Annotated in this window: 103 protein-coding genes and 1 tRNA gene (1 of these 104 running past the window's edge); 34 read left to right on the top strand and 70 right to left on the bottom strand. The window is 76.5% G+C overall.

Annotated elements, in window-relative coordinates:
• The coding region (locus tag ACI79L_RS03495) for an amidase family protein (RefSeq protein WP_456935438.1) at window positions 1-1,297 on the bottom strand (1,297 nt) is incomplete at its 3' end.
• A 428-nt stretch (window positions 1,298-1,725) separates the two neighbouring features.
• Between ACI79L_RS03495 and ACI79L_RS03500 the strand changes: the two genes are divergently transcribed.
• The gene (locus tag ACI79L_RS03500; protein WP_456935439.1) at window positions 1,726-2,796 is read left to right on the top strand and encodes a medium chain dehydrogenase/reductase family protein; all 1,071 of its coding nucleotides are present in this window, start codon (window positions 1,726-1,728) and stop codon (window positions 2,794-2,796) included.
• 668 nt (window positions 2,797-3,464) lie between these two features.
• Window positions 3,465-4,637 (top strand): acyl-CoA dehydrogenase family protein, encoded by a 1,173-nt coding sequence (locus ACI79L_RS03505; protein WP_456935440.1) that lies wholly within the window; start codon window positions 3,465-3,467, stop codon window positions 4,635-4,637.
• Between the two features lie 75 nt (window positions 4,638-4,712).
• Here ACI79L_RS03505 and ACI79L_RS03510 read toward each other — a convergent pair.
• The 3 genes from ACI79L_RS03510 to ACI79L_RS03520 form a co-directional block, all read right to left on the bottom strand.
• Window positions 4,713-4,786: transfer RNA gene (locus ACI79L_RS03510), tRNA-Met, on the bottom strand.
• 71 nt (window positions 4,787-4,857) lie between these two features.
• Window positions 4,858-7,827: a UPF0182 family membrane protein gene (locus ACI79L_RS03515; RefSeq protein WP_456935609.1), complete on the bottom strand. Its 2,970-nt coding sequence runs from the start codon at window positions 7,825-7,827 to the stop codon at window positions 4,858-4,860.
• Window positions 7,828-8,059: 232 nt separating this feature from the next.
• Window positions 8,060-9,085, bottom strand: a complete 1,026-nt coding sequence (locus ACI79L_RS03520) for a YlbL family protein (protein ID WP_456935441.1) — start codon at window positions 9,083-9,085, stop codon at window positions 8,060-8,062.
• Window positions 9,086-9,188: 103 nt separating this feature from the next.
• Here ACI79L_RS03520 and ACI79L_RS03525 point away from each other — a divergent pair, with 103 nt between their 5' ends.
• On the top strand, window positions 9,189-10,568 hold the full coding sequence (locus ACI79L_RS03525; RefSeq protein ID WP_456935442.1) for a zinc-dependent metalloprotease: 1,380 nt from the start codon (window positions 9,189-9,191) through the stop codon (window positions 10,566-10,568).
• Window positions 10,569-10,845: 277 nt separating this feature from the next.
• Here ACI79L_RS03525 and ACI79L_RS03530 read toward each other — a convergent pair whose 3' ends face one another.
• The gene (locus ACI79L_RS03530) at window positions 10,846-11,427 is read right to left on the bottom strand and encodes a M48 metallopeptidase family protein (protein ID WP_456935443.1); all 582 of its coding nucleotides are present in this window, start codon (window positions 11,425-11,427) and stop codon (window positions 10,846-10,848) included.
• 379 nt (window positions 11,428-11,806) lie between these two features.
• On the opposite strand from ACI79L_RS03530, the gene ACI79L_RS03535 reads away from it, so the two are divergent.
• The 3 genes from ACI79L_RS03535 to ACI79L_RS03545 all read left to right on the top strand — a co-directional run bounded on the left by ACI79L_RS03535 (window position 11,807) and on the right by ACI79L_RS03545 (window position 14,494).
• The gene (locus ACI79L_RS03535; protein ID WP_012950213.1) at window positions 11,807-11,959 is read left to right on the top strand and encodes a DUF5679 domain-containing protein; all 153 of its coding nucleotides are present in this window, start codon (window positions 11,807-11,809) and stop codon (window positions 11,957-11,959) included.
• Between the two features lie 109 nt (window positions 11,960-12,068).
• A complete protein-coding gene (locus ACI79L_RS03540) occupies window positions 12,069-13,175 on the top strand; it encodes a ThiF family adenylyltransferase (RefSeq protein WP_456935444.1) in 1,107 nt (368 codons plus the stop codon).
• A complete protein-coding gene (locus ACI79L_RS03545; protein ID WP_456929245.1) occupies window positions 13,172-14,494 on the top strand; it encodes an ABC1 kinase family protein in 1,323 nt (440 codons plus the stop codon). The genes ACI79L_RS03540 and ACI79L_RS03545 overlap by 4 nt, the downstream gene beginning before the upstream one ends.
• 143 nt (window positions 14,495-14,637) lie before the next feature.
• Here ACI79L_RS03545 and ACI79L_RS03550 read toward each other — a convergent pair whose 3' ends face one another.
• The 4 genes from ACI79L_RS03550 to ACI79L_RS03565 form a co-directional block, all read right to left on the bottom strand.
• Window positions 14,638-14,802 (bottom strand): hypothetical protein, encoded by a 165-nt coding sequence (locus ACI79L_RS03550; RefSeq protein ID WP_456929244.1) that lies wholly within the window; start codon window positions 14,800-14,802, stop codon window positions 14,638-14,640.
• 79 nt (window positions 14,803-14,881) lie between these two features.
• Window positions 14,882-15,124, bottom strand: a complete 243-nt coding sequence (locus tag ACI79L_RS03555; protein ID WP_387990338.1) for a WhiB family transcriptional regulator — start codon at window positions 15,122-15,124, stop codon at window positions 14,882-14,884.
• Between the two features lie 250 nt (window positions 15,125-15,374).
• Window positions 15,375-15,680: a hypothetical protein gene (locus ACI79L_RS03560; RefSeq protein WP_456935445.1), complete on the bottom strand. Its 306-nt coding sequence runs from the start codon at window positions 15,678-15,680 to the stop codon at window positions 15,375-15,377.
• Between the two features lie 193 nt (window positions 15,681-15,873).
• Window positions 15,874-17,913 (bottom strand): ATP-dependent helicase, encoded by a 2,040-nt coding sequence (locus ACI79L_RS03565; protein ID WP_456935446.1) that lies wholly within the window; start codon window positions 17,911-17,913, stop codon window positions 15,874-15,876.
• 213 nt (window positions 17,914-18,126) lie between these two features.
• Between ACI79L_RS03565 and ACI79L_RS03570 the strand changes: the two genes are divergently transcribed.
• The 3 genes from ACI79L_RS03570 (at window position 18,127) to ACI79L_RS03580 (ending at window position 19,752) form a co-directional block, all read left to right on the top strand.
• A complete protein-coding gene (locus ACI79L_RS03570; RefSeq protein ID WP_456935447.1) occupies window positions 18,127-18,390 on the top strand; it encodes a mycoredoxin in 264 nt (87 codons plus the stop codon).
• A gap of 148 nt (window positions 18,391-18,538) precedes the next feature.
• Window positions 18,539-19,105, top strand: a complete 567-nt coding sequence (locus ACI79L_RS03575; RefSeq protein WP_456935448.1) for an ANTAR domain-containing protein — start codon at window positions 18,539-18,541, stop codon at window positions 19,103-19,105.
• Between the two features lie 299 nt (window positions 19,106-19,404).
• Window positions 19,405-19,752, top strand: coding sequence for a hypothetical protein (locus ACI79L_RS03580; RefSeq protein ID WP_456935449.1), 348 nt, complete (start codon window positions 19,405-19,407; stop codon window positions 19,750-19,752).
• Here the strand turns inward: ACI79L_RS03580 and nudC are convergent.
• The 6 genes from nudC to ACI79L_RS03610 are packed head-to-tail and all read right to left on the bottom strand — an operon-like array spanning window position 19,745 to window position 27,405.
• On the bottom strand, window positions 19,745-20,713 hold the full coding sequence (nudC, locus tag ACI79L_RS03585; RefSeq protein ID WP_456935450.1) for an NAD(+) diphosphatase: 969 nt from the start codon (window positions 20,711-20,713) through the stop codon (window positions 19,745-19,747). The genes ACI79L_RS03580 and nudC overlap by 8 nt on opposite strands.
• Window positions 20,710-22,089, bottom strand: a complete 1,380-nt coding sequence (locus ACI79L_RS03590) for a M16 family metallopeptidase (protein ID WP_456935451.1) — start codon at window positions 22,087-22,089, stop codon at window positions 20,710-20,712. The genes nudC and ACI79L_RS03590 overlap by 4 nt, the downstream gene beginning before the upstream one ends.
• Entirely contained in the window at window positions 22,086-23,396 is a 1,311-nt protein-coding gene (locus tag ACI79L_RS03595; RefSeq protein WP_456935452.1) for a M16 family metallopeptidase, read from the bottom strand. Before ACI79L_RS03595 ends, ACI79L_RS03590 begins: the two co-directional genes overlap by 4 nt.
• A gap of 41 nt (window positions 23,397-23,437) precedes the next feature.
• Window positions 23,438-24,334, bottom strand: coding sequence for a DUF2510 domain-containing protein (locus ACI79L_RS03600; protein ID WP_456935453.1), 897 nt, complete (start codon window positions 24,332-24,334; stop codon window positions 23,438-23,440).
• A 57-nt stretch (window positions 24,335-24,391) separates the two neighbouring features.
• A complete protein-coding gene (locus ACI79L_RS03605) occupies window positions 24,392-26,005 on the bottom strand; it encodes a serine/threonine-protein kinase (protein WP_456935454.1) in 1,614 nt (537 codons plus the stop codon).
• Window positions 26,002-27,405: a M20/M25/M40 family metallo-hydrolase gene (locus ACI79L_RS03610; protein WP_456935455.1), complete on the bottom strand. Its 1,404-nt coding sequence runs from the start codon at window positions 27,403-27,405 to the stop codon at window positions 26,002-26,004. Before ACI79L_RS03610 ends, ACI79L_RS03605 begins: the two co-directional genes overlap by 4 nt.
• 64 nt (window positions 27,406-27,469) lie before the next feature.
• Here ACI79L_RS03610 and ACI79L_RS03615 point away from each other — a divergent pair, with 64 nt between their 5' ends.
• Entirely contained in the window at window positions 27,470-28,306 is an 837-nt protein-coding gene (locus ACI79L_RS03615) for an alpha/beta fold hydrolase (protein ID WP_456935456.1), read from the top strand.
• A 118-nt stretch (window positions 28,307-28,424) separates the two neighbouring features.
• Here the strand turns inward: ACI79L_RS03615 and ACI79L_RS03620 are convergent, their stop codons facing one another.
• The 11 genes from ACI79L_RS03620 to ACI79L_RS03670 form a co-directional block, all read right to left on the bottom strand.
• Window positions 28,425-31,844 (bottom strand): ATP-dependent helicase, encoded by a 3,420-nt coding sequence (locus ACI79L_RS03620; protein ID WP_456935457.1) that lies wholly within the window; start codon window positions 31,842-31,844, stop codon window positions 28,425-28,427.
• Between the two features lie 16 nt (window positions 31,845-31,860).
• Window positions 31,861-35,049: an ATP-dependent helicase gene (locus ACI79L_RS03625; protein ID WP_456935458.1), complete on the bottom strand. Its 3,189-nt coding sequence runs from the start codon at window positions 35,047-35,049 to the stop codon at window positions 31,861-31,863.
• Between the two features lie 46 nt (window positions 35,050-35,095).
• The gene (locus ACI79L_RS03630) at window positions 35,096-35,632 is read right to left on the bottom strand and encodes a dihydrofolate reductase family protein (protein WP_456935459.1); all 537 of its coding nucleotides are present in this window, start codon (window positions 35,630-35,632) and stop codon (window positions 35,096-35,098) included.
• Between the two features lie 26 nt (window positions 35,633-35,658).
• Window positions 35,659-35,991: an MGMT family protein gene (locus tag ACI79L_RS03635; protein ID WP_456935460.1), complete on the bottom strand. Its 333-nt coding sequence runs from the start codon at window positions 35,989-35,991 to the stop codon at window positions 35,659-35,661.
• Entirely contained in the window at window positions 35,988-36,620 is a 633-nt protein-coding gene (locus ACI79L_RS03640; RefSeq protein WP_456935461.1) for a hypothetical protein, read from the bottom strand. The genes ACI79L_RS03635 and ACI79L_RS03640 overlap by 4 nt, the downstream gene beginning before the upstream one ends.
• A gap of 292 nt (window positions 36,621-36,912) precedes the next feature.
• Window positions 36,913-37,503 carry a TIGR03086 family metal-binding protein gene (locus ACI79L_RS03645; protein WP_456935462.1) on the bottom strand — a complete coding sequence of 197 codons (591 nt, stop codon included), beginning with the start codon at window positions 37,501-37,503 and terminating at the stop codon, window positions 36,913-36,915.
• A 131-nt stretch (window positions 37,504-37,634) separates the two neighbouring features.
• Entirely contained in the window at window positions 37,635-38,795 is a 1,161-nt protein-coding gene (gene moeZ / locus ACI79L_RS03650; protein WP_456929361.1) for an adenylyltransferase/sulfurtransferase MoeZ, read from the bottom strand.
• Between the two features lie 110 nt (window positions 38,796-38,905).
• Window positions 38,906-40,549 (bottom strand): hypothetical protein, encoded by a 1,644-nt coding sequence (locus ACI79L_RS03655; protein ID WP_456935463.1) that lies wholly within the window; start codon window positions 40,547-40,549, stop codon window positions 38,906-38,908.
• Window positions 40,546-41,451 carry an ATP-binding cassette domain-containing protein gene (locus ACI79L_RS03660; RefSeq protein WP_456935464.1) on the bottom strand — a complete coding sequence of 302 codons (906 nt, stop codon included), beginning with the start codon at window positions 41,449-41,451 and terminating at the stop codon, window positions 40,546-40,548. The genes ACI79L_RS03655 and ACI79L_RS03660 overlap by 4 nt, the downstream gene beginning before the upstream one ends.
• 110 nt (window positions 41,452-41,561) lie before the next feature.
• The gene (locus ACI79L_RS03665; protein WP_456935465.1) at window positions 41,562-42,371 is read right to left on the bottom strand and encodes a DUF3152 domain-containing protein; all 810 of its coding nucleotides are present in this window, start codon (window positions 42,369-42,371) and stop codon (window positions 41,562-41,564) included.
• Window positions 42,372-42,799: 428 nt separating this feature from the next.
• On the bottom strand, window positions 42,800-43,918 hold the full coding sequence (locus tag ACI79L_RS03670) for an alpha/beta fold hydrolase (RefSeq protein ID WP_456935466.1): 1,119 nt from the start codon (window positions 43,916-43,918) through the stop codon (window positions 42,800-42,802).
• Between the two features lie 69 nt (window positions 43,919-43,987).
• Between ACI79L_RS03670 and ACI79L_RS03675 the strand changes: the two genes are divergently transcribed.
• Window positions 43,988-44,629 carry a TetR/AcrR family transcriptional regulator gene (locus ACI79L_RS03675; protein WP_456929366.1) on the top strand — a complete coding sequence of 214 codons (642 nt, stop codon included), beginning with the start codon at window positions 43,988-43,990 and terminating at the stop codon, window positions 44,627-44,629.
• Window positions 44,630-44,740: 111 nt separating this feature from the next.
• Window positions 44,741-44,977: a DUF3107 domain-containing protein gene (locus ACI79L_RS03680; RefSeq protein WP_387991600.1), complete on the top strand. Its 237-nt coding sequence runs from the start codon at window positions 44,741-44,743 to the stop codon at window positions 44,975-44,977.
• Between the two features lie 60 nt (window positions 44,978-45,037).
• Here the strand turns inward: ACI79L_RS03680 and ACI79L_RS03685 are convergent, their stop codons facing one another.
• On the bottom strand, window positions 45,038-45,688 hold the full coding sequence (locus tag ACI79L_RS03685) for a ferritin-like fold-containing protein (RefSeq protein WP_456935467.1): 651 nt from the start codon (window positions 45,686-45,688) through the stop codon (window positions 45,038-45,040).
• Between the two features lie 72 nt (window positions 45,689-45,760).
• Here ACI79L_RS03685 and ACI79L_RS03690 point away from each other — a divergent pair, with 72 nt between their 5' ends.
• The 4 genes from ACI79L_RS03690 to ACI79L_RS03705 are packed head-to-tail and all read left to right on the top strand — an operon-like array spanning window position 45,761 to window position 50,747.
• Window positions 45,761-47,740, top strand: coding sequence for a DEAD/DEAH box helicase (locus ACI79L_RS03690; RefSeq protein WP_456935468.1), 1,980 nt, complete (start codon window positions 45,761-45,763; stop codon window positions 47,738-47,740).
• An 8-nt stretch (window positions 47,741-47,748) separates the two neighbouring features.
• Entirely contained in the window at window positions 47,749-48,918 is a 1,170-nt protein-coding gene (locus ACI79L_RS03695; RefSeq protein ID WP_456935469.1) for an outer membrane protein assembly factor BamB family protein, read from the top strand.
• A gap of 48 nt (window positions 48,919-48,966) precedes the next feature.
• On the top strand, window positions 48,967-49,881 hold the full coding sequence (locus ACI79L_RS03700; protein ID WP_456935470.1) for an alpha/beta fold hydrolase: 915 nt from the start codon (window positions 48,967-48,969) through the stop codon (window positions 49,879-49,881).
• Window positions 49,878-50,747 (top strand): oxygenase MpaB family protein, encoded by an 870-nt coding sequence (locus tag ACI79L_RS03705; protein WP_456935471.1) that lies wholly within the window; start codon window positions 49,878-49,880, stop codon window positions 50,745-50,747. Before ACI79L_RS03700 ends, ACI79L_RS03705 begins: the two co-directional genes overlap by 4 nt.
• Here ACI79L_RS03705 and ACI79L_RS03710 read toward each other — a convergent pair.
• From ACI79L_RS03710 to ACI79L_RS03730, 5 genes are all read right to left on the bottom strand, one after another.
• Window positions 50,744-51,652, bottom strand: a complete 909-nt coding sequence (locus ACI79L_RS03710; protein WP_456935472.1) for a RecB family exonuclease — start codon at window positions 51,650-51,652, stop codon at window positions 50,744-50,746. The genes ACI79L_RS03705 and ACI79L_RS03710 overlap by 4 nt on opposite strands.
• Window positions 51,653-51,679: 27 nt before the next feature.
• The gene (locus tag ACI79L_RS03715) at window positions 51,680-52,537 is read right to left on the bottom strand and encodes a PHP domain-containing protein (protein ID WP_456935473.1); all 858 of its coding nucleotides are present in this window, start codon (window positions 52,535-52,537) and stop codon (window positions 51,680-51,682) included.
• A gap of 35 nt (window positions 52,538-52,572) precedes the next feature.
• Window positions 52,573-53,199 (bottom strand): PH domain-containing protein, encoded by a 627-nt coding sequence (locus tag ACI79L_RS03720; protein WP_456935474.1) that lies wholly within the window; start codon window positions 53,197-53,199, stop codon window positions 52,573-52,575.
• Window positions 53,200-53,206: 7 nt separating this feature from the next.
• Window positions 53,207-53,371, bottom strand: coding sequence for a hypothetical protein (locus tag ACI79L_RS03725; protein WP_456929373.1), 165 nt, complete (start codon window positions 53,369-53,371; stop codon window positions 53,207-53,209).
• A gap of 124 nt (window positions 53,372-53,495) precedes the next feature.
• Window positions 53,496-54,119 carry a DUF6758 family protein gene (locus ACI79L_RS03730; protein WP_456935475.1) on the bottom strand — a complete coding sequence of 208 codons (624 nt, stop codon included), beginning with the start codon at window positions 54,117-54,119 and terminating at the stop codon, window positions 53,496-53,498.
• Window positions 54,120-54,224: 105 nt separating this feature from the next.
• Here ACI79L_RS03730 and ACI79L_RS03735 point away from each other — a divergent pair, with 105 nt between their 5' ends.
• A complete protein-coding gene (locus ACI79L_RS03735; protein WP_456935476.1) occupies window positions 54,225-54,653 on the top strand; it encodes an NUDIX hydrolase in 429 nt (142 codons plus the stop codon).
• Between the two features lie 25 nt (window positions 54,654-54,678).
• Here ACI79L_RS03735 and ACI79L_RS03740 read toward each other — a convergent pair whose 3' ends face one another.
• Window positions 54,679-55,188, bottom strand: coding sequence for a MaoC family dehydratase (locus ACI79L_RS03740; protein WP_100500843.1), 510 nt, complete (start codon window positions 55,186-55,188; stop codon window positions 54,679-54,681).
• Window positions 55,189-55,329: 141 nt separating this feature from the next.
• Here ACI79L_RS03740 and ACI79L_RS03745 point away from each other — a divergent pair, with 141 nt between their 5' ends.
• Both ACI79L_RS03745 and ACI79L_RS03750 read left to right on the top strand, forming a co-directional pair.
• Window positions 55,330-55,818, top strand: a complete 489-nt coding sequence (locus ACI79L_RS03745; RefSeq protein ID WP_456935477.1) for a hypothetical protein — start codon at window positions 55,330-55,332, stop codon at window positions 55,816-55,818.
• Window positions 55,815-56,726, top strand: coding sequence for an HTTM domain-containing protein (locus ACI79L_RS03750; protein WP_456935478.1), 912 nt, complete (start codon window positions 55,815-55,817; stop codon window positions 56,724-56,726). Before ACI79L_RS03745 ends, ACI79L_RS03750 begins: the two co-directional genes overlap by 4 nt.
• Window positions 56,727-56,733: 7 nt before the next feature.
• On the opposite strand, the gene ACI79L_RS03755 is transcribed toward ACI79L_RS03750, so the two are convergent.
• Window positions 56,734-57,027: a WXG100 family type VII secretion target gene (locus ACI79L_RS03755; RefSeq protein WP_456935479.1), complete on the bottom strand. Its 294-nt coding sequence runs from the start codon at window positions 57,025-57,027 to the stop codon at window positions 56,734-56,736.
• A gap of 154 nt (window positions 57,028-57,181) precedes the next feature.
• Between ACI79L_RS03755 and ACI79L_RS03760 the strand changes: the two genes are divergently transcribed.
• Window positions 57,182-61,294 (top strand): FtsK/SpoIIIE domain-containing protein, encoded by a 4,113-nt coding sequence (locus tag ACI79L_RS03760; RefSeq protein WP_456935480.1) that lies wholly within the window; start codon window positions 57,182-57,184, stop codon window positions 61,292-61,294.
• Between the two features lie 8 nt (window positions 61,295-61,302).
• Here the strand turns inward: ACI79L_RS03760 and ACI79L_RS03765 are convergent, their stop codons facing one another.
• From ACI79L_RS03765 to ACI79L_RS03780, 4 genes are all read right to left on the bottom strand, one after another.
• Window positions 61,303-61,815, bottom strand: coding sequence for a DUF6912 family protein (locus ACI79L_RS03765; protein ID WP_456935481.1), 513 nt, complete (start codon window positions 61,813-61,815; stop codon window positions 61,303-61,305).
• A 69-nt stretch (window positions 61,816-61,884) separates the two neighbouring features.
• Entirely contained in the window at window positions 61,885-63,258 is a 1,374-nt protein-coding gene (locus tag ACI79L_RS03770; protein ID WP_456935482.1) for a WS/DGAT/MGAT family O-acyltransferase, read from the bottom strand.
• 91 nt (window positions 63,259-63,349) lie between these two features.
• A complete protein-coding gene (locus ACI79L_RS03775) occupies window positions 63,350-64,645 on the bottom strand; it encodes an AAA family ATPase (protein WP_456935483.1) in 1,296 nt (431 codons plus the stop codon).
• Window positions 64,645-65,559, bottom strand: coding sequence for an SAF domain-containing protein (locus ACI79L_RS03780; RefSeq protein WP_456935484.1), 915 nt, complete (start codon window positions 65,557-65,559; stop codon window positions 64,645-64,647). The genes ACI79L_RS03775 and ACI79L_RS03780 overlap by 1 nt, the downstream gene beginning before the upstream one ends.
• A 214-nt stretch (window positions 65,560-65,773) precedes the next feature.
• On the opposite strand from ACI79L_RS03780, the gene ACI79L_RS03785 reads away from it, so the two are divergent.
• Window positions 65,774-66,085 carry a helix-turn-helix domain-containing protein gene (locus tag ACI79L_RS03785; protein ID WP_456935485.1) on the top strand — a complete coding sequence of 104 codons (312 nt, stop codon included), beginning with the start codon at window positions 65,774-65,776 and terminating at the stop codon, window positions 66,083-66,085.
• A 2-nt stretch (window positions 66,086-66,087) separates the two neighbouring features.
• Here ACI79L_RS03785 and ACI79L_RS03790 read toward each other — a convergent pair whose 3' ends face one another.
• A complete protein-coding gene (locus ACI79L_RS03790) occupies window positions 66,088-66,657 on the bottom strand; it encodes a hypothetical protein (RefSeq protein ID WP_456935486.1) in 570 nt (189 codons plus the stop codon).
• 85 nt (window positions 66,658-66,742) lie between these two features.
• Here ACI79L_RS03790 and ACI79L_RS03795 point away from each other — a divergent pair, with 85 nt between their 5' ends.
• Together ACI79L_RS03795 and ACI79L_RS03800 are read left to right on the top strand one after the other, a co-directional pair.
• Window positions 66,743-67,411 carry a hypothetical protein gene (locus ACI79L_RS03795; RefSeq protein ID WP_456935487.1) on the top strand — a complete coding sequence of 223 codons (669 nt, stop codon included), beginning with the start codon at window positions 66,743-66,745 and terminating at the stop codon, window positions 67,409-67,411.
• Window positions 67,412-67,491: 80 nt separating this feature from the next.
• Entirely contained in the window at window positions 67,492-68,037 is a 546-nt protein-coding gene (locus ACI79L_RS03800) for an Rv3235 family protein (protein WP_456935488.1), read from the top strand.
• A 3-nt stretch (window positions 68,038-68,040) separates the two neighbouring features.
• On the opposite strand, the gene ACI79L_RS03805 is transcribed toward ACI79L_RS03800, so the two are convergent.
• Together ACI79L_RS03805 and secA are read right to left on the bottom strand one after the other, a co-directional pair.
• Entirely contained in the window at window positions 68,041-68,547 is a 507-nt protein-coding gene (locus tag ACI79L_RS03805) for a GtrA family protein (RefSeq protein ID WP_456935489.1), read from the bottom strand.
• A 129-nt stretch (window positions 68,548-68,676) separates the two neighbouring features.
• Window positions 68,677-71,769: a preprotein translocase subunit SecA gene (secA, locus tag ACI79L_RS03810; protein WP_456935490.1), complete on the bottom strand. Its 3,093-nt coding sequence runs from the start codon at window positions 71,767-71,769 to the stop codon at window positions 68,677-68,679.
• 59 nt (window positions 71,770-71,828) lie between these two features.
• Here secA and ACI79L_RS03815 point away from each other — a divergent pair, with 59 nt between their 5' ends.
• Together ACI79L_RS03815 and ACI79L_RS03820 are read left to right on the top strand one after the other, a co-directional pair.
• Entirely contained in the window at window positions 71,829-72,221 is a 393-nt protein-coding gene (locus tag ACI79L_RS03815) for a TIGR03618 family F420-dependent PPOX class oxidoreductase (protein WP_456935491.1), read from the top strand.
• A 10-nt stretch (window positions 72,222-72,231) separates the two neighbouring features.
• On the top strand, window positions 72,232-72,780 hold the full coding sequence (locus ACI79L_RS03820) for a GNAT family N-acetyltransferase (protein ID WP_456935492.1): 549 nt from the start codon (window positions 72,232-72,234) through the stop codon (window positions 72,778-72,780).
• Window positions 72,781-72,897: 117 nt separating this feature from the next.
• On the opposite strand, the gene hpf is transcribed toward ACI79L_RS03820, so the two are convergent.
• The 13 genes from hpf to ACI79L_RS03885 all read right to left on the bottom strand — a co-directional run bounded on the left by hpf (window position 72,898) and on the right by ACI79L_RS03885 (window position 86,890).
• Complete coding sequence (gene hpf / locus ACI79L_RS03825) at window positions 72,898-73,584, bottom strand: ribosome hibernation-promoting factor, HPF/YfiA family (RefSeq protein WP_456935493.1); 687 nt, start codon at window positions 73,582-73,584, stop codon at window positions 72,898-72,900.
• 67 nt (window positions 73,585-73,651) lie between these two features.
• The gene (locus tag ACI79L_RS03830) at window positions 73,652-74,407 is read right to left on the bottom strand and encodes a ComF family protein (protein WP_456935494.1); all 756 of its coding nucleotides are present in this window, start codon (window positions 74,405-74,407) and stop codon (window positions 73,652-73,654) included.
• Window positions 74,408-74,463: 56 nt separating this feature from the next.
• Complete coding sequence (locus ACI79L_RS03835) at window positions 74,464-76,176, bottom strand: LpqB family beta-propeller domain-containing protein (protein ID WP_456935495.1); 1,713 nt, start codon at window positions 76,174-76,176, stop codon at window positions 74,464-74,466.
• On the bottom strand, window positions 76,173-77,912 hold the full coding sequence (gene mtrB, locus ACI79L_RS03840; RefSeq protein WP_456935496.1) for an MtrAB system histidine kinase MtrB: 1,740 nt from the start codon (window positions 77,910-77,912) through the stop codon (window positions 76,173-76,175). Before mtrB ends, ACI79L_RS03835 begins: the two co-directional genes overlap by 4 nt.
• 4 nt (window positions 77,913-77,916) lie before the next feature.
• Window positions 77,917-78,624, bottom strand: coding sequence for an MtrAB system response regulator MtrA (gene mtrA, locus ACI79L_RS03845; protein WP_387991509.1), 708 nt, complete (start codon window positions 78,622-78,624; stop codon window positions 77,917-77,919).
• Window positions 78,625-78,823: 199 nt separating this feature from the next.
• Complete coding sequence (gene ahcY / locus ACI79L_RS03850; protein WP_456935497.1) at window positions 78,824-80,311, bottom strand: adenosylhomocysteinase; 1,488 nt, start codon at window positions 80,309-80,311, stop codon at window positions 78,824-78,826.
• A 126-nt stretch (window positions 80,312-80,437) separates the two neighbouring features.
• Entirely contained in the window at window positions 80,438-81,307 is an 870-nt protein-coding gene (locus tag ACI79L_RS03855; RefSeq protein ID WP_456935498.1) for a GmrSD restriction endonuclease domain-containing protein, read from the bottom strand.
• Between the two features lie 66 nt (window positions 81,308-81,373).
• Entirely contained in the window at window positions 81,374-82,549 is a 1,176-nt protein-coding gene (gene manA, locus ACI79L_RS03860) for a mannose-6-phosphate isomerase, class I (RefSeq protein WP_456935499.1), read from the bottom strand.
• Between the two features lie 84 nt (window positions 82,550-82,633).
• A complete protein-coding gene (locus tag ACI79L_RS03865; protein WP_456935500.1) occupies window positions 82,634-83,590 on the bottom strand; it encodes a DUF808 domain-containing protein in 957 nt (318 codons plus the stop codon).
• Window positions 83,591-83,682: 92 nt separating this feature from the next.
• A complete protein-coding gene (locus ACI79L_RS03870; protein ID WP_456935501.1) occupies window positions 83,683-84,825 on the bottom strand; it encodes an SIS domain-containing protein in 1,143 nt (380 codons plus the stop codon).
• Window positions 84,822-85,043 (bottom strand): Trm112 family protein, encoded by a 222-nt coding sequence (locus ACI79L_RS03875; protein ID WP_456935502.1) that lies wholly within the window; start codon window positions 85,041-85,043, stop codon window positions 84,822-84,824. Before ACI79L_RS03875 ends, ACI79L_RS03870 begins: the two co-directional genes overlap by 4 nt.
• A complete protein-coding gene (locus ACI79L_RS03880; RefSeq protein ID WP_456935503.1) occupies window positions 85,040-86,401 on the bottom strand; it encodes a phosphomannomutase/phosphoglucomutase in 1,362 nt (453 codons plus the stop codon). The genes ACI79L_RS03875 and ACI79L_RS03880 overlap by 4 nt, the downstream gene beginning before the upstream one ends.
• A gap of 138 nt (window positions 86,402-86,539) precedes the next feature.
• Entirely contained in the window at window positions 86,540-86,890 is a 351-nt protein-coding gene (locus tag ACI79L_RS03885; RefSeq protein WP_089402638.1) for a DUF3499 domain-containing protein, read from the bottom strand.
• A gap of 175 nt (window positions 86,891-87,065) precedes the next feature.
• On the opposite strand from ACI79L_RS03885, the gene ACI79L_RS03890 reads away from it, so the two are divergent.
• Window positions 87,066-87,545 (top strand): metallopeptidase family protein, encoded by a 480-nt coding sequence (locus ACI79L_RS03890; protein WP_387991485.1) that lies wholly within the window; start codon window positions 87,066-87,068, stop codon window positions 87,543-87,545.
• Between the two features lie 12 nt (window positions 87,546-87,557).
• Here the strand turns inward: ACI79L_RS03890 and ACI79L_RS03895 are convergent, their stop codons facing one another.
• Entirely contained in the window at window positions 87,558-88,466 is a 909-nt protein-coding gene (locus ACI79L_RS03895) for a hypothetical protein (RefSeq protein ID WP_456935504.1), read from the bottom strand.
• A 73-nt stretch (window positions 88,467-88,539) separates the two neighbouring features.
• Between ACI79L_RS03895 and ACI79L_RS03900 the strand changes: the two genes are divergently transcribed.
• Window positions 88,540-89,535, top strand: a complete 996-nt coding sequence (locus ACI79L_RS03900) for a hypothetical protein (protein WP_456935505.1) — start codon at window positions 88,540-88,542, stop codon at window positions 89,533-89,535.
• Here ACI79L_RS03900 and ACI79L_RS03905 read toward each other — a convergent pair.
• Window positions 89,510-90,412 carry a hypothetical protein gene (locus tag ACI79L_RS03905; RefSeq protein ID WP_456935506.1) on the bottom strand — a complete coding sequence of 301 codons (903 nt, stop codon included), beginning with the start codon at window positions 90,410-90,412 and terminating at the stop codon, window positions 89,510-89,512. The genes ACI79L_RS03900 and ACI79L_RS03905 overlap by 26 nt on opposite strands.
• Before the next feature lie 165 nt (window positions 90,413-90,577).
• Window positions 90,578-90,829, bottom strand: a complete 252-nt coding sequence (locus ACI79L_RS03910; RefSeq protein ID WP_456929453.1) for a WhiB family transcriptional regulator — start codon at window positions 90,827-90,829, stop codon at window positions 90,578-90,580.
• Between the two features lie 302 nt (window positions 90,830-91,131).
• Here ACI79L_RS03910 and cofD point away from each other — a divergent pair, with 302 nt between their 5' ends.
• Genes cofD through rfbA form a run of 3 tightly spaced genes read left to right on the top strand, consistent with a single transcriptional unit; the run spans window position 91,132 to window position 94,044 of the window.
• Window positions 91,132-92,094 carry a 2-phospho-L-lactate transferase gene (gene cofD, locus ACI79L_RS03915; RefSeq protein WP_456935507.1) on the top strand — a complete coding sequence of 321 codons (963 nt, stop codon included), beginning with the start codon at window positions 91,132-91,134 and terminating at the stop codon, window positions 92,092-92,094.
• On the top strand, window positions 92,087-93,142 hold the full coding sequence (locus ACI79L_RS03920) for a coenzyme F420-0:L-glutamate ligase (protein WP_456935508.1): 1,056 nt from the start codon (window positions 92,087-92,089) through the stop codon (window positions 93,140-93,142). Before cofD ends, ACI79L_RS03920 begins: the two co-directional genes overlap by 8 nt.
• 29 nt (window positions 93,143-93,171) lie before the next feature.
• Window positions 93,172-94,044, top strand: a complete 873-nt coding sequence (rfbA, locus tag ACI79L_RS03925) for a glucose-1-phosphate thymidylyltransferase RfbA (RefSeq protein WP_456935509.1) — start codon at window positions 93,172-93,174, stop codon at window positions 94,042-94,044.
• Between the two features lie 31 nt (window positions 94,045-94,075).
• Here rfbA and ACI79L_RS03930 read toward each other — a convergent pair whose 3' ends face one another.
• The 4 genes from ACI79L_RS03930 to ACI79L_RS03945 are packed head-to-tail and all read right to left on the bottom strand — an operon-like array spanning window position 94,076 to window position 97,894.
• Window positions 94,076-95,044 carry a DNA-3-methyladenine glycosylase family protein gene (locus ACI79L_RS03930; protein ID WP_456935510.1) on the bottom strand — a complete coding sequence of 323 codons (969 nt, stop codon included), beginning with the start codon at window positions 95,042-95,044 and terminating at the stop codon, window positions 94,076-94,078.
• Between the two features lie 16 nt (window positions 95,045-95,060).
• Window positions 95,061-95,831 (bottom strand): SDR family NAD(P)-dependent oxidoreductase, encoded by a 771-nt coding sequence (locus ACI79L_RS03935; protein ID WP_456935511.1) that lies wholly within the window; start codon window positions 95,829-95,831, stop codon window positions 95,061-95,063.
• A gap of 42 nt (window positions 95,832-95,873) precedes the next feature.
• Entirely contained in the window at window positions 95,874-96,971 is a 1,098-nt protein-coding gene (locus ACI79L_RS03940) for a mannose-1-phosphate guanylyltransferase (RefSeq protein WP_456935512.1), read from the bottom strand.
• Complete coding sequence (locus tag ACI79L_RS03945) at window positions 96,968-97,894, bottom strand: glycosyltransferase family 2 protein (RefSeq protein WP_456935513.1); 927 nt, start codon at window positions 97,892-97,894, stop codon at window positions 96,968-96,970. Before ACI79L_RS03945 ends, ACI79L_RS03940 begins: the two co-directional genes overlap by 4 nt.
• A 157-nt stretch (window positions 97,895-98,051) precedes the next feature.
• Between ACI79L_RS03945 and ACI79L_RS03950 the strand changes: the two genes are divergently transcribed.
• A complete protein-coding gene (locus tag ACI79L_RS03950; RefSeq protein ID WP_456935514.1) occupies window positions 98,052-98,597 on the top strand; it encodes a hypothetical protein in 546 nt (181 codons plus the stop codon).
• Window positions 98,594-101,017, top strand: a complete 2,424-nt coding sequence (locus tag ACI79L_RS03955) for an LGFP repeat-containing protein (protein ID WP_456935515.1) — start codon at window positions 98,594-98,596, stop codon at window positions 101,015-101,017. The genes ACI79L_RS03950 and ACI79L_RS03955 overlap by 4 nt, the downstream gene beginning before the upstream one ends.
• Window positions 101,018-101,139: 122 nt before the next feature.
• On the opposite strand, the gene ACI79L_RS03960 is transcribed toward ACI79L_RS03955, so the two are convergent.
• From ACI79L_RS03960 to ACI79L_RS04000, 9 genes are read right to left on the bottom strand one after another with little or no spacing between them, the layout of a single operon-like run.
• The gene (locus ACI79L_RS03960; RefSeq protein ID WP_456935516.1) at window positions 101,140-103,488 is read right to left on the bottom strand and encodes a hypothetical protein; all 2,349 of its coding nucleotides are present in this window, start codon (window positions 103,486-103,488) and stop codon (window positions 101,140-101,142) included.
• The gene (locus ACI79L_RS03965; protein WP_456935517.1) at window positions 103,485-105,860 is read right to left on the bottom strand and encodes a hypothetical protein; all 2,376 of its coding nucleotides are present in this window, start codon (window positions 105,858-105,860) and stop codon (window positions 103,485-103,487) included. Before ACI79L_RS03965 ends, ACI79L_RS03960 begins: the two co-directional genes overlap by 4 nt.
• Window positions 105,857-106,609 (bottom strand): HAD family hydrolase, encoded by a 753-nt coding sequence (locus ACI79L_RS03970; RefSeq protein WP_456935518.1) that lies wholly within the window; start codon window positions 106,607-106,609, stop codon window positions 105,857-105,859. Before ACI79L_RS03970 ends, ACI79L_RS03965 begins: the two co-directional genes overlap by 4 nt.
• A complete protein-coding gene (locus tag ACI79L_RS03975; RefSeq protein WP_456935519.1) occupies window positions 106,606-108,699 on the bottom strand; it encodes a hypothetical protein in 2,094 nt (697 codons plus the stop codon). The genes ACI79L_RS03970 and ACI79L_RS03975 overlap by 4 nt, the downstream gene beginning before the upstream one ends.
• Window positions 108,690-109,280: a hypothetical protein gene (locus ACI79L_RS03980; RefSeq protein WP_456935520.1), complete on the bottom strand. Its 591-nt coding sequence runs from the start codon at window positions 109,278-109,280 to the stop codon at window positions 108,690-108,692. The genes ACI79L_RS03975 and ACI79L_RS03980 overlap by 10 nt, the downstream gene beginning before the upstream one ends.
• On the bottom strand, window positions 109,277-109,996 hold the full coding sequence (locus ACI79L_RS03985) for a glycosyltransferase family 2 protein (protein ID WP_456935521.1): 720 nt from the start codon (window positions 109,994-109,996) through the stop codon (window positions 109,277-109,279). The genes ACI79L_RS03980 and ACI79L_RS03985 overlap by 4 nt, the downstream gene beginning before the upstream one ends.
• Entirely contained in the window at window positions 109,989-110,411 is a 423-nt protein-coding gene (locus ACI79L_RS03990; RefSeq protein ID WP_456935522.1) for a GtrA family protein, read from the bottom strand. The genes ACI79L_RS03985 and ACI79L_RS03990 overlap by 8 nt, the downstream gene beginning before the upstream one ends.
• Window positions 110,412-110,448: 37 nt before the next feature.
• Window positions 110,449-112,131 (bottom strand): NTP transferase domain-containing protein, encoded by a 1,683-nt coding sequence (locus tag ACI79L_RS03995; protein WP_456935523.1) that lies wholly within the window; start codon window positions 112,129-112,131, stop codon window positions 110,449-110,451.
• Window positions 112,128-113,069, bottom strand: a complete 942-nt coding sequence (locus ACI79L_RS04000; protein WP_456935524.1) for a class II aldolase/adducin family protein — start codon at window positions 113,067-113,069, stop codon at window positions 112,128-112,130. Before ACI79L_RS04000 ends, ACI79L_RS03995 begins: the two co-directional genes overlap by 4 nt.
• A gap of 154 nt (window positions 113,070-113,223) precedes the next feature.
• Here ACI79L_RS04000 and glf point away from each other — a divergent pair, with 154 nt between their 5' ends.
• Window positions 113,224-114,411 (top strand): UDP-galactopyranose mutase, encoded by a 1,188-nt coding sequence (gene glf, locus ACI79L_RS04005; protein WP_456935525.1) that lies wholly within the window; start codon window positions 113,224-113,226, stop codon window positions 114,409-114,411.
• A 31-nt stretch (window positions 114,412-114,442) separates the two neighbouring features.
• Window positions 114,443-115,343 carry the 5' portion of a glycosyltransferase gene (locus tag ACI79L_RS04010; RefSeq protein WP_456935526.1) on the top strand. It continues 1,067 nt past the right edge of the window, so 901 of the gene's 1,968 nt are visible here — the first part of the coding sequence; it begins with the start codon at window positions 114,443-114,445; its stop codon lies beyond the right edge, outside the window.

The following is a 115,343-nucleotide window of genomic DNA, read 5'->3' on the forward strand; positions in this document are numbered from 1 at the left end:
CCCCCCCCCCCCCCCCCCCCCCGGGCGCCCCCCCCCCCCGCCCCCCCCCCCCCCCGCCCGCCCCCGGCCCCCCCCCCCCCCCCCCCCCCCCCCCCCCCCCGAGGTCGGTGCCGACCCGGAAGGGGATCCGCGTGGACACCGGGGCGACGACGAGCGGATGGGTCTGCTGGAACTCGCCCCAGGCGCGCAGCAGGGAGTGGCGGGTGGCGAAGCTCTCCATCGCCGCCGCCGGGTCCGGGTCCCCGAGGGCCGCGTAGAACTCCGCCAGGAACCGCCGGGTCTCGGCCGGCAACAACGGCACCAGCGCCGGCAGCGCCGCCCGCATCTCCGGGGTGTTCAGCATGGCCAGGTCCGTGCGCGCCGCCCGGTCGATCGACGGCGGCTCGACCTCCTCGACGACGTAGCCGGCGTCCTCGAGGGCCCGGCCGGCGGTCCGGACGCCGTCGCGTACCTGCTCGTCCGTGCCCTGCCCGGCGGGGTCGAGCACCAGGGCCACCCGGATCGGCCGGTCGGGTGCGGGGCCGCGCAGCGGTGCCGGCACCGACCACGGATCGCGCCAGCTGTCCCCGGCCATCACCTCCAGCGCGGTCCGCAGATCAGCCACGCGCCGGGCCAGCGGGCCGACCACGACCGTCAGCTGGGCGCCGATCGGCGCGAACTCGGGGCCCGGGACGCTCGACGCGTCGGGGATGCGGCCCAGGGTGGGCTTCAGCGTGCTCACCCCGCAGCACTGGGCCGGGGAGCGCAGCGACCCGAGCCCGTCCCCGCCCAGGCCGAGCGGGGTCATCCCGGTGGCCACCGCGGCGGCGTCACCGCCGCTGGAGGCGCCGGCGGTGCGCGAGCGGTCCCACGGGTTGACCGTCGCGCCCCAGAGCTCGCTCTCGCAGTGCCAGCGCACCCCGAACGAGGCCAGGTTGGTGCGGCCGATCGGGATCGCGCCGGCGGCCTTCATCCGCTCGACGGCGGGTGCGTCCCGGGCCGGGTACGCCCCGGCCAGCGCCCGCAGGCCCTGGGTGGTCGGCGTGCCGGCCAGGTCGAGGAGACCCTTGACGGTGAACGGGACGCCGTGCAGCGGCCCCAGCTCGTCACCGGCGGCGACGGCCCGGTCGGCGGCGTCCGCCGCGTCGAGCGCCCGGTCACCCAGGACGACCACGACGGCGTTGACGGCGGGGTCCACCGCCTCGATCCGGCGCAGGTGCGCCTCCACGACCTCACGGCAGGAGGCCTTGCGGGACCGGATCGCCGCGGCCAGCTCGACCGCGCTCAGCTGCCACAGCTCGGTGGCCGTCAGCGTCATGGCGGCGTCTCCCGGGAGGTGGTGGTCACAGGGGCCCTGGCTCGGACGCCGACGGCGGACCGGTACCCGCCGGCGCGGTGACACGGGAGACGGGGTGCAGCCCCCTCCCCCGGTGCGACCGGCGCCGCCACGGGCAGACCTCGGTGCGCACTCCGGCCATCTCCGCTCTCCTCCCCGGGAGAAGCAGCGTGGCCGCCGTCGAGGGCCCGGTGCAGTGGCTCACGGCACCACCCGGCTGCGCCGTTGGTCCCCGGACCGTCGGGCGCCCGGACGGGAGCAACGACCCCACCGACCGGGGTCGTCGTCATCTGCCCCGGCGGCAGGGCCGCTGCTGGCATCGAACGGTCCCGATCGGGCCGCGGCAGCCGTGCGGCCAACCGCCCGCTCCTCCGCAGAGCCCCTCTCCCGCCGCCAGGAGGGTTCCGTCGATGTCCAGCACCGCCACCGCCACGACCGGCGCCGGAGCCGGGAGGGCGCCGGAGACCATCCGCCGCATCCTGGTGCCGGCGCTGGGCGGACCCGAGCGCCTCACCCTCGTCGAGTCACCGGCCCCGGAGCCGACCCTGGGCGAGGTCCGGGTCCGCACGCTGGCCGCCGGGGTCAGCTATCCCGACCTGCTGATCCGGGAGGGGACCTATCCGGGCGGCCCGCGTCCGCCGTTCACGCCCGGCTACGACCTGGTCGGCGTCGTCGACCGGCTCGGCCCCGGTGTCACCGGCCTCGCCGTCGGGGACGTCGTCGCGGCCATCACCGTCTTCGGCGCCTACGCCGACGCCGTGTGCGTGCCGCAGGAGCACCTGGCCCCGGTGCCGGCCGGGGTGGACCCCGCCGTCGCCGTCTGCCTGGCCTTCAACTACATCACCGCCTTCCAGATGCTCACCCGCACCGTCCGGCTGCACCCCGGTGCGCGGGTGCTGGTGCACGGCGCAGCCGGCGGCATCGGCACCGCGGCGCTGGAGATCGGCCGCGTCGCCGGCCTGCAGCTCTACGGCACCGCCACCGGCGCCGGCTGCGACGTCGTCCGCCGGCTCGGGGCCACCCCCGTCGACCACCGCCGCGAGGACTTCATGCACCGCATCCGCGAGCTGACCGGCGAGGGCGTCGACGTCGTCCTGGACGGCATCGGCGGCACCGTGTCGCTGCGGTCCTACCGCACGCTCGCGCCGCAGGGGGTGCTCGTCCTCTTCGGCCACTACGCCACGCTGGTGCACGGACGGCGCAGCGCCACGCGGGTGGCGGCCTTCTACGCCGCCGGTGCGCTCACCCTGGCCGCCAACGCCCTCCCCGGCGGCCGTTCCGTGCGCACCTATCAGAGTGCCGTCCTGCGCGACCGGCACCCCGACTGGTACCGGGCCGACCTGGCCACCCTGTTCCAGCTGCTCGCCGAGGGGCACCTGAAGCCGCTGATCGCCGCACGCATCCCCCTGGCCGAGGCGCGCCAGGCGCACGAGCGGCTGGCCGGCGGCGGGGTCCAGGGGAAGCTCGTGCTCACGCCGTAGCCCGACCCCGTCTGCGCCGGTGACTCCCGTGTCGGCCCTGTGGCGCTGCAGCCCCGCCGACAGCTGGTCGAGGGCGACGCCTGGGCACGGACGTCCGCCTGCGCACCCGCCGACTCGGCCCGCCCGCCCGGTACGTCCCGCTGATCGTGACCAGGCTGCGCCCGGCCCGGTGTCGGGGTCCGGCCACCTGCTCCTCGCCGGCAACCTCCTCGTCCCGGAACACGAGGAGCCCGGTGCCGAGCGTGACCCCGGGCCGCGGACGGCAGCCGGCGTCGAGCCGGCGGGATGTGCCGAATCCCTTCTGGGACCGACCGCAGGCCGATGCACGGACGACAGGGGCCCTCACGGTCACTGTGAGGGCCCCCGTTCGTGGGGGCGGGGGGACCGGTCCCGGGTCCGCTCTCCGCGGACCCCGGGACACGGGAGTGATCATGACCGAGACGCCGGACAGCGATCTCGGCGCCGCGGCACACGGCCGGCCACCACTGGGTGAGTGGCTACCCGGGGCGGAGCGAGACGGCGACGGGCGAGGCACTCGGGGTCCTTGTCGTCCACCTCCGTCGGTGGTTGCCTCGGCGTAGCCGACACGCGAGGTGACACCGGTCGCGCCCGGCTCCGGTCCGGGCACCGGCATGTCGGACGATGCTCCAACCGGCGGAGGATCGGTCATGTCAGCTGTCAGCGAGACCGTGCGCACGGCCGAGACGGTGCGTAGCGCAGCGACGGCCCTGGTGGGTGTCGTCGAGCAGCGCGCCGCCGAGATCGCGGAAGCCCGCAGGCTCCCCGCGGACCTCGTCGGGATGCTCAAGCGCGCCGGCGTCTTCAGCATGCCGATGCCCCGGGCATGGGGCGGTCCCGAGATGACCTTCCGGCAGCAGGTCGAGGTGATCGAGCTCCTCTCCGCCGCCGACCCCTCCGTCGGCTGGTGCGTGATGATCGGCTCGGACGCGGGGTTCTACTCCGCGTTCCTCGACGACGCCGCCGCCCGGCAGGTGTGGCCGGACCTCGACGCGGTGACGGCCGGCTGGGTCGTCCCCGCAGGCCGGGCCCGCCGCCAGGGGGACGGCTTCGTCGTCGACGGGCGGTGGTCGTTCGGGAGCGGCTGCACGCACGCCGACGTCATCGTCGGCGGCTGCGTCGAGTTCGACGGCGACGTGCCCGTGACGACCGGCGAGGGGCTGCCGGTCGTCCGGGTCGTCACCGCGCCGGCGGAGGCCTGGACGGTGCACGACACCTGGTTCACCACGGGCCTGGCCGGCAGCGGCAGCAACGACTACAGCGTTCAGGGTCTGACCGTGCCGGCCGAGCGGTCGTTCACCTTCCTCGACCCACCGCGACGGCCCGGACCGTTGTACGCCTTCCCCGCAGCGTTCTACGCGAACACGTCCGGTGTCCCGCTGGGGCTGGCCCGCCGGGCGATCGACGTCGCGCTGCAGGTCGCGGAGAGCAAGGTGTACCGGCCCCGCGGGAACCGGATGCGGGACGAGCCGCGGGTGCGCCTGGCGATCGCCCGTGCCGAGACCGACCTCGGTGCGGCGCGGGCGTACGCGTACGACGCGCTCGACCGCGTGTGGGACGAACTGGAGAGCGACGGCGCAATGACCGCGCCGACCCGGGTGCACCTGGCCCTCTCGCGTTCGAACGCCTTCCGGATGGCCCGGGACGTCGCCCAGCAGATGGTGGACACCGTGGGCACCGAGGCGATCTACACCTCCTCACCGCTGGACCGGCTGCTGAGGGACGCGGTCACGATGAGGCAGCACCTGCTGGCCCAGGACCGGATGCTGGAGATGGTCGGCGGTCTCGTCCTGGGCGAGGAGCCACCCTTCCCGTTCCTCTGAGGAGGAGCGGCAACGATGGGCCGGAAACGGCACCGACCCCCACCGCTGAGCGGTGGGGGCCGGTGCCGTTCGGAGTAGCGGGGGCAGGATTCGAACCTGCGACCTCTGGGTTATGAGCCCAGCGAGCTACCGAGCTGCTCCACCCCGCGTCGGTGACACCACCGTACACCCGGTCGCGGGGTGGGGGTGCACCGGGTCGGCGCACCCCCACCCGCGCGGCTCAGCCGGTCGGCGTGGCCGGCGCCGCGGCCGCTCCCTGGGCCGCCTCGTAGGCCTCGACCGCCGCCTGGAGGTCGGCCAGCGCCTGACCCTGCGCGGCGAAGTCGCCGCTGCGCTGGGCCTCGGCCAGCCGCTGCAGCGCCGCGTCGAGGTCGGCGACCGCCTGGTCCAGCGTCGCGTCCGACCCGTCGGCCGGCGGCGTCGTCGGCTCGGCCGGCGTGGTCGGCTCCGCGGGCGTGGTCGGCTCGGCCGGCGTCGGCTCCTCGGTGTCCGGGGTGGTCCCGGCGTCGTCGGAGTCGGTCGCGGTGTCCCCCGCCCCGGCCCCGAAGACCTGGTCCAGCGCGTCGGAGAGCGTGTCGGCGTAGCCGACCCGCCCGCCGTAGTTGACCAGCACCTTGCGCAGCAGCGGGAAGGAGTTCTGCCCGGTCCCCTCCACGTAGAGCGGCTGCACGTAGAGCAGGCCGTTCTCCCCGATCGGCAGCGTCAGCAGGTTGCCGAACACCGCCTGCGAGTCCTCGCTGTTGAACAGCGTCAGGTCCCGGGCGACCTCGTCGTTGGTGTTGAACGACTGCTGCACCTGCTGCGGCCCGCGGAAGGGCGTGTTGCCGGGCAGCCGGAGCACCTGGATCGAGCCGTAGGTGTCCGGGTCGCTGGAGGCGGAGATGAACGCCGAGAGGTTCTGCCGGCGGAAGGCGTTCAGCGCACTGGTCAGCTGGAACGTCGCGTCGGGCTCCCCCGGCCGCGCGGCGAGGATGTAGTACGGCGGCTGCGCCTCCTCGGTCTGCGTGTCCTGCGTCGGGTCGGCCGGCACCGCCCAGCGGTCGTTCTGGCTGTAGAAGTCGCCGGGGTCGCTCACGTGGTAGCGGGTGAGGATGTCCCGCTGCAGCTTGAACAGGTCCTCGGGGTAGCGGACGTGGCCGATGAGCTCGTCGCTCATCTCCGACCGCTCCTCGATGACGCCCGGGAACGCGGCCATGTAGGCCTTCAGCACCGGGTCCTCCTCGTCCCACTCGTAGAGCCGGACGGTGCCGTCGTAGGCGTCCACGGTGGCCTTGACCGAGTTGCGGATGTAGTTGAACTGCTCGTTCGGCAGCGCCGCGGTCCCCTGGCCGGTGAGCGCGTCCTGCGCCGCCTCGCCGAGCTCCATCCGCTCGGAGTACGGGTAGGCGTCGGACGTCGTGTAGCCGTCGAGGATCCACTGCACGCGGCCGTCGATCACCGCCGGGTAGGGGTCGCCGTCGACGGTGAGGAACGGCGCGGCCTTCTCCACCCGCTCGCGCGGGTCGCGGACGTAGAGCACCTTCGAGGCGTCGTTGACCGCACCGGAGAGCAGGAAGTTGCGCTCGCGGTAGTAGATGGCGAACGTCAGCTGCCGGAAGAAGCTGCCGATCGCGACGCCGCCCTCGCCGTCGTAGGTGTTGTTGACCTCGCCCTCGGAGCCGTCCTCGGGCCGGTCGAACTCGCGGGCGTCGGCGCCCTCGGGCGCCCCGACGACGGAGTAGTCGTCGATCAGCTCGCCGTAGTAGATCCGGCCCTGCTCGACCTCGATGTCGCCGGTGGTGGGCAGGTCCCGGCTGGTGAAGTTGGGCTCGCCGCCCTCCTGGCCGGTGACCACCTGGTTGGCCGGCGCGGCGACGAACCCGTTGCCGTGCGTGTAGACGGTGTGCCGGTTGATCCAGGTGTCCTGGTTCTCCGACAGGCTGCCGCTGTCGAGCTCGCGGACGGCGACGACGTAGTCGCGGGTCTCGCCGTCGATCGTGTACCGGTCGATGTCGAGCTTCTCGGGGAAGCCGTACACGTTGCGGATCTGCTGGCGCGCGGTGAACGTCCCGGCCAGCACGTTCGGGTCGAGCAGGCGGGCGTTCGGGATCGTCGCGTCGTCGTTGCGCAGCTCGGCGAGCGCGGCGTCGGTGTCGACGTCCTCCCCGGTGTTCTCCTGCGCGAAGTCCGTGTACTCGACCTCGGTGAGGTCGTAGGCCGCGCGGGTCGAGGCGATCGCCCGCTCGATGTAGTCGGCCTCGCGCTCGTTGGCGCTCGGGCGGACGACGAACTGCTGCACGATCGCCGGGTAGGCCACGCCGATGACCAGGCTGGACAGCAGCAGCAGGACCAGCGCGGCGGCCGGCAGCCGGAAGTTGCGGACGACGACGTTGGCGAAGAAGGCGACGGCGCAGAACGCCGCCGCGAAGACCAGGATCGTCTTGGCCGGCAGCAGCGCGTTGACGTCGGTGTAGCTCGCGCCGCTGAACAGCTCGCCCCGGTCGGAGTAGACCAGCGCGTAGCGGTCGAACCAGTACGCGACGGCCTTGAGCGCCACGAACAGGCCGAGCAGCACCGACAGCTGCACCATCGCCGCGCCGGTGAGCTTCTGCCCCGGCGTCTGCAGCCGCAGCCCGCCGAAGACGTAGTGGGTCAGCAGCGAGCCGATCAGCGCCAGCAGCACGATGGCGAAGCCGAAGCTCAGCAGCAGCCGGTAGAAGGGGTACTCGAAGACGAAGAACGACAGGTCCAGGCCGAACTGCGGGTCGACGTCCCCGAAGGGCACCGAGTTGCGGAAGGTCAGCCAGGTCTCCCAGCTGCCCTGCGCGGTGAACCCGGCGAACAGGCCGACGACGACCGCGACGGCCGACAGCACCAGGGTGCGGCGGGGCTCCAGCGACTGCCGGTAGCGCTCCAGGTTCTGCTGCTCCAGCGACATCGGCCGGAACGCCGGGCGGAACCGGTACGCCAGGTAGATCGCCAGCGCGGTGAGCCCGCCGGTGGCCACGCCGGCCACGGCGAACAGCAGGGCCCGGGTCTGGAGCTCGGTCCAGAAGACCTCGGTGTACCCGGTCTCGTCGAACCAGAGGTAGTCGACGTAGACGTTGGTCAACGTCCCGATGGCCGTGAACAGCACCAGCAGCACGGCGATGGACCCGATGACCACCTTCGCGCGCCGCGACAGCGTCGGCACGGACACGGGGGGCCGCATGGCCACGAGCGGTCTCCTTCAGTTGCAGGTGCGGCGGACACCGGGAGGCGCCGTCGCGGTGTGGCGACCGCGTGCGGTCGGACGTGTGGGGCGCCGGTCGGCACGGGCGCCGGGCTGGCGCACGAGCGGCCGGTGTCGCCCCTGACCAACGCTCGGCGCGGCACCGGGTTCCCCGGGAGCCCGTGCTGGCCGACAGCATCCACCACGCGGGGCGTCCCGTGGCGGGCAGCGGTCAGCAGCCCGCGGGCGTGCGCCCCTCCCGGACGTCCTCGAGGGCGGTCAGGGCGTCGTCCAGGGTGGCCACCCGCGCCAGGGTGAGGCCGGTGGCCGGGGACCCGAGCGCGTCGGGGCAGTTGTCGGCCGGGACGAGGAACAGCTCGGCACCGATCTCCTCGGCGGCGACCATCTTCAGCTGGATGCCGCCGATCGCGCCCACCGCGCCGTCGGCGTCGATGGTGCCGCTGCCGGCCACCACGGCGCCCTCGGTCAGGTCGGTGTCGCCGACCAGGTCGAGGATGCCGAGGGTGAGCATCAGGCCCGCCGACGGGCCGCCGACGTCGGCGACGTCGATGTCGATGTCGAACGGCGCGGAGGGCTGCTCGCGCACCACGACGCCGAGCACCGAGCCCTCGCGGTCGGGGGACCCACCCGTGGTCAGCGTGGCCGTGCCCGGCTGCCCGAGCCGGGTGTAGGCGACCTCCACGGTCGTACCGGCCGGGATCGCGGCGAGGACGGCGGCCAGCGCGTCGGAGTCCGGCGTCGGCCGCCCGTCGACGGACTCGATCGCGTCGCCCTCCTCGAGCAGCCCGTCCGACGGCGAGTCGTCCCCGGACAGCCCGCGGACGACGACCTTCACCGGGTAGCCGAGGTGGCCCAGCGCCGCGGCCTCGGCGGACTCCTCCGAGGTGAGGAAGGCCTGCCGGTTGGCCTGCTCGATCTCCTCCTCGGTCTGGTCCGGCGGGTACACCGACTCCTCGGGCACCACGCTGATCTCGTCGTCGAACCAGCCGCGGACCGCCTCGACCAGGCTCAGGCCCGCCCGGCCGACGCCGACCGTGGTCAGGTTGAGGTTGCCGGTGACGTCGTTGCGGTCGCGGCCACGGAGGGAGATGACCGGGTCGCCGTCGATGTCGCCGAGGGTGTTGAAGGTCGGGCCGGGCACCTGGGCGACGTAGGGCACCGGCAGGGCCGCGCCGAGGACGCCGGCGACGAGCAGCAGCACCACACCGACGGCGAGGACGGCGATCCGACGGGTCACGACCGGCCAGAGTAGAACCTCGCGCTGGCAGCGTCCGCCGAGAGCGGACGCGGGAGCCCGCGCTCGGGCTCCGGCGGTGTGATCACGCGTCTACCGTGGGGGCATGAGTGACGTGCCGTTCGGATTCGGGATGCCCGACCGCGACCCCGAGCGCCGGGACCAGCCCGGCGGCGACCCGTTCGGCTTCGGCGCCCTGTTCGGGTTCGGCGGCCCGGGCGGCGCCGGGGGCGGCACCCCGGAGGAGTTCCTCGGCAAGATGCCGCTGTTCGCCGAGCTGCAGAAGCTCATGAACTGGTCGGGCGGGCCGGTCAACTGGGACCTCGCCCGGCAGGGCGCGATCAGCTCCCTGGCCACCGGCACCCAGCCGACGTCGGAGGCCGAGCGGGCCGCCGTCACCGAGGCGGTGCGGCTGGCCGACCTGTGGCTGGACCAGGTCACCGACCTGCCCTCGGGGGCCGACCGGGCGCTGGCCTGGTCCCGGGTGGAGTGGGTCGAGCAGACGCTGCCGGCCTGGGGCGCGCTCATCGACCCGCTGGCCGAGAAGGTCGTGGCCGCCATGACCTCCGCGCTGCCGCAGGAGGCCATGGCCATGGCCGGCCCGCTCGCCGGGATCATGGGCCGGATGGGCGGCCTGATGTTCGGCGCCCAGGTCGGGCAGGCCCTCGGCCGGCTCGCCGGCGAGGTGCTCACCGGCACCGAGGTCGGCCTGCCGCTGGCCCCGGCCGGCTCGGCGGTGCTCGTCCCGCAGAACGTCGCCGCGTTCGCCGAGGGCCTGGACCGCCCCGCCGACGAGGTCCGCCTGTTCCTCGCCCTGCGCGAGGCCGCGTCGCTGCGGCTGTTCGCCCACGTGCCGTGGCTGCGCCAGCAGCTGCACGACGCCGTCCACGCCTACGCCCGCGGCATCAGCATCGACCGCGAGGCGATCGAGCGCGGGCTCAACGACGCGATGGGCTCGATGGGCGGCGGCTTCGACCCGTCCAACCCCGAGGCGCTGCAGGAGCTCCTGGGCAGTGGGCTGCTCGAGCCGGAGGAGACGCCGGAGCAGCAGATGGCGCTGCGCCGGCTGGAGACGCTGCTGGCGCTGGTCGAGGGCTGGGTCGACGCCGTCGTCGCGGCCGCGGCCGGCGAGCGGCTCCCCGGGCACGGGGCGCTGGCCGAGACGATGCGCCGCCGCCGCGCGTCGGGCGGTCCGGCCGAGCAGACCTTCGCCACCCTGGTCGGCCTGCAGCTGCGCCCCCGCCGGCTGCGCGACGCGGCCACCGTCTGGGGCGCCATGGCGCAGCAGCACGGCACCGAGGCCCGCGACCGGCTCTGGTCGCACCCGGACCTGCTGCCCACCTCCGACGACCTCGACGAGCCGCTGGACTTCGTCGCCCGCCAGGGCGTGGCCGACGAGCTGCGCGCGCTCACCGACCCGGCCGAGGACACCGGCGGCGGCCACACCGACGGCGGGGACACCGACGGGGACGCCCCCACCCGCTGAGGACGGCTCGGCCGGAGGGCACCCGGCCGCCGAGGGCCGGGATGGGCTCCGCGCAGGCCGGGACGGCACCTGGCCGCGGTGTCGTGCCCGAGGGGGGGCCCGGAGGGCTCTGCGGCGGGTGCGACGGATGGGCTCCGCGCAGGCCGGGACGGCACCTGGCCGCGGTGTCGTGCCCGAGGGGGGGCCCGGAGGGCTCTGCGGCGGGTGCGACGGATGGGCTCCGCGCAGGCCGGGACGGCACCTGGCCGCGGTGTCGGCCGGTAGGCCGACGAAGTGCTCAGTCGACGAGGTCGCCGTCGTCCTCGCGGGCGCCGTCGGCGCGGGCCGTCTCGATGCCCTCGAGGAACCCGCGGGCCCGCTCGGCCCGCGGGTAGCGGGCCACCAGCGCCCAGAAGCGCGCGTCGTGGCTGGCCTCGAGCAGGTGCGCCAGCTCGTGCACCAGCACGTAGTCGACGACGTACTCCGGCATCGACCGCAGCCGGCTGGACAGCCGGATGCTGCCGTCGGCCGGGGTGCACGAGCCCCAGCGGCGCTGCTGGTTGTCCACCCACCGCACGCTGGTCGGCTGCGGCACGCCGTCGAGGTGCTCGGCCGACAGGGCGCGGGCCCGGCTCATGAGCTCGTCGTCGCCGCCCAGGGACCGGCGGCGGCGCTCCTCCCGGGTCTGCAACTTGGCCACCATCTGGGCCACCCAGCGCCGCTCCTCGGCCGGCGTGAACGCCGCCGGGATGAGCACGATCGTCCGCCCCGACTCGCGGTAGGCGGTCACCGTCCGACGGCGGCGCGCGCTGCGGCGCACCTCGACCGGCCCGTCCGTGGACAGGGGGCCGCGCGAGGGGTCGGGGGTCGATCCGGGCACGGGAGGACGGTAGCCACCGGCCGCCGGCGACGCGCGGAGGGGAGCCACCCGCTCGGGTACGAGTCGCACGGACGGTGGACACGCCGGCCCCTGTCCCGGCTGCGGCGGCCGGACGCTCCGTCCACAGCGGCCCGGACGGCGTCCGCGCAGGTGACGGGCGTGGAACGGGCCGGCGACGGGCGGGTGGCCGCCGGCCCCTCCCCTGGCTGCACACAGGGACACGCCGCGGGGTCCCCACCGTCTCCACAGCGCTGTCCACAGGCTGTGGGCACCGCGGCAGGCCGGGTTCCCCGGCCGGACGGGTCGGAGGGGACCGTCCGGGTAGCGTTCGCGAAGACGGTGCCCGAACGGGTGCCGAGCAGCTGGAAGAGGAGGCACCGTGGCGGAGAGCTACAACGGCTACTGCGTGAAGTGCAAGGAGAAGCGGGACTTCGACGGCGAGGTCAAGGTCAGCGAGTCCGGCCGCCGGATGGCCCAGGGCACCTGCCCGGTCTGCGGCACCAAGATGAACCGGATCCTCGGCAAGGCCTAGGCACTGCCTCCTGACGGCGGCGTCCCGCACCGCGGGCGCCGCCGTCGTCGTCCCCGGGCCCTGTGGACGACGGCAGCGGACGCCGGGCCGGTCCTGCCACCCTGCGCGGGTGTCCGACACCGCCCACCCCCTGCTGCCCCCGGGCACGCCGCTGCTCCGCCGCTCCCCCGACGCCCTCCAGGTCGGCGGGGTCGAGCGCGACGGCGTGCTGGTCGGCTCCGCCCCGGCCGCGGTGACCGCGCTGCTGCGCGGGCTCGACGGCCGGCGCTCCCAGCGGACCGTGCTGACCGACGCCGCCGGCGAGGGGCTCGACCCACGCTCGGTCGCCGCGCTGCTCGACCACCTGCGGGCCACCGGCACGCTGGTCGACCTCGAGGCCGCGGACCTGCTCGCCTCCGACGCCGGCCCGGCCGCCGCGGCCCGCACCGCCGCGGAGCTGCCCGCCGCGCGCGACCCCGACGGCGCGGTGCGCTGGCACGCCCGGCGCGCGGCGACGGTCGTCGTCGAGGGCGCGACCCGGGTCGGCGTGCCCCTGGCGACCCTGCTGGCCGCCAGCGGCGTGGGCCGGGTCCACGTCCGCGACGACGGCGTCGCGACCGCGGCCGACGCGGTCGCCGGCGGCCTCACCGCGGCCGACGAGGGGCGGGCCCGCTCGCTCGCCGCCGCGGACGCCGTCCGCCGCGCCAGCCCGCTCACCGACCTGCGCCCGCTGCCGCCGGGCGCCGTCCCCGACCTCGTCGTCCTCGCCCGGCCCTGGGCGGCCTCCGACCCGCTGGTCGCCGGCCTGCGGGACGCCGGCGTGGCGCACCTGGTGGCCGCCGTCCGCGGCGACACCGGCGTCGTCGGGCCGCTCGTGGTCCCCGGCGTCACCGGCTGCCTGCGGTGCGCCGACCTGCGCCGCCGCGACGCCGACCCGCGCTGGCCGGTGCTCGCCGCCCAGCTCACCGCCGCCGACGTCCCCGGCGGGTCCACCCTCACCTGCTGGGCGACCGCGCTGGCCGCGACGCAGACGGCGCTGGCCTACCTCGACGGCAGCGGCAGCCCGGTGGCGCTGGCGGGGACGGTGGAGCTGTCGCCCCCGGGCCTGGTGCCGCGGCTGCGCCGCTGGCCGGCGCACCCGTCCTGCGGGTGTGGGGCGACGCCCGCCCCTCCGGGTGACGCCCACCACGGCACCGTCAGCGGCCCGGGCTCCGCGTCGGGGACAATGGCACGGTGACCGACGACGCACGGGGGATCCCGAGGGGCTCGATCTCGCGCACCGCGCGGCTGGCCTCGCTCCCCCTGGGTGCGGCCGGCCGCGCCACGCTGGGGATCGGCAAGCGGCTGTCGGGGCAGTCGTCGGAGGCGGTCGCCGCGGAGCTGCAGCAGCGCACTGCCGAGCAACTGTTCGCCGTCCTGGGCCAGCTCAAGGGCGGGGCGATGAAGCTCGGCCAGACGCTGTCGGTGTTCGAGGCCGCCGTCCCCGAGGAGGTGGCCGCGCCCTACCGCGAGGCGCTGGTCAAGCTCCAGGAGGCGGCGCCGCCGATGCCGGTGCGCACCGTGCACGCGGTGCTCGCCCAGCAGCTCGGCGGCACGTGGCGCACCCGGTTCCGCGAGTTCGACGACCAGCCGGCCGCGGCCGCCAGCATCGGCCAGGTGCACCGCGCCACCTGGCGCGACGGCCGCGACGTCGCCGTGAAGATCCAGTACCCGGGTGCGGCCACCGCCCTGATGGCCGACCTCAACCAGCTGTCCCGGTTCGCCCGGCTGTTCGCCGCGCTGTTCCCCGGCATGGACGTCAAGCCGCTCATCGCCGAGCTGCGCGCCCGGGTGATCGAGGAGCTCGACTACGGGCTGGAGGCCGACGCGCAGCGGCAGTTCGCCGCCGCCTACGCGGGCGACCCGGAGATCGTGGTCCCGCGGGTGGTGGCCAGCGCGCCCAAGGTGATCGTCTCGGAGTGGCTGGAGGGGCTGCCGCTGTCGCGGGTCATCACCGACGGCACCCGCGAGCAGCGCGACCGCGCCGGCCACCTCATGGCGGTGCTGCACTTCTCCGCCCCGCAGCGGGCCGGGCTGCTGCACGCCGACCCGCACCCGGGCAACTTCCGGCTCGTCGACGGCGGCCGGCTCGGCGTCATCGACTTCGGGGCCACCGCCCGGCTCCCTGACGGGCTGCCCGAGCCGATCGGCCGGCTGGTCCGCTGGGCGCTGGAGGGCCGCGCCGAGGAGGTGCTCACCGACCTGCGCGCCGAGGGGTTCGTGCGGCCGGGCATCGAGGTCGACGCCCAGGGCGTGCTGGACTACCTGCGGCCGATGCTGGAGCCGGTCGAGAGCCCGGGCTTCCGCTTCACCCGCAAGTGGATGCAGGAGCAGGCCGCCCGCCTCGCCGACCCCCGCACCGAGGCCAGCAAGCTCGGCCGCCAGCTCAACCTGCCGCCGGCCTACCTGCTCATCCACCGGGTGACGATCGGCTCCATCGGCGTGCTCTGCCAGCTCGACGCCGCCGCCGACTACCGCGGCGTCCTGGAGGAGTGGCTGCCCGGCTTCAAGGCCTGACCCGCGCCCGACCCGGACCGGACCGACCACGACCGGCCCGGGACGACGAGAGGCCGGACCCCCGACGCACCGGGAGCGTCGGGAGCCCGGCCTCGACCGCGAGGGGCTCGGCGTGCTGCCGGGTCCCTGAGGGGCGCCGCCGCCTAGCGGACGGCGGCGCTGGCCCGCGCGGCACGCCGGCTGGCGTACTCCGCGCGGCGGGCCCACCGGCGGGCGGCCCGCAGCCGGCGCACGCGGCCGGCGGTGTCGGCCTCGGCGCGCAGCTCGCGCAGCCGCGTGGTGGCCAGGTCGTACTCGTACGTGGTCATCTCGGGTCCTCGGTGCTCGTCGGGCGTCGTGCCCGATCGGATGGCTGTCGCTGTCGCTGTCGGCTGTCGCCGTCCCGGCTCACGCCGCGACGACCTTGCGGGGACGGCCCCGCGGGCGCTTGCGCGGGATGACCACACCCCGCTCGAAGATCTCGCCGCCCCAGACGCCCCACGGCTCGCCGCGGTCCAGGGCGCCGGCCAGGCAGGCGTCGCGGACCGGGCACTCCCCGCACAGGACCTTGGCCTGCTCGAGCAGCGCGGGGCTCTCGGCGAACCACAGGTCCGGGTCGTCGGTCCCGCGGCACGGCAGGGGGCGCCGCACCGGTGCCGGGGCCAGGGGGGTGTGCGGCGTCCTCGGGGTGGCGCCGCCGGTCCGGGGGAGCCCGGGTCGGCGGTGGGACGTCGGGCGGTCGATCGTCTGCTGCACTGCCGCTCCTCCTCGTACTCGTCGTCTGCGCGGCCGGCGGGGGCCCGCCGACCGGGGTGGTCGGGGCCGGGTGCCGCGGAGAAAGACGAAGGCCGCGGATCCCGGGGTTCGGGTTCCGCGGCCTCGAGGAGGACCGGTCGAGCGGCTAGCTCTGCGGTCTCCCCGGGGAGTGGATCCCGAGGGTGTGGCGCTGGTTGGAGATGTGGGTGCGGAGGGCGTCGGTGCCGCCGACGCCGGTGCCGAAGTCACCGGCGGTGGGCAGACCGGTCCCCTGGACCGGAGCGGTGGGCGCAGCGACGGCGGTGCCGGTCAGGTCGAACGGCGTCATCGTCTTGACGACGGCGTAGCGCGGCCGCGCGGACGGGACGGCGCCGGTCAGGGCCGGACGCACGACAAGGGCGCCCCAGGCGGGGACCCCGGCGGGGGCGAGGACGCAGCGCATGTCGATCATCGGTACCCCTCCTCCCGGGGTCGGAGTCCGGCGGTCGGGCCGGGCTCGGTCTGGCGCGCCCGCGGTCGTCCGTCGGGCGCAGGCAGGACAGTAGGGAAGGTCACCACAGCGGCGCAACGCAATTAACGGGCGCGTCCTCCGAGGGCGTGGGACGCGCCGGTCCGGCCGTGCGGTGGGCACGGCCGGTGACCGGTCAGCCGCCCACGGTGGCGAGGACGTCCTCGCCGTACATCTCCAACTTGCGGGCGCCGATGCCGGGCAGCGCGGACAGCTCGCGGATGCTCGTCGGCTTCGCCTCGGCGATGGCCTGCAGGGTGGCGTCGGTGAACACGACGTAGGCGGGCACCGAGGCGGCCTGCGCGGTGCTGCTGCGCCAGGCGCGCAGCCGCTCGAAGATCTCCCCGGCCTCGCCCTCGAGGACGACCTTGGCCCGCTTGGTCTTCCGCGGCGGTGGCAGGGCCGACGGCGTGGAGCCGGGCACCAGGCCGTCGAGGAAGCGGCTGCGCGGGCGGGCCCGCTTGGCGCCGGGGTTGCGGGCCAGCGACCAGGAGAGGGTGAGCTGCTCGCGGGCGCGGGTGACCGCGACGTAGAGCAGCCGCCGCTCCTCCTCCACCGCCTCCGGCCGGGACAGCGACTGGGAGATGGGCAGCACCCCGTCGACCAGGCCGACGACGAAGACGGCGTCCCACTCCAGGCCCTTGGCCGCGTGCATCGACGCCAGGGTCACGCCCTGGACGGTCGGCGCGTGCTGGGCGTCGGCCCGCTCGGCGAGGTGGGTGACGAAGCGCTGGAGGTCGGTGGTCGGGTCCTCGGCGACCAGGTCGACGGCGAGGTCGACCAGTGCGGCCAGCGACTGCCAGCGGTCACGGGCCGCTCCCCCGGCCGGCGGGCGGTGCTCCACCCAGCCGGTCGCGGCCAGCACGTCGCGCACCGTGGGCACCAGCGCGCCGGGCTCGTGGCCGCCGGCGGCCGCGCCGCGCAGCAGGACGACCGCCTCGCGGACCTCGGGCCGCTCGAAGAACCGCTCCCCGCCCTTGAGGACGTAGGGCACGCCCGCGTCGGCCAGCGCCGACTCGTACACCTGCGACTGCGCGTTGATCCGGAACAGCACGGCGATCTCCGACGCGGGCGTCCCGTTCTCGATCAGCGCGCGGCAGGCCTGGGCGACCGCGGCGGCCTCGGCGGGCTCGTCGGCGTGCTCGAAGAAGCGCGGCTCGGGGCCCTCGGCGCGCTGGCCGAGGAGCTTGAGCCGGAAGATGCTCTTGCGCTCCGGTGCCTGCCCGATCAGCTTGTTCGCCAGCCCCACCACCTGCGGCGTCGACCGGTAGTCGCGCTCGAGCTTGACCACCGCGGCGTCGGGATAGCGGTCGGCGAAGCCCAGGAGGTAGTCGGGGTCGGCCCCGGTGAAGGAGTAGATCGTCTGGTTGGGGTCGCCGACGACGCAGACGTCGGCCCGCCCGCCCAGCCAGGCGTCGAGCAGCCGCTGCTGCAGCGGGTTGACGTCCTGGTACTCGTCGACGACGAAGTGGCGGTACTGCGCGCGCACCTGCCGGGCGACGTCGGGGTGCTCCTCCAGCGCGAACGCGGTGACCAGCAGCAGGTCCTCGAAGTCGAGCGCGCCGTCGCGCTGCTTGGCCGACTCGTAGGAGGCGTAGACGCGGGCGACGGCCGCGGCGTCGAACGGCGGCTCGCGGCCGGCGGCCTGGGCGCGCGCCGGGTAGTCCTCCGGGGTGGCCAGCGTGGTCTTGGCCCACTCGATCTCGCTGGCCAGGTCGCGCAGGCTCGTCCGGTCGGTGGTCAGCCGGTTGCGGGTGGCCGCCGACGCGACGACCCGCAGCTTGTTCTCGATCAGCGGCGGCAGCGGGCCCCCGAGCACGCGCGGCGCGAAGTAGCGCAGCTGGCGCATCGCCGCCGCGTGGAAGGTGCGGGCCTGCACCCCGCCGACGCCGAGACCGGCCAGCCGGGTGCGCAGCTCCCCCGCCGCGCGGGCGGTGAAGGTCACCGCGAGCACCTGCTCGGGGACGAACGCGCCGGTGTGCACGCCGTAGGCGATGCGGTGGGTGATCGTGCGGGTCTTGCCCGTCCCCGCACCGGCGAGGATACACACCGGGCCGGTCACCGCCGAGGCGGCCTCGCGCTGCTCGTCGTCGAGGCCGGCCAGGACCGCCTCGGCGCCGGCGGAGGTCCCCGCGGACCCGGGGGTCGCCAGGGGCGCGTCGGCTGTCCGGGGCATGCGGTGGTTCCTCCGAGGGCACAGGGGGACGGCGGCCGGCGGACCGCTCCTGCGAGTGTCCCAGCCCGGGACGACAGACGGCAGGGACACCCCGGCGCCTGGGGACGGCCGGTGCGCCTGGGGACGGGGAGGCCGGGAAGAGCCGCCGGGCCCGCGGTGTTGGCCCCCTGGGACGCCGCCGCGTCCCCGCCCCGACTGCCTGGAGGACCCCGAGTGACTGCCGCGCCCGCCGCCGTGACGATGTACACCACCACCTGGTGCGGGTACTGCGTGCGGCTCAAGAAGCTCATGCAGGTCGAGGGCATCGACTTCGCCGAGGTCGACATCGAGCGCGACGCCGCCGCGGCGGAGGTCGTCATGAACGCCAACGGCGGCAACCGCACCGTCCCGACCCTGGTCTTCCCCGACGGCAGCGCCCTCACCAACCCGAGCATCGACCAGGTCAAGGCGCAGCTCGCGCAGCAACCGAGCGCCTGATCGGCGGGTGGTGTAGGGGTCCCGGCCCCCGGCGGTGCATCATCGTCCCCCGGCGGGTCGCGACCGTGACACGCCGACGTCCACCCGGCCCACCGGCCGAGCACCCGCGGGAGCCGCTGTCGTGACCTCGGACGCCGTGCACCTCCCCGTGTCCGCAGCGACTCCGGAGGAGCCGCCCGCCGACCGCCCCTCCGTCGTGCTCGCCCGGACCGGCCGCGGCTGGAGCGTCCTGTCCCCCGGCCGCGCCGACGACGTCGCCGACCTGCTTGAGGGGCTGTCGCTGGCCGACCTCGTCACCGAGGAGCTCGACGGTCCCGCCGACCCCGACCGCGCGACGCGTCGCGCCGCGCGCGGGGCGGCCGACGCCGGGCCCGACGGCGACCCCCGGGACGCCCGGATCGCCGCGCTCGAGCGGACCGTCGCCCAGCTGGAGCACGCGCTGGCCTCCCGGGTCGCCACCGAGCGGGCCATCGGGGTGCTCGCCGAGCGCCAGGGCACCTCGCCGCGGGCGGCGTTCGAGGCGCTGCGCACCCAGGCCCGGTCGCTCGGGCGGCCGGTGCACGAGCTGGCCCGCGAGGTGCTCGAGCCCCTCGACGGCGCGGCCGCCGAGGCGGCCGCGGTGCTGCCGCCGGCCCCCCGCCGCCCGCCGGGCCGGCGGGTGCCGCACGCGCCGGGCCGCCCCGGCCCCGCCGTGCCCGCGGACGGCCGCCGCTGAGCGGTCCGCAGCCGCTGACCCCGGGCGCGCTGGCCGACCGGCTGGCCGCCCTCCTCGCCGACGTCGACCCCGAGCCGGGCGCGGCCGCCCTGCGCGTCGCCGTCGACGGGCCCGACGTCGCCGATCCGGAGGACCTCGCCCGGGCGGTCGCCGAGCGGCTGCCCGCGCTCGGCCGCCCGGCCGTCGTCGTCCCGGCCGCCGGGTTCCTGCGGCCGGCCTCCCTGCGGTTCGAGCACGGCCGCACCGACCCCGACGCCCGCTACACCGACTGGCTCGACGCCGGCGCGCTGGCCCGCGAGGTGCTCGACCGGGTCGGTCCCGGCGGGCCGGGCGAGTACCTGCCGGTCCTGTGGGACGTCGCCCGCGACCGCGCCGCCCGGGCCGACTACCGCCCGATGCCGGCGCGCGGGGTGCTGCTGGTCCCCGGCCCGCTGCTGCAGGGCGTGGGGCTGGCCTTCGACGTCGTCGTCCACCTGCGGGTGGCGCCGGCCGCGCGGAAGCGGCGCTTCCCCGCCGGGCAGGCGTGGGAGCTGCCCGCCTTCGACCGCTACGACGACGAGGTCGACCCCGTGCTGCTCGCCGACGCCGTGGTGCTCGCCGACCGCCCCGAGCACCCCGCACTGGTGCTGCAGGGCCGGTTCAGCTGAGCTCGCCGGCCACCCAGCGGTCGATGATGTGCCGCGCGATCGAGACCGGCGGCGGCAGCGCGGCGGGCCCGCGACCCGAGCGCAGCTCGTCGCGGGTCCACCAGCGGGCCTCCTCGATCTCGGTCGGGTCCAGCCGCAGCTCCAGGTCCCCCTCGGCGCGCGCGACGAAGCCGAGCATCAACGACTGCGGGAACGGCCAGGGCTGGCTGCTCACGTAGCGGACGTCGGTGACCGCCAGCCCGACCTCCTCGGCGACCTCCCGGGCCACCGCGCCCTCGGCGGACTCCCCCGGCTCGACGAACCCGGCGAGGATGGAGAACCGCCCGGGCGGCCACACCGCCTGCCGGCCCAGCACGCAGCGGTCGCCGCCGTCGTGGACCAGCATGATCACCGCGGGGTCGGTGCGCGGGAACAGCTCGGTGCCGGTGACCGGGTCGCGCTGCACCCAGCCCGCCCGCTCGATCGTCGTCGCGGCGCCGGACAGCGGGCTGAACCGGGCCCGCTCGTGCCACTCGAGGATGCCGACGGCCTGGGCGAGCAGGCCGGCGTCGAGGTCGCCGAGGTCGGCGCCCACCTCGCGCAGCCCGGTCCACAGGTCCACGGGCCGGCCGTTGACCGTCAGCGCCCGCTCGCCGCGGACCGCGGCGTAGGGGACGCCGCCGGCCTCGCCGAGGTACACCGCGCCCACCGGCAGGGCCGGCTGCTCGTCCCAGACCAGCTCGGGGCCGCCGTCGGTCTCGCGCACCGGGACGGCGCGGCGGTCGTCGACGGTGAGCACCCGCACCGGCCGGCCGCGGGTGGGGTCCTCCAGCGCCCGGCCGAGGTGGTCGCGGTCGTGCGCCGAGCGGGACAGCACGGGCACCGTGCCCGTGGTGTCGGGCGTGCCGGCCGGCCAGAACCCGCGCACGGCCTCCGGGGAGGCGACGTCGTCGGGCGTGCTGCCGCCCGGCGGGACGGTCACGCCGGGTCCGGCGCGGCGGCGGCGCTGGCGGTGACGTCGACCGGGCCGAGGGCCCGCAGGGCGTCGGTGACCCGCTCGGCGTCCCCGACGACGACGGCGGTCAGCGCGGCCGGCGCCAGGTAGCGCCGCGCGGCCTCCTGCACCTGGTCGACGGTGACCTCGGCCAGGGCGCGCTGGTGCTCGGCCAGCCACTCCGCCGACAGCCCCGACCCGGCCAGCGCGGACAGCGTGCTGGCCAGCCCGGCGTGCGTGGCGGTCGACAGCGCCATGCTGCCGAGCACGTAGCGGCGGGCGGCGTCGAGCTCGGCCTCGGTGACCGGCGCCAGCGCCATCCGGCCCAGCTCGGCCCACGTCTCGAGGAAGGCGGCGCCGGTGACCTCGGTGGCGACGTCGGCCTCGACCAGGAACGACGAGGCGGCGGCGAGGTGGTCGACGGCGCTGCGCGGGCTGTACGAGTAGCCGCGCCGCTCGCGGATGTTCTCGACCAGCCGGGAGGAGAAGTAGCCGCCGAAGACCATGCTCGCCAGCCGCACGGCGGGCAGGTCGGGGTCGGTGCGGCCCGGCGCCGGCCCGCCGAGGCGGATGTTGGACTGCACCGCGCCCGGCCGGTCGACCACCTCGAGGTGGCCGGGGGCGAGCGTGGGGGCGGGCTTGGCGCCGGCGGCGGCGCCCTCCCCCGTCCAGCCGCCGAGCGCGGCGGCGACGGCGTCGGCGGCCGCCGCGACGTCGAGGTCGCCGACGAGCACCAGCGTGCTGCCGGCGGGCAGCAGCCGCTCGCGGTGCAGCTTGCGCAGCGCGGAGCCGGTGACCTTGCCGACCAGGTCCGGTGCGGGGAGCTGCGCGGCGTAGGGGTGGGTGCCGTAGCGACGGGCGGCCAGCGCGGTGCGGGCGATGACGCCGGGCTGCGAGCGGGCGATGGCGATCCGCTCGGCCACCCGGTCGCGCTCGGCCTCGACCTGGTCGCCCGGGTAGGCGGCGTCGGTGAGCACCTCGGCCAGCACGCCGAGGACCGGGGCCAGCCTCTCGGCCAGCAGCGTGGTGGAGAACAGCAGCCGGTCGGGGTCGGCGGCCACGGTCAGCTCGGCGCCGTGGCCCTGCAGCGCCTCGGCGACGGCGGTGGCGTCGCGCTGCCCGGTGCCGAGCAGCACCGCGCCGGAGAGCACCGAGGACCGGGCGGCGTGCTGGAGGGCGCCGCGCGGGGAGGTCGCGGCGAACGGCACGCGCAGCCGCAGCTCGACCAGCGGCACGCCGGGCCGCGGCACGACGACGACGGCCAGCCCGTTGGGCAGCGTCGTCGTCGCGACCTCGGGGACCGGCTGCGGGCGCGGCTCGCCCAGCGGCGGGATCAGGTCCAGGTCGAGGACGGGGGCGCTCATCGGGCTCCTCCGGTGGCGCGCAGCTCGAGGATCGCGGCGGTGCCGGGATCGAGTCCCTTGGCGGCGACCTGCACCGCGTCGGGGGTGACCGCGGCCAGCCGGGCGGCGAGCTCGCCGGCCAGCTCGGCGCGGCCGTGGATCAGCTCGGCGCCGGCGAAGGCGAGCGTGCGGCCGAGCACGGAGTCGGCCTGGCGCAGCAGCTGGGCCTCGGTGCGGGCCTGCACCCGGGCCAGTTCCTCGGGCGGCACGCCCTCGCTCGCGACCCGGCCGATCTCCTCGTGCACCGCGGCCAGCACGTCGTCGACGGGGACGGCGGCCGGGTGGTGCACCTGGGTGGTGAGCAGCGTGGCGTCGCGGACGTCGAACGGGTCGCCGAACAGGCCCACGTAGCTGCTCTGCGCCACGGCCAGGCGGTCGTCGTGCACCAGGCGGCGCTCCAGCCGGGAGGCGTCGCCCTCGCTGAGCAGCTCGGCGAGCAGCACGGTGCCCAGGTAGGTGTCGAGATCGCCGACCGGGTCGGGCACCCGCCAGCCCAGGGCGACGGCGGGCGCGGGGGCCAGCCGGTCCTCGACGACGTCGCGGCGCACCGTCGTCGGGGAGGGCTCGCCGGTGAACGGGGTGGGCGGCACCTCGCGGGCCTCGACCGGGCCGAACCAGCGGCGGACCAGCCGCTCGGTCTCGCCGGCGTCGAGGTCGCCGCCGATGCACAGCACCGCGTTGCCCGGCGCGTAGTAGCGGGAGAAGAAGTCCTCGGCGTCGGCGACCGTGGAGCTCTCCAGGTCGACGAAGGAGCCGTAGCCGTCGTGGGTGTTGGCGAAGCTCTCGAACGCGATCTGCGGCAGCTGCAGCCACGGGAAGGCGCCGTAGGGCCGGTTGAGCACGTTGACGCGGATCTCCTCCTTCACCACGTCGATCTGGTTGCGGAGGTTCTCCTCGGTGATGGCCGGGGCGGCCATCCGGTCGGCCTCGAGGAACAGCGCGCGCTCGAGCGCCTCGGCGGGCAGCGCCTCGTAGTAGTTCGTGTAGTCCTGGTGGGTCGAGCCGTTGAACGTGCCGCCGGCGGCCTGCACCAGGCGGGCGTGCTCCATCTTCGGCACGTGTGCCGAGCCCTGGAACATGACGTGCTCGAAGAGGTGGGCGAAGCCGGTGCGGCCCTCCGGCTCGTTGCGCATGCCCACGTCGTAGAAGACGGTCACGGCGACGACCGGCACGCTGCGGTCGGGTGCGAGGACCACTCGCAGCCCGTTGTCGAGCGTGAAGCGCTCCACCGGGTGCCGCAGTGTCAGGTCGGCTCCGGCTGCTGTCACGGACCGACCCTAACCACGCGGGAGGACGCGGCGCCGGGGGCCTACAACACGTCGATGTCGGCGATGACGCGGTCGATGGTCCCGTACAGCTCGGCGTGGGTGTTGGGGATCGAGACGTAGAGCAGCGCGGGGTCGGGCCGGCCGACGTCGACGACCAGCAGTGCCGCCCGCTCGCCGGTGGAGTCGTAGCCCTCGACGTCCCAGGTCAGCTGGAACTCGACCAGGTGCGCGGCGTGGCCGTCGACGGTCAGCGCCTCGTCGCGCAGCACCTCCCGCTCGTTCGGGTACGGGTAGTAGGCCGCGCGGACGCTGTCGGCCAGCGCCGTCACCGTGGCCTGCTCGCTGCCCGGGCCGGTCCAGCCGTAGCCGTCGGAGACCGGTCCCGAGGTGCACTGGGCGATGAAGTTGCCGCCGTCGGGGGTCAGCTCCTGGGTGATGAAGTACTGCCCGGCGATGGTGCGGGTCTCGGGCATGAGGCCGAGGTCGTACTCGTACCAGCCGTTGCCGAGGAACGGGTAGGAGATGCCCGACTCCTCGTCGACGATCCGCACGGTCCCCGGCGGGAACGTGGGGCCGGCCGGCGAGGAGCCGGCGGCCGGCGGGTCGGTCCGGGCGCCCGGTCCGGTGGGGCTGCCCCCGGACAGGCCGACGACCACCGCGACGACGACCACGGCGACGACGGCCAGCACCGAGCCGCCGACCCACCAGGCCGTGCGGGGACGCCGGGCCGGCTGCGACGCGGGGCCCGGCTGCCAGGACCCGCCGTCCCGGGGCGACGGCGGCACGGCCACGGGCGGCGCCTGGACGGCGACGCCGGGACCGGACGGGGTCGTGACGTCGGACCAGGTCTCCCCGTTCCACCAGCGCACCATCCCGGGGGCACCGTCGGGGTCGGGGTACCACCCCGCGGGTGCGCGCGTCAGCCCAGGTCCGGTCACGGGGGGCAGCGTAGGGCGGCAGGCGCGCCGTCCCGGGCCGCCGCGGCGCGGGGGAGGTCAGCCGAAGCCGCGGTCGGCACTGTCGTCCCACCAGTTGCGCAGCGTGTACAGGCCGTCCACGCCGCCGCCGCGCAGCTCGGCCACGGCGCGGGTCCCGAGGTCGTCCCACGCCCACGCGAACACGGCGTCGCCCTCGCCGTCGACCCAGCACGCCGCGCGGCCGACCTCGGTGTCGCCGTCGCCGAGGACCGGGAACCAGCCGGTGGGGCCGTCCCCGTCCTCGGGGTCCTGGCCGCAGGACCAGCGGTCCTCGAGCTCGGGGAGCCCCTGCGCCTCGACGTCGGCGGCGAGGGCCCGCGCGGCGCCGTCGCCGTCGTGGGCCGAGTAGGTGACCCCGGACGGCCCGTCCGCCTCCGGGTCGCCCGGGCAGCCGAGCACCCGGAGGACGCCGTCGGCGGGCTCCTCCGCGGTGCACCCGGCGGGGTCGGTGCCGGCCGCCAGCGCGGCGGCGACCAGCCGCTGGCCGGCCGCCCGGACGTCCTCGCGGGCGGCGTCGAGCCGGAGGACCACCGCGACCAGCGCCCCGGCGAGCACGAGCGCGAGGACCGCGCCGAGCCCGGCGAGCACCCACGGCAGACGGGCGGGCCGCTGCGGGGCCGGCGGGGGCGGCCCGACGGTGGTCGGCGGCGCGACCGGGCGGCCCGTCCCCCGGTGCCGGGTGACCGCCCGGGCCGGGGCGCCGTCGGCGGCCGGGCCCACCGCCGTCCCGGCGTCGCCCCCGGGGACGGCGACGCCGCTCTCGGCCAGCGCGGCGCGCGCGGCCGCGGCCATGGCCCCGGCCGTGGGCCAGCGCCGGTCGCGGTCCTTGGCCAGGCCCCGCAGGACCACCGCGTCGAGCGCCGGCGGGACGCCGGGGGCCAGGGACGACGGCGGGGGCGGCGGCTCGTGCACGTGCGCGGCCATGAGCGCCACCGGGTCGTCGCGGGCGAACAGCCGCCGACCGGTGAGCGCCTCGAACAGCACGCAGGCCAGCGAGTAGACGTCGGCGCGGGCGTCGAGCGGGCCGGAGCCGAACCGCTCGGGCGCCATGTACTCGGTGCTGCCCACCGCCATCCCGGTGCCGGTCAGCGCCGGGCCGGTGGCGTCGGCCGAGGTGCGGGCGATGCCGAAGTCGGCGAGGTAGCAGAAGTCCTCACCGGGTGCGGACGCCGCCAGGTCGCCGCCGTCGGCGCGGGCGACCAGCAGCACGTTGGACGGCTTGACGTCGCGGTGCACCAGGCCGCCGGCGTGCGCGGCGTCGAGCGCGCGGGCCACCTGCCCCACGACGTCGACCGCGCGGGCCGGGGACAGCCGCCCGGCGCGGCGCAGCAGCGAGGCGAGGTCCTCCCCCTCGACCAGCCGCATGTCGAGGAACAGCTGGCCGTCGACCTCGCCGTACCGGTGGATGGGGACGACGTGCGGCTCGTTCAGCCGCGCGGCGATGCGGGCCTCGCGGCGGAACCGCTCGCGGTAGCTCTCGTCGGCGGCCCACTGCGGGTGCAGCACCTTGAGGGCGACGTCGCGCTCGTGCTCGCCGTCGTGGGCCCGCAGCACCTGCCCCATGCCGCCGCGGCCGAGCACGCCGAGCACCCGGTAGGGGCCGAAGCGCCCGCCGTCGGCCGGCGCGGTCACCGGGCGGCCAGCTCCCGCCAGAGGTGGGCCGCGGCCTCGGCGCCGCGGTGCAGCATCGGCAGCAGCACCCGCTCGTTCGGCGAGTGGATGCGGTCGGTGGGCAGGCCGGCGCCGAGGAAGACCAGCGGCGCGCCGAGCACCTCGACCAGGTCGGCCTCGGGGCCGCTGCCGCCCTCGCGGGTGAACAGGACGTCGTCCGGGTCGGTGTCGAAGGCCCGGCCGATGGCGCGCAGCAGGGCACCCATGGGCGGCGAGTCGAGGTCGCTGGCGCACGGGGCGACGCCGCCGGGCGGGGTGTGCACCTCGGCCGTGATCCCCTCGGGCAGGTGCTGCTCGACCCACGCGCGCAGCATCGGGCCGACGTCCTCGGGACGCTGGTCGGCGACCAGCCGGAAGGTCAGCTTGGCGTGCGCCTCGGCCGGGACGATCGTCTTGTGGCCGGGGCCGGTGTAGCCGCCCCACATGCCGTTGACCTCGGCGGTCGGGCGGGCACCGACCCGCTCCAGCGTGCTGAACCCGGCCTCGCCGGCGGTGGCGCGGGAGGCGGCCGGCCCGGCCAGCCAGGCGGCCTCGTCGAACGGCACGCGGGCCATGAGCTCCCGCTCGCGGTCGGTCAGCTCCCGCACCTTCGCGTAGAAGCCGGGCAGCGTGACCCGGCCCTGCTCGTCGTGCAGCGCCGCGAGCAGCGACGCCATCGCGTGCAGCGGGTTGGGCACGCCGCCGCCGAAGGACCCGGAGTGCAGGTCGACGGCGGGGCCGCGCAGGGTGATCTCGGCGTCGGCGAGGCCGCGCATCGCGACGACGGCGCTGGGCACGTCGGGGGCGGCCATGCCGGTGTCGCTGACGACGACGACGTCGCAGGCGAGCCGGTCGGCGCGCTCGCGCAGCAGGTCGGCGAAGTGCGGCGAGCCGGACTCCTCCTCGCCCTCGACCAGCAGCTTCACCGTGACGGCGGGGGTGTCGCGGCCGGTGGCGGCCAGGTGCGCGCGGATGCCGAGCAGGTGGAAGGCGACGTTGCCCTTGTCGTCGATGGCGCCGCGGGCGTGCAGCTCGGGGCCGGCCGGGGTCTCGACGCGGGTCGGCTCGAACGGCGGGTGGTCCCACAGCTCCAGCGGGTCGACCGGCTGCACGTCGTGGTGGCCGTAGACCAGGGCGACCGGCGCGTCCGGGTCGGCGCTGGGCCACTCGGCGTAGACCGCCGCGGCGCCCGGCGTCGGCCAGATCTCGACGACGGGGAACCCGGTGCGGCGCAACGCCCCGGCCAGCCACTCCGCGCTCGCCGCGACGTCGCCGGCGTGCGCGGGGTCGGCCGAGATCGAGGGGATGCGCAGCCAGGCGTCGAGGTCGGCGTGGAGGTCGTCGAGGTGGGCCTGCACGAAGTCGCGTTCCGGGCTCGTCACGGGCGCGACGGTAGCGGCGGACCGGCACCGGACACGTCGCGCCCCGCTCGTTAGGTTCGGCGACATGGCGGGAGAACTGTTGCGGGTGGACGTCGGTGACCTGACCTTCGACGTGCGGGCCGACGGCCCCGGGGACGGGCGGCCGGTGGTGCTGTTGCACGGCTTCCCGGAGACCTCGGCGTCGTGGGCCGCGGTGACGCCGCGGCTGGCCGAGGGGGGGCTGCGCACCTACGCCGTCGACCAGCTCGGCTACTCCCCCGGCGCGCGGCCGCTCGACGTCGACTCGTACGCGCTGCCCAACCTCGTGCAGGTCACCGCCGACCTCATGACCGCGATGGACGTCCCGGTCGCCGACGTCGTCGGGCACGACTGGGGCGCCAACGTGGCGTGGGGGCTGGCCGGCTGGCACCCCGACCGGGTGCGGTCGCTGACCGCCGTCTCGGTGCCGCACCCGACGGCGTTCACCGCGGCCTACCGCTCCGACCCGGAGCAGAAGGAGCGCTCGTCCTACATCCGGCTGTTCTGGCAGGAGGGCAAGGCCGAGGAGGTGCTGCTGGCCGACGGCGCCCGGCGGCTGCGCCGCATGTACGGCGACGCCGTCGACCCGGCGGCGGTCGACGAGTACGTGGCCGTGCTGTCCGCGCCGGGCGCGCTCACCGCCGCGCTCAACTGGTACCGGGCGATGAGCTCGTCGACGCCGGTCGACGACGTCCCGGTGCCCACCACGTTCGTCTGGAGCGACGCCGACATCGCGATCGGCCGGATCGCCGCCGAGGGCTGCGGTGAGTTCTGCGCCGGCGACTACCGCTTCGTCGAGCTGCCCGGCGTGAGCCACTGGATCCCCGAGCAGGCGCCCGACCAGCTCGCGGCCGCGATCCTGGACCGCATCGCCTCCAGCTGACCGCTCCCCGTCCGTCCTCGCCGTGCGGTGCCCGACCTCGCGCTGCGGGGTGAGGTCGGGCACCACGGGGTGAGGTCGGGGCGCGCGGCGGCGGCGCGACGGCGGCGGCGCCGACGCGTCAGCCGAGGTCGTCGTCGGGCGGCGGGGGCAGCTCGTCGTCGTCGGGCTCGGGCGGCGGGGGCAGCTCGTCGTCCGGCCCGGGCGGCAGGCCGTCGTGGACGGCCTCGCCGGTGACCAGGGCGAGCAGGCCGGCCTCGTCGAGCAGGTCGACCGGGCGCACGGTGACGCCGGCGGCGACGTGGTGGAAGCCCGCGCTCACCTTCTCGACCGGGACGCCGGTCAGCCGGGACCAGCCCAGCCGGTAGGCGGCCAGCTGCACCGCGGCCGCCGAGAGCTCCGCGCCCGACGGCGGCGGGCCGGTCTTCCAGTCGACGACCTCGAAGCCGCCGTCGCCGTCGGCGAAGACGGCGTCGATGCGGCCGCGCAGGGTGAGCGGCCCCAGCGGCGTCTCGAACGGCACCTCGACCTCGACCGGCTGCCGGTCGGCCCAGGGGCCGGCGAGGAACGCCGCCTGCAGGGCGCCCAGCGCGCCGTCGGGCGCCGCGGACTCGTCGCCGGAGCCGGGCAGCTCGTCGAGGTCGAGCAGCCGGGAGACGCCGAAGCGCTCCTCCAGCCAGGCGTGGAAGGCCGTCCCCCGGCGGGCCAGCGGCGCGGGCGCCGACGGCATCGGCCGGCGCAGCCGGCGGGCCAGCTCGGCCGGGTCGCGGCGCAGCGCGACCAGCTCCGACACCGACAGGTGGCTGGGCAGCGGCACCTCGACGGTCGGCCGCGCGGTGCGGCGGCGCTCGCGCAGCAGCAGGTCGGCCTCGCGCACCCACTGCTCGACCACCGGGTCGGACGTGCCCAGCGCGGCCTCCGGGTCGAGGGGGTGCGGTGCGGCGCCCGTGACCAGCTCCGCGGCGGCGGTGAGCGCGCGCCGGCGGGGCTCGGACAGCGGGTCGGCCGGCCACACCCCGACCGGCCACTCCTCCAGCGCCGGGTTGGTCGCGCCCTCCTCCGGCCGCTCGGCCCAGGCGACGACGACGCCCGCGCCGGCGGCGCACGCGCGGCGGACGGTGTCCAGCAGCACCGAGGGCCCGTTGGGCTTCACGCCCTCGCGCCACCAGCTGCCCGAGCACAGCAGCAGGTGCTTGGCGCGGGTGACCGCGACGTAGCCCAGCCGGATCTCCTCGGCCTCGCCGAAGGCCTTCCACTCCTCGACGTAGTCCTCGAGCGCCGCGCGCACCGCCGCCTGGTCGCCGGAGCCGGGCACCGGGAGCTTCAGCTGCGGGAGCTCGCCGCGGTCGGTGGTGCGCAGGTCGACCGGGATCGCGCCGGGGTCCTTGACCCAGGAGTCGCTGGTGTCGGTGCGCGAGGGGAACTGGTCGGCGGTCATGCCGGGCACGGCGACGACGTCCCACTCCAGGCCCTTGGCCGAGTGGACGGTGAGCAGCTGCACCGACTCGGGGTCGACCGCCACCTCGCCGGGCTCCAGGCCGCGCTCGCGCTCCTCGGCGTCGCGCAGGTAGCCGAGGAACGCCGGCAGCGAGGGCAGCTCGGCCAGCTCGGTGAACTCGGCGGCGACGGCGTGCAGCGCGTCCAGGTGTGCCCGCGCCGCCCCGGGGCTCACGCCGGGGGTGCTGGCCAGCTCGGTCTCCAGGCCGAGGGTCCGGGCGACCTCGTCGACCAGGTCCGGCAGCGACTCCCCCAGCCGCCCGCGCAGGTGCGCGAGCTCCCCGCCGAGCCGGCGCAGCCGGCGCCAGGCCGCGCGCGAGTACGCGCCGGGGTCGCCGAGGTCGTCGAGCGCCTCGACGATGCTGCCCCGCTCGGAGCGCCGGACCGGCCCGTCGTCGTCCCCGTCCGGCTTGCGGGCGTGCACCAGCGCGCGGGCGCGGGCCTCCAGCGCGGCCAGGTCGCGCGGGCCGATGCGCCACCGGGCGCCGGTGAGCAGCCGGCCCAGGGCGTCGCCGGCGGAGGGGTCGACCAGCACGGTCAGGGTGGCGACGACGTCGGACACCTCGGGCACCTCGAGCAGCCCGCCGAGCCCGACGACGGTCACCGGCAGCCCGCGGGCGCGGAGCGCGGCGGCGATGCCGGGCAACTGCTTGCGGGTGCGGACGAGCACCGCCGTCGTGGGCGGGCGGCCGTCGGGCCGGGGCGGGAGCGCGGGGTCCTCCCCGCGCCAGCAGGCGGCCAGCCGGTCGGCGAGCGCGTCGGTCTCCTCGGCCACCGTCGTGTACAGCCCGGCCAGCACGGTGCCGGGCCCGGCGCCCGGCCGGGCGGTGAGGTCCGGCAGCGCCACGGCCGGCGCCGGCAGCAGCCCGGCGACGGCGTTGGCGACGTCGAGCACCGCGCCGTCGTTGCGCCAGCTCGTGGCCAGCGTGAGCCGCTCCGCCCGCTTGCCGCGGGCACCGGGGAAGGTGCGGTCGAAGCGCTCGATCGTCCCGGACGAGGCGCCGCGCCACCCGTAGATCGACTGGCGCGGGTCGCCGACGGCGAGCACCGCGTGGCCGGTGGCCCGCCCGAACAGCGCCTCGAGCATCCGCAGCTGGCCGACGCTGGTGTCCTGGTACTCGTCGAGCAGCACGATCCGCCAGCGCGACCGCTCGCGGCGGCCCACCTCGGGCGCGGAGACGGCGATCCGGGCGGCGAGCGCGACCTGGTCGGAGTGGTCGATCGCCCCGGCGGCGCGCTTGCGCCCCTCGAACGCCTCGACCAGCGGCAGCAGCGCCACCCGGGCGCGCTGCCGGGCGAGCATCTCGACCACCGGCTTGTAGGGGCCGCGCTTGCCCTTCGCGTCGGGGTAGCCGGCCACCTGCGCCTCCAGGCGCGCGGTCCAGGTCCGCAGCGCCGCGGGGCTGACGTCGTGCTCGCCGAGCTCGGCGGCCAGCGCCAGCACGTCCTCGGTGGTGGTCAGCGGGCTCAGCGGGACGTCGTCCATGTCGCCGGTCCAGCCGGACACGACGGCGGCCGCCTGCCCCCAGCACATGGCCGGGCCGAGCACGCCGGCGCCGGGCTCGACACCGATCCGCAGCCCGTGCTCGGACACCAGCGAGGCGGCGTACCCGTGGTAGGTCGACACCGTCGGCATCGCGACGGCCAGCCGCTCCCTCAGCTGCGGGTCGGTCTCGGGGTGGCGGGCGAGCGCGGTGAGCCGCAGCCGGATCCGCTCGTTGAGCTCGCTGGCCGCCTTGCGGGTGAACGTGAGCCCGAGGATCTCCTCCGGGGGGACCAGCTCGTTGGCGACCAGCCAGCACACGCGGGCGGCCATCGTCTCGGTCTTGCCCGACCCGGCCCCGGCGACGACGACCAGCGGCCGGTCGGCGGCCGCGGACACCACGCCGGCCTGCTCGGGCGAGGGCGCGTAGGACAGCCCGCAGCGGGCCGCCACCTCGGCCGGGTCGAGCAGCCGCTTCGGCTCGGCCGGCTCGGCGGCCGCCGGGCCCAGGAGGTCGTCGAAGGAGAGCTGCTCGTCGGGCGTGGGCGTGCGGCGGCTCACCGGGGTCCCCACGGGGTCACGCGGTGACCTGCCGGCCGCGCTCGTGCAGCGGGCAGCTGCGCCGCGCCGGGCAGCGGCCGCAGTGGCTGCCGGTGCGCACCTCGAAGGTGGCCGCGCCCATGCCCTCGCCGACCTCGGCGACCAGCTGCCCCGCCCACGTCTCCCCCAGCGGCACGTCCGGCGGCAGCGCGTCCTGCGCCTGCTCCTTGGCCTTCGTCCCCGTACCCACCTGCAGCAGCGACGCCCCGCCGGGGGCGGTGCCGTGGTCGCCGAACGCGCCGGCGGCCACCGCCACCTGGTAGGCGGCCAGCTGCCCGTGGGTGTCGACCTCCTTGGCGTGCGTGCGGCCGGTCTTGAGGTCGACGACGACCAGCCGGCCCGCCGCGTCGCGCTCCAGCCGGTCCACCTGGCCGCGGAGGCGCGCCCGGCCGACGGTGACGTCGAAGTCGGCCTCGGCGGCGAGCAGCTCGCGGCGGTTGGCGGCGTGCCAGCCGAGGAAGCGCTCGAGCATGTCGCGCGCGGCGACCCGCTGCCGCTGGTCGGCCCAGCCGGGGCCGAGGTCGAGGGCGTCGAGCTCCTCGGCCAGCGCGGCCCGCGCCTCGGCGGGCGGCAGCCCCTCGGCCACCTTCTGCGCGACCGCGTGCACCGCCGAGCCGACCGTGCGGTGGGACTCCGGGGCGGCCTCGGCGCCGACCGCGCCGAGCACCCACGTGAGCGGGCAGCGCTGGAAGGTCTCGATCGCCGACGGGCGCACCCGCACCACCTCGTCGCCCGGCACCAGCGGGGCGTCGTCGGACAGCGGCGCCAGGCCCCACCAGTCCTCCGGGGAGGCGCCGGGCACGCCCTCGGCGGCCAGCCGGCGCAGCACCGCCGCGGCCGCCGAGCGGCGGGCCGGGTCGGTCTGCGGGTCGCTGACCGCCCGGCGCAGTTCGGCCACCAGCGCCGGCAGGGTGAGCGAGCGCGGCAGCGGCGTGAGCGGCCGGCCGTCGTCCGGCGGGGCGACGACGAGGTCGAGGAAGCGCGAGGCGGTGGCCCCGGCGTCAGGACCGTCCAGCGCGCCCTCGACGGCGGTGACCACGAGCCGCTTCCGGGCGCGGGTGGCGGCGACGTAGAACAGCCGCCGTTCCTCGGCCAGCATCTGCGTGCGCCGGTCCACCGACGTCCCGTCGATGCCGGCCACCCGCTCGACCAGCAGCTCGGTGCCGAGCAGCGTGCCGCGGTCGCGCAGGTCGGGCCAGATGCCCTCCTGCACGCCGGCGACGCACACGACGTCCCACTCCAGGCCCTTGGACGCGTGCGCGGTGAGCAGCCGGACGGCGTCGGTGGCGGCGTCGCGCTCGGCGCCGGTGAGGCCGGGCAGCTCCTGCGCCGCCAGGTGCTCGACGAACGCGCCGACGGTGGCCGACGGCAGCCGGTCGACGAACCCGGCCGCGGCGTCGAACAGCGCGACGACGGCGTCGAGGTCGCGGTCGGCGGCGGCACCCGCGGCACCCCCGGCGGCGCTGGCCCGCGCCCACCGGCCGGCCAGGCCGCTGCGCTGCCACATCGCCCACAGGACGTCCTCGGCCGAGCCGTCGCGGGCGAGCGCGACCCGGCCGGCGGCGAGCACCCCCGCCACCCGGAGCGCCGGGCGGGCCACCGCCTCGGGCAGCTCCTCCAGCAGCGGCGCGTCGGCCAGTGCCGCGGCCAGCGGCGTGCCGCGCTCGTCGGCGTCGACGCCGCGCCGGGCCTGCGCGATGCGCACCGCCCGGCGCAGCCGGCGCAGGTCGAGCACGGTGGCGCCGCCGAGCGGGGAGGCCAGCAGCGCCTCGGCGCCGGGCTCGTCGAGGGCCAGCGCGCCGGGCTCGTCGCCGGGCCGGGGCAGCAGCGCGGTCAGCGCCGCCAGCAGCGGGGCGACGGCCGGCTGCGCGGCCAGCGGCAGGTCGTCGGTGGACACCTCGACCGGCACGCCCGCCGAGGTCAGCGCGCGCCGCAGCGGGCCGACGGCCAGCACGGTGCGGACGACGACGGCCATGCCCGACCACGGGACGCCGTCGACGAGGTGGGCGCGGCGCAGCGTGTCGGCGACGTGGGCGGCCTCGACGGCGGCCGACCCGAACACGTGCACCTCGGCCCGGCCCGGGTCGGCGCCCTCGACCGGCTGCAGGCGGCGGTGCTCCCACGGGCCGGGCAGCGCCTCGGCGACGCGGCGGCTGACGTCGAGCAGCGCCGGGCCCGAGCGGCGGGAGACGCCGAGCGACAGCCGCTGCGCGGGCCGGCCGTCGACGGTGCGGAACCGGTCGGGGAACTCGACGATCCCGCGCGGCTCGGCGCCGCGGAACGCGTAGATGGCCTGGTCGGGGTCGCCGACGACGACCAGGTCGCCGCCGCCCCCGGCGAGCAGCTCCAGCAGCTCGACCTGGGCGGGGTCGGTGTCCTGGTACTCGTCGACGAACAGCCAGCGGGCCCGCGCGCGCTCCTGGCGCAGCAGCTCGGGGTCGTCCTCCAGCTCGGCGATCGCGGCGCGGACCAGCTCGGCGGGGTCGTAGCCGGAGGCGTCGCCGCCACCGGCCGTGGAGAAGGCGGTGACCGCCTCGTACTGCTCCTGGAACGCCGCGGCGTGCAGCCACGCGTCGGTGCCGGTCTCCCGGGCCCACTCGGCCAGCAGCTCGGGGTCGACGCCGCGCTCGGTGGCCCGCAGCAGCAGCTCGCGCAGCTCGCCGCGGAACCCGGCGGTGGACAGCGCGGGCAGCAGCGACGCGGGCCAGCGGACCGCGCCCTCGCCGGCCAGGTCGCCGCGGAGCAGCTCGGCGACGACGGCGTCCTGCTCGGCGGCGGTGAGCAGCCGGGGCGGGGCCTCGCCGCGCAGGAGTGCCGCCCGCCGCAGCACGCCGTACGCGTAGGAGTGGAAGGTGCGGGCCAGCGGCTCGCGGATGGTGCGGGCCACCCGGGCGGTGATGCGGGTGCGCAGCTCGGCGGCGGCCTTGCGGCTGAAGGTCAGGACCAGGATCTGCTCGGGGTCGACGCCGCGGTCGATGCGGGCGGCGACGGCCTCGACGATCGTCGTCGTCTTGCCGGTGCCGGGGCCGGCGAGCACGAGCAGCGGGCCGCCGGCGTGGTCGACGACGGCCTGCTGGGTGGGGTCCAGGCGCGGCGGCGCCACCGGCTCCCGGTGCGGCTGCACGAGCCGGTAGACCGGCGCGCCCTCGTCCCCCCGCAGTGCCACCCTCCGATGACACCACGACTCACCGACAGCGCCACGGAGCGCTTCGTCACGCGGGCGGGTACCTCACCCGGTACCAGTGCTCGGTCTCCCCGGGGAGGCGGTCCAGCAGCACCTGCGTGCCGCCGGGGTGCTCGAACACCCGGACGCCGTCGCCGAGCAGGACGGGCGCGAAGAACAGCAGCACCTCGTCCAGCAGCCGGGCCTCGATCAGCTGCCGCGCGACGTCGGCGCCCAGCGCGTTGACGTAGTCGTCCCCGGCGGCCTCGCGGGCCAGGTCGACGGCGCGGTGCAGGTCGTCGGTGAACGTCACGCCGTCGGGCGCCTCGGCCGGCGGCCGGTGGGTGAGGACGACGACCGGCCCGGACCACTGCCCGCCGAAGGCGCCCTCCTGCTCGGTGCCCCGGTTCGGGTCGTCGCCGCCGAAGGTGCGGGCACCGACCAGCAGTGCGCCGACGCGGGCCACCAGCCGGTCCGCCGTCGGGTTCGGCCCGCCGAGGTGCGGGGTCAGCCAGGACATGTCGCCGCCGGGACCGGCGATGAAGCCGTCCAGCGACGCGGTCGCGGAGTACAGCAGCGGAGCCACGGGCCCACCCTGGTCGGCGGCCCGCCTCAGGGCCAGGCGACGGCGGCCAGGTCCACCCGGCCGTCGCGCACCGGCACGCCCTCGCCGGCCAGCAGCTCCAGCTGGCGCACCCGCACGGGCTCGGCGCACGTGCCGTCGGCGCGGACCACCCGGTGCCAGGGCACGGCCGCCCCACCGCTGCCGCCGGACAGCGCGCGGGCCACCCGGCGCGGCCCGACGCCGACCAGCCGGCCGATCGCCCCGTAGGTGCTCACCCGGCCCGGCGGGATCGACTCGACGGCGTCGTACACCGCCTCGTCGACGTCGGCGGCGTCCGCGTCGGACGGGCGGCGCGGGTCCCCGGACGCCGGCGGCCTCACAGCCGGTAGTCGCTGTTCGCCTGCCACCAGGTGTAGAGCGCGGCGAGGTCGGCCTGCGTGGCGCCCGGCGCCCCGACGATGCCCTCGACGAGCGCCGCGTCGTCGGTCCAGGTGATGACCACCGCGTTGTTCCCGGTGTCGATGGCGCACGCCACCAGGCCGCTGTTGCTCCCGCCGCCCCACGAGCCGATGCCGGTCGTCGCGGTGCAGTCCTGCCCCTCGGGGAGCTGCGCCAGCCCCTGCCCCGAGGCGTCGTTCGTGAAGACCGAGTCCATCGTCGCCTTGTCGGGGTACTGGAAGAACTCGGCCTGCTGCGGACCGGGCTGGGTGGTGCTGGGGCCGCACGACGCGTGGGCGACGTCGCCGTCGCCGGCGAGCGCGGCCTCCGCGCAGTCGGGGAAGTCGACCGGGAGGATCGCCAGCAGGTCCCCGCCGGGCCCGGCGCCACCCGTCGTCGGAGGCGCGCTGGTCGACGACGACGGCGCACTCGAGGACGGGCGCGACGACGTGCCGGCCTCCGACGAGCCGGTCGCCGTCGTCGTGGCGCCGGCCGCCGGGGCCGGGTCGTCGTCCCGGAGGACGAAGAACAGGGCGACCGCGGCGACGACCAGGACGATCAGGCCGGCCACGAGGCCGACGACCAGCCCGCGCCGGTTGCGTCCCGGCCCCGGACCTCCGGGCGGCCCGTACGGCCCCGGCGGCCCGTAGGGGCCCGGCTGCCCGTGGGGGCCGTACTGGCCCGGCTGGCCGTACGGACCCGCCTGACCCTGGCCGTACGGACCCGGCTGACCCGGCTGGCCGTACGGACCCGGCTGGCCGGGCGGACCGTAGGGCGGCTGACTCATGGGCACCTCCCGCTGACGTGCCCCGGAGGATAGGGAGACGTCGGCGGCGGCAGTCCCCTCCGACGCGCCGGGCGGGCTACGCCCGGCGGCCGAGGCGGGCCAGCAGGCGCTGCTGCGGGCCGGCGCCGTCGGGCAGCTCGACCGCCGGCGCGAACAGGCCGGGCACGCCGTCGGCGGGCAGCCGGCCGGCCATCGCCTCCGCCGCGCGGACCAGCGCCGGGTCCAGCGTCTCGTCCCCGCCGGTGGCGCGGGCGAGGTCCCAGGCGTGCACGGTGAGGTCGGCGGTGAGCTCCTCGACGTACTCGCGCGCCGGCGTCGGCCCGCGGGACAGGTGCACGGTGCCGGCGGCCAGGTCGGCGGTGGCGACGGCGGCCAGCGCCTCGTCCGCGACGGTCTCCCACGCGGTCAGCGGGTCGTCGCCCAGCAGGGTGTCGGTCCCGGACGGCACGCGCGCGGCGACGTCGTCGAGGGGCTCGCCGGCCAGCAGGCCGGGCACCCAGTGCGCCTCGCCGACCAGGTGCGCGACGAGGTCGGCCACCGTCCAGCCGGGCAGCGCCTCCAGGTCCCACTGCCCCGGCTCGACCGCGTCGACGCGGTCGGTGAACGTGGCCTGCGCGCGCTGGAAGAGCTCCAGCAGCTCGGTCGGGGACGTCGTCGGCTCGGTCACCGGACCAGTCAACACGGACGCCGAGGGCCCGGCACCCGTGACGGGTGCCGGGCCCAGGCGAGGTGCTGGAACGGCCTCGTCCCCGGGTCCCGCGGCGCGCGGAGCGTGTCGTGGGGAGGGGCGAGGTCCTTCTAGTACGTGGGGAGCGTCTTGTCGATCCGCGTCGCCCACGCCGTCACGCCGCCCTGGACGTGCACGGCGTCCCTGAAGCCGGCGTTCTTGACCGCGGCGAGCACCTCGGCCGAGCGGACGCCGGTCTTGCAGTGCAGCACGATCGGCTTGTCGTTCGGCAGCTGCGCGAGGGCGCGGCCGGAGAGGATCTCGTCCTTGGGGATGAGCGTCGCGCCCGGGATCGAGACGATCTCGTACTCGTTGGGCTCGCGGACGTCGATCAGCTCGAAGTCCTTGCCCGCGTCCATCATGTCCTTGAGCTCGTCGACGGTGATCGTCGAGCCCGCGGCCGCCTCCTGGGCCTCGACCGACACGACGCCGCAGAAGGCCTCGTAGTCGATGAGCCCGGTGATCGGCTCGGCCTCGGGGTCCTTGCGCACCTTGATGGTGCGGAAGGTCATCTCCAGGGCGTCGTAGACCATGAGCCGGCCGAGCAGCGTCTCGCCGATGCCGGTGATCAGCTTCACCGCCTCGGTGGCCTGGATGGCGCCGATGGTCGCGCAGAGGACGCCGAGCACGCCGCCCTCGGCGCAGGAGGGGACCATCCCGGGCGGCGGGGGGACCGGGTACAGGTCGCGGTAGTTGGGCCCGTGCTCGTTCCAGAAGACCGAGACCTGCCCGTCGAACCGGTAGATCGAGCCCCACACGTACGGCTTGTCGAGCAGCACGCACGCGTCGTTGACCAGGTAGCGCGTGGCGAAGTTGTCGGTGCCGTCGACGATGAGGTCGTACTGGCTGAAGATGTCGAGCACGTTGTCGCTGTCCAGCCGGGTCTCGTGCAGCCGGACGTCGATCAGCGGGTTGATCTCCTTGATGGAGTCGCGCGCGCTCTCGGCCTTCGACCGGCCGACGTCGGACTGCCCGTGGATGATCTGCCGCTGCAGGTTGGACTCGTCGACGACGTCGAACTCGACGATGCCGAGCGTGCCGACGCCCGCGGCGGCCAGGTACATGAGCACCGGGGAGCCCAGGCCACCGGCGCCGACGGCGAGCACCTTGGCGTTCTTGAGCCGCTTCTGCCCGTCCATCCCGACGTCCGGGATGATCAGGTGGCGGCTGTAGCGGCGGACCTCGTCGATCGACAGGTCGGCGGCGGGCTCCACCAGGGGTGGCAGGGACACGCTTGCTCCTCAGGGGTCGCGGACTCCGGCCCTGGCCGGTGTTTCGTGCGCACAACAGCGTGACAGGACGCCTTGTTCCCCCGGCCCGGAGGTCCCTGGCCCGCGAGGTCCTAGCCCGCGAGGTCCCTCCGGGCGTACCGGGCCAGCCCGGCGGCCGCCAGCACCGCCGCGACGGCGAGCATCCCGGCCGCCCCGGCGCCGTCGAAGGGCTCCGCGGGCACCGCCGCGAGGTGCGCGAAGGGCGAGGCCCCCCGGACCCACCCCGGCCAGCGGAAGCTGTCGGCGAGGACCAGGAGCAGGTAGCCGCCGGCCGCGGGCAGCACGCCGACGGCGAGCACGGCCGACGGCAGCCAGCCCAGCGCGAACAGCGCCGCGCCCAGGCACAGCAGCGCCACGGGGACGACCGACAGCGCGCCGGCCAGCGCCTCCCCGAGGCCCAGGCCGGCGCCCACCCACGCGGCACCCGCCCACGTCGCCACCCCGGCGGCCGCGGCGACGACGACGGCGCCGGTCGCGACCGCACCCGTCTCCCAGGCCACCCAGCGCACCCGCCCGACCGGCCGGCTGTAGAGCAGGGTGAGCCGGCCCGACGTCTCGTCGGCGGCGACCGCCGCCACCCGCGCGGCGGCGTACGCCCCGACCGGCACCGCCAGCAGGGTGAACAGCGACGCCGCGTAGCCCTGCACCGAGGCCAGCCGGTCGAACCCGGCGGCGGCCGCCATCTCCGCGAAGACCGGGTTCTGCCGCAGGAAGTCGACCATCGCGGTGGCCAGCAGGCCGATGAGCAGGAAGTAGGCGGCGACGCCGAGGGACCAGGTCGCCGTCGGCCGCCGGGTGCGGTGCACCGCGAGGCCGGGCAGCGAGCGCAGCAGCCGGCTCGGCGCGTGCGCCCGGTCCGCGCGGTGCCACCGGCCGGCGCCGACGTCCCGCGCCCCGGACAGGGCGACGGCCAGGACGGCGGGCGCGGCCACGAGGACCGCCAGGACGAGCAGCGGCGCCCACCGGTCGGAGGCGTAGGGCGCCACGCGGCCGAGCAGCCCGAACGGGCTCGCCCACTGCAGCCAGGACAGCGCGGCCACTCCGTCGCCGACCATCCGCGCCAGCAGGCCGGCGAGCACGACGGCGACCGCGAGGCCCGTGGCGGACCGCCGCTCGGCCAGCAGCTGCCCGGCCAGCACGCCGAGCGCGCCGCCGGCCATGGCGGTGCCGCCCACGACCGCGCCGAACAGCACCGCCCCGGCCGGCGCGGTCCCGGCGAGCAGCATCCCCGCGACCACCGCGGCACCGACCACCGCTCCCGCCCCGAGCAGGACCCCGAGCGCGGTCCGGGCCAGCGTCGCGAGCCGGACCCGGCCGGCGAGCAGGAGGTCGGCCCGGCCGGCCTCCTCCTCGCCGCGCGTGAGCCGCGTCCCGGCCAGCGCGGCCCAGACGCCGGCCAGCACGAGCGCGACCGTGCCGGTGCGCCAGACGGTGAAGCCGCCGGCGTCGTCGAGGGCCAGCGGCGGCCCGAACAGCGTGCGGATCGCGGGGTTGTCGGCCAGCGCGGCGAGCGAGTCCAGGCCGACCGCGCCGCTGAGCGTGGACTCGTACTGCTGCGCGACGAACGCCGGGAGCCCGCCGCACAGCAGCGCGACGACCAGCGTCCCGCGGCGCACGGACCGGACCGCCACCCGCCGGACCGCCGTCGCCGGCCGCGCCGGGGCGACGGCGGGCCGCCGGCCGGGGACCGCACGCGGCGCGGTGCGGGTGGTCACGCCGCCCGCCCGTAGTAGTCGAGGAAGATCTCCTCCAGCGACGGTTCCCGGACGTCGAGGCGCACCACGTCGGCGTCGCCGAGGACCCGCAGCACCGGGCCGGGCGGGCCGGTGAGCGCGAGGGTGACCTCCAGCGGCGTCGTCCACCGGACGTCGGCCACCCCGGGCAGCTCGGCCAGCCGGGCGAGGCCGGGCGCGGGACCGGCGAGCTGCACGGTCACCTCCGAGCGGCGCAGCCGGCGCAGCTCCGCCAGGCCCGCGACCTCCACCAGCCGGCCCGCCCGCAGGATCCCGACCCGGCTGCACACCGCCTCGACCTCGGCCAGCTGGTGGGAGCTCAGGAAGACCGCCTGCCCGCGGTCGGCGGCCTCGGCGATGCAGGCGCGGAACTCCCGCTCCATGAGCGGGTCCAGGCCGCTGGTCGGCTCGTCGAGGACCAGCAGCGGGGCGCGGGTGGCGAACGCGGCGACGAGGGCGACCTTCTGCCGGTTGCCCGTCGAGTAGGCGCGGGCCCGCTTGCCGACGTCGAGGGCGAACCGCTCGACGAGCTCGTCGCGGTAGGCGGCGTCGGTGCCCGGGCCCACCCCGGCCAGCAGGTCCAGGCACTCCCGGCCGGTCAGCGACGGCCACAGCGCGACGTCGGCCGGCACGTACGCGAGGTGCCGGTGCGCCTCCCCGACGTCGGCCGCCGGGTGCCCGAACACCTCTGCGCGGCCGGTCGTCGGGCGCAGCAGCCCGAGCAGCATGCGGACGGTGGTGGACTTGCCGGCCCCGTTGGGCCCGAGGAAGCCGAAGACCTCACCCGGCGGGACGGTCAGGGAGAGGTCCACGACCGCCTCGGTGGCGCCGAAGCGCTTGCCGAGGGAGTCCAGCAGCACGGCGGGGACGTCCGGAGTCGTCATGGCGGTCCGATCGGGTCGTCGGGATCACGACTGCCGACCAGACTTCCCGGCGCACCGGCCCCGGAGCGTAGACCCGGCCCGCGCCCGGCGGGAGGGCTCCGCGCCCCTGGTCAGGGGAAGGGCCAGGCGTTCCTCACGCACCCCTCGAGGCCGAGGGTCTGCTGCTGCATCACGGGAGCGACCTGGCCGGGACCGGAGCAGTCCTGGTGGCCGTTGCCCAGCGCGTGCCCGACCTCGTGGTTGACGACGTACTGGCGGTAGGTGGCGACGTCGCCCTGGTAGTGGGGGACGGCGGTCTCCCAGCGGGCCAGGTTGATGACCGCGCGCTCGCCGTACCGGCAGGAGGTGTAGCCGCCGGTGCCCACGCCCGGGCAGTAGCGCTCCATGCTGCCGGGACTGACCAGGCTGACCCGGAAGTCGTAGGCGCCGGCGTCGGTGGCGTCCACGCGCTGGAAGGACATCCGGCCGCCGTTGCCCCACGAGCGGGGGTCGCCGAGGGTGGCCTCCACCGCGGCCGCGAACGCCGCGCCGTCGACGCCGATGCCGTCCTCGACCTCGACGACGAAGCGCTGCAGCGGGCCGGTGCCGTAGACCCCCGAGCTGCCGGGGACGACCGCCACGGTGCCCGCGCCCTGCTCCACGTACGTGCCGGCCGCCGGGGCCGGGAGGCCGGTCGGGCCGGCGTCGCCCTCGGCGGGCGCGGTGGGCGCGGGGGTGTCCGTGGGGGTCGCGCTCGGCGTCGAGGAGGCCGCCGACGAGGAGGGCGCCGTCGAGGCCACCGATCCCGTGCTGCCGGCGGTCGCGCCCACCCGGGCCGGCGTGCCCGGGCCGAGCAGGTCGACCACCGTCAGCACGGTGGCCACGACGAGCAGCGGGATCGCGTAGGCGCGCCAGCCCCACCGGGCCACGAACCGGCCCACCGTTCCGCCGCGGCGCCGCTGCGGCCGGGCGGCCCGGCGGCCGGCGCCGGGCCGCGCCTCCGGCTCCGCGGGCCGCGGGGACCGGGGCCGCGCCGGCGGATCGCGGCGGTCGGCCGCGGGCCCCGGAGTGCGGGAGGACGGAGTGCGGGAGGACGGAGCGCGGGAGGACGGCGCGCGGGAGGGCAGCGGCGGGAGCGGAGGGAGTCCGCGGGCCGGTTCCCTCCCGATCCGGGCCCCGGGGGGCCGGCCGGGCGGAGGACCTGCCACGGTGCCGCCTCCTCGCCGTGTCGGGCCTCGCGGCCGCGGGGCCGCCGGTCGTCCTTCCGGTCACGCAGTGTCGCGGGCGGCGTCACCGCGCGTCCAGGTCAGGTTCTCACGCGTCACACGAGACCCGTGCGACCCGCGGGTGGCGCGTCGCGCGACCCGGCTCAGCCCGCGCGCACCTCCGGCTCCTCGTCGTCCGCGGCCCCGGTGGCGCCGTCGCGGTCCCCGGCGTCGAGGTCCCCGGCGTCGAGGTCCCCGGCGTCGAGTTCCTCGAGCAGGCCGAGCACCGCCCGGGCGGTCTCCTCCGGCGCCTCGAGCATCGCCACGTGGCCGACGGTCTCCAGGACCAGCAGCCGCGCGTCGGGGACGGCCGCGGCCAGCCGCGGGGCCAGCCGCGGGTCGACCAGCCGGTCGCGGTCGCCCCAGACCACCAGCGTCGGCATCCGCAGCGCGCGGGCCAGCCGCCAGGCGTTGGCCCGGCCGACCCGCAGGTAGGAGGTGATCAGGCCGCGCATGCTGCGGGTGAGCGCCCGGTTGGCCCACTCCTGCCGCACCCGCTCGCGGGTCTCCTCGACGGCGGCGTCGACCCGCTCCGGCGGCACCCGCGCGGGCTCGCCGAAGCACATCTGCAGCATGCCGCGCACCGACTGCTCCGGCGTCACGCCCGCCAGCCGCCGCTCGGCGACGCCCGGCACGCCCGGCAGCAGGAGCAGCAGCAGCGCGCGGCTGAACGCCTGCGGCACGCGGTAGACCGGCATCGCCGGGGAGACCAGCGTCAGTGACGCGACGAGGTCCGGCCGGCGGGCGGCCACCACCAGGCTGACCAGGCCGCCGAGGCTGTTGCCGAGCAGGTGCACCGGCCCGCCCTGCCCGTCGCCCGGCTGGTCCCGGACGTGCTCGAGGACCTCGACCACCGCGCGCACGTGCCCGCGGATGGAGTACGAGCCGCCGGTCGGCGGCTGCGAGCGGCCGAACCCCGGCAGGTCCACCGCCCACCCCGCGCAGCGGACGGCGAGCAGCGCCGCCAGGTCGGTCCAGTTGGTGGACGCGCCGCCGAGGCCGTGGACGTAGAGCGCGCGCTCGCGCGGCGCCCCGGGCGGCCCGGCCCACGGGGTGGTGCGGACGTACACGGTGCCGCCGCTGACCGGCAGCTCCCGGCCGGGCCACGCGTCCGGCGGCGCGCCGGGGACGGGCAGGGGCGTCGTCGAGAGCCGGGCGGTGGACGACGGGGCGATCGACGGGGGCGCCGGCGGGCGGCGGCGCACGCGACGGACCTCGGGCACGCGGCGAACGGTATGCCAGCCGGAGGTGTCGCGTGGAGCGGGTGACCCGCCGGTAACATCCCCGGGACCATGCAGTCCTCCCGACCGGCCCCCGTCCGCCGCACGTCGCGGCTCCCCCGCGGCGCCCGGCGGCTGCAGCTGCTGCAGGCCGCCCAGGAGGTCTTCGTCGCGCACGGCTTCCACGCCGCCGCGATGGACGACATCGCCGACCGCGCCGGCGTCAGCAAGCCCGTCCTCTACCAGCACTTCCCGGGCAAGCGGGAGCTCTACCTGGCGCTGCTCGAGCAGCAGGTCACCGAGCTCACCGACCGGGTGCGCGAGGCGATGGCCGGCACCGAGGACAACCGGCAGCGGGTGCACGGCGCCGTCGGCGCCTACTTCGACTTCATCGACGCCGAGGGCGGCGCGTTCCGGCTCGTCTTCGAGTCCGACCTGCGCAACGACGACGACGTGCGCGCCCTGGTCGACCGCGGCAACCGGGCGTGCGTCGAGGCGATCGCCGAGGTCATCTCCGGTGACACCGGCAGCTCGCCCGAGCAGGCGCACCTGCTGGCCTCGGGGCTGACCGGCCTGGCCGAGACCAGCGCCCGATGGTGGCTGGCGCAGAAGGGGACGGTGACCCGCGACGAGGCGGTGTCGCTGATGTCCGCGCTGGCCTGGCGGGGCATCTCCCGCTTCCCGCGGGTCGAGGGCGAGCCGGCCGCGGGCTGATCCGGTCCCGCGCCGTGCCTGTTCGCTGAGGGCACAGGCGCACGCCGGGGCCGCGCACCCCGCGCTGGACTAGCGTGGTCGGCAGCCGTGCAACCCGAGGAGGCATCCCCCGTGGAAGTCAAGATCGGTGTCCAGCACTCCCCCCGGGAGCTGGTCGTCGACAGCCCGAAGACCCCTGACGAGATCGCTGCCGACGTGGCCGCCGCCGTGTCCGGCGGCACGAAGGACGGGCTGTTGACCCTGGAGGACGAGCGGGGCCGCCGTGTCCTCGTCCCGGTCGACCGGATCGCCTACGTCGAGATCGCCCAGGCCGACCAGCGCCGGGTGGGCTTCGTCGCCGGCGCCTGAGACCCCCGTACGTCCCGGGAGGGCGTCCCCGCATCCCGCGGGGACGCCCTCCCGGCGTCTTCAGGGGTTCAGGCCGAGGGTCTTCATGCGCTCGGTGTGCGCGGCGGTGATGCGGTCCACCAGCCGGACGACGCCGGTCAGGTCGCCGGTGCCGCCGATGATCAGCCGGGCCAGGCCGTCCCGCTCGGCGATGACCGCCTGCGACTGGGAGATCGCCTCCCCCACCAGCCGGCGTCCCCACAGCGCGAGGCGGCCGGCCAGCGTGCGCTGCGCGGCGATCGCGGCCCGGACCTCGCGGACGGCGAAGTCGGCGTGGCCGGTGTCGGCGAGCACCTCGAGTATCAGCGACCGGTCCGGATCCGGCAGGGAGCCGGCGATCTCGCGGTAGAAGTCGGCGGCCAGGCCGTCGCCGACGTAGGCCTTCACCAGGCCCTCGAGCCAGGTGCGCGGGCGGGTGCCCTCGTGGAAGCCGTCGAGCGCGGCGACGAACGGGCGCATCGCCTCGGTCGGGTCCGCGCCGAGCTCGGTCAGCCGCTGCGCCAGCCGGTCGTGGTGGCCCATCTCCGCGGCGGCCATGCGCGCCAGCGCGGCGCGGCCGGCCAGGGTCGGCGCCATCCGCGCGTCCTCGGCCAGCCGGTCGAACGCGGTCAGCTCCGCGTAGGCCAGCACGCCGAGCAGGTCGACGACGGCTCGGGTGTCGACCGTGGTCACGTGCCACCTCCGGGTGGTGTCGGGGCGGGCGGGGCCGCGCGGCGACCGAGGCTAACCGCTGTCCGCGCTAGCATGGGGAACAGGCGGGCCGCCAGGCTCGCTGGTATCTGTGCGCTGACGAACGTCGGACGACGCCCTGAGGAGCCCCGATCGGGCACCGGGCGCGTCCCGGTCCTCCCCGGTCCGCTGGCCGCGTCGGCGCTGGAACGCATCCCGCGACACCCGACCGCGGAGCGCCCCGGGCGACGACGCCGTCGCCCCGGCAGCTCCCCCAGCCGACCAGAGGCGAGAGCACTGACCTCCATCGAGAACACCCCCACCGAGACCACCCCCACCGGGACCAGCACCCCGATCACCGAGCTCGAGCACGCCGAGACCGGCGCGCCGGCCCCCGAGCAGGTCGAGCAGACCGTCGAGGCCCTCGGCGGCGCCCCCGTCGAGGAGACCGCGCCGCTGTTCAGCGACTTCGACGTCCACCCCGACGTCGTCGCGGCGCTGGGCGAGGCCGGCATCACCCGGACCTTCGCGATCCAGGAGCTGACCCTCCCGCTGGCGCTGGCCGGCAACGACCTCATCGGGCAGGCCCGCACCGGCACCGGCAAGACCCTCGGCTTCGGCGTCCCGCTGCTGCAGCGCGTCGTCCCCGCCGCGGAGGGCGGTGACGGCGTCCCGCAGGCGCTGGTCGTCGTCCCCACCCGCGAGCTGTGCGTCCAGGTCGCCCGCGACCTCGGCACCGCCGGCGCCAAGCGCGGCATCCGCGTGCAGGCCATCTACGGCGGCCGCGCGTTCGAGCCGCAGGTGTCCGCGCTGCGGGCCGGCGTGGAGGTCGTCGTCGGCACCCCCGGCCGGCTGCTGGACCTGGCCGAGCAGGGCCACCTGATCCTCGGCAAGGTCCGCGTCCTGGTCCTCGACGAGGCCGACGAGATGCTCGACCTGGGCTTCCTGCCCGACATCGAGCGGATCCTCGGCATGGTCCCGACCCAGCGGCAGACGATGCTGTTCTCGGCCACCATGCCCGGCCCGATCGTCACCCTGTCGCGGTCGTTCATGACCCAGCCGACGCACATCCGGGCGCACGGCAACGACGAGGGCTCGACCGTCCCGCAGACGACGCAGTTCGTGTACCGGGCGCACAACCTCGACAAGCCCGAGCTGCTCGCCCGCGTGCTGCAGGCCCGCGGCCGCGGCCTGGCCATGGTCTTCTGCCGCACCAAGCGCACCGCGCAGAAGGTCGCCGACGAGCTGGTCGACCGCGGGTTCGCGGCCGCCGCCGTCCACGGCGACCTCGGCCAGGGTGCCCGCGAGCAGGCACTGCGCGCCTTCCGCAGCGGCAAGGTCGACGTCCTGGTCGCCACCGACGTCGCCGCCCGCGGCATCGACGTCACCGGCGTCAGCCACGTCGTCAACTACCAGTGCCCCGAGGACGAGAAGACCTACGTGCACCGGATCGGCCGCACCGGCCGCGCCGGGCGCGAGGGCGTCGCCGTCACGCTGGTCGACTGGGACGACATCCCGCGCTGGCAGCTGATCAACAAGGCGCTGGACCTGCCGTTCGTGGACCCGCCGGAGACCTACTCCACCTCGGCGTGGGTCTACACCGACCTCGACGTCCCCGAGGGCGCCAGGGGCCGGCTGCCGCGCTCGCAGCGGACCCGCGAGGGCCTCGACGCCGAGGTGCTCGAGGACCTCGGCGAGACCGGCCGGAAGCCCAAGGGCGCCGGCCGCGGTCCCGCGCGGGAGGAGCCCCGCACCGAGGACGAGCGCCCGGCCCGGTCCCGCTCGCGCCGCCGCACCCGCGGCGGCGGTGCCGCGGCCGAGGCCATCGCCGCCCCGCCGGCCGACGCCGCGCCGGCCGAGGCCGGGTCCGCCGAGGCCTCGGAGGACCCGGCCGGGGACGCCGCTGACGGGTCGGGCGAGGGTGCGGCCAAGCCGCGCCGGCGCCGTCGCCGCCGCGGCGGCCGGGGTCGCTCCGGCGCCTCCGCCGACTCCGGCTCCGGCGCCGAGGGCCAGGACGGCGACGGCGACGGCGGCGACTCCGAGTCCGCCGCGTAAGACGCCGCGTGGCGCTGCGTCCCCCGCCGCTGCGGGTGTGGGTCTGGACGGCGGCCACCCTCGCGCTGGCCGTCGTCGCCACCCTGCTGTGGCGGGGGTCGAGCGTCGCCGCGACCGACAGCACCACCGCCGCCGAGCCGCCGGTCCCCTCGGCCGCGCCGGCCGGTGAGGTCGGGCCCGCCTGGTCGGTCGACGTCGACGTCCCGCTGCCGGACGCCGTCGTCGAGGGTGGCCGGGTGGTCGTGCCCGTCCCCGACGGCGTCACGGCGCTGGACCCGGCCACCGGCGAGGAGGCCTGGCACTACCGGCGCACCGACGCCGCGCTGTGCGGGCTCTCCGCCAGCGACGGGCTCGTCGTCGCGGTCTTCCGCACCGCGGACCGCTGCGACGAGGCGCTGGCGCTCACCGCGGCCACCGGCGTGCGCGCCTGGACCCGCAACCTGAGCCTGCGCGGCGAGGCCACCGTCACCGGCGCCGACCAGGTGGTCCTCGCCAGCAGCGACACCGGCGTCGTCGTCCTCGACCCGGTCGGGGACAACGTCCGCTGGCGGGCGGGCGCGGAGTCCGGCTGCACGCTGCTCGACACCGCCGCGGGCAGCGCCGGCGTCGCGGTGCTGCAGCGCTGCGCCGGCTCGGCCGCCGTCCAGCTGCGGCTGTTCGACTCCTTCTCCGGCGAGGCCCGCTGGACCCGCGACCTGGCCGTCGCGGACGGCGCCGAGGTGCGGCTGGCCGGCGCGGACCGGCTGGTCGCCGTCGTCGCCGGCGACGCCCTCCTGGTCCACCGCCCCGACGACGGCGCCCAGCTGCAGGAGCTCGCGCTCCCGGCCGCGACCGACGGCGGCGCGGAGGGCGACCCGGTGCTGCAGTCCGGGACCGGCGACGTCGCGCTGGTGTGGGCGCGCGGCACCGTGTGGGCGCTGGACCGGACGAGCGGCGCGACGCTGTGGTCGACGCCGGCCCTCGGCCTGCCCACCGCGTCCGCCGCCGGCAAGGGCGAGGTCGGGCAGGCCGGCGTCTGGGTGCCCGAGCCCGACGGCCTCGTGCTGCGCGACCCGGTCACCGGCGCCGAGCTCTCCCGGGTGGCCCTGCAGGCCCCGCCGGCGCCGGGCGGGCGGGCCGCCGTCGCCGGGCCGGTGCTCGTCTACGCCCTCCCCGACCGGGTGCTCGGGTACGCCTAGTCCCCCGCACGGCGGCGCGGCCGCCGCGGGCGAGGTTCACTGGGGACCATGGTCCTGCCCGGCACCTCGCACAGCCCCGACCTCGCCATCGCCGCCGACGACCTGCGCCAGCTCGCCGACCACGACGCGACGCCGCGCACCCTCCCCGGGCGGGCCGGGCCGCTGGCCGCGCTGGACACCGGCGGCGACGGGCGCAGCGGCACCGTGCTGCTGGTCGCCGGCTACACCGGCAGCAAGGAGGACTTCGCTCCGCTGCTCGCGCCGCTGGCCGCCGACGGCTACCGGGTGGTGGCGATCGACCAGCGCGGGCAGTACGAGTCGCCCGGCCCCGACGACCCGGCCGCCTACTCGGTCGCCGAGCTCGCCGCCGACGTCGTCGACGTCGCCCGCCTGCTGCGCGAGGAGACCGGCACCCCGCACCTGCTCGGGCACAGCTTCGGCGGGCTGGTCGGCCGCGGCGCCGTCCTCGCCGACCCCGCCGCCTTCCGGTCGCTGACCCTGCTCGGGTCGGGCCCCTCCCGGCTGGGCGGCCTGCGCGCCGAGCTGCTCGAGCACCTCGGCCCGCTGCTGGACTCCGGCGGCGTCCCGGCCGTGCACGCCACGCTCGAGCAGCTGGCGATGACCGACGAGCGCGCCCAGGCGGTGCCCGCCCCCACCCGCGCGTTCTACGCCCGCCGGTTCCTCGCCAACACCGCCGCCGGGCTGCGCGGCATGGCCGACGCGATGACCACGGAACCCGACCGGGTCGCCGAGCTGGCCGCGACCGGCGTGCCGGTGCTGGTCGCCTACGGCGTGGCCGACGACGCCTGGCCGACGGACGTGCAGGCGGACATGGCCCGGCGGCTGGGCGCCCGGCACGAGGTCATCGACGGCGCGATCCACTCCCCCGCCGTCGAGAACCCGCGCCGCACGCTCGAGGTGCTCGAGGCGTTCTGGTCCTCGGTGCCGGAGGGGACCCGGTGAGCGACCTCCGGCCCTCGGCGCGCGACTGGACCGCCGAGGAGGACCTGCTCGGCTTCTTCGGGCCCGACAGCGTCACCTGGCGGGTGCACGCCGACCCGGTCTACAGCGTCGGCGGGCTGCGCGCGCTGCTGCTGCAGGCGCTGCACCCGGTCGCGATGGACGGGGTGGCCCGCAACTCGGTCTTCCGCGCGAACCCGTGGCAGCGGCTGGTGCGCACCGCCGAGTACGTCGACACGCTGACCTTCGGCACCCGCCGCGAGGCGATCCGCGCCGTGCGGCGGGTCCGCGGCATGCACCGGCGCCTGGGCGGCACGGAGGAGACCACCGGCCGCACCTACCGCGTCGACGACGCCGACCTGCTGCTGTGGGTGCACAACTGCGAGGTCGACTCGCTGCTCGACGTCGCCCGCCGCACGGGCGTCGTCACCGCCGCCGAGGCCGATCGCTACGTGGCCGAGCAGGTGACCGCCGCCGAGCTCATCGGGATCGACCGCGCCGACGTCCCCGACTCGGCGGCCGCGCTCGCCGGCTACTTCGAGCGGCTCCGGCCCGAGCTCACGCTCACCGCGGCCGGGCGGGAGGCGTGGCGCTTCCTCGTCGTCCCGCCGATGCCGCGCTGGGTGCAGTTCCTGACCCCGGCCCGGCCGGCCTGGGGGTCGCTGGCGTCGCTGGCGGTGGCCACCCTGCCGCCGTGGGCGCGCCGGATGGCCTCGCTGCCCGGGCTGACGCTGACCGACACCGCGGCGACGGCGGCGCTGCGGGCGTTCCGCACCGGGATGCTCGCGCTGCCCGACCGGGCCCGGCACTCCCCGATCCGGCGCGCCGCCTTCGAGCGGACGGCGGGCGCGGTCGAGGTGGGCGCCTAGCCCCCCCGCGCCTGGCCCTCCCGCGCCTGACCCTCCCGCGCCCGGGCCTCCACCGGGTCGTCGGCGGGCAGGAAGCTCCACGTCTCCCGCGGCGGCGTCGCCGCCTGCCCCACCGGGCAGCTGGGCCGGAAGTCGCACCAGCCGCACTGCCGGCCGGGGGCGGCGGGGAACGCCTCGTCCGGCGGCACGCCGTCCTCCATCCGCCGGGTGGCGACGGCGATGTCCTCCGCGACGTCCTCGGCCCGGCGCACGTGGTTGGCCAGCGACCGCTCGGTGTGCTCGAAGGAGGCGACCGTGCCGCTGGGCAGGTGGTGCAGCTCGACCCGGCTGCACGGCCGGCGCAGCGTGCGCCGCACGCCGAGCACGTAGGCCGCGAGCGCCGCCGACCCGCGCGCCTCGTCGTCGGTGCTGGGCACCCGGCCGGTCTTGTAGTCGACGACGACCAGCTCGTCGCCGCGCTGGTCGATGCGGTCGACCCGCCCGGTGAGCGCCAGCCGCTCGGTGGTGCAGGAGACCTGCCGCTCCAGCCCGACCGGCTCCTCGGCGGGGTCCAGCGACTCGACGTAGCCGGTGACCCAGCCGGCCGCGGTGGCGCGCCAGCGGGCGGCCTGCTCGTCGTCGCGGAAGCCGTTGGCCGACCAGACGCCGTAGAGCAGCTGCCGGGCGGCGACGGCGGTGCGCCGGCCCCGCGGCAGGTCCCACCACGAGCGCAGGGCGGCGTGCACGGCGGAGCCGACCGTGTTGTGCGCCCACGGCGGGCCCTTGGGCGGCGTCGGCCGGTCGACGTAGGCGAAGCGGTAGCGGCGCGGGCAGTCGGCGAAGGTGGCCAGCTTGCTCGGCGTCGCGGGGAACAGCCGGCGCGGCATGCCGGGCATCTCGAGCTGTGCGCCGTCGGACTGCCTCACCCGGCCACGCTAACCGGCGTCGGCGCCTCAGCCGGCCAGGGGCACGCTGCCGGTGGACGCAGCCACCAGCGCCTCGTACTGCTCCGGGTCGGTGGTGCACGCGCCCAGCGGCGTCGCCTTGTTCGCGCCGTGGTGGTCGCTGGACCCGGTGACCAGCAGCCCGAGGTCGGCGGCCAGGCCGCGCAGGTGCTCGCGCTGGGCCGGGTCGTGGTCGGGGTGGTCGACCTCCAGCCCGACCAGCCCGGCCTCGGCCATCGCGGCGATCGCGGCGTCGTCGACCACCCGCCCGCGCCGGGTGGCCAGGCCGTGGGCGAACACCGGCACCCCGCCGGCCGCCCGGACCAGCCGGATGCCCTCGAGCACGTCGGTGTCGGCCTTGGTCACGTGGTACGGCCCGCCCTGGTGCAGCAGCGTGGTGAAGGCCGCATCGACCGACGCGACGACGCCCGCCTCGACCAGCGCCCGGGCCACGTGCGGGCGGCCGACCACCGCGCCGCCGCTGGAGTCCAGGACCCGCTGCCACTCCACCGGGTATCCGGCCGCGGCGAGCGCGGCGACCATCCGCTGGCCGCGGGTCAGCCGCTCCTCGCGCAGCCGCCGCAGCTCGCCGGCCAGCTCGGGGTGCTCGGGGTCGAACAGGTAGGCCAGCAGGTGCACGCTGACCGGCCGCCCCTCGGCGGGGAACCAGCGCGCGGACAGCTCCAGGCCCGGGACGACGGTCAGCCCCTCCGGCCGGGCCGCGGCGGCCGCCGCCCACCCGTCGGTGGTGTCGTGGTCGGTGAGCGCGACGACGTCGAGGCCGGCGGCGCGGGCGGCGGCCACCAGCTCCGCCGGGGTGTCGGTGCCGTCGGAGACCGACGAGTGGGTGTGCAGGTCGATGCGCATCGGCGTCCAGCCTCCCCCAACCGGGCGCGCGCTGCTCAGGCCCCCGGCGGGCGCGGGATCGGCTGGGTGTCGTGCCGGGGCGGCGCCGCGGCGGGGCGCCGGCCGTCGTCCGGGTTGCCCTCGTCGTCGCCGGCCGCTGCGCCGCCGCCGTCGCTGCCGAACAGCAGCTCGCTCACCTCGCGGTAGAGCAGGTCCGCGCGCGGCAGGAAGGTGATCTGCGACAGGGCCTGTTGCGAGCCGGCCGACTCGAACCGGAAGGTGCCGTAGCCCAGCAGCTGGCCGGGGACGGTCTCCTTCCAGGTCAGGTCGGTGATCCGGCGCAGCGGCAGCAGGCTGACCGTGCGCGCGACGATCCCCGAGGTCAGCAGCACGCGGCGGCGGGTGACGATGAAGTGCCGCATCCACCACTCGCCGGCCCGTAGCGCGAACCAGCCGAGGGCACCGAGGACGACGAGCAGGCCGACGCTCGCGCTGACCCGGTTGTCCGGGTCGAGGGTGAGCACCCACAGCCCGACGAGCAGGACGGCGACCGCCTTCGCGGCCGGCCAGAGCAGCACCGCCCAGTGCCGGCGGGTCGCCACGACCGCCTGCTCACCGGGGAGCAGGTACTTGGCGGCGTCCTTGGCCCACCGCGGCGGGCGGCCGCCGGCCGGGCCGCTCACGGCGGGGTCAGACGAGCGAGCCGACGAAGGCCGCGATCGACGACGCCGCGCTGCCGAGCGCCTCCCCGGCGCTGCGCACCACGTCGGCCGAGGCCTCGGGGCGCTGGATGACGTAGAACACGACGAAGGCCACCGCCAGCCAGACGAGCACCTTCTTCAGGTTCACCGCCACCCCCGGGGGATCCGCTCGGACCGGCGGACGACGTGCCCGCGCGGGTAGGCCCGGAGGCCGGCCCCATGGGTAACACAGGCCCCAGCACCCTCCGCCGGGACACGCCGGGCGGCGGACGGACGGGTCAGTCCCCCGGCAGCAGGTGCTCGCTGGGCGGGCCGAGCGGGAGGTCGGGGTAGAGCCGTTCCCGCAGGTCGAGCAGGCGCATCTCCTCGGCCAGCAGCCAGGCCGCCGACATCGGCCACATGACCAGCCACAACCACACGCCGAACGCCTCGCCGACGAAGGCGGCCCGGTCGTCGGAGGTGGGCACCGCCCACAGCGGCGCGTGCTGGCCGGCGGCCTCCACCGACGCCGACGACGGGCCGGTGATGACCCCGCCAGGGTCCAGGCCCGGGAGGCCGGCGTAGCCGCAGCCCACGCCCGTGCCCGGCTCCTCCGCGACCAGCACCAGCTCCGCCGACCCGCCCAGCGGCGCCGGGCCGGCGCAGCCGACGACGATCGCCCGCGCCCCGGGCTCCCCGCCCCACGCCAGGCCGGTCACCGACCAGCCCGGCGGCACCGGGTCGGGCACCCACGCGGGCACCCGGGCGTCGGCGGTCACCGCGGCGATGGCGTCGTGGGCGATGAGCGTGGTGTGGTGCAGGGGGGTGACCGCGCCGTGCACGTGGCACCAGGCCACCGCCGAGTCCCCGGGGCGCACCACCAGTGGTTCGCCACAGCGGGGACAGACCGGGGAGCCGCTCATCGGATGACACCGTCCTGTCACTCGGGGCTGACGTCAAGCGCAGGCGGACGGTGCCGTCCCGTCTCGCCGTGTCCCCCGCCGCGACCCCGGCCGTAGCCTGCCGCCGTGGCTCCCGACTCCCCCGGCGACCGGCTGCCGGTGCAGGCCTGCGTCGGCGCCGTGGTCCTCGACGGGGAGGGCCGGCTGCTGCTGGTCCGCCGGCGCAACGCCCCCGGCCGGGGGCTGTGGTCGGTGCCCGGCGGGCGGGTGGAGCCGGGCGAGACGCTGCCCGCGGCGGTCGCCCGCGAGGTGCGCGAGGAGACCGGGCTGGCGGTCCGGGTCGGCGCGGAGGTGGGCCGGGTGACGATCCCCGGCGACGGCGTCGTCTACGACGTCGTCGACTTCGCCTGCACCCCCGAGGACCCGGCGGCGGCGCCGGTCCCGGGCGACGACGCGGACGCGGTCACCTGGGCCGGCGCCGCCGACCTCGGCCGGCTGGCCTGCACGCCGGGGCTGGTCGCGACGCTGCGCGGCTGGGGCGCGCTGCCCACCTGAGCGGTCCGGCAGCGCCCCTCCCCCCTCAGGAGCGCGGCTTCGGCTCCGGGCGGCCGGGCTGCTCGCCGCCGCGCGCCTCGCCGTAGGACCGCTTGGGCACCATGACCTTGCGCCGGAAGACGCACACGACGGTGCCGTCCTGCTTGTAGCCGATCGTCTCGACGTACACGACGCCGCGGTCGTCCTTGGACTTCGACTCCGTCTTGTCCAGGACGGTGGTCTCGCCGTAGATGGTGTCGCCGTGGAAGGTCGGCGCCACGTGCCGCAGCGACTCGATCTCCAGGTTGGCGATGGCCTTGCCGGACACGTCGGGCACGCTCATGCCGAGCAGCAGCGAGTAGACGTAGTTGCCGACGACGACGTTCTTGCCGAAGTCCGTGGTCTCCGCCGCGTAGTGGGTGTCCAGGTGCAGCGGGTGGTGGTTCATCGTGATGAGGCAGAACAGGTGGTCGTCGTACTCTGTGACGGTCTTCCCGGGCCAGTGCTTGTAGACCGCACCGACCTCGAACTCCTCGTAGTACCGACCGAACTGCATGTGCGCTCCTCCGACGTCGTCGTGCGGTGGACGGTGCCGACGTCGTGCGCGGGCAGGGGCCGTCCCGGGCCGGGCAGGCCAGTTGCCCACCACGCGGCGTCGGTGACCCATCTGGACGGGCGCCGATCCTACGATGCCCGGGTGGTCCAGCCGTCCCGCGCCGGCGATCCCGCGGAGGCGGACGTCGTCAGGCTCTCCACCGCCGGGCGCCGCGTCCGCCTCGCCGCCTCCGCGGCCGTCCTCGCGCTGCTGCTCGCCGGGACGGTCTGGGGCACCGACGCCTCGTTCCCCTTCGGCCCGTTCAAGATGTACTCGACCCGCGCCGAGGTGAACGCGCCGGTGGTCTCCACCCGGGTCGTCGGCCTGACCGGCGAGGGCGAGGAGGTGCGCCTGTCCGGCGGCGAGGTCGGGCTGCGCCGCGCCGAGTTCGAGGGGCAGCTCCCGCGGCTGGTCGACGACCCGGCACTGCTGGTGACGCTGGCCGAGACGTACGCGCGCCGGCACCCGGACGCCCCCGACCTCGTCGAGGTGCAGGTGGTGCAGCGGCACTTCGAGCTCGCCGACGGGCAGCCGACCGGTGAGTGGACCGACCGCGTCCTCGTCGGCCAGGACCTGGGGGGCGGCGCGTGACCTCCCCGGTGACCTTCCTCGTGTCCGCGGTCCGCGGCCTGCGCGGCTTCTGGACCCGCCCGGTCCCGCTGGCCCGCATCGCGGTGTTCCGCACCATCGCCTACCTGTTCGTGCCGGTCGACGTCTTCCTCACCACCGCGTGGGTCCGCGCCCACGCCGAGGTGCCCACCGTCTGGTACCAGCCCCTCGAGATCGCCCGCGTGCTGCACCTGCCCACGCCGACGTCGACCGTCGTCCACGTCGTGCAGTGGGCGCTGGTCCTCACCGCCCTCGCCGCGGCCACCGGCCGCGCGCCCCGTCTGCTCGGCACGGCCGTGTTCGTGCTGTACCTCGAGTGGATGGTCATCGCGATGAGCTACGGCAAGGTCGACCACGACCGCATCGCCTACCTCGTCGCGCTGGCCGTGCTGCCCACCATCGGCCGGGTCCGCTGGCGCGACCGCCGCCGGTCCGAGGCCGCCGGCTGGGCGATGGCCGCGGTGATGGTCACGGTGATGCTGACCTACTTCCTCGCGGCCTGGGCGAAGATGCGCTTCGGCGGCTGGGACTGGGCGACCGGCTCGACCATCACCCGGGCGGTGATCCGCCGCGGCACCGCCCTGTCGGACTGGACGCTCGACGTCCCCGGCCTGCTCGTGGCCGTGCAGTGGGTGATGCTCGTGTTCGAGTTCGCCGCGCCGCTGATGCTGCTCGTCCGGTCCGACCGGGCCCGCGTCGCGCTCGTGGTGTTCCTGCTGGGCTTCCACCTCGTGGTGTTCGGCGGGCTGCGGATCATCTTCCTGCCGCACTGCGTGGCGATCCTGTCGATCCTGCCGTGGGAGCGGGCGCCCGAGGTCCTCGCCGCGGTGCGCCGGCGCCTGCAGCCCGGGCGGCCCGCCGCGCTGTCCGCCGCGGCACCACCCGGCTGACCCGGCGTCAGATCAGCGCGCCGATGCGGGCGGCCACGTCCGCCTCGTGCTGCTGGTAGGACGCGGCGACCGCCGTGAGCAGCCCGCCCATGCCGGTGAGCGCGTCGCTGACCCCCTGGGCCGAGACCCGCCACTGCTCGTAGAGCGCGCTGAACTGCACCGCGGCCTGACTGTCGGTCCAGCCGTCGAGCACCGAGGTCGTGACCGTGCTCGACAGCGTCGCGTGCCGCGCGGCGGTCTCGGCCGCCTCGGCCTGGCACCGCCCGGCCATCGACTGCAGCGTCCCGATGTCGACCCTCATGGCCCCTCCTGTCCGTCCCGGGTCCCTCCCGGGTGGCTGCGGACGGTAGGCCGGACCGGCCCCGGGGGCGCCGGGGCCGTCCACAGCCGCGGTCCCGTCCACAGCTGGGCCCGGCCGGCCCCGCGGTGGGCCCGCCGCCGGGAGCGTCGCGCCCGTGTCCGCTCCCCTCCCCGCCGGCGCCGAGGCCCGCTGCTGGACGCTGGTCGGCGCCGAGGGCGCCGTCGACGTCGAGGTCCGCGCTCCCGACGACGCCCGGCTCGACGCCGTGCTGGCCCCGCTGGCCGACGCCCTGGGCACCGCGGCCGCGGGCCTGTGGTCCGGCAGCACCCGGCTGCCCGGGGAGCTCCTCCTGACCGACGACCGCCTGCTCCACGGCGCGGTCCTGGGCCTGGGCCGCCCGGTCCCCCGGTCCGGCGAGCCGGCCGCCAGCCCTCTGGAGCTGCACGTGGTCGGCGGGCCCGCGGCGGGCACCGTCGTCCCGCTGGCCACCGGCCGGCACGTGCTCGGCCGCGGGGCCGGCGCCACGCTGTCCCTGCCCGATCCGGGGGTCTCCCGCCGGCACGTCGCGCTCGAGGTCGGCGCCGGCGGCCTCACCGTGACCGACCTCGGCTCGACCAACGGCAGCCGGCTCGACGACGCCGACCTCGACGGCACCGCGCGCCCGTGGCGACCCGGCGCGGTGCTGCGACTGGGCGCGAGCTCGGTCACCGTCACCGGCCCGCGGGACGGGCGCGCGGGGCTGCGGCCCGGGCCGGGCGGCCGCCGGCTCGTCCGCCCGGGCGTCCCGCCCTCCGCGCACCGCCCGGAGGTGGAGGTGATCTGGCCGGAGCCGCCCGCGGCCGCACCGCGGCGCCGGCTGGGCTGGGTGGCCGTGGTGCTGCCGGCGGTCGCCGGGGTCGCCCTCGCGCTGGTCCTGTCGGCGCCCACCTTCCTGTTCTTCGCGCTGCTGGGCCCGCTGGTGGCGGTGGGCGGCTGGGCGTCGGACCGGTGGAGCGGGTCGCGCACCGGTAGGCGGGCCGCCGCGGCGCACGCCGGGCAGGTGCGGGAGGCGCGCGCCCGGCTGGCGGAGGCGGTCCGGGCCGACGTCCGGGCGGCGCGGGCGGCCGCTCCGGACCTGGCGGCCCTGACCGCCGCGGCGCGCCGGCGGACCACCCTGCTGTGGTCCCGCGGCGCCGGGGACCCGGCGGCGCTGACCGTGCGGGTGGGGACCGGCGCGGGTGCCACACGAGTGGTCCGCGTCGAGGCGGGCCGGCGGGTGCCCGAACCGGCGGCCGACCTGCCGGTGACCGTCGACCTGGGCCGGACCGGGGGCCTGGCCGTGACCGGCCCGCGGGAGCCCGCGCTGGGGGTGGTGCGCGGGCTGCTGGCGCAGCTGGTCGCCCTGTCCGCGCCCGGTGACGTCGACGTCGCGGTCCTCGCCTCCGCCGGCCGGGTGGCCGACTGGTCCTGGGCGCGGTGGCTGCCGCACCTGCCGGCCGGCGCGGTCCCGGTCCGCCCCTCGGGGGCCGGAGCCGACACGGCGCCGTCCGCCTGGCTGACCGGCCTGGCCGACGGGCGCGGGGACGCCGAGGGGACGCCGGTCCTCGTCGTCGACCGGCCGGTCGACCCGGCGCTCGCCGAGCTCCTGCGCCGGTGCCGCGAGCGGGGGGCGGTGCTGCTGGCGCTCGCCCGCCGCGGCGAGGACCTCGGCGGCTGCGTCCCCGCCGTCCTCGAGGTCGGGGGCGAGACCGGCGACACCGGGCGGCTCGGGCTCGGCGACGGCGTGCTCCCCGTGGACCTCGTCGTCGACCGCCTGCCCCGCGCCGCCGCGGCGCGGCTGGCCCGCGACCTGGCTCCCCTGGCGCCCGCCCGGCAGGCCGCGGGGCTGCCCGGCAGCGTGCGCCTGCTCGACCTGCTCGCGGACGGCCGGGGCGGGCCCGCCGGGGAGGTGCCGGTCACCTGGTCGGCCACGCGGTCGTCGCTCACCACTCGGCTGGGCGTGACCGCGGACGGGCCGGCCGAGGTGGACCTGGTGCGGGACGGGCCGCACGCCCTGGTGGCGGGGACGACCGGGTCGGGCAAGTCGGAGCTGCTGCAGACGCTGGTCGCCGGGCTCGCGCTGGCACACCCGCCCGACCGGTGCTCGTTCCTGCTGGTCGACTACAAGGGCGGTGCCGCCTTCGCCGAGGCCGTGGCGCTGCCGCACACCGTGGGCCTGGTGACCGACCTGGACGGCGCGGCCACCGCCCGGGCGCTGCGGTCGCTGACGGCGGAGCTCGCCCGCCGCGAGGCGCTGCTGGCCGCGGCCGGGGTCCCCGACCTCGCGGCGCTCCCGCCGGAGGTCGAGCTGGCGCGGCTGGTGATCGTCGTCGACGAGTTCGCGGGGCTGGCCGAGGAGCTGCCGGAGTTCGTCGCGGGCCTGGTCGGCATCGCCCAGCGGGGCCGCTCCCTCGGCGTGCACCTGGTGCTCGCGACCCAGCGCCCCGGCGGCGTGGTGTCCCCCGAGATCCGGGCCAACTGCTCGCTGCGGCTGTGCCTGCGAACCACCGACGAGGCCGACTCGCGCGACGTGCTCGGCAGCGGGGTCGCCGCGGCGGTGCCGGCGGACCGCCCCGGCCGGGGGTACCTGCGCACCGGCAGCGGGCGCCCGGTCCCGTTCCAGGCGGCACGGGTGGCGCTCGGCCCCGCGGTGGCGGCCGCCGGCCCGACGGTGACCCGCTGGTCCTGGCCGGCCCCTCCGGCGGGGACCGCGCCCGGGACGCCGGTGGGCCCGACCGACCTCGCCCGGGTCACCGCGGCCACCACCGGCCACGCCGAGGCGGCGGGCGTGCGGCGGCCGCACCGGCCCTGGCAGCCGGCGCTCCCCGAGCGGCTGAGGACGACCGACCTCCCCGGCGCGGACGGGCCCGCGACGCGGCTGGTGGTGGGGCTCGTCGACCGCCCCGACCGGCAGGCGCGGGAGCCGCTGCGGCTCGACCTCGACCGCGGCGGCGGCTGGCTGGCCGTGGGCGGCCCGGGCAGCGGCCGCACCACCCTGCTGCGCACCGTGCTGGCCGAGGCCGTGGCCCGGCTGTCGCCCGGCCGGCTGCACGTGCACGTCCTCGACCACGCCGGTGGCGCGCTGGCCGCCGAGGCCGCGGGCCTGGCGCACACCGGCACGGTGGTCGGCGCGGACGACGCGCTGCGCACCGTCCGGCTGGTGTCCCGGCTGGCCGGGGAGGTCGCCGGGCGGCGGGCCGGAGGGCGTGCGGAGGTCCCGGCCGTCCTGCTCCTGGTCGACGGCGTGGACGGGCTGCTGGCGCAGCTGGACGAGGCGGTCCCCGGGCAGGGCGCGGCCGAGTTCCTGCGGCTCGTCCGCGACGGCGGCGCGGCCGCGCTGACCTGCGTCCTGACCGCCGACCGCGCCGTCCCCGGGGGGCGGCTGGCCGCGGCCGCGGGGACCCGCCTGGTCCTCCCGCTGCCCGACCGCGCCGACTACGCCGTGGCCGGGGTGCCGGTCCGCGCGGTGCCCGGTGCCCGCCCGCCGGGCCGGGCGCTGCTGGGCGAGGAGGCACTCGAGTGCCAGGTCGCGCTGCCCCGGCCCCTCCGCCGCACCGCGCCGGCCGCCCCGCCGGGTGCCGGGCCGCTGCTCGTGCCCGAGCTGCCGCCGGACCCGCCGCCGGTGCAGCCGCCGGCCGGGGAGGACGCCGGCCTGCTCCGCCGCGTGCCGCTGGGGCCCGGCGGCGACGAGGGCGGCGTGCTCACCGTCGACCTGCTGCGCGCCGGGGGGCTGCTCGTCGTCGGCCCGCCCGGCAGCGGCCGGACGAGCACGCTGACGGCGCTGGGCGCGACGCTGACGGCGGCCGGCGTCCCCGTCCTGCGCGTGCTCCGGGCCGGCCGGTCGGCACCGGACGGGCTGCCGGTGCTCCTCGCCGACGACGTCACCGGGTGGCGGGCGTGGTGCGCGGGCCTGGCCGGGCGCCCGGGCGCGGTGCTGCTGGACGACGCCGGCACGCTCGCCGACTCACCGGTCGGCGCCGCACTGGCCGGCGGCGAGCGCACCGGCGAGGTGCTGGTGCTCGCCGCCGGGACGGCCGGTGAGCTCTCCCCCGCCTTCCGCGGCCCGGTCGCCGAGCTGCGCCGCGGCCGCAGCGGCCTGCTGCTGTGCCCGGGCCCCGGCGACGCCGACCTGCTGGGCACCCGGCTGCCCCGGACGCCGGTGCCGGTCCGGCCGGGGTCGGGCTGGCTGGTCACCGCCGGGACCCCGCAGCGGGTCCAGGTCGCCCGCGCCCGGCCGGCGGGCCCGTGACCGGCCGGTCAGAGCAGGTCGAGCGCCGGGCCGATCTCCTGGGTGGCGTACCAGGCCAGCTCGTGCCCCTCGGCCTGGTCGACGACGAACTGCGCCTCCTCGCTGCCGAGGTCGGCCTCGAGGACCACGGCGACCGCGGCGCGCACGTCCTCCTCGGCCTCGGCGCCGTCGACGTGCGCGCTGGCCACGTCGGCGAGCGCGACGTCGGCGGTGACCCGCACGGCGCCGGGCTCGGTGTCCGGGTCGTCGATCTCGGTGACCGTGCCGTCGGGCACGTCGGCGGCGAGCACGACCCGGCGGCGGGCGGCCGTGGGGTCGACGTCGACCAGCCGCAGGCTGGCCCGGGCGGCGGCGAGCAGCGCCGCGTACTCCAGCTCCTCGACGTCGGCCGCGGCGTCGCTGAGCGCGTAGTGGTCGCGCAGCCGCGGGGTGACGGCGAAGCCGGTGTGCGGCCCGCTCAGCCGGCCCTCGTCCACGAGCGTCCGCAGGACGCTCGTCGTCGCCGGCAGGTAGATCCGCACCCGGCCGCTCCTCTCCTGTCGGGGAAGGCGACCGTATCCCGCACCCCTCGGCCCGGGTCCGCCGCCGGGTCAGCGCACGGAGTCGGCGAGCGCCCCGACCTCCTGCTCGACGAGGTCGGCCAGGACGTCCACGTCCCCGGCGCCGTCCCGGTCGGCGTTGAGCCCGACGTAGACGTGCCCGTCGTAGCTGGTCATGCCGACCGCCAGGCCCTGCCCGCCGATCAACGGGACCACGGGGAACACCTCGAGCATCCGGCTGCCGGCGGCGTACAGCGGCACCTGCGGACCCGGGACGTTGGTGACGACGAGGTTGAACATCCGCCGCGACAGCCCCCGGGCCGCGCGCGCACCGAGCGCGTGCAGCGTGGGCGGGGCGAAACCGGTCAGCGCGACGAGCGTGTCGGCGCGCACCGAGCCGGTCACCCCGCGCATCGCGTAGCTGAGCCGGGCCAGCCGCACCCACGGGTTGGGCTCCCCGACCGGCAGGTCGACCAGGTAGGCCGCCACGCCGCTGCCCGGCGCGTCCTGGTCCTCGCCCTGCACCGACACCGGTACCAGCGCGCGGACCGCGGTCGAGCCGAGCACCGGCTCGCCGCGGGACAGCAGCCAGTCGCGCAGGGCGCCGCTGAGCACGGTCAGCAGGACGTCGTTGATCGTGCCGCCGTGCGCCTTGCGGATCGCCTTGAGGTCCTCGAGGTCGGCGCGCGCGACGGCGACCCGCCGCTGGTTGCCCAGCGTGCGGGCGAGCGGGCCGTGCGGAGCCGGGACGACCGCCGAGCGGGCCGCCCGGACCAGCCCTCCGGCCACGCCCCGCACCCGGGCCGCGGTGGAGCGCAGGTCCCCGACCGCCGACCGCGCGGTCTCGAGCACCGCCGTGGGGCGCTGCACGTAGTCCCCGAGCGCGTCGCGGACCAGCTCGACCGGGCCGGGCACCCGCCGCGGCGCCCAGTGGTCGGCCGACGGGACGGGCGCGTCCGGCGAGCTGTCGAGCAGGACCTGCGCGATGTCGACGGCTCCCAGGCCGTCGACCAGCGCCGGGTGGGTCTTGGTGGCCACCGCGACCCGGCCGCCGGACAGGCCCTCGACCAGGTAGACCTCCCACAGCGGCCGGCCGCGGTCCAGCGGGCGCGAGGTCACCCGGGAGACCAGGTCGAGCAGCTGCGCCTCGGTGCCCGGGCGCGGCACCGCCGACCGCCGGACGTGGTAGGCGACGTCGAAGTCGGGGTCGTCGGCCCACACCGGGTTCGCCAGGTGGCCCGGCACCGGCACGATCCGCTGCCGGTAGCGCGGCACCAGCGGCAGCCGCGCCTCGACCAGCTCGGCGAGGGCGTCGAGACCGCCCTCGACCGGCTCCAGGACCAGCACCCCGGCGACGTGGATCGGTGCCCCGTCGTCCTCCAGGTAGAGGAACGACGCGTCCAGGGTGCTCAGCCGCTCGGCCATCGTCCTCCTCCGGATCGGGTGCCCACCGTACGTCGCGGCCGGAGACCGGCACACCCGCGGGACGGGTGGCCGCCGGGCCGGGACGGCGGCGTCACCCGGCCCTCCTGCGGGGGCGGCCGCGCCGGCCGGCGGCGGGCTCGGGCACCTCCGCGAGCCCCGCGGCCAGCGACCGCAGGGCGGCGCGCAGCGGGGAGCCGGGCGCCACCTCGGCGAGCGTCCGGCCGGAGGCGAGGGCGGCGTCGGTGGCGCGGCGGTCGGCCGGCAGGAACGCGCGGACCGTGCGGCCGGCGAAGCGCTCGAGCGCGCCCGCGATCTCCTCGCGCGGGTCCCCGGGCACCGGCCCGCGGCGCACCTGGTTGACCACGACCGCCGGCTCCACCTCCGGCAGCAGGTCGCGCAGCTGGCCGAGGGCGCGGATGGTGCGCTGCAGCGCCACGGGGTCGGCGCCGCTGACGCAGAGGACGTCGTCGGCGGACTCGAGCACGGTCACCGTGGCGCCGTTGCGCCGGGGCGCGGCCGTGTCGAAGGACAGCTCCTCGTCCTCCTCGAGGTTGAACGCGCAGTCGACGACGACGAGGTCGGCGGCCCGCCGCGCCTCCGTGAGCACCGCGGCGACCGCGGCGGGCCGCAGCTCGGGCCAGCGGTCGGCGCGCGCCAGCCCGGTCAGCACGGCCAGGTCCGGGCGGACCGACCAGGCCAGCCGGGTGAGCGCGGCGCCGTCGAGCGTGCCGGCCGCGGCCTGCCGCGCCGCCCCGGCCAGCCCCGGCGACTCGTCGAGCAGCCCGAGCACCTGGGCGACCACGCCGCCGTAGACGTCCGCGTCGACGAGCAGCGTGGGGACGCCGAGACGGGCGGCCTCGTCGGCGAGACTGACCGCGACGGTGGTCCGGCCGGGCGCGCCGGTCGGCCCCCACACCGCCACGACCCGGCCGCGCGGGGGCCGCTGCTCCTCCGGCTCCGGCTCGGGCAGCGCCGGGGCGGGCAGCGCCGCCCGCGGGTCGGCGACGTCGCGCCCGGCGGCGGGCCCGCCCGCGACGGCGTCCCGCAGCGCGCGCACGACGTCCTCGGCCGGGGCGTCGGCCGGCAGCACCGTCCCCACGCCGAGGGCGCGCAGCCGGTCGCCGGCGCGCTGGTCCGCGGGGTCGGCCAGCCCGACGACGGCCACCCCTGCGGCGGTCAGCCGGGCGACCGCCTCGCCGTCGAGCCGGTGCAGGTCGGCCGACAGCAGCGCGGCCTGGGCGGTGCCGGTGGCCGCGGTGGCCAGCAGGTCCGAGGCGTCGACGCAGCGCCGCACGACGGTGACGCCGTGGTCGGCGCGGTCCAGCGCCCCGACCAGCGCCGCCTCCCACGGCGCGCCGGTGACCGCGGTGACGACCTGCAGCGCCATCAGGCGGCGGGCGCGGCGGGGACACCGGCCGCGGGGTCGACGGTCACCGGCGGGGCCACCGGCTCCACCAGCGCGGGCGCGGGCTGCACCGGCGGGACGGGCACGGGAGCCGGCCCGGGAGCCGGCCCCGGCGCCGGCGTCGAGAAGGCCGGAGACGAGGAGGCCGGAGACGGCGACGGCGACGGCGACGGCGACGGCGGAGCGGCCGGCGAGCGGGACACCGCGGGCGTGCCGGCGCCTTCCACGGACCCGTGCACCACGACCACCAGCGGCCGGCCACCGATGGCGGCCAGCACGTCGGGCGCGTCGTCGGCGGGCACGGCGACCACCACCTGCACGGTCGTGGTCGTGGTCGAGAGGACGCCCTCCGCCCGGCCGCTGACCGCCTGCACCGGCGCCGAGCCGACCACGAGCACGACACCCTCCCCCGTCGCGGTGCCCGCCGGGTCGGTGACCCCGTAGACGTCGACGACCGTGCCGCGGGCCAGGCCCGGCGGCACGTAGCCGGCCTGGACCGGCAGCGCGACCTGCACCAGGTCCTCCGGCTCCTCCAGGACGGTCCGCGGCAGCAGCTCGCCGGCCCGGACCGCCCGGGCGAGGGTCCGGCCCGCGGGGTCGGTGCCGGTGGACAGGTAGGCGCCGGCAGCGTCGCCGAGCCGGACGTCGACGGCGGCCAGGTCCTCGGGACCGAGCACGGTGCCGGCGGCGAGGTCGGCGGTCACCGACCACACCGGCACGGTGGCGTCGGCGGCGGTGAGCACGCGGGCGCCCAGCAGCACCGAGCCCAGGACGAGCAGCACGCCGAGCACCAGGCGCAGGTCCAGCCAGCGGGGCGGCCGCACCCGGCGCGGCACCGGCCCGGCCGGGGTCTCCGCGGCGGAACCCGTCGGCACCGTGCGCGTCGCAGCGCTCACCGGGCGCTCCTCCCTCCGCTGGCCGGGGCTGGCCCCGGCGGCCCGCCGGCCGGCGGGTGTCCGTCCCGACCGGCACGGCGAGGCTCGGTCGGACGCAGATGATGCGGTACGGATGCGGATGCGTGCACCGGTTGTCCACACGTTCGGGTGTGGACGGGAAGCGTGCGGGTGAGTGCGTTCCTGACAGACTGGCGGGGACCGGACGGAGAGCCCCATGCCCACACCGCGCTTCCTGACCCTCGACGACGTCGCCGAGATCCTCAACGTCTCGTGGTCGCAGGCCTACGCCCTCGTGCGGCGCCGGGAGCTGATCGCCATCCAGATCGGCGGCCGCGGCCAGTGGCGGGTCGAGGTCGACGAGCTGGAGCGGTTCATCCAGCGGAAGTACGCCGAGGCCCGCGCCGGCGCGGTGCCCGCCGCCGACGAGGTCGCGCCCGCCGGGGAGCCGGCCGACGGTGCCGGGACCAGCGGGGACGCGGCCCCGGCCGGCGAGGCGCCCGCCCGGGGAGGGCGCCTCGCCCGCTGAGCTCAGGCGGCGCCGGGCGCGAGCGTCCGCACCACGGCGACCGCCGACAGCACCGCCGCCCGCACGCCGCGCACCGCGCCGGCCCGGCGGAAGTCGTCGGCCGCGTGCTCGGCCAGCTCCACGAAGTCGGCCCCCACCCGGTCCACCGTCCCGGTCAGCACCCCGCCGTCGTCGAGGACGACGGACACCGCGCTGCGGTCGCGCGCCAGCCCGCGCAGCGCCCGGCGCAGGTCCGGCGCCGCCCGGACGGCCGACGGCGGCCCGGCCGGGGCCGTGGTCCGCACCAGCCCCGACACCGCGACGACGGCCGGCAGCGCCACCAGCACCTCGCGCCCGGAGCCGTCGTCGAGCAGCGCCCAGTCCGGCCCGAGCTCGGTGAGCCGGCCGGCCACCTCCCCCGCGCCGCGGCAGCGCAGCGACACGTGCCCGCCGACCGCGCCGCCGAGCCGGTCCGCCAGCCGCAGCGCACCGACCTCCGCCCGGGACCGGGACGGGAGCTCGGCCCGCTCCTCGGCCGCCGCGGCCTCCTCGAACTCCGCCTGCAGGTCGGCGAACAGCTGCTGCCAGCGCATGCCGCAGAGCCTAGATCCACAAGGACTCTTGCGTTTGGTTGCATTTGCTTGCTTCAGTACGCCGACGTCAATGGAAGGAGGGCACGTGTCGGCACGTCGACTCGGCGTCGCGACGGCGGTCATGACCGCGCTGGGCGGAGTCCTGCACGCCCTCACCCCGGACCTCGGCGCGCTCCTGCACAGCGGCGGTGACCTGCAGGCCGTCGTCGACACCGCCGGGCCCGAGGCGCTGCTGCCCCACGCGGTCGCCGTCGTGGCGTGGGCCGTCTGGGCCTGGGGTGCGCTCGGGCTGGTGCTCACCGCGCTGTCGGCGCTGCCCGGCCTGGCCGGCGCGGCCGCCGGCGTCCTCCTGCGGCGGGTGGTCCCGGCGTCCGGGCGGCGGGCCGCCGCGCTCGCCCTCGGCGTCGGCCTCGCCACGGCACCGGTCCTCAGCGGCTGCGCGGCCGCGGGGCCCGTCGTCGTCGCGACTGCCGGCGCGCCGGCTCCGCCGGCCGTCCCCGACTGGCCGGCGCCCGTCCCCGCCCCCGCGGTGCCCGACTGGCCCGCCGCCCCTGCCCTCGGCGAGCACGTCGTGCTGCGCGGCGAGTGCCTGTGGACCATCGCGGCCGCCGACCTGCGCGCCCGCACCGGCGCCGAGCCCCCCGACGCCGCGACCGCCGCCGCCGTCGGCCGCTGGTGGGCGGCGAACGCGGCCGTCATCGGCCCCGACCCCGACCTGCTGCTGCCCGGTCAGGTGCTGCGCCCGCCGCCGTGAGGGCCGCACCCCGCCGAACCCGCCCGGCCGCTCCCCCGGCCCGCATCGCCCCCGACCCCGATCCGACCCCGGGAGCTCCCGTGACCGCGTCCACCCAGCCCGCCCCTACGACCGCCGCGCCGCTGCACACCCTGCGGCTCAGCCTCGTCCCGCCGCTGCACCCGCCGCTGACCGGACCGGCCGTCACCCTGGTCGACCCGGCGACGCCGCCGCCCCGCCCGCCGCACCGGCCCGGCCCGCGGCCGGCACCGGAGGGACCCCGCAGCCGCCGGCCGGACCTCTTCGGCCCGGCCTGGTCGCTGCGGGCCGACCTGCCCGACCCCCGCGCCACCGGCCGGCTGCTGTTCACCACCGTGCTCGAGGCCCTGGCCGGCCGCCGGCCGCTGTCCCAGGTGCAGCGGCTCGCCTCCCCCGGCGTGCACGCCGCGCTCGTCGCCGGACGGCGGCCGGCCTGGTGCGCCGGCACCGCGCCGCTGCTGCTCGGCCCGGTGCACGTGTGCGAGCCGGTCGACGGCGTGGCCGAGGTCAGCGCGGTGGCGCGGCGGGCCGGACGCGCGCACGCGGTGGCCGCCCGGCTGGAGGGCATCGACGGCCGCTGGCGGTGCACCGCCCTGTCGATCGGCTGACGGTCAGGTGCGTGCCCGCGGACGGCGGGCCGCCGCTCCCGGGCGGACCACGAGGACCCAGCGGAGACCGACGAACCGGGCCAGGCCCACGAGGCCGCTGACCGCGATGACCGCGAGCACCGACACCACCGGAGGGGCGGCGACCGTCCAGGCGTCGACCGCGGCCAGCGTGAGGCTGGAGGTCACCAGCCCCGCGACGGCGATCCCCCCGCCGGCCCACTGCGCCGTCGCCCAGCCGGTCCGGTCGGCGGCCCGGAAGGTCAGCCGGCGGTGCAGCTCGTTGGCCAGTGCCGTCGAGGCGACCACGGCGACGAGGTTGGCCGCCTGGTCCCCGAGCCCGACCAGCGTCAGGAACAGGCCGGCGTAGACGACGTTCGCCGAGCCGCCGACCAGCACGAACCGGACGAACTGGGCCGGCACGCGGTCACTGCGGAGCCGGTCGAGCAGCGTCGGAGCCGACGCCCGCGGCCCCACCCGGTCGGGTGGAGGAGCGAGGACGGTCGCGGGCATGGAGCAAGGCTCCTCGCCTCACGGCCTCCGGCACATCAGGGAAGACCCTCATCGCGCACCTGATCCCGGGACGACGGCGCCCCGCCGACCACGGTGGGTCGGCGGGGCGCCGGGGGTGTGCGGGAGCGGTCAGCGACCGGCCGCCCCGTGGCAGACCTTGTACTTCTTGCCCGAGCCGCAGGGGCACGGCGCGTTGCGGGCCGGCTCCTTGGTCCCGGTGACCGTGGCGGTCTTGGCCGCCTTGGCCGGGCCGCTCTCCTTCGGCGAGGCGTCGAGCGAGGGCGCCGAGTAGCTCAGGTTCTCCTGCCGGCGCGGCTCGTCGAGGCCCTTGACCGCCAGCTGCGGCCCGGTGCCCGACGGCGCCGGGGTCTCCGCCTCGGGCGCGGCCGGGGCCGCGGGCCGGGTGCCGCTCTTGCGGGCGGTGGGCCGCCCGGCCGGGGCGCCGGTCGAGCGCCGGGCCGCCGGCCCACCGGACGGCTTGGCCATCGACACCGGCGCGGACCCGTCCCCGTCGGCGGAGGCTGCAGCGGGGGCCGGGGCGGGGGCGGGGGCGCCGTCGGCGGCCGGAGCGGTGGCGCCGTCGGCGGGCGCGGCGGCCGCGCGGGCCGCGGCCTCCTGCGCCGCCCGCTGCCGGGCGAGCACGCGGGCGGTGCCCTCCTGCGCGGCGGCCAGCGCCTTGGCCTCGGCCTCGGCCTGCTGGGCCTGGGCCTCGGCCTCCTGCTGCTCCTTGGTCTTGACCTCCAGGTTGAACAGGAAGCCGACCGACTCCTCCTTGATGCCGTCGAGCATCGCGGTGAACATGTCGTAGCCCTCGCGCTGGTACTCCACGACCGGGTCGCGGTTGGCCATCGCGCGCAGGTGGATGCCGGCCCGCAGGTAGTCCATCTCGTAGAGGTGCTCGCGCCACTTGCGGTCGAGCACGGACAGCAGGACCCGCCGCTCGAGCTCGCGCATGACCTCCGAGCCCAGCGCCGCCTCGCGCTCCTCGTAGGCGCGGTGCACGTCCTCGAGCAGCTCGGTGCGCAGCACGTCGGCGGTCAGCGCGGCCTGCTCGCCGTCGGCGACCCGGTCGATGAGCTCCTGGCGGTCCAGGCCCACCGGGTAGAGCGACTTCAGGCCGGTCCACAGCTGCTCGAGGTCCCAGTCCTCGGCGTAGCCGGTCTCGGTGGCGCCGTCGACGTAGGCGCGGACGACGTCGTCGAGCATGTGCTGCACCTGCTCGTGCAGGTCCTCGCCGTCGAGGACCTTGCGGCGCTCGTCGTAGATGACCGTGCGCTGCCGGTTGAGCACCTCGTCGTACTTGAGGACGTCCTTGCGGACCTCGAAGTTCTGCTGCTCGACCTGAGTCTGCGCCGAGCGGATGGCCCGGGAGACCATCTTCGACTCGATCGGCTGGTCCTCGGGGACCCGCAGCGTGGTCATCATCGACTCGAGCATCGGGCCGTTGAACCGCCGCATGAGGTCGTCGCCGAGGGAGAGGTAGAACCGCGACTCCCCCGGGTCGCCCTGGCGGCCCGACCGGCCGCGCAGCTGGTTGTCGATGCGGCGGCTCTCGTGCCGCTCGGTTCCCAGCACGTAGAGCCCGCCGGCCTCGGCGACCTCCTCGTGCTCGGCCTTGACCTGGTCCTTGGCCGCGGCGAGCGCCTCGTCCCAGGCGGCCTCGTACTCCTCCGGGGTCTCCGACGGCGACAGGCCGCGGGCGCGCAGCTCCTCGTCGGCGATGAACTCGGGGTTGCCGCCGAGCTGGATGTCGGTGCCGCGGCCGGCCATGTTGGTGGCCACCGTGACCGCGCCCAGCCGCCCGGCCTGGGCGACGATCGCCGCCTCGCGCGCGTGGTTCTTCGCGTTGAGGACCTCGTGCGGGATGCCGCGGCGCAGCAGCAGCTTGGACAGGACCTCGGACTTCTCGACGCTCGCGGTGCCGACGAGGACCGGCTGGCCCTTCTCGTGCCGCTCGGCGATGTCGTCGATGACCGCGTCGAACTTGGCCTTCTCGGTCTTGTAGACGACGTCGGAGCGGTCCTCGCGGACCATCGGCCGGTTGGTCGGGATCGGGACGACGCCCAGCTTGTAGGTCTGCGAGAGCTCGGCCGCCTCGGTCTGGGCGGTGCCGGTCATCCCGGAGAGCTTGTCGTAGAGCCGGAAGTAGTTCTGCAGCGTGATCGTGGCGAGGGTCTGGTTCTCGTCCTTGATCTGCACCTTCTCCTTGGCCTCGATGGCCTGGTGCATGCCCTCGTTGTAGCGGCGGCCGGCCAGCACGCGGCCGGTGAACTCGTCGACGATCAGCACCTCGCCGTTGCTGACGATGTACTGCTGGTCGCGGTGGAAGAGCTCCTTGGCCTTCAGCGCGTTGTTGAGGTAGCCGATCAGCGGGGTGTTGACCGCCTCGTAGAGGTTGTCGATGCCGAGCTGGTCCTCGACGAACTCGACGCCCTCCTCGGTGACGGCGACCGTCCGCTTGGCCTCCTCCACCTCGTAGTGCTCGTCCCGCTTCATCAGCGGCACGATGCGCGCGAACTCCACGTACCACTTGCCGGCGGACTCGGCCGGGCCGCTGATGATCAGCGGGGTGCGGGCCTCGTCGATGAGGATCGAGTCGACCTCGTCGACGATCGCGAAGTGGTGGCCGCGCTGCACGAGGTCGGCCTTGGACCAGGCCATGTTGTCGCGCAGATAGTCGAAGCCGAACTCGTTGTTCGTGCCGTAGGTGATGTCGGCGGCGTACTGCTCGCGGCGGTGCGCGGGCTTCTCGCCGGACAGGATCGTGCCCACCGACAGGCCGAGGAAGCGGTGCACCCGGCCCATCCACTCGGCGTCGCGCTTGGCCAGGTAGTCGTTGACCGTGACCACGTGCACGCCCTCGCCGGTCAGGGCGTTGAGGTAGGCCGGCAGCACGCCGGTCAGGGTCTTGCCCTCACCGGTGCGCATCTCGGCGATGTTGCCCAGGTGCAGCGCGGCGCCGCCCATGAGCTGGACGCGGAAGTGCCGCTGGCCCAGCGTGCGGGTGGCCGCCTCCCGGACGACGGCGAACGCCTCCGGGAGCAGCTGGTCGAGGGTCTCACCGTCCTCGTACCGCTGCCTGAACTCGTCGGTCTTCGCCCGGAGCTCCGCGTCGGTGAGGTCGGCGACGTCGCCCTCCAGGGACTCGATCGCGTCGGCGATCCGGTCCAGTCGTCGGAGGATCTTGCCCTCACCGGCTCGCAGGATTCTCGAGAACACCACGGCACCAGCGTAGGCGGCCCGGCCAGCACCCCGGGGACGCCGCACGTAGCCTCCGCCGGGTGGCCACCGACCCCGCCGCCCTCGGGCCCGGCGCGCTCGCCTTCCTGACCGAGCGCCACCTGGCCACGCTGACCACGCTGCGCGCCGACGGGACCCCGCACGTGGTGCCCGTCGGCGTCACCTACGACCCGGACACCCGCACCGCCCGCGTCATCACCTCCGGCGGCTCGGCCAAGGCCCGGCACGTGCGCGCCGGGCAGGCGCGGGTCGCCGTCTGCCAGGTCGACGGGCGCCGCTGGCTGACCCTCGAGGGGACGGCGGTCGTGCGCGACGACGCGGCCGCGGTGGCCGACGCCGAGGCCCGCTACGCGCGGCGGTACCGGCAGCCGCGGGAGAACCCGGCGCGGGTCGTCGTCGAGATCTCGGTCGACCGGGTGCTCGGCAACGCGTGAGCATGTCGGTGTGGAACTCACCGGCATCGACCTGACCACCGAGGTGGTCCGCACCGCCCGGCTGGTCCTGCGGCCGTTCGCCCCCGACGACGCCGTCGCGGTGCACCGCGCCACCCAGGACCCGGAGACGCAGCGCTGGATCAGCGCCGCGCCGGTCCCCTACACGCTCGGCGACGCCCGCGCGTTCGTGGACACGGTGCTGCGCCAGCGCGCCGAGGGCACCGGGCTGCCGGTGGTGGCCGAGGCCGACGGTGAGTTCGTCGGCACGGCGGGGCTGGTGTTCGGCGGGCGGCACCTCGGCCCGGAGATCGGCTACTCGGTGGCCCCGTGGGCGCGGCGGCGCGGCTACGCCACCGAGGTCACCGACGGCCTGGCCGGCTGGGCGTTCGCGCACGGGGCGCCGCGGGTGCACCTGGTGGTCGACGTGGACAACCCCGCCTCGCAGGCGGTGGCGCTGCGGGCCCGGTTCACCCGCGAGGGCGTCGTCCGCTCGGCCCTGCCGCGGCGGGACGGGACCCGCGCCGACGCCGTGCTGTTCGGCCGGCTGGCCGCCGACTGAGGATCCCGCCCTCCCCGGTGAGCAGCGCGACGGTGCCGGGGCGGGCGCCCGCGGCTCATCGGTGCCCGGACACGGCGGAGGGGCCGCGCCGGCACGGCACGGCCCCTCCAGGGACGGTCAGCGCGGGACGGCGGCGGGCTCGGCCGGTGCCGCGACGTGCGAGGACTCGGTGCCCAGCGGCGGCTCCACCAGCCGGATCAGGCCGTAGTCGAACGCGTGCCGGCGGTAGACGACGGTCGGCCGGCCGGTGTCGGCGCACTGGAAGAGGAAGAAGTCGTGGCCCACGAGCTCCATCTCGTGCAGGGCCTGGTCGACGGTCATGGGCACGGCCGGGTGGTGCTTCTCCCGCACGATCCGGCCGGGCAGGTGCTCGTCGAGGTCTGTGACGAGGGGCTCCCCGGCGAACTGCTGCTCGACGTCGGGGAGGCCGAGCGCCGGGGTCTCCAGCGGCGCGGCGGTGGGGCCGGCGACCCGCACGCTGGGCGGGGTGCGCCGGCCGTGGTGCACGCGGCGGCGGTCGTTCGCCCGCCGCAGCCGGTTGTCGAGCTTGCCGCAGCACATGTCGAGCGCGGCGTAGAAGTCCGGCGCGGCGGCCTCGGCGCGGACCACGGGTCCCTTGCCGCGCAGGGTGATCTCCACACGCTGGCAGTTGGAGGACTGGCGGGGGTTCTTCTCGTGGAAGAGCTCGACGTCGATGCGCGAGAGCTTGCCGTCGAACCGTTCGAGCTGACCGACCTTGTCCTCCACGTGCTGCCGATAGTGTTCGGGCACTTCGACGTTGCGGCCACGGACCACGATCTCCATCAGACCTCCCGGTCATCGGGTGTGATCGATGCAACGCTAGTCGCTGTCACGTGGCCCGGACAGTCGATCAGCGGGACACCCGGGACGCTCTCGCGGAGCCGTCCGGGAAGCGCCCAGGTGACGCCGCGCGGACCGGCCGGGGACCGGGACGGGGCGTCGCGGCGACGACGGCGGCCAGCACCGGCGTGTCGCCGTCCGGGCGTGTCGTGGCCAGCGCGGCGGCCGCCTCGGCGAGCGTCGCGCCGCTGGTCACGACGTCGTCGACGACCACGAGCACCGCCCCCGGCGGGAGCCGGCCGGGGCGGACGGCGAAGGTGCCGGCGAGGTTGGCCCGCCGCTGCGCCACCGACAGCCCGGCGGAGTCCCGCACCCGCCCGGCCCGGGTGAGCAGCCGGACGCACCCGGCGGGCACCCCCGCGGCACGCAGGTCGGCGACGGCGGCCGCGGCCAGCTCCCGCACGCAGTCGCGGCCGCGCGCCCGCAGCGCCGCCCGGGTCGGCGGCACCGGGACCAGCAGCACCGGCCGGCCGGGCAGCAGCACCGCGTGCACGCCGACGGCCAGGGCCAGCGCCGCCCCGAGCGGGCCGGCGAGCTCCGCGCGGCCGTGCTCCTTGAACGCCGCGACGGCGGGGCGGACCGGCCCGGCGTAGGCGCCGGCGGCCACGGTGGGCGGCATGCCCGGCGGGAGCCGGCGCGGCGTCGCCTCGCGCGGTGCGCCGAGCAGGGCGGCGCACCGCCGGCACAGCGCCGGGCCGGGCACGCCGCAGCCGGCGCAGGTGCGCGGGAGCACGAGGTCGGCGAGCGCCGCGCCGAGACCTCCCACCGGCCCAGCCTGCGGCTCCGGGCTCCCCGGCACCCGGCTCCGACGGGATCTGTGGACTAGACCGGGTAGAAGGGCTCGGTACCCGGCACCGGCTCCTGGCCGCGCAGCAGCGTCACCCAGGTGCCGCCGACCAGCAGCCACATCGTCCCGCCGGCGCTGACCAGCGGCAGCTGCCCGGGCGCCGCCGCCAGCGCCGTCGGCGCGCTGGGCAGGCCGGCGGTGGGGACCGTGGCCAGCCCCCACCCGTCGACGCCGACGGTGTAGGGCACCACGCCCTCCTCGCCGTCGGCGAGCACCATCAGGCTGCCGGCGGTGCGCCAGCCGACGTCGACCACGGCGGTCAGCGACGGCGCCACCTCGCGCAGGTCGCGCAGCGCGACCTGGCCCTCGTCGGAGCGCACGACCGTGCCCACCAGCAGCACGGCGCCGTTCCCGCGGGTGACCACCACGGCGGCGCGGACGCCGTCGGGCGAGAGCTGCAGCGCCGTCGCCCGGCCCTGCCCGGGCAGGGTCGGGGCGTTCACCGGCTGCGGCTGCCCGGAGGCCGGCACCCGGACGACGGTGCTCTCGTCGCGGACCACCCAGAACTCCGCGCGGGTGGCGGCGACCGTCGGCACCGACAGCCGGCCGGCGCCGGTCATCACCGGGGCCAGGCCCTGGCCGTAGGTGCCCGTCAGCAGCGACGCGGTGCCCCCGCTCACCGAGACGCCGGCCATCGCCGTCAGGGCGCTGGTGCGCGGGTCCGCGGACACCGCCGCGCCGGTCAGCGCGTAGGCGCCCTCGCCGGCCGGCCCGGGTGCCGGCTGCCCGTCGACGGTCATCAGCCGGCCGCCGTCGAGGTAGTGGCCGGCGGCGTCGGCGGGCACCGAGTCCGGGCTGTAGGAGGCCCAGTCGTCGGTGCGCTGGACGGTGGGGACGCCGTCGATGGCGACCGGCTCGCCGTTGCTGGTCAGCTCCACCGAGTTGGTGCCCTCGAGCTGGTCCAGCGTCCACACCAGCTGGGCGGACAGCTGGGCGAGCTGGTTGGGCGCGAGGTCGTCGAGGCCGGCGAGGTCGACGGTGACCGTCGACCCGGACACGGTCACCGCGCGGGTCAGCGTCACCCCGCCCAGCGCGTTGGCGACGCCGGCGGCCAGGGCCGGCGAGGGACCCTCGACCAGCCGCTGCAGCAGCGTCGTCGGCTGCGCGTCCCCGGAGATGAGGTACCGCGGGTCGGGCACCACGCGGGCGCCGGTGGGATCGACGAAGTAGACGGCGAGGTCGTCGTAGAGGCGCTCGAAGTCGGGGACGAGCATGACCAGCCCGTCCGGCGGGTTGGTGATCCGCCACTCGCCGTCCACCTCGGCCAGCGTGAACTCGCGGGTGAACACCGTGTCGTCGGGAGCGGTGAAGACGCCGCGCGGGTCGACGGTGCCGACCAGGTCGCCGGTCATGACGACGGTGCCCGAGCCGGTGGCCACCGTCGCGTAGTCCGGACCCACCAGGGTGATGCCGGTCTCGTCGGACCAGGTCGCGCCCGCCTCGGGGGTCAGGTGCTCGACGGCGACGGGGTGGCCGTTCACCGTGCTCGCGGCGGCGTCGATGAAGCCGCGGACGATCTCCTCCGGCGGCGCCCCGGTGCGCGGGCCGAGCGGCTCGATGCCGACGTCGCCGGTGGGCCGGGCCTGGGCGTCGGTGATCGCCTGCGGCGCGGAGCCGGTGGGCACGGTCGAGCACGCGGCGAGCAGCCCCACCAGCAGGGCGGCCAGCGCGGCCGGCAGCCGCCTCACCGCCGCTCCCCCGGCCGGCGGACGATCGTCGGCCGCAGCGGCAGCGGCGAGCTGGTGAGGTCGGTGCCGGCCACCAGCGGGACGGTGAGCCGGAACTGCGCGCCCAGGCCCGGCTGGCCCCACACCTGCAGCCAGCCGCCGTGCAGCCGGGCGTCCTCGAGGCTGATCGACAGGCCCAGCCCGCTGCCGCCGACGGTGCGCACCCGCGAGGGGTCGGCCCGCCAGAACCGGTCGAAGACGTGCGCCGCCTCGGCCGAGGACAGCCCGACGCCGTGGTCGCGGACGGTGACCGCCGCCGCCGTCCGGTTGGCCGCCAGCGTCACCTCGATCGGCTGCCCGCTGCCGTGCTCGACGGCGTTGCCGACCAGGTTGCGCAGGATCCGCTCGACCCGCCGCGCGTCGACCTCGGCGATCACCGGGTCCGCCGGGCCGGTGACCCGCAGCTCGCAGCCGTGCCGCTCGGCCAGCGCGGACATCCCGTCGGCCACCCGGCCCACCAGCGCACCGAGGTCGGTGGGCGCCCAGTCGAGGACGGCGGCGCCGGCGTCGTAGCGGCTGATCTCCAGCAGGTCCGACAGCAGCCGCTCGAAGCGGTCGAGCTCCTCGTGCAGCAGCTCGGCCGACCGCGCCACGTGCGGCGGGAAGTCCCCGCGCGACTCGTGCAGCACGTCGGCGGCCATCTGCACCGTCGTCAGCGGGGTGCGCAGCTCGTGGCTGACGTCGGAGGTGAACCGCTGCTGGAGCTGGGACAGCCCCTCGAGCTGGGTGATCTGCCGCTGCAGGCTGTCGGCCATGGCGTTGAAGCTGGTGGCCAGCCGGGCCAGGTCGTCCTCGCCGCGGACGGTCATCCGCTCCTCGAGCTGGCCCTCGGCCAGCCGCTGCGCGGTGCCGGCGGCGCGGCGCACCGGATCGACGACCAGCCGGGTCACGAGCACGCCGATCCCGGCGACGAACAGGGTGAGGGCGATGCCGCTGATCGCCACGGTGCTGCGGATGAGCGAGAGCGTCTCCTGCTCCTGGTCGAGCGGGAACGCGTAGTAGAGCTCGATCGCCTCGGAGGAGGAGACGTCGCCGGGGACGGGCACCCCCACCAGCAGGGTGGGCTGCGGCTCGCCGGTGTCGTCGGGGACGAGCGCGTACTGGGTGTACTGGCCGCCGCCCTGCACGCCCGCGCGCAGGTCGTCGGGCAGCGCGGGGTAGACGCCGGGCCGGCTGATCGCGGGCGGCCGCTCGGCGTTGCCGGTGCGGTAGACCATGACGACGTCGAAGTCACCGGCCGAGCCGCCGCGGGTGAGCAGCCCGTTGACGGTGCGGCCCAGGGTGGCGCGGACGCTGGCGGCGTCGCCGGCGGCGATGCCCACCACCTCGGACCGGGCGTAGACGACGCCGGCCTGCGCCTGGTCGATCGCGGCCTGCTGCTTGACCGACAGGAGCTGGGTCCGGATCTGGCTGAACAGCACCAGGCTGACGATCACCACGACCGTGCCGGCCACGACCATCGTGATCGCGCCGATGCGCACGTGCAGCGACCGCCGCCAGGCGGTGACCGCCCGCCCGGCCAGCCGGCGGGCGCGGATCCGTGCCCGGACCGCCCGGCGGCGCAGCCCGCGGCGCAGCGCGGGCAGGTCGGCCGGGCGCCGCCGGGGCGCGCGGACCGCGGCCGGGCGCGCCGGCGCGAGGGCGTCGGTGTCGCTGTCGTCCGCCGGTGCGGCGGGCGCCCGCTCGGTGGTGCTCACGGGATCACGGGGGGCCGGCCTTGTAGCCGACGCCGCGGACGGTCAGGACGATCTCCGGCTTCTCCGGGTCGCGCTCGATCTTGGCCCGCAGCCGCTGCACGTGGACGTTGACCAGCCGGGTGTCGGCGGCGTGCCGGTAGCCCCACACCTGCTCGAGCAGGAGCTCGCGGGTGAACACCTGGCGCGGCTTGCGGGCCAGGGCGACCAGCAGGTCGAACTCCAGCGGGGTCAGCGGGATGGGCGAGCCGTCCCGGGTGACCTGGTGCGCCGGGACGTCGATGTGCACGTCGCCGATGGACAGCGTCTCGGCCTGGCCGGTCTCGCCGCGGCGCAGCTGGGCGCGGACCCGGGCGACGAGCTCGACGGGCTTGAACGGCTTGGTGACGTAGTCGTCGGCGCCGGCCTCGAGCCCCTGGACGACGTCGATGGTGTCGCCCTTGGCGGTGAGCATGACGATCGGGACGGTCGACTGGCTGCGGATGTCCTGGGCGATCTGCAGGCCGTTGCGGCCGGGCAGCATGAGGTCGAGCAGGACGATGTCGGGCCGGGTCTGCTGGAAGACCGACAGCGCCCGGTTGCCGTCGGAGACGAAGGCCGGGTCGTAGCCCTCCCGCCGCAGGACGATGCCGAGCATCTCGGCGAGGGCGGCGTCGTCATCGACGACCAGGACGCGGCCGCGACTGGGCCCGTTGTTCGCTGCGGTCGGAGGCACGTGACCATTCTGCGACGTCACGGCCGGATAACGGTGGCGCCGGACCGAATCACCGGTCCGGCGCCACCATCCGTCCCATCCTCCCCTGCCCGCAGGGCGAGGTGAGGTGCTGGAACGGCCCATGGTGAGGGCCTGGAACGGCCCCTCTGCAGGGCCCCGCGCCGAGCGTGCGAGGCGTGGGGGGCAGAGGGGTCCTTCGTCAGTAGCGGTAGTGCTCGCTCTTGAACGGGCCCTCGACCGGCACGCCGATGTAGTCGGCCTGCACCTTGGAGAGCTGGGTGAGCTTCACGCCGAGCGCGTCGAGGTGGAGCCGGGCCACGTGCTCGTCGAGCTTCTTGGGCAGCACCGTGACGGTGGGGGTCTTGCCCTCGTAGGCGGCGCGGTTGCCCCACAGCTCGATCTGGGCGAGCACCTGGTTGGAGAACGAGGCGCTCATGACGAAGCTGGGGTGCCCGGTGGCGTTGCCCAGGTTCAGCAGCCGGCCCTCGGAGAGCACGATGATCGTGTGGCCGTCGGCGAACCGCCACTCGTCGACCTGCGGCTTGATCTGCGTCCGCTCGATGCCCGGGGTGCGGGCGAGGCCGGCCATGTCGATCTCGTTGTCGAAGTGGCCGATGTTGCCGACGATCGCCTGGTGCTTGGTCCGCCCGAGCTGCTCGGCGGTGATGATGTCGCGGTTGCCGGTGGCGGTGATGATGATGTCGGCCCTGCCGATGACCTCGTCGAGGGTGGTCACCTCGTAGCCGTGCATGGCCGCCTGCAGGGCGTTGATCGGGTCGATCTCGGTGACGATCACCCGGGCGCCCTGGCCGCGCAGCGACTCCGCGCAGCCCTTGCCGACGTCGCCGTAGCCGCAGACCACGGCCACCTTGCCGCCGATCATGACGTCGGTGGCGCGGTTGATGCCGTCGATGAGCGAGTGCCGGCAGCCGTAGAGGTTGTCGAACTTGCTCTTGGTGACCGAGTCGTTGACGTTGATCGCCGGGAAGAGCAGCCGGCCGTCGCGGGCGAGCTCGTACAGCCGCATGACGCCGGTGGTGGTCTCCTCGGTGACGCCCTTGATGCCCTGGCCGATGCGGGTCCAGTAGCCGGCGTCCCCGGCCAGGCTCTCGCGGAGCGCGGCGAGGATGACGCCGTACTCCTCGGAGTCGGCCTCGGTGGTGTCCGGGACGGCGCCGTCGGCCTCGAAGCGGGTGCCGAGGTGCACCAGCAGGGTGGCGTCGCCGCCGTCGTCGAGCAGCATGTTCGGGCCGACGACGTCGCCGCTCTCGTCGCGGAACTCGAACAGCCGCTGGGTGCACCACCAGTAGTCCTCGAGGGTCTCGCCCTTCCAGGCGAAGACCGGGACGCCGGCGGGCTGCTCGGCGGTGCCCTCGGGGCCGACGACGATCGCGGCGGCGGCGTGGTCCTGGGTGGAGAAGATGTTGCAGGAGACCCAGCGGACGTCGGCGCCGAGCGCGACGAGGGTCTCGATGAGGACGGCGGTCTGCACGGTCATGTGCAGCGAGCCGGCGATGCGGGCGCCGGCCAGCGGCTGCTCGTCGCCGTACTCGGCGCGCAGCGCCATCAGGCCGGGCATCTCGTGCTCGGCGAGCTGGATCTCCTTGCGGCCGAACGGCGCGAGGGAGAGGTCGGCGACCTTGAAGTCGCCGTCGGTCAGGACGCGGGTGCCGGTAGAGGCGGTCATGTCGCTCCAGGGTCGAGGCCCCCACCGGCGGCGGCAGGGGCTCGGGGTCACTGAGATGAGCGAGCATGCCGAGGCTTCGGCGGGGCTCGTGCCGTCGTCCAGCCTAACGCAGCGGTCCGGGCGGGCTCAGCCCTCGCAGCCGACCCCGTCGCCGTCGCCGTCCAGGGACGGGTTCCAGCCGGGGTCGCCCTCGCGGAGCGGCGCCGCGCCCGCGGCGCGCACCGCGGCGCAGTCGGGATAGGGCGTCACCGGCGCCGGCGGCGCGCTCTCCGGCGCCTCCTGGCCCGGGAGCGGACCGCGGCCGGGCAACGGCTCGTCGGGGCAGGCGTCGAGCACGCCCGCGACGGCGTCCCGCTCGGCGCGGGTCATCCACAGCCCGTAGGTCACCTTCACCGCCACCTGTCGCGCCACGTAGGCGCACCGGTAGGACCGGGCCGGCGGCAGCCACGTGGCGGCGTCGGAGTCGCCCTTGGCCTGGTTGAGCGGGCCGTCGACGGCGAGCAGGTTGAGCGGGTCGTTGGCGAACTCGGTGCGGCGGGCGGCGTCCCACTGCTGGGCACCCTTCTGCCAGGCGTCGGACAGCGCGACGACGTGGTCGATCTGCACCGCCTCGCTGGTCCCCTCGCCGCGGCGGAACGCGATGGTCCGGCCGGAGTAGGGGTCGGCGAGGGTGCCGCTGACGACGACGCAGTCGCGGGTGCCCGGCTCGAAGCGCTCCCCGGTGAGGTCGCGGGCCAGGACGTCGTTGCGGGTGTCGCAGCCGTTCTGGTCGGTGTCGACCCAGCCGTCGCCGAACTCGTCGCGGGAGTAGCCGGTCTGCGGCGCGCGGCCGCGGACCTCGACGGAGTCGAGCGCCTCGAGGGCGCTGCCGGCGGACGGGACGGCGGGCGGGTCGCCGAGCAGGGCGGTGCACCCGGACCCCAGCGCGGCCACCAGGCCCAGCGCCAACGCCGCCCGCAACGGGGCGGGGCGCGGCCGGGCCGGTCGGAGGTGCACGACCGACGCTACGTCCGCGGCCGCGCCGCCGGCGGCCGCGACACGCGCGGCGTCAGCGCGGGTTCGTCAGCGCAGGTTCGTGGTCGCCCGGTAGAGGACCGCGGGGCCGCGGGCGCTCACCGGGGCGCCCGCCGGCACGAACGCCGACTGGCCCTTCGTCAGCCGGATCTCCCCGTCCGCGGACTCGAGGACCGCCTCCCCCTCGGTGCACAGCAGGACCTGGGGGCCGCGCGTGCTCAGGGAGCCGGCGAGCTCGTCGAGCTGGCAGCGGGTGAGGTCGAAGTCGTCGACCGGCACCGGGTAGCGCAGCCCGCCGGGGCCGAGCACCGGGTGCAGCACGGGGATCTTGCCGTCGGAGAAGTCGAGCACCTCGATGAGCGCCGCGAGGTCGACGTGCTTGTTCGTCAGCCCGCCGCGCAGCACGTTGTCCGAGCTGGCCATGACCTCGACGCCGGCCCCGGACAGGTAGGCGTGCAGGTTGCCCGCCGGCAGGAAGACCGCCTCACCGGGGGCGAGCTTGAGGTGGTTGCACATCAGCGAGATCACCACGCCGGAGTCGCCCGGGTACTCCTCGGCCAGGATCGTGGCCCAGCGGTAGGTGTTGATGAACTCCGGGTCGTGGGCGGCGACGAACTCCGCCGCCTTGTGCGCGACGACCTCCACCAGGTGCGTGCGCCGCTTGCCCGACAGCGCGAGCAGCTGCGGGATCGCCGCCTGCAGCCCGCCGCGGGCCAGCGCCGCGATGGTCGGCTTGAGCTCGGGCAGCTGCAGCTTGGCCAGGCAGTGCAGCGACTCCTCGACCGGCCGGAAGCCGCACAGCGCCTCGAAGGTGGTCAGCGCGAGCAGCAGCTCCGGCTTGTGCCACGGGTCCTTGAAGGTGCGCGTCGGGTCGTCCTTGGGGACCCCGGCCGCCTCCTCCGCGGCGAAGCCGGCCCGCGCCTGCGCCATGGTCGGGTGGGCCTGCAGCGACAGCGGGCTGTCGGCGGCCAGCACCTTCATGAGGAACGGCAGCCGCGGGCCGAAGCGCTCGTGCACCGCGGGCCCGAGCAGGGCGTCGGGCTGCTCCGCGATCGCCTTGTCCAGCGGCGTGCCGTCCGAGAGCACGCTGGGCTGGTCGGGGTGGCCGCCCATCCAGAGCTCCGCGTAGGGCTGCTCGGCCGGGACGGTCTCGCCCAGCAGTTCGGGGATGACGGTGCGGCTACCCCAGGGGTAGTGCCGGACCGCACTGGTCAGCTGCCACATCACCGGGGAGGCTACTGCCGGGTACCGCGCCTGTCCGGATCCTCCGTCGCCGCGGATCCCCTCCCCGGGAGAGGGTGCCCCGGTTCAGTGGGCGGCGGCCCCGCCGGCGGCCGGCGTCTTCTTCCGGTGGAACAGCAGGGTCACGACGGCGACGACCACCGCGCCGACGGCCAGCCCGACCAGCGCGCTGGCGAACGTGTTGACCAGCCACCCCACGACCCCGCCGAGGGCGCCGGTCGCCTCGTGCGCCGCCTCCTCCAGGTGGTGCACCAGGCCGTAGACGGCGTGCAGCCCGAGCTCGTCGCTGCCCACCAGCAGGATGTGCCCGCCGACCCACAGCATCGCCACGGTCCCGACGACGGTGAGCCCGGTGAGCAGCTTGGGCATGCCCCGGACCAGCCCGCGGCCGAGCCCGGCCACGCCCTTCTTCCCCGACCGGGACAGCCGCAGGCCGGCGTCGTCCATCTTCACGATGAGCGCGACGACGCCGTAGACGAGGACGGTGATGGCCACGCCGACGACGGCGAGGATGGCCAGCCGCGACCAGAAGCCCTCGCTCGCCACCTCGTTCAGCGAGATGACCATGATCTCGGCCGACAGGATCAGGTCGGTGCGGACGGCGCCGCGCACGAGGGTGTCCTCGTCCGGCGGCTGCCCCTCGGCGTCGCCGTGCGCGGCGGAGTGGCCGCGCAGCCGGTGCCAGATCTTCTCGGTGCCCTCGTAGCAGAGGTAGGCGCCGCCGAGCATGAGGATCGGCGTGAGCAGCCACGGCAGGAACTCGCTGAGCAGCAGGATCGCGGGCAGGATGATCAGGAGCTTGTTGCGCAGCGACCCGATCGCGATGCGCTTGACGATCGGGACCTCGCGCGCGGCGGCGATGCCCTGCACGTACTGCGGCGTCACCGCGGTGTCGTCGACGACGACGCCGGCGGCCTTGACGCCGGCCTTGGCGGCGGCGGCCCCGACGTCGTCGATGGAGGCGGCCGCGGCGCGGGCCAGCAGTGCCACGTCGTCGAACAGGGCTACGAGTCCACCGGCCACGGGAGGTCCTTCCAGTCGGTCAGCAGTCGGGTGCGCTCACGGTCGATCGCGATCCGGTACCCCGGACCGGCCGCCCGGACACCGATCCGGTCTCAGCGCCGCAGCGCCCGTTCCTGGTCCAGGGCCAGCGCGAGGTAGACGGCGGTGAAGTCGGCCACCGCCATCTGCCGCGCCAGGCGGGGCAGCCGGCCGTGGCGCTCGGGCTCGCCGTGCTCGGCCAGCCCGCTCACCGGCACGTTGTTGGCCGCCGCGGTGCGCAGCACCTCGCTCATCGCCTCGTACGCCGAGCGGGGCTCCCGCTCGCCGGCGCCGTCGTGGTCGGCGGCGTCGGTGTCGCGGATGGTGAGCAGCCGCAGCCGGCGGCCGGTGTCCTCGGCGCGGTCGCGGAAGAAGTCGTCGACGTCGCGCGGCGCCAGCGGCCCGCCGAGCACCGCGCAGGCGGCGACGCGCTGGTCGGGCAGGCGGAACCCGCTGGTCGGCAGGCCGGCGAGGGTGGCCAGCTGGTCGGCGAAGCGGGCGGCCGCGGTGTCGGCGAGCGGTCCCTCGGCGGCGATGACGGGGAACGCGTCGAGCAGTTCGAGCGCGAGGGTCTTGGCCGGGTTGGTGAACGACTCGCGCGCGGGGCCGCACTCGGCGGCGACCTCGTCGAGGGCCGCGGCGATCGCCTCCGGGTCGGCGGCCTCGGGCCGCACCAGCCCGAGGTCGGTGGCCAGCCGCAGCAGCGGGGTGAGCAGCGACCACAGGGTGGTGTGCCGCACGCGCGAGCGCGGCAGCGGCACGTAGGGCATCCGCGCGGTCGAGCAGGCCGCCCGCAGCGGGGCGTCGTCGGCGCCGATGCCCAGCAGGGTCACCCCGCGCCGGGCCGCCTCGTAGGCCGGGGTCACCGCGTAGCGGCCGGCGCCGGTCCGGGTGGCGACGACGGCGATGTCGGTCGGGCCGGTCCACACCGGCAGGTCCGGGCCGGGGACGACGTCGACGGTGACCGGGCTGGACGGGCCGAGCAGCGCCCGCAGCACCGACGCCGCCACCGCCCCCTCGCGCCGGGCGACGATCACCAGCCCGCGCGGGCGGCCGCCCTCGGTGACCCGGCCCAGCCCGGCCTCCTCGGTCAGCCGCGCGGTCTCGCGCACCTGCGCCCCGGCGCCGGCGACGGCCGGCAGCAGGCCGCGCGGGTCGCGGGCGCGCAGGACGTCGAGGTCGTCGAGGACCTCCTCGGCCAGCTCGGGCGAGGTCATCGGCCCGCCGTCCCCCCGCTGCCGCGGGTCCGCGCCTCGTCGAGCAGCAGCACCGGGATGCCGTCCCGGACGGGGAAGGCCCGGTCGCACGTCGGGCACACCAGCTCGCTCGCCGCCTCGTCGACGGTCAGCGGGGTGTGGTGGGTGTCCGGGCAGGCGAGGACCTCCAGCAGCAGCGGGTCCAGTCCCAGCGGTCCCTGCGTCGTCCCCTGCGTCATGCGCGCACCATCCCCAGCACCCGGTCCCTGAGCTGTTCCATCCGCGCCCGGTCGGGCGCCTCGACGTTGAGCCGCAGCAGCGGCTCGGTGTTGCTGGCCCGCAGGTTGAACCACGAGCCGTCGGGCAGGTCGACGGTCAGCCCGTCGAGCTCGTCGACCGTCGCGCCGTCGGCCTCGAACGCCTCCCGGACCACCTTCGTCCGCTCCGCGGCGTCGGCCACGGTGGAGTTGATCTCGCCGGAGGCGGCGTAGCGGCTGTAGGCGGCGGTCAGCTCCGACAGCGGGCGGCTCTGCTCGCCGAGCGCGGCCAGCACGTGCATCGCGGCGAGCATCCCGGTGTCGGCGCGCCAGAAGTCGCGGAAGTAGTAGTGCGCGGAGTGCTCGCCGCCGAACACCGCGTCGGTGCGGGCCATCTCGGCCTTGATGAACGAGTGCCCGACCCGCGTGCGCACCGGGGTGCCGCCGTGCTCGCGGACGATCTCGGGCACCGCCCGCGAGGTGATCAGGTTGTGGATCACCGTCGTCCCCCGGCCCTTGGCCAGCTCGCGGACGGCGACCAGCGCGGTGATCGCCGAGGGGCTCACCGGCTCGCCGCGCTCGTCGACGACGAACACCCGGTCGGCGTCGCCGTCGAAGGCCAGGCCGATGTCGGCGCCCTCGCGGCGGACCGCCTCCTGCAGGTCGACCAGGTTGGCCGGGTCCAGCGGGTTGGCCTCGTGGTGGGGGAAGGTGCCGTCGAGCTCGAAGTACAGCGGGACGACGTCGAGCGGCAGACCGGCCAGGACGACGGGGACGGTGTGCCCGCCCATGCCGTTGCCGGCGTCGACGACGACCTTCAGCGGGCGGATCCGGGACAGGTCGACCAGCCCGCGCAGGTGGGCGGCGTAGTCGGGCAGCAGGTCCCGCCGGCCGATCTCGGCGACGCGGTCGGGCACGCGGTCGTAGGAGTCGCGCTCGGCCCACTCGCGGATCGTGGCCAGCCCGGACTCCTGACCCACCGGGGCGGCCCCGGCGCGGCAGAGCTTGATGCCGTTGTACTGCGCCGGGTTGTGGCTGGCGGTGAACATCGCGCCGGGCACGTCCAGCGAGCCGGCGGCGAAGTAGAGCAGGTCGGTGGAGCCCAGGCCCGCCTCGAGGACGTCGACGCCGCGGGACAGGACGCCCTCGGCGAAGGCCCGGGACAGCGGCACCGAGGACGGGCGCATGTCGTGTGCGGTGACGACGGCGGTCGCGCCGCTCTCGGTGGCGACGAACTCGGCGAAGGCGGCGCCGATGCGCCGCGCGACGTCCTCGTCCCACTGGTCGGGGACCACGCCCCGGACGTCGTAGGCCTTGATGATCGCCGACAGGTCCGTCACTGCCCACCCTCGCCTGGACTGGCCGGGCGCGTCCCCGGTCCGGCCGACCCTATCGGCGGGCGCGGGGACCGGCCCCCTGGCCCCGCTGCAGGGGCCCGCCCCCGCGCCTGCGAGGGGCGGGGGCGGCGGGGTCCTTCGTCAGTCCAGGTCGGGCAGGACGCGCAGGTGGCCGCGGCGGGTGCCACGGCCGTCGTCGGCCGGGGCGCGCGGCGGCTCGGGACGGGCCGCCTCGCGGACGGCGTCGGCGAGTGCGAGCAGGTCGTCCCCGGTCGGCCCGGAGTCCTCGACGTCGATCTCGTGCCGGACGACCTCCCAGCCGCGCGGCACGGTGAGCCGCTCGGCGTGGAACTCGCAGAGGTCGTAGCTGTGCGGCTCGGAGAACGTCGCCAACGGGCCGACGACAGCGGTCGACTCGGCGTAGACGTAGGTCAGTGTCGCCGCCGCCGGTTGCGCGCAGCCGCTGCGACTGCAGCGACGTGACTGCCTCACCACCGGTTCCTCACGCTGGGCACAGTAGCCGCGTACCCAGGAAGTCGGCGACAGGCACACCGGACCGGCGCCCCTCTGTTCCCATCCAACCCGACGTCCCCGCGCGCCCCGCCACCGGGGGCACGGCCGCGTCCCGCTGCCCCGCCCCGGCGATGCGCCGTACGCTCGCCCCGCCATGAGCCGACCCGTCCGTCCCGACCGCTCCCGGCCCGCCCGGTCCCGCCGCGACCGGCACGGCCGGGGCCTGCGGGGCCGCCTCGTCCCCGACGAGGTCCCCCTCGCCCGCAGCCGCGCCGAGCAGTTCGACGACCTGGTGCTCGACGCGGTCGAGGACCTCGAGCGCCGCTGGGAGCGGGAGCTGGCCGGGGTCGAGTTCGCCGTCGAGGACGTGCCCTGGGTCGACCACACCAGCCCCGACGAGGTGGTGCTCGATCCCGACGTCCTCGACGACGGCACGGTGCCGCTGGCGCGGGTGCTGCCGGCGCACCGCGAGGACGGGCGGGAGGTGCCGGCGCGGATCGTCGTCTACCGGCGGCCGCTGGAGATCCGGGCGCACGACCGCGACGACCTCGCCGACCTCGTGCGCGACGTCGTCGTGGACCAGGTGGCGGTGCTGCTCGGCCGCGACCCGGAGGAGATCGACCCCACCGGCTGAAGGAGGCCGCGGTCAGCGGCCGACGGGGCTGCCCAGCTCGGCGGCCATCGCGCGGGCCTCGGCGAGGCGGGCGCGGGCGAAGGCGGTGTCGAGGCCGTCGCCGCGGTCGGCGCGGGTCAGCCGCGCCACCAGCTGCTCGAGGGCGACGGCGTGCCAGAGCAGCCCGACGTCGGGCTCCTCCCAGCCGGCGGTGCGGGAGAGCACCACCTCCCCGACCTGCGCCCGGTCCTGCGCGTCGGGCGTGGTGGCCCACAGCGTGAGCAGGTCGCGGTGCCGGGGCGCGGGCCGGACGCCGGACCACTCGAGGACCACCAGCCGCCCGCCCTCGTCGGGGCCGCCGGAGTCGACGACGACGTTGGCGGCGCGCAGGTCGCCGTGCGCCACCTCGGACAGCGGCAGCTGCGCGGCGGCCGCGCGCACCGCCCGCAGCTCGCCCAGGCGCACGCCGCCGCGGACCAGCCGGGAGGCGTCCTCGACGGTGGCCCGGGCGCGGCGCAGCGACCGGCCGGCCGGCGGCTCCCACGGCTGCCCGGCCGGCGCCGGCAGCGGGGCGATCCGCACCGCCGCCTCGACCGCGGCGGCGGTCCAGCGCGGCCCGCCGGAGGGGGCGGGGTGGACGCGGCGGGACAGCAGCCACCGGCCGTCGTCGGCCGCGGCGACCACCTCGGGGACGCCGACCTGCCGCTCCTCGGCCCACCGCCGGCCGCGCAGCTCGGCCTGCAGCCGGCCCCGGCCGCTCTCGGTGACGGCGAGGTCGAGCACCCGGTCGGCGAGCACGCCCTGGACGAGGCCGACCCGCGCGGACAGGTCGGTGACGGCGAGGACCGGGTCGGGAACCCCCAGCTCGGCGAGCAGCGAGACCACCCGGTCGCGGGCCGCCGACCCCGTCCCCGACGTCGTCGCTCCCGGGTTCTCCGCCACGCCGGGATCGTGTCAGGCGCCCCGGCGTGCCGCACGGGATCGCCCCGGGCGGGTCCCTGGGATGCTCAGGGGGATGGACTCGCCCGCGCCGGTCGCCCCCTGGGTCGTGCTCGGGGTGGCCCTGGTGGCGCTGGCGGCGGTCGTCGCGGGGCTGGCGCTGAGCCGGCGGGGCGCGCCGGCCCGGCCGCGGCAGGAGGACGGGCCCCCGCCCCCGGAGCGGCCGCCCGGCCCGCACTGGGCCGTCGACGACCTGCCCGGGTTCCTCGAGGCGCCCCCGGGCACCCCGGCCCCGGACCCGCGGCCGGTCGCCACTCCCGTGCCGGCGGCGCCGGCGGGACCCGATCCGTCCGCCCGCACGGTGGCCGTGCTGGCCGCCGCGGCCCTGGCGCTGGTCGCCGTCCTCGCGGGCGTCGCGCTGGGCGGCGACGCCGGGGAGCCGGTGGCCGGCGGCACGCCCCCGGCGGCCGTCCCCGGCCCGTCCACGCCGTCCGCCTCCCCCACGACGGCGCGGCCCGAGCTGCCGCCCGTCCCCGCCGACCCGCTGCCCGGCGAGCGCGGCGCGGGGCTGCTCGCCGCGCGGTCGGTGCCCCTCGGCGACGAGGGCGTCGCCGCCCGGCTGGCCCTGGGCGGGCTGGTGCTGGAGCGGCGCGCGGTCGGCGTCACGGTGGGCTACCCGTCGGTGAGCGTGAGCGTCGGGACCGACGGGACGGCGCTGGCGCACGTGCTGCTGCCGACCTGGAACTGCCTGGGCACCACCGCGCCCGGGGACCCGGAGGCGGCGGGGTGCACGCCGGTCCTCACCGAGTACGCCGACCTGCCCACCCCGGCGCTCACCGTCACCCGCGACGGCGACACGCTGCGGCTCGCCGGCCGCTTCCCCACCTACACCCGGCCCACCGCCACGCCGCCGGCGTACACTGGCCGGGTCTACGACCTGAGCGTCACCGTCGCCCCGGCCGGCGGGCTCGACGGCGCCGAGGCCCCGGCGGAGGGGACGCTGTTCCTCGGCACCGAGCGGGCCGAGTCGCTGCCCGACCCGGCGCTCAGCCGGATCCGCGTCGCCGGCTGACCGGCAGCGCCGGGACCAGCCGGGCCGCCCGGTCCAGCACCGGCCGCAGCACCCGGCCGCGGCCGGACACCGCGACGCCGACCAGCGGCGCGCCCCGCACGGCGCCCAGCCCGCCGATCTCGGAGCGGCCCCACCACGGCAGCCGGTCCGCGCCGTCGACCAGCGTGAGCAGCCCGGCGCGCAGCCGCCCGCCGTCGGTGACCGTGGCGACCTCGACCCGGCCGAGGGCGGCGTGCAGCCGGGCGGCCGCGCGGACGAGGTCTCGGGACCGGGCGCCGGGTGCGGCGGCGAGCAGGTCCGGCAGCGCGCGGTCGAGGTCGCGCGGGTCGCGGCTGCGGACCACCCGGCCGGCCGCGACGTCGTCCAGGCCGTCGACGAGCAGCGTGCTGCGGGAGGTGGCGACCCGGGCGTCGGGGCGCAGCCGGGCCAGCGCCCGGACGGTCGGGTCGCCCAGCGGCAGCCCGGCCAGCCGCAGCCGCCAGGGCCGGCGCAGCCCGGAGAGCAGGGCCAGCACGCCCGCGGCCAGCCGCTCGGCGGCGTCGTCGTCGCGGGCCAGCAGCCGCGCCGGCGGGCGGCCGCCGGGGACGGGGAGGCCGTCGCCGAGGAGGGTCGCGGTGACCACCGGGCCGGCGGTGGCCAGGGCGAGCAGGGCCAGCGCATCGGGCCGGCCCGACCAGCGCGGCTCGACGACGACCGCGGCGGGCAGCAGCCGCGGCCGCGGGTGCGCCGACTGCACCGAGAGCACGGTGGTCAGCCACGGCGCGGCGGCGGTCAGCGGCGCGGCGAGGTCCCGGGCGAGCGGGACGGCGGCCCGGACCTCGCGGACCACGCCGGCCCGGCCCAGCGCCGTCCGGGTGTCCCTGTCCGCGCCGGTCACCGGGTCATCCGACCACACCGCCGCCCGGGCGCCGGGACGCCGCCGGGACACGGCCGGGACGCAGCAACCCCCGGCGGCGGCTGCCGTCGGGGGCTGCGGGAGAGGTGGAGGGGATGTCGCACGCCGGTGTGCTGGGCGGTCCCGTCCGTCCCCGGGACGTCGTCGTCAGATGGCGCGGCGGCGCAGGCGGCGGCGCTCCCGCTCGGAGAGCCCGCCCCAGATGCCGAACCGCTCGTCGTTGGCGAGCGCGTACTCCAGGCACTCGGCCTTGACCTCGCAGCCGGTGCAGATCTTCTTCGCCTCGCGCGTGGAGCCGCCCTTCTCGGGGAAGAACGCCTCCGGGTCGGTCTCGGCGCACAGCGCCCGCTCCTGCCAGGACTGGACGTCGTCGGACAGGCCCATGCCGAGCAGCCCCATCAGGCCCGGGTCGGCCGGCCCGCTGCCGCGGGAGCCCCGCTCCGACCCGCCGATGTAGTCACTCAGCCACGAGACCTCTGCCATGACGATGCGTCCCCTCTCGCTCTCGTCCCGGACGCGGTTGCTCCGCGCCGCACACCGCCGGAATTACACGCGTGTCGTTGCCCGAGCGTCAACTTCGCCCGGTGTAAGCGGTTGACCACACGCGCCCCACGCGTCACACGCCGTTCGTCACTTCTCGTCCACGTTCCCGACACGCCCGTCGAACAGTGGACAAGTGCCCATGGGGCACGATGACTTTCGTGGAGATCGTCGTGCTCGCCGGAGGCGTCGGCGGGGCCCGGTTCCTGACCGGACTGCGGGAGGTGGCGCCGCCCTCGTCGGTCACCGCGGTGGTCAACACCGGCGACGACGTCACGATGCACGGGCTGCGGATCTGCCCGGACCTCGACACCGTCGTCTACACCCTCGGCGGGGGCATCGACCCCGAGCGCGGCTGGGGCCGGGCCGGCGAGTCCTGGACGGTCAAGGAGGAACTAGCCGCCTACGGCGCCGAGCCCACCTGGTTCGGCCTGGGCGACCGCGACCTGGCCACCCACCTGGTCCGCACCCGGATGCTCGACGCCGGCTACCCGCTCTCCGACGTCACCACCGCGCTCGCCGACCGCTGGCAGCCGGGGGTCACGGTGCTGCCGATGAGCGACCAGCGGGTCGAGACGCACGTCGTCGTCGACGACCCCGGCAGCGGGCGGCGCAGCGCGGTCCACTTCCAGGAGTGGTGGGTCCGCCACCGCGCCGAGCCGGAGCCGCACGCCTTCGTGCAGGTCGGCGCGGAGCAGGCCCGGCCGGCGCCGGGCGTCGTCGAGGCGCTGGCCCGCGCCGACGCCGTCGTGCTGGCGCCGTCGAACCCGGTGGTGTCGATCGGCACGATCCTCGGCGTGCCCGGCCTGCGCGACGCGCTGCGCGCCACCCCGGGCCGGGTCGTCGGGATCTCCCCGATCGTCGGCGGCGACGTGGTGCGCGGCATGGCCGACCGCTGCCTGCCGGTGCTCGGGGTCGAGGTCAGCGCCGAGGGCGTCGGCCGGCACTACGGCGCGCGGTCCGACGGCGGCCTGCTCGACGCCTGGCTGGTGCACACCGGCGACCGCGCCGAGGTGCCCGGCGTCGACGTGCGCGCGGTGCCGCTGCTCATGAGCTCCCCCGAGGCCACGGCCGCGATGGCCCGGGCCGCGCTGGACGCCGCGGGCGTCTCGGTCGATGGCTGAGCCGGCCGGGGGTCTGCGGGTCCTGCCCGTCCGGGGGCTGCCGGAGTTCACCGCCGGCGACGACCTGGCGGGGGCGGTCGCCGGCGCCGCGCCGTGGCTGGCCGACGGCGACGTCGTCGTCGTCACCTCCAAGGTGGTGTCCAAGGTGGAGGGCCGGGTGGTGCCGGTGCCGCCGGGCACCGACCGCGAGGCGGTGCGGCAGCGGGCCATCGACGAGGAGACCGTGCGCGTCGTCGCCCGGCGCGGGCCGCTGAAGATCGTCGAGACGCGGCACGGCTGGGTGGTCGCCGCCGCCGGCATCGACGCCTCGAACGTGCCCGGCGACTCGCTCGTGCTGCTCCCCGCCGACGCCGACGCCTCCGCCCGCGGGCTGCGCGACCGGCTGCGCGAGCTGCTCGGCGCCGAGGTGGCGGTGGTCGTCAGCGACACCTTCGGCCGCACCTGGCGGGAGGGGCTGACCGACGTCGCCGTCGGCTCGGCGGGGATCGCGGCGCTCACCGACCACCGCGGCGCCGTCGACGCGCACGGCAACCGGCTGGAGACCACGCAGACGGCGCTCGTCGACGAGGTCGCCGCGGCCGCGGACCTGGTCAAGGGCAAGCTCGACGGCGTACCGGTCGCCGTCGTCCGGGGGCTCCCGTTCGAGGCGCCGGCCGAGGACGCCGGCACCCGCCCCCTGGTGCGGCTGGGCCCCGGCGACCTGTTCCCCTACGGCAGCCGCGACCTCGTCGCCAGCCGGCAGCCGGCGCCCGACCTGGTGCCGCGGCCCGGGGACCGCGCGGCGGTCGCCGAGGCGTTCCGGGTGGCCAGCGCCGCGCTGCCGGAGTTCCCGGTGGTGCTGCGACACGGCGGCGAGGGCGACGGCGTGGTCGACGTCCACCTCCCCGAGCGCGCCACGGTCACCGTCGCGCTCAACCTCGGCGCGCTCGTGGGGACCGTGCTCGTCCAGCTGCACGCCGAGGGCTGGGCCACCCGCTGGGAGCCGGTCGGCACCCCGGGCGGGTCCTCACTCGTCGGGAGGTTGTGGCTGGGCTCCCCCCGGGCCTGACCGACGGGCGGTCGCTAGCGTCGCCGGTCATGCGGGGGATCATCCTGGCCGGAGGCACGGGGAGCCGTCTGTTCCCCATCACCCAGGCGGTGAGCAAGCAGCTCATGCCGGTCTACGACAAGCCGATGGTGTACTACCCGCTCTCGACGCTGATGATGGCCGGCGTCCGCGAGGTGCTGGTGATCACCACCCCGGGCGACCAGGCCGCGTTCCGGGCGCTGCTCGGCGACGGCAGCCGGCTCGGGATGCGGATCGAGTACGCCGTGCAGGAGAAGCCCGAGGGCCTGGCGCAGGCGTTCCTCATCGGCGCCGGTTTCGTCGGTGACGAGGCCGTGGCGCTGGTCCTGGGCGACAACATCTTCTACGGCGCCGGCCTCGGGACGGCGCTGGGACGGCTGCCCTCCCCCGACGGCGGGCACGTGTTCGCCTACCACGTGGCCAACCCGCAGGACTACGGCGTCGTGGAGTTCGACGGGGGCGGGAAGGTCCTCTCCATCGAGGAGAAGCCCGCCACGCCGAAGAGCTCCTACGCCGTGCCCGGGCTGTACTTCTACGAGTCCTCGGTGGTCGAGGTGGCCCGCGGCATCCGGCCCAGCGCCCGCGGCGAGCTCGAGATCACCGCGGTCAACGAGCACTACCTGCAGCAGGGCCGGCTGACCGTCACCGTCCTCGACCGCGGCACCGCCTGGCTGGACACCGGCACCTTCGCCTCGTTGCGTCAGGCGACCGAGTTCGTCTCGGTGGTCGAGGAGCGGCAGGGCCTCAAGATCGGCTGCATCGAGGAGGTCGCCTGGCGGCAGGGCTGGCTCGACGACGACGGCCTGCGCCGCGCCGCCGGGCCCCTGGGCAAGAGCGGCTACGGCGACTACCTGCTGCGCCTGCTGGACGACCCCCGCCCGTGAGGACCGGCCCGGGCGCCTGCGCCGGGTGGGGTCAGAAGCGGCGGTAGTTCGTCGGCGCCATCCGCGGGCCGCGGCGGGGCGGCATGCTCCCGCCGACGTGCAGCAGCCGCACCACCCGCTGCCGGTGCCCGCGCCAGGGCTCCAGCAGCTCCATCATCCCGTCGTCGTCGGTCTTGCGGCCGGCCAGCGACCAGCCCACCAGGTTCTTCAGGTGGTAGTCGCCGTAGCTGACGGTGTCGGGGCAGCCGTGGGTGCGCTGGACGACCTCGGCCGCGGTCCACACCCCGATGCCCGGCACCGTGCGCAGCCTGCGCTGCAGGGTCGGCGAGTCGCAGCCGTCGTCCGGCTCGAGCGCGTGCGCGACCGACGCCACGTGCAGCAGCGCCCGCCGGCGGGCGCCGTCGAGGCCACAGCGGTGCCACTCCCAGTCGGTGACCTCCCGCAGCCGCCGCGGCGAGGGCAGCACCCGCATGCCCTCGGGGGCGGGGCCGGGCGCGGGGTCGCCGGCCAGCCGCAGCAGCGCCCGCCACACCCGGTGCGCCTCGACGACGGTGACCTTCTGCTCCAGCACCGCCGGGACCAGCGCGTCCCAGGTGCGGCCGGTGCGGCCCAGCCGCAGGTCGGGCGTGCGCCGGGCGATCTCGCGGACCAGCGGGTGGCAGTCCGGGTCGAAGCCCGCGCAGTCGTCGAACGCGCCGAGCCAGCCGGGCACCGCCGTGCCGGCCCACTCCGCGCCCGGGCCCCACGCCTGCACCCGCACCTCGCCGCCCCGGTACGTGAGGCGCACCGTGGCCGGCCCGCACGGGGTGGTCGTCGTCCGCCAGACGGCGTCCCCGTCCCACTGCATCGCGGGGTCCCCGGCGCTGCGCTGGTGCGGGCGCAGCACCGCCTTCAGCTCGAAGCGCCAGTCCGGCCGCCAGCAGTCGGTGAAGTCGGCGCCGGCGAGGACGGCGGGAGGTGCGGGTGCCGGCGGGGTCGGGGCCGGCAGTGCAGCGGTCACACGGGTCTCCGGAGGGTCAGCGGGGGGCCATGCGCAGCGCGCCGTCCATCCGGATGACCTCGCCGTTGAGGTAGCCGTGCTCGACGATGGCGAGCGCCAGCTGGGCGAAGTCGTCGGGACGGCCCAGCCGCTTGGGGAACGGGATGCCGTTGGCCAGCGCGGTGCGGGCCTCCTCGGGCAGGCCGCCGAGCAGCGGGGTGTCGACCAGGCCGGGGGCGATGGTGCACACCCGCACGCCGACGCTGGACAGGTCGCGCGCGGCCGGCAGCGTCATGCCGACGATGCCGCCCTTGGAGGCGCTGTAGGCGAGCTGGCCGATCTGGCCGTCGAAGGCGGCGATCGAGGCGGTGTTGACGACGACGCCGCGCTCGCCGTCCTCCTCCGGCTCGGTGGCGGCCATGGCGGCGGCGGCCAGGCGCAGCACGTTGAAGGTGCCGACCAGGTTGACCATCACCGTGCGGAGGAACGGGTCGAGGTCGTGCGGGGTGTTGCCCTTGCCGACCGTGCGCTGCGCCCAGCCGATGCCCGCGCAGTTGATCGCGACGCGCAGCGGCCGGTCCTTGCCGGTGGCGTCCTCGATCGCGGCGGCCACCTGGGACTCGTCGGTGACGTCGGTGCGGACGAAGGTCGTGTGCCCGCCGAGCTCGTCGGCCAGCGCCTTCCCGCGCTCCTCGTTGAGGTCGAGGATCGTCACCGCGGCACCGCGCGCGGCGAGCGCACGGGAGGTGGCCTCCCCGAGGCCGGAGGCCCCACCGGACACGACAGCTGCGACGTCGAAGTTCTTCATGACCGGCATCACACCACGCCCGGGACCGGGCCTGACCAGGGCCTAGCTGAAGCGCGCACCGTGCCGGTCCTCCACGGCGGACAGCAGCTGCTTGACCCGCTCGGCGTCGGACACCGGGCAGACCATCGTGACGTCGGCGGTGGCCACGACCACGCTGTCGCGGACCCCGACCAGCGCCACGAGGTGCTCCGGGTCGTCGCTGAACACGATGTTGCCCGCGCTGTCGAGGGTCACCGCGAGCCCGCCCACGGCGTTGCCGTCGGCGGTGGCCAGCGTCTGCGCGAGCGCCGGCCACGAGCCGACGTCGAGCCACTCGACGTCGAGGTCGGCGACCAGCACCCGGCCGGGCTCGGTGGCCGCGGGCTCGAGGACGGCGTAGTCGACGCTCGTCCTCGGCAGCGTCGGGAACACCTGGGCGAGGACGGCGTCGCGCTCGGCCCCGGCCGGCGCGGCCACGATCCGGGCCAGCCCCTCCGCCGACGCCGGCAGGTGGTCGGCCAGCGCGTCGAGCACGGTGCGGGCCCGCCAGACGAACATGCCGGAGTTCCACAGGTACTCCCCCGACGCCAGGTAGGCCTCGGCGGTGGCGCGGTCGGGCTTCTCCTTGAACGCGGCGGCCTCGGCGACCCCGGGCACCTCGGTGGGCGCACCGCGGCGGACGTAGCCGAAGCCGGTGGCCGGGGCGGTCGGCGTGATGCCGAGGGTGACCAGCGCCCGCGGCCGCGCGGCCAGCGCCTCGAAGGCGGTGGTCAGGGTGGCGGCGAACCGCTCGACCGGGCGGATCACGTGGTCGGCGCTGACGACGGCGAGCTCGGCGTCCGGGTCGGCCTCGGCGACCAGGGCGGCGGCCAGCCCGACGGCGTTGGCGGTGTCGCGGGCGACCGGCTCGAGCACCAGCCGGTCCGGCCGCAGCCGCGGCAGGGCGGCCCGCACCTGGTCGCCGTAGCGGGCCGCGGTGCACACCCAGATCCGCTCGGCCGGCAGCACCGCCTCCAGCCGGGTGAAGGCCTCGGCCAGCAGGCTGTGCGCGCCGCCGTCCCCGTCCTGGAGGACGTCGAGCAGCTGCTTGGGCCGGGCGGAGCGGGACAGCGGCCACAGCCGCGTGCCGGAGCCCCCGGCCATGATGACCGCGTGCCTCATGCCGCGCCTCCCCGGCGGGCCCGGCCGACGTCGTCGGCGCGGCGCTGGAAGCGGGCCCCGGCGGCCACCCGCCCGCTGACGTAGGACAGGAGCATCCGGCCGCCGAGGCCGGCGCGGAGCGCGGCCCGCAGCGGGGCGTTGCGGGGGCCGGGGTACTGGCCGGACAGGTAGCGCAGCGCGCTGGTGTGGTGCACCCGCTGCATGCGGTGCGGCTCCCGGCGGGTGGCGTGCCCGCCCTCGTGGACGACGACGGCGCTCGGCGCGTAGACGTGCAGCCAGCCCGCGCGCCCGAGCCGCTCACCGAGGTCGACGTCCTCGAAGTACATGAAGTAGCCGGGGTCGAAGCCGCCCACCGCCCGGAACGCCTCGAGGTCGACGAGGAAGCAGGAGCCCGACAGCCAGCCGGCGGTGCGCTCGCGCGGCGCCTCGCGCTCCCGGCGGTAGCGCGCGGTCCACGGGTTGCCCGGCCACGCCCACCCGAGCAGCGCGTGCCCGGCGCCGGTGGACAGCCGCGGCAGCTCCCGCGCCGACGGGTAGAGCTCGCCCTCGGGGGTGCGGATGGCCGGGCCGACGGTGGCCGCGCGCGGCCAGCGGGCGGCGACGGCGAGCAGCTCGTCGACCGACCCGGGCTCGAAGCGGACGTCGGGGTTGGCCACCAGCGCGTACCGGCCCGCGGCCCCGGCCAGGCCGGCGTTGACCGCCGCGCCGTAGCCGACGTTCCCGCCGGTGCGCAGCAGCCGCACGTGCGGGTGCTCGGCGGCCACCCGCTCCGGGACGCCGTCGGTGGACCCGTTGTCGGCGAGCACCACCTCGACCGGGCGGGTCGTCGCCTTCGCCAGGGAGGTCACGAAGCCCTCCAGGGCCTCGCCGGGCGAGTAGGTGACCGCCACCACGCGCAGGGGTCCCGACGGCGGTGCGCTCACACCTCCCAACCTAGATGCGCCCCGCGGCGGGCCTCCGCGCGAGGGAGGCGACCGGGGTCGGTGGGGCGTCCGGGACGACTGTGACGGGACGTTCCCACCCCCGCCGCCGCGATCCCCCCGGACTCAAGGAACGGCTCCCTCCGGCCGATGGGTGTCTGTGCGCAAGTACCTCCTCACCCACCGTTGCGCCGCCGTACCGCTCGCCCTGACCTGCGGCCTGCTCGTGCTCGGCGGCTGCAGCACCGGCGGGACCCAGGCGGACACCACCCCCACCGCCGACGGGACGACCGCCGCCGGCACGTCGAGTCCCCCGGCCGACCCGACCACCGGCGCTCCGGCGGCGGACAGCCCGCCCGCGGTGGACACCGACGCCGTGCAGAGCGACGCCCCCGTCGACTCCGCCTCGCTGGTGCTGGCCCGCGCCGAGTGGTCGCCCGGCCTGCCCGGCATCGAGGCCGCCGCGTTCGTCCAGGGCCTGGTCGAGGCCGGCGGCGAGTGCACCGCCGTCGCCGAGCCCGCGGGCGGCGGCGACGCGGTGTCCAGCGCCGCCACCGAGGCCGAGCCGGGCCCGGCGACCACCGAGTGCGGCGCGCTCGCCGTCGTCCTGCCCGAGGGCAGCACCGGCGCGTGGGCGGTCACCGTGACCTACACCTCCGGCTCGGCCGAGCTGGAGTCCGAGACGGTGACGGTGGACGTCCCGTGAGCGGCCGCTCCGTCCCCCGGCGGGCCCGGCTGCTGCTGGCGCTGGCCTGCGTGCTGGCGTCGCTGGCCGGCGTCGGCGTCGTGCAGGTGACCACCGCCGCGCCCGCGCAGGCGGCCAGCGCCGCGGACTTCCGCGCCGGCAACATCATCAGCGACGCCGTCTTCTGGGACGCCTCCACGATGGCGCCCTGGGACGTGCAGGCCTTCCTCAACGGCAAGGTCACGTCCTGCCAGGCCGGCTACACCTGCCTGAAGGACTACCGGGAGAACACCTGGACCCGGCCGGCCGACACCCAGTGCGCCCAGTACAACGGCGTCGCGGGGCAGACGGCCGCCGACATCATCTGGAACGTCGCCCAGGCCTGCCAGGTCAACCCGCGGGTGCTGCTGGTCCTCCTGCAGAAGGAGACCAGCCTGGTCACCAAGACCAACCCGACCTGGGACAACGCCTACAAGAAGGCCACCGGCTACGGCTGCCCGGACACCGCCCCGTGCGACGCGCAGTACTACGGCTTCTACAACCAGGTCTACAAGGCCGCCTGGCAGTACCGGCGGTACGCGGTGAACTGGAAGAACTACTCGTACCAGGCCGGCCGCTGGAACACGATCCAGTGGCACCCGAACGCCGGCTGCGGGACGACGTCGGTCTACATCGAGAACCAGGCCACCGCCGGGCTGTACGTCTACACGCCCTACCCGCCCAACCAGGCGGCACTGAACAACCTCTACGGCACCGGCGACGGGTGCTCGTCCTACGGCAACCGCAACTTCTGGCGGATGTTCACCGACTGGTTCGGCAGCACGCAGTACTCGGTCGTCGGTGAGATCGACGCGCTCTGGCAGCGGATGGGCGGGGTCGGCGGCGCCCTCGGCGCGCCGGTCGGCGCGCGCTACCCGACCTGGGGCAACGGCTGGACGCAGGGCTTCCAGAACGGCCGCATCCACTACTCCCCCACCACCGGCGCGCACGCGGTGCTCGCCCCGATCTCCGCCGCCTACGACCCGCTGATGGGCGAGTCCGGCCCGCTCGGCTACCCCGTCGGCGCGCGCTACGCGACGTGGGGCGACGGGTGGACGCAGGGCTTCCAGAACGGCCGCATCCACTACTCCCCCACCACCGGCGCGCACGCGGTGCTCGCCCCGATCTCCGCCGCCTACGACGCGCTGCTCGGCGAGTCCGGGCCGCTCGGCTACCCGGTCGGCGACCGCTACCAGACCGTGAACAGCGGCTGGGTGCAGGGCTTCCGGAACGGCCGCATCCACTGGTCGCCCAGCACCGGCGCGCACGCCGTCCTGGCGCCCCTCTCGTCGGCCTACGACGAGCTCCTGGGCGAGTCCGGGCCGCTCGGCTACCCGGTCGGCGACCGCTACCAGACCGTGAACAGCGGCTGGGTGCAGGGCTTCGAGGAGGGCCGGATCCACTGGTCGCCGGCCACCGGCGCGCACGCCGTCATCGGCGGCATCTCCACCGCCTACGACGCGCTGCTCGGGGAGTCCGGTCCGCTGGGCTACCCGACCGGCGACCGCTACCCGACGCCGGGCAACGGGTTCACCCAGACCTTCCAGAACGGGCGGATCCACTGGTCGCCGGCCACCGGCGGCCACGCCGTCGTGGCGCCCATCGCGGCGACCTACGACTCGCTGCTCGGCGAGTCCGGGCCGCTGGGCTACCCGACCGGGTCGCGCTACGCGACGCCCGGCGGCGGGTGGACGCAGGCGTTCCAGAACGGCCGCATCCACTCCTCCCCGGCCAGCGGCACGTTCGCCGTGCTCAGCCCGATCTCGACGGCCTACGACCCGCTGATGGGCGAGTCCGGCCCGCTCGGCTACCCGATCGGCGCGCGGTACCGGACGTGGAACGACGGCTGGACGCAGGCCTTCCAGAACGGCCGCATCCACTACTCCCCCACCACCGGCGCGCACGCGGTCCTGGCGCCGATCTCGGCGACCTACGACGCGCTGCTGGGCGAGTCCGGCCCGCTGGGCTACCCGGTCGGCGGCCGGTACCAGACGGCCGGCGGCGGGTGGACGCAGGCGTTCCAGAACGGCCGCATCCACTGGTCGCCCACGACCGGCGCGCACGCGGTCCTGGCGCCGCTGTCCCCGGCCTACGACGCGCTGCTGGGCGAGTCCGGCCCGCTGGGCTACCCGACGGCGGACCGGGCGCGGGCGGCCGGCAGCGGCTGGGTGCAGGTGTTCCAGAACGGCCGGATCTACTGGTCCGCCGCCACCGGGGCGCACGCCGTCCGGGGGCCGGTGGCGCAGGCCTACGCCGGCGCCGGGTCCGAGTCCGGCCGGCTGGGCTACCCGACCGGGGACCTGGTGACCGAGCCCGACGGGGCGCAGCGCCAGGACTTCGAGCACGGCTCGATCCGCTGGACCAGCGCCGGCGGGGCGACGGTGACGGTCACGACCGACTGACCGGCGCGCGGCAGGACGCGGACGGCCCCGGGACACTGCGGTGTCCCGGGGCCGTCCGTCGTCCGGGGCCGGGCGGTCGGGTGGTGCCGGCCGGTCGGGTGGTGCCGGCCGGGCGGTGCCGGTCAGGCGGTGCGGCGGCGCCGGACGACGACCTCGACGGCCACCGCCAGCACGAGCAGCAGCACCCCGGCGCCGGCGGCGGGCACCAGCAGCCGGTCGGCCAGCGGGTCGAAGTACAGGTCCACCCGGGCGTCGTCGAGGTCCCCGGGGAGCTCGATCGTCAGCAGCGTGTCCTCGACCGAGCCGACCTCGACCGCGGTGCCGTCCACCTCGGCCCGGAAGCCCGGCCAGGCGGGGATCCGCAGCACCAACCGGCCGCCGTCCGCGGGCGTGGACACCCGCAGGGACTCCCCCGGCTCGCCGCTGCGGAAGGCCGCGTCCCCCGGGGCCTCGTCGCCGGCGGCCTCGACGGAGACGCCGTCGGAGGCCCAGGTGACCCGGCCGGGCAGGTCGTCGTCGCGGACGAAGCGGCCGTACACGCCGGCCAGGCCGGCCCCGGTCCACGTCCCGCCGTCGCGGAAGTGCTCCTGGACCGCGTCCGGGGTGTACGGCGAGAGCAGCACCTGGTCCGAGGAGAGGGCGTCGATCCAGCGCAGGTCGGTGCCGGGCACCCGCTCGAGGAGCCCGTCGGTGCACTCCTCGGCGGACTGCACCTGGCCGAACAGGTCCTGGCACAGCCGCTCGGTCCACGCGTCGTGGCCGACCGCCACGTAGCCGAAGCCCGGGCGCAGGCCGGCGACGAGGTTCGCGTTGCCGGGGAGCACCCCCCAGTCCCAGCCCTGGTCCTGGACCTCGCGGTCGACGTCGTCGAACCCGCCGAAGACGTACACGGTGAGGGCGGTGTCCACGGCCACCGCGCGGTCGCGGAAGGCGGCGACGTCGTCCCCCCAGTCCGGGCGCAGCGCCATGTTGCGGAACGGCAGCCCGGTGGCCGGCAGCTCCGCCTGCTCGTCGGCCCGCGCCTGGGCCAGCGTGGTCGAGCCGACCGGGGCGAGGTCGGCCGCGACCGCCAGCGCCACCAGCACCGGACCGGCCACCCGCGGCAGCCAGGCGCGCGGCGCTCCCCCGGCCGTGGCGGCGCGCCGGCGGACCAGCAGCGCCAGCGCCGCCACCGCCACCGCGGCCAGCGCCGCGGCGAGCAGGTGCCACGCCCACAGTGCCGGGGAGCGCACCAGCGCGAGCGCCAGCTGGGCGCCGACCAGGCCGAGGGCGGCGAGGACGCGGCGGCGGGTGGGGCGGGCGGCGGCGGTCAGCGCGACGGCGGCCAGCACGGCCAGCGCCGGTCCGGAGACGGCCAGGTAGCGGAACGGGTAGCGCAACTGGCCGACGTCGGTCGGCATCTGGGTGAGCACCAGCGCCGCCCCCAGCAGCACCAGCGCGGTGAGCACCCCGCGCCCGCGCAGCGCCCGCCGCCGGTCGACCAGGGCGAGGGCGGGCAGGGCGAGGACGGCGGTGGCGGCCAGCGGCGGCGTCCAGAGGTAGCCGCCGGCGGCGCCGGAGACGCTCGGGGTCAGCGTGTTCCCGCCGAGCACCGCGTCGAGCAGGTTCGGGATGAGCGAGCCGACGTTGGCCAGCACCGTCTCCGGCGGCTCGCTGCGGGTGGAGGCCTCGGCCATCTCCTGCGACGCCAGCAGCCCCGGCGCCCCGGCGACCAGGCCGGCGGCCCCGGCGACCAGCCGGGACAGGACCGGTGCGGTGTCCCGTCCCTCCCGCCGGCGGCGGCGCTGCTCGAGCAGGTGCCCGGCGACGAGCGCCCCGGCGGGGATCAGCACGTACGGGTAGCCGGAGGCGGTGAGCTGCCAGGCGGCCAGCGCGGTGACGACGGCGCCCGGCCAGCGGCGCAGCACCAGGCCCAGCCACAGCCAGGGCAGCCACGCGGTGCCCCACATCAGTGGCCACCAGGACCCGCCGACCCACAGGAACAGGCCGGTGCTGGCCGCCCCCACCGCCGTGGCCGCCGCCAGCGCCGGGCGCACCCGCAGCACGACCAGCAGCAGCACCAGGCCCAGCCCGAGGACCAGGGTGGCGCCGGCGCCGAGCAGCCAGCCGGCGTCCCGGAGCGTGTCGAGGCGGGCGACCGCCGCGCTGATCAGCCAGTGCGTGGGGTCCAGGACGCCGTACTGGGGGTCGGCGACGAAGTTGCCGCCCGAGCCGAGCTCGGGGTCCAGCAGCGGCGGGCGGACGCCCGGGGACCGGCCGAGGTACCCGAGGCCCGGCACGTACTGCGCCTGCTGGTCGTCGAGCCAGAAGAACCGCGGCACCAGCGCGCGGAGGACCGCGAGGAAGGCGACCTGGGCCAGCACGTACCCGCCGACGGCGAGCGCCGCGTCGCGGGCACGGCGACGGCCCGCGGGGCCGCGGGGAGCCGCGATCGGGGCCGTCTCGGACCGGTGTGCCTGCGTCGCGGTCATCCCGCCGGGTTCCGCCTCCTCGTCAGCCGTCGCTCCAGCCCGGTGGTCGCACCGAGGCCCGCGGCGAGGGCGAGGACCGAGAGCACGGCGCCGGCGCCGACGGCGACGGTCCCGAGCCCGGCCCGGGGCCGCTCGTACGCGATCTCCAGGGTGCCCTCCCCGCCGCCGTCGGGCAGCACGACCTCGACGGCGGTGCCGTCGACGACCTCGACGTCGGCCGGCCGCCCGTCCACCCGCGCCACGTAGCCCGGCCACCACGGGATCCGGGTGAGGACGCGGGCGTCGTCGCCGGACCAGCGCACGCGGTAGCTCTCCTGCTCGAACCCGACGTCGAGGGCCTCGACCGAGTCGACGCCGTCGCTGACCCAGGTGACCCGGCCCGGGGTGGCCTCGCGGCGCTCGTAGCGCAGCAGCCCGCGGTCCTCGCCGGTGCGCTCGTAGGAGCGGTCCAGCGCCGCGCGGATCTCGGCGGGCGCCCGCTCGTCGAGCAGGACGACGTCCTTCGACAGCGCCTCGAGCCAGGTGACGTCGGTGCCGGGGACCTGCGCGAGCAGCCGGTCGACGGCGTCGGGGCAGCCGCCGACGACGCCGACGAAGCTCGCGCACCACCGGTTCGCCCAGCCGGCCTGGCCGAGCGAGGTGTAGGCGTAGCCGGGCCGGATGCCGGCGAGCAGCGCGGCGTTGCCGACCGCGGCCCCGCGCAGCGCGCCGCGGTCCTCCCCCGGCTCGCCCCACCAGAGGACGGTCGCGTTGAGCCCGACGCCCTGGCTGGCCTCCTCGAAGTCCGCGACCAGCGACGGCCACACCTCGGTGTCGTAGACGCCGCGGGCGGGCAGCCCGGTGGGCTCGTCGCCGTGGTCGCGGGCGTCGATGCGCTGGTAGGTGATCGCCGCGCCGATGCTGGCCAGCGGCGCCGCCGCGGTGGCCACCAGGGCGAGCACCGCCAGGACGGCGCCGGCGCGTGCCCGGGCCGGGGTCCCGCCGTCCGCGGCCGGCTCGGCGTCCCGGGCCGCGCGCCGGTGCGCGAGCACCCCGGCGACGGCGAGGACGACCAGCCCCCAGAAGACGACGAAGAAGTGCCACCTCCACATGACCGGCGTGCGTGACCAGGCCAGGACGCCCTGGGCGGCCAGCAGCCCGGCGGCCAGGGCCAGCCGCCGCCGGCCGAGGTCCAGCCCGCAGCGGCCGGCGAGCACGGCGACCAGCACCGGCGCCACGACCTGCAGGATGACCACGTAGCGCCACGGGTAGCGCAGGTCGAACAGCACCGTCGGGCTCTGCGTGGCCACGACCGCGACGACGCACAGCGCCGCCGCCGGCAGCACGCCCGCGGTGCGCCAGAGCCGGACGCCGTCGGGGCGGACCCGCCACCGGACCAGCGCCAGCACGGGCAGCACGAACCAGGCCAGCGCCATGACCGCCGGCTGCATCCGGTCGCCCCACCAGCCGAGCACCGACGGCGAGAGGGTCGCGCTGCCGAGGAGGACGTCGAGCAGGTTGGGGATGTGCTCGCCGGCGTTGCCGAACGCATCGCCGGCGCCCCCGAGGCTGCGCTGGCTGAACGGGGTGAGGGCGCTCGCGGTGAGCAGGCCCGGCGCGCCGAGCAGCGCGCCGCCGGCGCCGGCGGCCAGCCGGACGACGAGGTCGCGCACGCCGCCCTCGGCGCGCGGCCGCTGCAGCCGGACGAGGACGACGCAGGCGACCACGATCGCCGAGAAGGGCAGCGCGTACGGGTAGCCGGAGGTGACGGTCATGTAGGCGGCCACCACCGCGCCGGGCACCGCCCAGCGGCTGCGGCTGGACAGCGCCCACCACAGCCACGGCATCCAGGCGGTCCCCCAGCCCGAGGGCCACCAGGACGTGGCGTACCAGAGCATGAAGCCGGAGTTGACCGCGCCGAGCGCGGCCGCGGCCGCCCACACCGGGCGGGCGCCGAGGTGGGTGGCGAGGACCGTGGTCCCCAGCCCCATCACCGCGACGACCAGGATCTTCATCCCCCACGCCGCGGCGTTGAGGTCCTCCGCCGAGCCGACGAGTTGGGCGAGGAGCCAGTGCACGGGGTCGAGCACGCCGTACTGGAGGTCGGCGACGAACGCGCCGCCCGAGCCCTGGTCCGGGTCGATCAGGGGCGGCGTCCCGGACTGCCGGCCGAACCAGGAGAAGACCGGCAGGTACTGCGCCTGCATGTCGTCGATGTAGAAGAACCGCGGCTGCCACAGCCGCACGACCAGCAGCAGGACGGCCTCGGCGGCGACGAACAGCCCCGCCGCGACCAGGCCGGCGCGGGCCGGGGAGCGCGGGCCGGCGCCCGGGGGCACCGGTGCCCCGGGCGGCGTGCCCGGCCGGTCGAGCACGGACGCCCGGGAGCTCATGCGGAGGCCTCCCGCCCGCCGGGGATCAGGTCGTGCAGGGCGTCCTCGATCTGCTCCAGGCGGGACCAGGTCAACGCGCTGCTCGGCGCGTCGCCGCGGCCGGCGAGCAGCCAGCCGGTGCCGGACTCGATCAGCCTGTCCGCCACCAGCCGGTCGATGCAGGAGACGTCGGGCACGGAGTCCCCGACGAACCACACGTGGCTGGACTCCTGCCGGGGCAGCCGGTCGAACAGCACCCGGAACGGCTCGAGGGTGACCTTGTCGCCGGTGGCCTCCTCGGAGGTGACGACGTGGTCGACGACCTGGTCCAGCTCCAGGTGCACCAGCTTGCGGAACTGGATCTGCGCGGTCAGGTCGGTGACGATCGCGATCGGGATGTTGTTGTAGCGCAGCGAGCTGAGCAGGTCGCGGGCGCCGGGGCGCAGCTTGGCCGCCAGCAGGTACTCCCGCCAGTACTCCTGCTCCAGGGCCAGCGCGAGCGCCGGCTGGCTGCGCAGCCCCAGCATCTCGATCGCCTCGTGCCCGTAGAGCAGCCGGCTGTGCGAGCTGCCGGTCTCGCCCAGCCGCGCCTTGACCCGCTTGCGCGCGCCGTCCCAGACGTCGAGGAACGCCCGGTCCTTGACGCCCAGCTCGCGGGCGGCGAAGGCCACCACCGCCGCGGTCCCCGCCCGGTGGCAGGGCTCGTAGGGGTAGAGCGTGTCGTCGAGGTCGAAGATGACGAGCGACGGCAGGCGGGGGGTGGTGCTCATCGGAGGGTCGACTCCAACCGGTTGCGGCGACGCTCGAGCATCGCCAGGACGAGGATCAACTGCATGAGGCCGCGGCTGCCGCCGAGCCACACCGGCTCGCTGACGAACAGCTCCTCCGGCCGGTCGAGCAGGTGGCGGGCGAGGCTGCGCACGTCCCGGGGGGTGAGCGGGGACGGCGAGACGGTGAGCTCCACCGCGCCCGGCTCGTTGAGGTACTCCAGGCGGGAGGGGACGCCGCCCACGGAGATCAGCGCCCGGCTCAGCCGCTCGGCGAACGCCAGGCCGCGCAGCCGGGCGACCACGCGCAGGGACAGCGGGGCGTCCAGCGGCTGGTCCTCCGGCGGCAGGCACCGCTCGGACTCCAGCCGCAGGACGACGTCGGCCAGCGGGCGCTGCGGGAGGATGTAGCGGTCCCGGTCGGGCTCGCGCCGGTCGATCGAGGCCTGCACCGAGGTCAGCGCGTGCCCGCGCTCACCGACGTCGCGCTCGATCTTCAGCCGGCGCCGCAGCGGCTCGTCCATGTCGGTGAAGACCGTGAGGTCCACCTTGGCGCGGACGTCGCCGCTGGTCAGCGCGTGCAGCCCGCTGACCACCACGAGCTCGCGGTGGGCGATCGGGCGCTGCTTGGTGAACCGGCCGCGGGCGTGGTCGTAGTGGCGGCACCACACCTCCTCGCCGGCCAGCAGCCGGAAGGTGTCCCGGGTGAGCCGGGGCAGGTCGTTGGCCGCCGGGTCCAGGTGGGTGGTGACGTTCCACAGCGGCGCGTGCCGCTCGTAGAGGTGGTAGTCGTCGCCCATGAGGAACGACGTCGCCTGCTCGCCGAAGACGTCGGACAGCGAGATGCACAGCGTGTCCTTGCCGGTGCCGCTGTCCCCCGCCACCGCCATCGACAGCGGCGCCCGCGAGAGCCGGTAGACGTCGTACTGCTGCAGCGCGCCGCGCAGGACCATCGCCAGCGCGATCGCCCCGGCGACGACGGCCGTGGTGGCCAGCAGGTCGAACACCCAGGCCGGCAGGTCGAACGTCGAGCGGTCGACGTCCCGGAAGGCCGAGCCGAGGGCGGGGGCGTCCCACCGCGGCGCCGCGCCGCTGGCGGTGACCGCCTGCGCGGCGGTGACGGCGACCCAGAAGCAGAAGACGGCGGCGCGCACCCGCGGGCCGGTGCCGGCGGCGATCACCGCGAGGAAGGGCACCGACCACAGGAACCAGCCCGGCGAGGCGGGGGTGAGCAGCGCGACCGCGGCCAGGGCCACCGCGGTCACGGTGAACACCAGGTCGGGGTTGGCGCGGCGGAACCGCCACAGCACCGCGAGCAGCGCGGCGTAGACCACCGGCAGCAGCACCAGCTGCAGCCCGGGGCCGAGGGTGATGACGTAGTCGACGGCGGCGCCGAAGGTCGGCGTCCCGAGGACCATCTCCCGGTAGCCGCCGGAGACCGCGGGCAGCAGGAACAGCACCAGGCCGGGCAGCAGCCCGGTCAGGTACGGGACGAGGGCGGCCCGGTAGCGGCTGTTGCGCAGCAGGAACAGCAGCGCGAACGGCACGATCAGCACCGAGCTGGCCTTGACCGCGATCGCCAGGCCTGCGGCCACGCCGGCGGCCGACCACTGCCGGCGTCGGAAGGCCAGCACCGAGGCGAACATCAGCAGCGTCGGCACCAGGTCCAGCTGGCCGTGCACGTACGCGGCGTAGACGAGGATCGGCGAGACGGCGGCGAGCACGACCGCGCGGCCGGGGCGGGAGCCGCCGGTCCGCAGCAGCAGCCAGGTGATCAGCAGGTCGGCGACCAGGACCCCGGTCGCCATGCCCAGCTGCACCGCCCACGGCACCGGCAGCCACGAGGTGAGCAGCCCGAAGAAGCCGAACCAGACGAGCATGAGCGGCCCGTACGGGAAGGCCTGCTCGACGCCGCCGTCGGCCAGCCACTCCGACCACGGGGTGAACGAGGGCTGGTCGAGGAAGTGCTCGACGAAGGGGGCGAACCAGGCGCGCTGCACCGCCGGCACGAGCACCGCGAGCAGCGCGACGCGCACCGCGAACCCCGCGGCGAGCAGCAGCTTCTGCCGGGGGCCCAGCTCCCTCAGGCCCACAGCGCAGGCCTCTTCGTGCAGACGGCGTCGAGCTCCAGGCCGGCCTCGGCCAGCGCGCGGCGGATGCCCGCGAGCTCCGGCTCGGGGTCGCGGGCCTGCAGCTCGGGGCTGACCACCATCACCCGGTACCCGGTGCCGGCCAGCGCGGCGAGGTCCTCGCGCGGCGGCAGGGCGCCGGTGAAGGAGTCCAGCCACACCCACTGCGCGCGCGGCCGCAGCGCCAGCACGGTGTGCACCGACTCGTACTCCGAGATGCGCGCCATGCAGCGGCTCTCGCCGCGGCGCAGCGTGCGCACCATGAAGGGGAAGGACTGGTCGAGGTAGGTCCACTCCTCGACGCCGCGGGCGGCCAGCGCGGCCTCGACCCGCTCCTCGAGGCCCTCCTCCTTGACGTTGGCCACGAGGAAGGCGTGCGCGTAGGCGTCGAGCCACTCCTCGAGGTCCACGCCCGGGTCGAACGGCTCGTGGGTGACCACCAGCCGGTCCCCGTAGGACCGGATGTCCATCTCGATGCCCAGCTCGCGCGGGGTGTCGGCCAGCTCGGCCGGCAGGTTCCGCCGGTGGGCCACCACGAGGGTCACAGCTGCTTCCTCAGCGCCAGGCTGAAGTCGACCGTGCGCTTGATGAACTTGCGCTTGGCGGCGAGGTCGACGTTCCAGGACGAGGTGCCGAAGCGGCGGGGCGCGAAGACCACCGGCACCCGGCGGATGTCGAAGCCCCGCTCGGCGGCGGTGTACATCGCGAACAGGTCCAGCGAGAAGTCCTTGGGCGGGGTGCCCCACTGGTCGAGCAGCTCGCGGGAGAACATCGTCGGCTGGGCGTTGATGTCGGTCAGCCGGCGGCGCAGCAGCACGGTCTCGAAGACGCTCATGCCCGCGGTGAACACCCGGTCGGCGACCGGCCGGCCGTAGCGGCGGCCCTTGACCAGCACCGGCCCCTGCGCGCCCTCCATCGCGGCGACGGCGCGCAGCGCGTCGGCGGGGTCGGTCTGCAGGTCGGCGTGGGTCCAGCCGACGATCGGCGCGCGCGCCACCGCCAGCCCGGAGGTGATCCCCCAGCCGTAGCCCTCGTTGGGGTCGACCCGGATCGACCGGACCCGCTCGTCGGCGGGGTCGAGCAGCCGGGCGAGCACCTCGGGGGTGTCGTCGGTGCTGCCGTTGTCGACGAGGATCACCTCGCCGTCGCCGGCCTCGGCGGTGAAGCGGGCGCGCAGCACCAGCTCGGGCAGCGAGCGGGCCTCGTTGTAGCAGGGGACGACGAGGCTGAAGGCGGGCGTGGGCCGGGTCGGCTCAGCCATGCGGGGAGGCCACCTCTCGGGGCTCGGGGCCGCGCGCGGGCGACCGGAAGACGAAGCGGGCCATGCCCACGAAGTTCCACGCGGCCGACAGCCCGGTGGCCACCAGGAAGCCCGCGGCCAGCTGCCAGGTCCGGCCGTCGTCGAGGACGGCGAGGACCAGCGCGTTGGCGCCGACGTTGATCCCGAGGGCGCACAGGTAGATGACGACGAACGCCACCAGCGACCAGCGGTGCGACTGCCCGCGGAAGGTGAACCGCCAGTTCGCGACGTAGGCGAACACCGCGCCGGCGATGAAGCCCAGCGCCTTGGCCCAGCCGTGGCCGACGCCGCCCCACAGCAGCAGCTGGTAGACGACGGCGTCGATGAGCACGGTGGTGCCACCGACCAGCACGAAGCGTGCCAGTGAACCCCTCACGACCGGTTCCCCCCTCCGGCGACGGTCACGGGACCGGTCAGGTCCACGTCCGGCCGCTGGCGGCCGGGACGAAGGAGCGGAAGGCGCGGTCGAGGTCCGCGCGCGCCGTCGGCGGGACCATCGGGTCGGCCGCCAGCGCGTACGGGTGGTGCACCCACTTGTGGAAGCAGCTCTGCCAGTAGCGGAAGGTCTCGTACTCGTCGGGCGTGCCCAGCGAGACGAAGCTGTCCAGCAGCAGCGCGACCACCGGGCGCCCGGCGGCGGTGAACCGCCGCACCAGGCTGTCGAGGTAGTACTCGCCGTTGACCGTCTCGTCGCTGGCCAGCAGCTCCTCGACGTCGGCCACCGCGCCGCGGGTGGTCGGGAACGTGAACGTCCCGATGATCACGCCGGCGGCGGCCGGGTCGTCCGGCGCCTCCTTGAGCCAGGTCTGCTGCACCCGGCCGACCTGCTCGCCGGCCGGCTCCCAGGTCACCCAGCCGTACTGCTGCGGCCGGCGGCGGGCCAGCCGGTAGCCGGGGGCGACCCACACGACCAGGCCGTCCTCGCCGGCGGCGGCCAGGGCGGCGTCGAGCGCGCCGGGCGCCGGGCGGGGCACCGCGTCGCAGGCGGTGACGGTGACCGGCTGGTCGGCGGCGCCGTCGAGCAGCGGGCGCAGGCCCTGCAGCGCGGAGTCGGCCTGCCCGCGGGAGAGCTTCTCCAGCTCCACGACCTCGGCGCCCTGGGCGCGGGCCAGTCGGGCCACCTCGCCGCCGTCGCCGAGGTCGGCGCGGGTGACCACGACCGACCGGGAGCCGGGGACGGCGAGCAGCGCGTGCTCGAGCAGGGTCCGCCCGGCGACGTCGAGCAGCGGCTTGGGCCGGTCGTAGCCGAGGTCGGCGAAGCGCTTGCCGGCGCCGCTGGCGAGCACCACGCGGGCGGCGCCGGGCTGCGGGGCGGCCGGGCCGCGGGTCCAGTGCGCGAGCGCCGTCGACCACTCGCGGTACTCCTCGAGGTCCTGCGGGGTGCCCCACTGCATGAAGTGCTGCAGCTCGTACACGCCGATGGTCAGGCCCATGTCGAGGACGCTCTTGTAGGTCAGGCTGAGGTAGTACTCGCCGTTGAGGTCGTAGCCGTGCTCGACCTGGTGGGCCAGCGCGTCGAGCAGCACCTGGCCGCTGGCGAACCCGTAGGTGCCCGACGAGGCGAACTCCTTGGCCGGGTCGTCGGTCCAGGGCTTCTTCTCCTGGATGTCGACGACCCACTCGCCCTCGAGCCTCGGGTAGGCGTAGGACGTCGAGTGCAGCATGTGCGGGTGGAAGCCGCGGTAGGCCGGGATGGCCCCGCCGGTCACCACGCCCGAGGACAGGTAGGCGGCGAAGTCGTCGGCGTCCCAGTAGCAGGTGAAGTCGCAGTAGTTGACGACGACCGGCTTGTCGCGGGCGATGTGCTCGGCGGCCTCCAGCACGGCGTGGCCGGGGCCGAGCTTGTGCGCCGCCACCTCGACGACCTTCCCGTTCGGCCGGCGCTCGAGCAGGCGCTCGCGCAGCCGCAGCCGGGGGTCGGCCAGGTGGTCGGCGTTGCAGATGAACACGACGTCGTCCCACCCGGGGAACATGTCGACGACGTGGTCGATGACGGTCTCGCCGTCCAGCTCGATCAGCGCCTTGGGCCGGTCGTAGCCGGCGGCGGTGAACCGCGAGCTGATCCCCGTCATGGGGATCACCAGCTGCGGGGTCACCGCTCCATCCCGCGTCGCCACTTCTCGGCCTCCCAGTCCACGAGGTCCGCGACCTCGTCGTCGTCCAGATAGCGCACCGGGGCCGACGGGTCGGCGTGCCGCGCCATCGCCACCAGTCCCCGGCCGATCTCCCGGGCGTCCGCCGAGAGGGGTCCGTCCACGACGACGCCGCCGTCGGGCGTCACCACGAGCGGGCTGCCCTGCCCCGGCGCGGTCCCGAAGGGCCGGCTGCCCAGGAACACCGCCGAGTCGGGCGTGAGCACGCCCCCGGTCAGCAGCCGGGTGGCGTCCGCACCGAGTGTCCCCGCCGGAGCCAGTGCCGTCTCGTCGTCGCCGGGGACCGGCCGGTCGTCGCGGCGGAGCGCGGCCTCGGCCTGGTCCACCAGCTCCCGGGCGCGGTCGGCCGTGGGGGCCGCGGTCAGCAGGCCGTGGTTGCCGAGGAGGAACACCGTCTCCTCGGTGGGCCCGGCGGCCTCCTGGGCGGCGAGGACCGCCCGCGCCAGGGCGATGCCGGGCTTGGCGTAGGGCACCCAGCCGACCGGCGCGACCTCGCGCAGCCGGTCGAGCACGGCGTCCGGCTGCCGCTGGGCCGCGGCCGCGACGGCGCCCACGGAGTGCACGTGGAAGACGAAGCGGTGCGGCAGCAGCACGTGCAGGGCGGTCTCGATGGACGGGCGGGAGGCCCGCTCGTCGGCCAGCTCGACGACGACGTGCCGCAGGTCCTCGACCTGCAGGACGTCCACGCGGGCGCGGGGGCCGTCGACCCCGACGAAGATGGGGCGCTCCAGCGCCTCGGCCAGCTTCGTCCCGGAGGCCTTGACCCAGACCAGGTCGCCGTCCTTGCCGCTGAGGTTGCCGCCGGCCCCCTGGACCAGGCGCAGGTCGTCACCGATGGCGGCGGCGTGCCGGTTCAACTCGGCAAGCGTCTCGCTCGTCACGTGGCGGCAACCTACCCGACCGGGTGTCACCCCCCGGTGACCCACGGGACTCGGCGGCACCCTCGGGGCGGCTGTGACGAACGGGACGGGTCCGTACCAGGAATCGGCCGCGACAGCGGGAGCCGGGCGCACCGCGACGGTATCGTCGCGAGTCGTGACCTCAGCGAGACCTGACCTCGTCGTCGTCGGTTCCGGCTTCTTCGGGCTGACCGTCGCGGAGCGGGTGGCCAGCCAGCTGGACAAGCGCGTGCTCGTCCTCGACCGACGCGACCACATCGGTGGGAACGCCTACTCCGCACCCGAGCCCGAGACGGGCATCGAGGTGCACGTCTACGGCGCCCACCTGTTCCACACGTCCAACGAGCGGGTCTGGCGGTACGTCAACCAGTTCACCGAGTTCACGAACTACCAGCACAAGGTCTACTCCATCTACCAGGGGAAGACCTACTCGCTGCCGATCAACCTGGCCACGATCTGCCAGTACTTCGAGCGCAGCTACTCCCCCTCCGAGGCCCGCGCGCTGGTGGCCGAGCAGGCCGGTGAGATCGACACCGCCGACGCGCAGAACCTCGAGGAGAAGGCGGTCTCCCTGATCGGCCGCCCCCTGTACGAGGCGTTCATCCGCGGCTACACCAAGAAGCAGTGGCAGACCGACCCCACCGAGCTGCCCGCCGCGGTGATCGCCCGCCTCCCCGTGCGCTACACGTTCGACAACCGGTACTTCAACGACACCTACGAGGGTCTGCCGAAGGACGGCTACACCGCGTGGCTGCAGAAGATGGCCGACCACCCGAACATCGAGGTGCGGCTGTCGACGGACTGGTTCGACGTGCGGGACGAGCTGCCGGCCGACGTGCCGACCGTCTTCACCGGCCCGATCGACAAGTACTTCGGCTACGAGGCCGGTGAGCTGGGCTGGCGCACGCTGGACTTCGAGACCGAGGTCCTGCCGATCGGCGACTTCCAGGGCACCTCGGTCATGAACTACGCCGACGAGGACGTGCCCTTCACCCGGATCCACGAGTTCCGGCACTTCCACCCCGAGCGGGACTACCCGGCCGACAAGACGGTCGTGGTCCGCGAGTACTCGCGCTTCGCCGAGACCGGCGACGAGCCGTACTACCCGATCAACACGCCCGAGGACCGCGCCAAGCTCGAGCGCTACCGCGAGCTGGCCAAGAAGGAGGCCGCGGAGAAGCGTGTGCTCTTCGGCGGCCGGCTGGGCACCTACAAGTACCTGGACATGCACATGGCGATCGGCTCGGCACTGAGCATGTTCGACAACCGCATCCGCCCCTTCTTCGACGAGGGTGGCTCGCTCGACGGCCGCCTCGACGACTGAGCCGACGACTGAGCCGAGGACTGATCCCCCCATGACGACGACCGCATCCCAGGTCGCTGACGCACCGGTCAAGCCGGACACCGTCAGCGAGCCGGCGGACACCGAGCTCACCCCGGACAAGGCCGTCACGCTGGTCCAGCGGGTCCTCATGCCGCGACCGGCCGACCCGCTGAAGGTCCGCAGCCTCTACCTCGACGAGGAGAACGCCCCGGTGCGCGTCCGGCAGGACGGGCGCCACTCCGGCACCATCGTCGCCGGCGCCGAGGTCTCCTTCGCCACCTACTTCAACGCCTTCCCGGCCAGCTACTGGCGCCGGTGGAGCGTGCTGGACTCGGTGGTGCTGCGGGTGACCGTGTCGGGGACGTGCCGCATCGACGTCCACCGCTCGAAGGCCGACGGCGAGTCGATGCACGTCACCGGCGTCTCGCACGCGGGCGACGACGAGCGCACCGTCGAGCTCGAGCTGGACCTCGCGCCGTTCATCGACGGCGGCTGGTACTGGTTCGACGTCACCGCCGAGAGCGACACGGTGGTCCGCGAGGCCGGCTGGTACGCCCCGCAGGCGCCGGCCGAGGAGCCGCGCCTGGCGATCGGCATCTGCACCTACAACCGCCCGGTCGACGCGCTGGCCGCGGCCCGCGCGCTGGTCGAGGACCCCGCGGTGCTCGAGCGCCTGTCACTGGTGACGATCGCCGACCAGGGCAACAACCACGTCAAGGACGCCGCCGGCTACGCCGAGGTGAAGGGCGCCCTGGGCGACCGGCTGCACGTGGTCGAGCAGCCCAACCTCGGTGGCAGCGGCGGGTTCGCCCGCACCATGCACGAGGCGTTCACCCGCAGCGACGCCACGCACGTGGTGCTGCTCGACGACGACATCATGATCGAGCCCGACAGCATCCTGCGGGCCCGCGCCTTCGCCGCCTACGCCAAGA

This window comes from Geodermatophilus sp. SYSU D00684, assembly GCF_054050455.1.

Bases quoted from the DNA above. Each gene is read 5' to 3' on its own strand.
- ACI79L_RS03500 (WP_456935439.1), top strand. From the start codon at position 1,726: ATGTCCAGCACCGCCACCGCCACGACCGGCGCCGGAGCCGGGAGGGCG.
- ACI79L_RS03505 (WP_456935440.1), top strand. From the start codon at position 3,465: ATGTCAGCTGTCAGCGAGACCGTGCGCACGGCCGAGACGGTGCGTAGC.
- ACI79L_RS03515 (WP_456935609.1), bottom strand. From the start codon at position 7,827: ATGCGGCCCCCCGTGTCCGTGCCGACGCTGTCGCGGCGCGCGAAGGTG.
- ACI79L_RS03525 (WP_456935442.1), top strand. From the start codon at position 9,189: ATGAGTGACGTGCCGTTCGGATTCGGGATGCCCGACCGCGACCCCGAG.
- ACI79L_RS03550 (WP_456929244.1), bottom strand. From the start codon at position 14,802: ATGACCACGTACGAGTACGACCTGGCCACCACGCGGCTGCGCGAGCTG.
- ACI79L_RS03560 (WP_456935445.1), bottom strand. From the start codon at position 15,680: ATGATCGACATGCGCTGCGTCCTCGCCCCCGCCGGGGTCCCCGCCTGG.
- ACI79L_RS03565 (WP_456935446.1), bottom strand. From the start codon at position 17,913: ATGCCCCGGACAGCCGACGCGCCCCTGGCGACCCCCGGGTCCGCGGGG.
- ACI79L_RS03590 (WP_456935451.1), bottom strand. From the start codon at position 22,089: ATGAGCGCCCCCGTCCTCGACCTGGACCTGATCCCGCCGCTGGGCGAG.
- ACI79L_RS03615 (WP_456935456.1), top strand. From the start codon at position 27,470: ATGGCGGGAGAACTGTTGCGGGTGGACGTCGGTGACCTGACCTTCGAC.
- ACI79L_RS03660 (WP_456935464.1), bottom strand. From the start codon at position 41,451: ATGACGACTCCGGACGTCCCCGCCGTGCTGCTGGACTCCCTCGGCAAG.
- ACI79L_RS03675 (WP_456929366.1), top strand. From the start codon at position 43,988: ATGCAGTCCTCCCGACCGGCCCCCGTCCGCCGCACGTCGCGGCTCCCC.
- ACI79L_RS03690 (WP_456935468.1), top strand. From the start codon at position 45,761: ATGGGGAACAGGCGGGCCGCCAGGCTCGCTGGTATCTGTGCGCTGACG.
- ACI79L_RS03700 (WP_456935470.1), top strand. From the start codon at position 48,967: ATGGTCCTGCCCGGCACCTCGCACAGCCCCGACCTCGCCATCGCCGCC.
- ACI79L_RS03715 (WP_456935473.1), bottom strand. From the start codon at position 52,537: ATGCGCATCGACCTGCACACCCACTCGTCGGTCTCCGACGGCACCGAC.
- ACI79L_RS03730 (WP_456935475.1), bottom strand. From the start codon at position 54,119: ATGAGCGGCTCCCCGGTCTGTCCCCGCTGTGGCGAACCACTGGTGGTG.
- ACI79L_RS03740 (WP_100500843.1), bottom strand. From the start codon at position 55,188: ATGCAGTTCGGTCGGTACTACGAGGAGTTCGAGGTCGGTGCGGTCTAC.
- ACI79L_RS03755 (WP_456935479.1), bottom strand. From the start codon at position 57,027: ATGAGGGTCGACATCGGGACGCTGCAGTCGATGGCCGGGCGGTGCCAG.
- ACI79L_RS03770 (WP_456935482.1), bottom strand. From the start codon at position 63,258: ATGGCCGAGCGGCTGAGCACCCTGGACGCGTCGTTCCTCTACCTGGAG.
- ACI79L_RS03775 (WP_456935483.1), bottom strand. From the start codon at position 64,645: ATGGCGCTGCAGGTCGTCACCGCGGTCACCGGCGCGCCGTGGGAGGCG.
- ACI79L_RS03785 (WP_456935485.1), top strand. From the start codon at position 65,774: ATGCCCACACCGCGCTTCCTGACCCTCGACGACGTCGCCGAGATCCTC.
- ACI79L_RS03790 (WP_456935486.1), bottom strand. From the start codon at position 66,657: ATGCGCTGGCAGCAGCTGTTCGCCGACCTGCAGGCGGAGTTCGAGGAG.
- ACI79L_RS03805 (WP_456935489.1), bottom strand. From the start codon at position 68,547: ATGCCCGCGACCGTCCTCGCTCCTCCACCCGACCGGGTGGGGCCGCGG.
- hpf (WP_456935493.1), bottom strand. From the start codon at position 73,584: ATGGAGATCGTGGTCCGTGGCCGCAACGTCGAAGTGCCCGAACACTAT.
- ahcY (WP_456935497.1), bottom strand. From the start codon at position 80,311: ATGACCGCCTCTACCGGCACCCGCGTCCTGACCGACGGCGACTTCAAG.
- manA (WP_456935499.1), bottom strand. From the start codon at position 82,549: ATGTGGCAGCTGACCAGTGCGGTCCGGCACTACCCCTGGGGTAGCCGC.
- ACI79L_RS03870 (WP_456935501.1), bottom strand. From the start codon at position 84,825: ATGACCTCGCCCGAGCTGGCCGAGGAGGTCCTCGACGACCTCGACGTC.
- ACI79L_RS03875 (WP_456935502.1), bottom strand. From the start codon at position 85,043: ATGACGCAGGGGACGACGCAGGGACCGCTGGGACTGGACCCGCTGCTG.
- ACI79L_RS03890 (WP_387991485.1), top strand. From the start codon at position 87,066: ATGAGCCGACCCGTCCGTCCCGACCGCTCCCGGCCCGCCCGGTCCCGC.
- ACI79L_RS03900 (WP_456935505.1), top strand. From the start codon at position 88,540: ATGGACTCGCCCGCGCCGGTCGCCCCCTGGGTCGTGCTCGGGGTGGCC.
- ACI79L_RS03910 (WP_456929453.1), bottom strand. From the start codon at position 90,829: ATGGGGCTGCTCGGCATGGGCCTGTCCGACGACGTCCAGTCCTGGCAG.
- ACI79L_RS03920 (WP_456935508.1), top strand. From the start codon at position 92,087: ATGGCTGAGCCGGCCGGGGGTCTGCGGGTCCTGCCCGTCCGGGGGCTG.
- rfbA (WP_456935509.1), top strand. From the start codon at position 93,172: ATGCGGGGGATCATCCTGGCCGGAGGCACGGGGAGCCGTCTGTTCCCC.
- ACI79L_RS03935 (WP_456935511.1), bottom strand. From the start codon at position 95,831: ATGAAGAACTTCGACGTCGCAGCTGTCGTGTCCGGTGGGGCCTCCGGC.
- ACI79L_RS03940 (WP_456935512.1), bottom strand. From the start codon at position 96,971: ATGAGGCACGCGGTCATCATGGCCGGGGGCTCCGGCACGCGGCTGTGG.
- ACI79L_RS03960 (WP_456935516.1), bottom strand. From the start codon at position 103,488: ATGACCGCGACGCAGGCACACCGGTCCGAGACGGCCCCGATCGCGGCT.
- ACI79L_RS03965 (WP_456935517.1), bottom strand. From the start codon at position 105,860: ATGAGCTCCCGGGCGTCCGTGCTCGACCGGCCGGGCACGCCGCCCGGG.
- ACI79L_RS03970 (WP_456935518.1), bottom strand. From the start codon at position 106,609: ATGAGCACCACCCCCCGCCTGCCGTCGCTCGTCATCTTCGACCTCGAC.
- ACI79L_RS03985 (WP_456935521.1), bottom strand. From the start codon at position 109,996: ATGGCTGAGCCGACCCGGCCCACGCCCGCCTTCAGCCTCGTCGTCCCC.